The organism is Leucobacter rhizosphaerae, from assembly GCF_022919175.1.
Lineage (GTDB): Bacteria > Actinomycetota > Actinomycetes > Actinomycetales > Microbacteriaceae > Leucobacter > Leucobacter rhizosphaerae.
In genome coordinates this window covers 571,396-684,497 of record NZ_CP095043.1, presented here as the reverse complement: position 1 = coordinate 684,497, position 113,102 = coordinate 571,396, and the positions used below count along the sequence as shown (strand labels likewise).

The following is a 113,102-nucleotide window of genomic DNA, read 5'->3' as shown; positions in this document are numbered from 1 at the left end:
GTGCTCGGAGACGTCGAACTGCGACTGGTGGCAGGGGCACAGCAGGTGGTGCGTGTGCTGCTCGTAGAGCGCCACGGGGCAGCCAACGTGCGTGCAGACCTTCGAGTAGGCGACGATGCCGTCGTACGACCAGTTCTTGCGGTCCGGCAGCTCCTTGAGTTCCGACTGGTCGAGACGCATGAGCAGCACGATGGCCTTGGCCTTGGCATCCAGGAAGTTGTCGCTGCCACCGCGCTCGTCGAGCGTGAGCTTGGCGAACTCCTCGTGCGTGAGGTTCGCGGGGATCACGTGGAACGCGGATCCGATGGTGACATCGGAGGCCTTGATGGCGACACCCGAGGGGTCGCGGGCCAGGCGGATGCCCTTGTCCCACATGGTGTGCTTCAGCTGCTGCACGGGATCGCGATCCTGCGGAGCGAGACCGCGGAGCAGGGTGATACCGGGAAGCGGGAACGCGATGAGCGCACCGATGAGGCTGTTGCGCACGAGCGAGCGACGGGAGAACCCGGACTCCTTGTCGGAGACGGCGAACACCTCGGCTGCGGCCTCGCGGGTCTCGGCGTCGCTCGGCACCGGGTGGCGGTAATCGATCGACTCGTGGTCGGCCATGATGGCCTTGCCCCAGTGGACGGCGCCGATGCCGACGGCGAGCAGCGCGAGCGCCATGCCGAGGCCGACGAACATCGTGTGCAGGCGGATCGCCAGGAGTTCGCCCGTTTCGATCGGGAAGAACATGTAGGCGAGCACGGCGCCGAGGCTGCCGGCGATCGAGATGTAGAAGAGGGTGTAGACGACGCGCTCGGCGCTCTTCTCCTTCTTCGGATCGAGGTCCGTGACACGCTTCCGGTGCGGGGGAAGACCCGGATTCTGCACTGCATCGGGTGAGATGACCGCAGTTCCTACTGCAGCACCGTCCGCGCTGTGGCCATGGGTTGCGACAACGGCGTTCTCACCGTTGTTCTTCGCTTCCTCTGCCATGTTGCTCCTTGACTCCTGATTCAATAACTGCTCGGTGCGTCGTCGTTAGTTCGACTTCGCGGTGACCCACACGGTGAGGGCGACAACCGCGCCGAGACCGATGATCCAGATGAACAGGCCCTCTGCGACCGGGCCGATCGACCCGAGGGTCAAGCCGCCCACTGCGGGCTTCTCTTCGATGTACTTGAGGTACGAGATGATGTCGGACTTCTCCTGCGGGGAGATGTTCGTATCGCTGAACACCGGCATGTTCTGAGGACCAGTCACCATGGCCTCGTACACGTGCGTTGCAGCCACACCCGTGAGCTTGGGTGCGAACTTGCCCTCGGTCAGTGCACCACCGGCGGCGGCCACGTTGTGGCACATCGCGCAGTTGATGCGGAAGAGGGTCGCGCCGTTGGCGATGTCCCCATCGCCCTGCAGGTACTGGGTCTCGGGCAGGCCCGGTCCCGGTGCGAGGGAGGCGACATACGCGGCCATCTGCAGCGTCTGCTCCTCGTTGAACTGCTTGGGCTTCACCATGCCCTGGGGTCCCTGGAAGGCGAGGGGCATGCGCCCGGTCCCCACCTGGAAGTTCACCGACGCCGCACCGGCACCGATCAGGGACGGGCCGTCGTCGGTGCCCTGGGCACCCGCACCGTGGCAGGTGGCGCAGTTCGCACCGAAGAGCTTCTCGCCCTCCTTGATGGTGGCGGGGGACTCGAGATCGATTTCGGCCGTGGCAGAGGTCTGGCTGAAGCCGGCGTACGCGGCACCCGTCACGAGCAGACCGATGGCCACGAGGGCGACGGTTGCGAGGGGATGGCGACGACCCGACTTGCGGATGTTCTTCTTGGCGCGAGCCATGATGTCGATTTCTCCAGACTCTATTTGAGGACGTAGATGACGATGAACAGGATGATCCACACGATGTCGACGAAGTGCCAGTAGTAGGACACCACGACCGCCGTCGTCTCTTCCTTGTGCGTGAAGTTCTTGACCGCGTAGATGCGGCCGATCACGAGCAGGAAGGCGATGAGGCCGAGCGACACATGGATCCCGTGGAATCCGGTCGTCATGTAGAAGGCGGAGCCGTAGGGGTCAGACGAGAGCGTGATGCCCTCGGAGACGAAGGTGGCGTACTCGTACGCCTGGCCGGCGACGAAGATCGCGCCCATGAAGAAGGTGAGGTAGAACCACTCGACGGTGCCCCACTTCCTGATGCCGCGTCCGGTCGCGCGCGGCTGCATCCGCTCGGCGGCGAACACGCCGGCCTGAGCGGTGAAGGAGGAAGCCACGAGGATCAGGGTGTTGATGAGCGCGAAGGTGAAGTTGTGCTTCTCCACCTGCTCGGCCCACAGATCCGGGTTCATGGCGCGCAGCGTGAAGTAGATCGCGAAGAGGCCCGCGAAGAACATGACCTCGCTGCCGAGCCACACGATCGTACCGACGGCGACCAGATTCGGTCGCTTCACCGAGGGCACGGCTGACTTGGTATTCATAGTGGTCGTTGTCACCCCTCCATTATGGCTGAAAGTTAGGTGTGCGTTTTCACCCTGCGACGGCGAGCCGAACTTTCTGCGAACTTCCTGACAAGCTTATCGCGTCTGCGGACCCCTGCGTGCGCCCCCGGCCCCGCAGCCGCTCGATAGACTGACGGCATGATCGACGAACGCACCTGGCCGACCGTGCTCACCGCGTTGCTCGAGGGCAACGACCTCAGCGTTTCGCAGGCGGAGTGGGCGATGTCGAACTTCATGACCGGCGAGGCGAGCGGAGCCCAGGTCGGCGCGTTCCTCGTCGCCCTCCGGTCCAAAGGGGTCACGGTCGACGAGGTCATCGGATTCCGCGATGCGATTCTCGCGGAAGCCTTGCCGATCGCGCTCCCGGCGATGTCCCTCGACATCGTGGGGACGGGTGGCGATCGCTTCGGGACCGTGAACATCTCGACCATGGCCTCGATCACCGCGGCCGCAGCCGACGTTCCTGTCGTGAAGCACGGCAACCGCGCCGCGAGCAGCCTGTCGGGTTCCTCGGATGTGCTCAGTGCGCTCGGGATCGATCTCGGGCTCGACGCGGATCAGCTCGCGCGGGCATTCGTGGAGTCCGGGATCGCGTTCGTCCACGCCGCGCGATTCCTGCCGGGATTCCGGCACGTCGCGCCGGCCCGCGCAGAGCTCGGCATCCCGACGGTCTTCAACTTCCTCGGCCCGCTCTGCAACCCGGTGCGCCCCGAAGCTTCTGCGGTCGGCGTCGCCGATATCGACCGGGTCCCGCTGTTCGTCGGCGTCTTCCGCCTGCGTGGTGCGTCCGCCCTCGTCTTCCGCGGCGACGACGGGCTCGATGAGCTCACAACGACAGGGCACTCCCGAGTCTGGGAGGTCAGCCGCGGCGCGCTCACCGAGCACGACATCGACCCGCGGGATCTCGGGATCGCACGGGCGTCGATCCAGGATCTGGCCGGCGGCACCCCCGACGAGAACGCTGAAACCGTGCACCGCGTGCTGGCGGGGGAGTCGGGGCCGGTTCGCGACATCGTGCTGCTGAACGCGGCCGCGGGGCTCGTGGCCTTCGACCTCGCGCATCGTCCGGAGTCGGTGGAGACGCCGATCCTCGAGCGGCTCGCGGCGAAGCTGGTCGTGGCCGCCGATGCCATCGACTCGGGTCGGGCTGCAGCGAAGCTCGCCACCTGGGTGCGCGCGACCACCGAGCAGGGTGGCACGACGGCCTGATCCGGAGTCACGGACCGACCAGGCATCGCCGCCTGATCCGTCGGCAGAATGCCTAGCGGTCGACGCGGCTGTACTTCGCGAGGAACGGCATGGGATCCGTCGGCACGTCATCTACGACGAGCGCGAGGTGCAGGTGCGCCCCGAACGACATGCCGGTGTTGCCCACTCGACCGACGTCATCGCCCATCTTGACGGCGTCGTCGACCTCCAGCGTGTGCGATCCCATCTGCATGTGGCAGTAACGGCTCGTGACGGTCTTGCCGTCGATGCTGTGCTCGAGCTTCAGCCCGAACCCGCAGCCGTCTGTCGCGAACCCCGCCTCGAGGACCTTGCCGTCGGCGATCGCCTTGATCGGGGTGCCCGCGGCGGCCGCGAAGTCCTGCGCGTCGTGGAACTGCTCGACCGGCGCCGTTCGGTATCCGAACGGATCGGTGAGCAGCACCGTCTCGGTGAACGGATAGTTGACGACGGCCTCGGGGCGGAAGGTGTAGGCCGTGGGAAGCGAATCATCGGTCTCCACGGCACTGATCGCACTGAGGGAATCCGGGATCGACCCTTCCGGAGCGTCGGCCGTGCTGAAGAGCCGCTGCTCGGCCGCTGCCGCGGGCTCCGCGAACCCTGCGTTCTCGGTGATCGGCAGTGCTGCGGCGAGCACCAGCCCGCACACGCTCGTGGCGGCTGCGACTCCGGCGAGTTTCGCACGGGTCGTGCGCGCGACCGGCTCGGCGCGTCGCTCGGTCGGGATCGAGCGGTGCGGCACGTGGGCCCGGCGCGGGACACGCACGGAGGCGAGACCGGCGGGCTCGGGGCTCTGCACCACGGGATCGGCCGTGAGGGAGGTCGTCACCTCAGGAGTGGCGTCGAGCGGTGCCAGATCGTCGACCGTGTACGGACTCGGAGCTGGGGACCCCTCTGTCTGTGCGGACTGCTGCAGTCGCAGTGCCTTGCGAGACGGGTACCGAGCCGGTGCGGGCGCGGTCGTGTCGGGCATATGAACTCTCGGTCGGGGGAGCGCGGCCAGAGGGCCCGCGCGGGAAGATAACGAATAGGTTACAGCGTGAATCGCGACGGCGCCACCCCGGTGCGGGTCAGGCGTCGGAGCTCGATTCGTTCGACAGTGCCGCGCCGCGTGCCGCGCGGATGAATCGTGCGATGCGATCGATGTCCTTGACGCCGGGGGCGGATTCCACGCCGCTTGACACATCGACGCCCCAGCAGCCGGTCTGCGCGACCGCGGCGGCGACGTTCTCGGGGGTGAGTCCACCCGCCAGGATCCAGCCCCTGCCGAGTGCGTCGGGGGAGATCGCGTCGAAGTCCCAGGGCTCGCCGGATCCCGGGCGGGTGCCGTCGACGAGCAGCCGCTCTTCGCTGAACTCGCCCGCGCGGAGCTGGGGATCCGAGGCGAGGGAGGTCGCGCGCCAGACGCGCGGGATCCTGAGCTGCGCAGTGGAGACATCGGCTGCGCCGTGGCCGCCGTGCAGCTGGAGCACCGTGAATCCGAGTCGCGACGCAAGGTCGGCGGCGTCGGCGGCGGGGGTGTGGCGGACGACGAGCACTCGATCGACTTCGGGCGCTGCGTCACTCAGCGCGGCGGTGATCCGGGCCGCGTCTGGCGCGGGGGTGTCCCGCGGGCTGCCGGCACTCATGACCACACCGATCGCATCGGCGCCGAGCTCGACGGCGCGGAGGGCCGTGTCGGGATCCCGGAGCCCGCAGATCTTGACGTACATGTCGGCTCCTCGGGATGGATTAAGGTCTCCAGCCTAGCCGTGCCCCGGGCCGGGCCGCCGGGTGTTCGCCCTCACCGGAATTCTCGGTGCGCTCGCACGACGGCGCGTTATTCTCAGTGCATGTGGTTACGTCGAGCGTTCACCCGGTGGCTCTTTCCCGCTGCGGTCGTCCTGCCGCTGTGGCTGCTCATCGGCTGGGGTGTGTTTCAAGCCGGGGGATGGGCCTTCCTCTGGGTGCTCTTCATCGCGATTCCGTCCGTGCTGATCGGGCAGGTCGCCATGACGCTGCTCGTGCGAGCGCGGCCATCGGTGCGCGAGAGCGGCGCGGTGTCGTGGCTGGACGTTGCAGGATTCACCGTCTGGCACGTGCTCGTCATCGCGGTCGGATGCTTCATCGAGGCGTGGTTCCCGCTGCTGCTGACCGCGGCGATCGTGGCGGGGCTCGGGATGCTCTGGCTGAGCCTGCGGCAGCTTCGCCGTGAAATGAGCGGGGTGGTCGCGGCTGGGTTCGCGCAGTCTGGGTTTCCCCCCTCCGGAGCCTCGGACACTGGATTCGCACGGCCCGGTGAGGTACTCATCGTGACCGACGCTCCGGTCGACGATGAACGTCCGCGTCCGGAGTCGGACCGGCCTGGCTCGAGCACGGACCGTTCGAGCGGCGGCAGCGACCGGCCGCGCTTCGACGACGGGCTGTGACGCGCCGCTCATGACCCGGGTCTCGAACGCACCAGCCGGATCCCTCGACCGCGTCGTCCGCTGGGAGGATCGCACGACCTGGCCGCTCTTCGTCGCGGCCGTGCTCTTCGTTGCCGCACTGACCTGGGTCTGGGTGGACGAGGGACGGCACCCGCTCGAACTCGGGCTCGCGTCACTCTTCCTCGCGGTCTTGTGGGTCTGGTTCATCGTCGACTATTTCATCCGCCTGACGCTGGCCCGGGGCGCGCGTCGTCGATTCGTGAAGTCGCGGGCGTTCGACCTCGCAAGCCTGCTCCTGCCGTTCCTCCGCCCGTTCCTGATCCTCGTGTACATCTGGCGTCTTCCGGTCTTCCGGCACGGGTCTCCGGGCGCGCAGCGTGTCCGGTACGTCCTGATCACCATTCTCTTCGCGTTCATGCTCGTCTACATCGGGTCGTACGGCGTCTGGCTCGCCGAACGCGATGCTCCCGGGGCAAGCATCGTCAACTTCGGTGACGCGATCTGGTGGGGGTTCACCACCCTGTCCACCGTCGGGTACGGAGACTTCGTTCCGGTGACGATCCTCGGCCGGGTGCTTGCCGTCGGACTGATGATCGGGGGCTTCCTCGTCATCGGCGTGGTCACCGCCACCCTCATCTCGGATCTGAACGACCGGATCAGGACCGCACGGGTGCCGAGCGGCACGCCGGATGGTGAGGCCACTGCGGTTGAGCGGGAGCTCGATCCCGAGACCTAGGACGGGCGCCGCGCGCGGATCCTACGCGGATTCAGGCGGCTCCGCACGCACGTGACGGGCATCGGGTCACGCGGCGCCACGCGGCGTCATCGGGGGAGATGTGACGCCCGCGAGGCGGAGCCGAGCCGCTACCGTCGGAGCACGCGCATGCGCACTCGCCCCGAACCGATTGGATCTCGCCGTGACCGTTTCCCCCACTCTCTCCGCGCAGCCCGCCCGGGGACTCATCGACTCCGACATCTCCGTTTCGATTCGAGGCTTCGCGCCTCGATCCCTCGTGACGGTGCAGGCACGAGTGGAGATCCCGCACCGCACGACCTGGGAGAGCCGCGTGATCTACGTCGCTGATCACGAGGGGAGTGTCGACCTCGACCGGGACACCCCGCTGTTCGGCGATGTTCTCGTGCCGGGATCGGACGGGCTCCTCTGGGCGCTCCGTGCGACGGCCGAGTCACCGGAGCAGCCCTCGAACTCCCGGTTCGTGAACAGCGGCCTCGAGGAGTACTCGGTCGAGATCAGCGCCGTGACCGACGCGGGGGAGTCCGCGGAGACCTCAATCGTGCGTCTGCCCGTCGCCCCCGGAGTCCGTCGCGCGGAGGTACGCGACGACGGGCTGGCCGGTACCTTGTTCACACCGGACGGGCCGGGTCCGTTCCCGGTGGTCATCGTCGTACCGGGATCCGAGGGGGGAGTGCCGGAGCCCATCGCCGCACTGTTCGCATCGCACGGGGTGGCGGCGCTCGCGCTCGCGTACTTCAATGCACCCGAGCCCGGCCGCGTTCCGGCGACGCTCACGGAGATCCCGCTCGAGTACTTCGGCACCGCGATCCGGTGGCTCGAACGTCAGCCGGCACTCGATACGTCGACGCTCACCGTGAGCGGAACGTCGCGCGGAGGGGAGCTCGCCCTGCTGCTCGGGTCGATCTACCCGGAGATCCGCGCGATCCTCGCGTGGGTGCCCAGCAACTATGTCAACGGCGGCATGGGGCCGAACGACCCGGAGGAGGATCGGGCGGCGTGGACGCTGGGCGGGGAGCCCGTCGAGTTCGTGCGGCGGTGGAGCGACGCGCCTGCGCATCGCGAAGAACGGGACGGGGTCCAAGTATTCGCGCTGAATGCGCTGCGCCGCCTGGGGGAGCGGCATCAGCACCGGGCTGCGGAGATCCCCGTCGAGCGAATCAATGGCCCGATCCTCTTCATCAGCGGGGAGGACGACTTGCTGTGGCCGTCCGCGACCTACAGCCGCTGGGCCATCGAGCGTCTGCGGGAGCACAACTTCGCGCACGAGGTCGAGCATCTGAGCTACCCGAACGCGGGGCACTCGATCGGACCGAAGAACAATCCGGCCACTGTGCTCGGTACGGCCGAGCTGCCCGGGGCGGATCCGGAGCGCAAGGTCGGGCCGATCCACCTCGGAGGCACGCCCGCCGGGGTTGCCGCGGCGCGGCGCGATGCGTGGCCCAAAGTGCTCGACTTCTTGCGACGACACACGGCGCTGGCGTAGAGGGTCGCTACACCCGCGGACCCTGGGACCGGCGCTTCGCGGGGAGGTGGTTCCGATGTTCAAGCTGACATAATATAGATTATCAAGCACTGCCGATCCTGCGCAGAGCGGGCGAACCGCCGCTTCCCAGATCAGCGCGGGCCGGTGCTCAGCACCAGGAGCGACCGCGCGGCGAGCACACTCGCGCCGATGATCCCGAACTGCCCGGCGTCGAGCAGCAGATCCTGATTCGACTGCGCGGCCGCGAATGCCGCCAGCGCGAGTGATCCGGCGACCAGGATCCAGCCGAGCATGCCGAAGCCGGCGCGCACGGTCCGGTACAGCGCCGGGGTGCTGCGCGAGGTCGCCGGCTTGATGAGGGTTGCCACTGCGAACGCGACCACGCCGAGCGCGATGGCACCGAGCACGTCGCTCGGACGGTGCCAGCCGTAGGCGAGCAATTGCCAGCCGACGGCGGCCAGCAGCGCGGCGCCTGCGACCGCAACGAGTGCGCGTGCGCTCGTCGGCACGGCCCACACGATTGCGGCGACCAGCACCGTGAACACGGTCATATGCCCGCTCGGGAACGTGTTCGGAGCGTCGAGCTCGAAGAGCTCCGGGCGCGGCAGCAACTGCAGTTTGAGCAGCTGCGATGCGACCAGCGCCGCCGCGGAGACGACGAGCAGCCCGAGCGCCCGGCGGATCCCGTGCACCCCCAGGGCGACGAGCCCAATCACGAGCAGCGCAATGCCCACGGTCGGGATCGACACGAGGTTCAGGGGTGCCGGCGGGTCCGTGGTGAATCGTGCGGCGTCGAGCACACTGGCCTCGGCCTGCTGCCCCAGTGCACTCTGCACCCCGAGCACGTAGGAGCCGACGCCGACGGCGATCCAGAACACGATCGACCACACCGCGCGGATCCGGCGACCGCTCGCGAGACCGCTCACGGGTGCAGCTCCCCTGTCTTGTGCGCCCCAGCGCGCTGATCCGCGGTCCGCACCGCCCAGAGGGCCAGCGCGGCCGCCGTCGAGACGTTCAGCGAGTCGACGCCGTGCTCCATCGGGATCACGATCGTGCGGGCCGCCGAGGCGAGCGCGCGCCGCGACAGCCCCGGCCCTTCGGTTCCGAAGAGCAGCGCGAGCCGCTCGGGCAGATGATCGGTGTAGTCGGCCAGGTCCTCGGCATCGTCGCGGAGCGCGAACGCGGTGAGCTCGTAGCCCTCCTCGCGGAACATGGGCCCCGCGATGGGCCACTCGGGCAAGCGCGCCCACGGCACCTGCAGCACCGCGCCCATGCTGACGCGCACGGCGCGGCGGTAGAGCGGATCCGCGCACGCCGGCGAGAGCAGCACGGCGTCGGCGCCGAGCGCGGCGACCGAGCGGAAGATCGCCCCGACGTTCGTGTGGTCGGCGAGATCCTCCAGCACCACCACCCGTCGCGAGGCGCGCAGCAGCTCCACGGGATCGAGCTGGGCCGGGCGGTGCATCGACGCGAGCGCGCCCCGGTGCAGGTGGAAGCCGGTGAGCCCGGCGAGCTGCGCCGAGTCCCCCACGTACACGGGAACATCGGGGTGATCCGCGAGGATCGGCTCGACCTTGGGCAGCCACTCCTCGAGCAGCAGCAGGGAGCGCGGCCGGTGCCCGGCGCGCAACGCCCGCTCGATCACCTTCGGGGACTCGGCGAGATACAGCCCCTCCTCGGGCTCGCGGACGCGCCGCAGCGCGACGTCGGTGAGCTGCGTGTAGTCAGCGAGTTCGGGATCGGTCACGTCGCTGATGCGAGTGACCCTCACGCGGCACGCTCGTTCGACCGGGCGGTCTCCACCAGGAACTCCGCGATGAACGCCACGGCGTCCTCCACCGCCTCGTAGTGCACGAGGTGGCCCGTGCCGGGAATGATCCGGAGCTGTGCTCCCGGAATGCGGTGCTTCAACTCGAGCTGCGCGGAGAGCTCGGTGATGTCGTCCCGCTCCCCCGCGATCAGCAGGGTCGGTCGGCCGAAGGCCGCGGCGTACTCCAGCACCGTGTGCGACACCGAAGCGCGGAACGCCTGCAGCAGCGTCGAGGGGTCCGAGAAGGTGCTGAAGTACTGCGCGTGCTGGCCGTGGATCCACGCGCGGAGCTCGGGATCGCCGGTCTTCGCCATGACCTCGCTCATGCCGCGGACGATGAGCGGGTTTCCGAGCAGCTGCCGCGCCGCCCGCTCCGGTAAAAGCTCCGCGGCGCGGTAGTACCCGATCGCCAGCTGCGTGAGCGCGGCCTTCGGGCCCTCGAGTGCGGGGGCGGAGATCGGGTTGATGAGGATGATCCGACTCGCGTCGAGGCCGCCCGCGATCGCCGCGGAGACGACGAGCGAGCCGAAGGAGTGACCGAGGATGGCGAAGCCCTCCGGCGCCACCTCGGCGGCGAACGCGCGGAGCCACGCGCCGTAGGTCTCGATCGTGTGCTCGCGGCCGGGGATCGCCGGGGTCTCGCCGAATCCGGGAAGGTCCGGCACGATGGTGCGGACGTCGGGACGTGCGATGGCGATCTCACGCGCGATGCGGTCCAGCCCGTGGTGGTCGCCGCGGAAGCCGTGGACCAGGATCAGAGCCGCCCCTCGGGCGCACCGTACTGCCACGCGCGGGTCTCGATGCCGAGCGTGGGGACGGAGAGCGGGGCGGTTGTCACCCCATGATCCTACCCAGGACGGGCTGGCAGCCCCCTGCGTTCCACACCCCGCGCGGCGGTGGCTCCGCAGTCGCTACGATCGAGGGAACGAAAGGATCCCCCGTGACCTCACCTCTCCCGCTCTGGGCGGCCAATCTCGCGGTGTTCGACACCGAGACCACCGGCATCGACACCTCCGAGGCGCGCATCGTGAGCGCGACGATCGCCCTCCTCGGTGCCGAGGACGAGGTGCTCGAGCGGTACGACTGGCTGCTGGATCCCGGGGTCGAGATTCCCGCCGCCGCCGAGCGGGTGCACGGGATCAGCACCGAGATCGCCCGCGCGAGCGGGATCACGGCCGAGGTCGGTGTGCAGCAGATCGTCGCCCAGCTCGCGGAGATGCTCGAGCGGGGCTTCCCCGTCGTGGCCTACAACGCCCCCTTCGATCTCACTCTGCTGCGCGCCGAAGCCGCACGGCACGGTGTGCCGTGGCCGGCCGACCTCTCCCCCGTCATCGATCCGTTGATCCTGGACAAGCAATTCGACCGGTACCGCAAGGGCAAGCGCACGCTCGAGGCCGTGGCGGCCCACCACGGGGTGGTGATCGGCACGGCGCACGACGCCGGGGACGACGCGATCGCAGCAGGCCGGGTGCTGCAGCGCATCGCCCGCAAGTACGCCGACGTGATCCCCGGTGAACTGGACGAGCTGCACGCGGCGCAGGTGGGCTGGGCGGCCGCGCAGGCCGCGAGCTTCCAGGACTACATGCGGCGCGCGCGGGACCCGCAGTTCGTCGCGGACGGCCGCTGGCCCCTGCGCTGACGGCTCAGCGGTACACCGCGAGGCTGAGGGAGACAGCGAAGCGGCGGGAGACCCGAAGGTCCCCCGCCGCTTCGCTGTACGGCGTGTTGCTTAGGCGCCGAAGCCCTTGAAGCGCTGGTTGAAGCGCTCGACGCGGCCGGCGGAGTCCATGATGCGCTGCTTGCCCGTGTAGAACGGATGCGAGGCGCTGGAGATCTCGACGTCGATCACCGGGTAGGTCTCACCGTCGAGCTCGATCGTCTTGCTGCTGCCGAGGGTCGAGCGGGTGAGGAAGGTCTCTCCCGAAGCCAGATCGCGGAAGACGATGGCGTTGTACTCGGGGTGGATGTCGGTCTTCATGAGTGTCCTTATGTTGATCGGAATGATGCGCCTTGCGCACCGAAGTCTTGCGGTGTGACCGCGCCAAGGTTCTACTTTAGCAGACCTCGTCGCGCACAGCTCCCATTTATTCCGGGCGCGCCACCGCCGCGTAGCGTCCGCCGGAGACGGTCAGCTCGAACGGCATGCCGAAGGTCGCCTCGAGGTTCGCGGCCGTGAGCGTCTCTGCGATGGGACCGACCGCCTGGATCCGCCCGCCGCGGAGCATCAGCACGTGCGTGAACCCGGGGGGCACCTCCTCGACGTGGTGGGTGACCATGACCATCGCCGGCGAGCTCGGCGACTGCGCGAAGCCCGAGAGCATCTGCAGCAGGCGCTCGCGGGCCCCGAGATCGAGGCTCGCGCTGGGCTCGTCGAGCAGGAGCAGCTCGGGATCGGTCATCACGGAGCGCGCGATCATCGCCCGCTTCCGCTCGCCGTCGCTGAGCGTGCCGAACGGGTGGTCGGCGAAGTCGCCGAGATCCCACTCCGCCAGGATCCGCTCGGCCTGACGGATGTCGATGTCGTCGTAGTGCTCGTTCCAGCGACCCTCGACGGAGTACGCGGCGGTCAGCACGAGATCGCGCACGAGCTCGTTCGCGGGGATCCTGCGCGCTGTCGCGGACGATACGAACCCGAGCCGATTCCGCAGCTCGAAGATGTCGACTCGGCCGAGTCGCTTGTCCAGCACGTCGACCGTGCCCGAGGACGGGTAGTCGTTGGCCGTCGCGAGCTTCATCAGCGTCGTCTTGCCGGCGCCGTTCGGGCCGAGGATCACCCAGCGCTCGGAGTCCTCGACGGCCCAGTCGATGCTGTCGAGGATGGGCCGACCATTGCGCAGATAGGAGACATCACTGAATCGAAGCACGTTGACCATGGCCCCCAGCCTAACGAGCCGAGCCGGGAGTGCGGTCACGGCACCCCGATCACTCCCGAGGTGACTGGCGATCGACCGAACCCGCACCGAACGCCTCCGTTCTCGCCGAACCCCTCTGAAGTGAGCGCGCAGATCGGAGGCGATCGGCGAGAAGGGAGGGATTCGCGGTCGAGAGGCACAAGGGCGCGACCGATGACGGGTCGCGTCAGTCCCTAGACTGGGGGCATGAGCGTTGCACCCCTGATCGTCCTCGACTGCGACTCCACCACCATCCAGGACGAGGTGATCGAGCTCATCGCGGAGGTCGCCGGCACCCGCGACCAGGTCGCGGAGGTCACGGAGCGCGCGATGCGCGGCGAGCTGGACTTCGCCGAGAGCCTGACGGAGCGCGTTGCGACGCTCGCGGGCACCCCTGAGTCGGTCTTCGCGGACGCGTATGGGCGGATCCGCCGCTCCCCCGGCATCCGCGAGCTGATCGCGCACGTGCACGGGCTCGGAGGCAAGGTCGCCGTGGTCTCGGGCGGGTTCCACGAAGTGCTCGATCCTCTGGCCGCGGATCTCGGCCTCGACTTCTGGCGGGCGAACCGGCTCGAGGTGGTCGACGGACAGCTGACGGGCCGCACGGTCGGGCCGATCATCGACGCCGCCGCCAAGGCTGCGGCCCTCACCGAGTGGGCCGAGGAAGCCGGGATCCCGCTCACCGCCACGGTGGCGATCGGCGACGGTGCGAACGACCTCGAGATGATGCGGATCGCGGCGCTCGGCGTCTCCTACAACGGCAAGCCGCTCGTGCGCGAGCGGGCCGACGTGGCGATCGAGGACGACCTCGCGCGGGTGATCCCCCTCCTCGACCGCCTCGGCTGAACGCCGGATCCGACTGCCAGTGCCGACCGCCCCGGCCTCAGAAGTTGTTGAGCTGCTCCGTGTCGTCGGGGATTGATCCGTCGGCGAGGAGCGAGGTGCCGAGCCGCTTGAGCGCCGTCAGCGCCACGTTCTGCGGCATCGGGCCGTACGAGATGCGTGCGACGCCGAGCCGCTCGTACTCGGCCGCGGAGAGCGCCCCCGGCAGTCCGATCACGCTGATCTTGCGGTCTCCGATGCCGTCGACGAGGGCCCGAGTGACCTCCGCGTTCAGGATCCCGGGCACGAAGATGCTCGTGGCCCCGGCGTCGAGATAGGCACGACCGCGCGCGATCGCGTCGGCGATGATCTCGTCGAGCGGGCGGTCGCCGCCGCGCACGAAGGCGTCGGTCCGGGCGTTCAGCGCGAACGCGACGCCCTCCTGCTCCCCCGCCGCGACGACGTCGGCCACGAGAGCCGCCGACTCCTCGAGCGGCCGGAGCTGATCCTCGATGTTCGCGCCCGAGACGCCGACGCCCATGGCGCGCCGTGCGGTCTCGCCCGCGTTGCCGTACCCGCCGTCGAGATCCGCGGTCACGGGGTGGTCCGTTGCGGCGACGATCCGCGCGATGGCCGCGATCATGAGGTCGAGCGGGATCTGCTCGCCGTCCGCGTAGCCGTGGCTCGCGGCGATGCTGTGGCCCGCGGTCGCGATCGCACGGGTGCCCGGCAGCTCCGAGATCACGCGGGTGCTCACGGGATCCCAGACGTTGACGACGCGGAGAATCTCCGGTGCCTCGGTCAGGGCAGCGAGGGTGCGGGCGTCCTCGGCGACACGGTTCAGGGAACGGGTGCTCGTGATCTCAGTCATGCGCCCACGCTACGCCTCGCGCACGTCAGTGGCTACCGACGCATTCCCAGGTGGGCGCGTGCCGGTTCGGGTCGAAGCGGTCAGTGCCCCATGCCGAGACCGCCGTCGACCGGGATCACGGCGCCCGAGATGTAGGCGGCGTCGTCGCCCGCGAGGAACGAGGCCGCACCCGCGATTTCGGCGACCTGGCCGAACCGGGCCGCGGGGATCTGGGACAGGTACTGCTGCTGCTGCGCGTCGTCGAGGGCGGCCGTCATGTCGGTCTCGATGAAGCCGGGAGCAATGACGTTCGCGGTGATGTTGCGCGCTCCGAGCTCACGGGTGAGCGAGCGGGCGAAGCCGACGAGCGCCGCCTTCGAGGACGAGTAGTTGATCTGCCCGGGCGATCCGTAGAGTCCGACGACACTCGAGATGAGGATCACCCGACCGAAGCGACCCTTCAGGAGCCCCTTCGCGGCGCGCTTGACGACCCGGAAGGTGCCGGTGAGGTTCGTGTCGATGACACTCGTGAACTCCTCCTCGGACATCCGGAGCAGGAGGGTGTCCTTTGTGATTCCCGCGTTCGCGACCACGATCTCGACCGGGCCCAGCTCGGCCTCGACCTGCGAGAACGCGGTGTCGATCGACGCCGCGTCCGTCATTTCCGCCCGCACCGTGAGCGATCCCTCGGGACCCTGCCCGGAGCGGGACGTGACGGCAACGCGGTGGCCGTCGGCGATCAGGCGCTCGGCGATGGCGAAGCCGATACCGCGGTTGCCGCCGGTGACGAGAACGGTGCGGGAGGTGCTCATGGGGACCCTTTCGATCGGTGCAGTGCGCCTCTCACCCTAGACGATGCGCCGACACCGGGATCGCGGACACTCGGCTCAAGGGCAAGCCCCAGCGGAACGGCGTAAACTGGGAGACTGACAGTGAAGGGGCGCATGGCCAAGAGTTACAGCGTGACATCGGCGGGAGTGAACCCCACCGAGGATCGCGCGCACCGTATGCGCATGTACTTCATTGCCATGTCGCTCCGCGTCGCCTGCGTGGTCTCCCTGTTCTGGGTGCGCGGCTGGTGGGTGCTGGCCGTCGCCGCGGGTGCCGTACTGCTCCCCTGGTTCGCCGTGCTGGTCGGCAATGCTGTCGCCCACGGCGGCGAGGAAGCGGTGGAGGCGCCGGAACCGCTGCAGCTCGCGGGTGCCGAACCCGAGGAACCCGTCGAGGACCCGGCTTCCACCCTGCTCGTCGTCGATGTGGAGCCCGAACGACGCGCCTCTGCTCCCGCGACCGAGTCGACCGCGGATCCGGATCCGGGCCCGCCCGCTGCACCGGAGGGAACGCGGTGAGCGGCGTCTTCTCGGGCGGTCTGGCGCTCGGCGGCGAGGCCTCGCAGCGGTTCGAGTGCTCGCGCGCGGGATGCCGGGAGTCGGCGCCCTGGGCGATCCAGTGGCGCAACCCGAAGATCCACACCGAGGATCGGCGGAAGATCTGGCTCGCCTGCGACGCCCATCTGCCGGTGCTGCGCACGTTCCTCGAGGACCGCTCCTTCCCCCTGACCGTGTGCGAGGCGGGAGCGCTCGATGACTGATCCTTCCGCACCCGCCGTGGGGTGGACCTTCCTGCGATCCCGCCGCTGGATCGGCTACTTCGCCATGCTGCTCGTCTTCTCGATCGCGTGCGTGTGGCTCGGCAACTGGCAGTTCGAGCGGCGCGCCGAGGCGCGGGCGGAGATCGAACGGCTCGACGCGAACTACGGTGCGCCCCCGGTGGCGCTCGCAGAGGAAGTGCCGGTGCTCGACGCGTTCGACGAGGACACGCGGAAGTGGCGCACGGCCGCGGTGACGGGAGAGTACCTCGGCGCACCGTACCTCGCCCGCAATCGCCCCGGACCGCAGGGAGTCGGATCGGATCTCATCCAACCGCTGCGGACGACCGATGGCGCGATCTTCTTCGTGAATCGCGGCTGGGTGCCGGTCGACGGCAGCGACGCCGACTCCGGCACGATCGGCGCCGACGAGCTCCCGCAGCCCCCGAGCGGGGTGGTGGAGGTCGAGGTGCGGTTGCGGGCGTCCGAGCCCGAGGTGCCCGGTCGTACCTCGTCCGGCAGCACCGTCGCCAGCATCGACCTGCCCGAGCTGGCGCGGCTGACGGACTCGGAGGGTGAGGCCTACACGGGGGCCTACGGCATGCTGGTGTCGGAGTCGCCCGCGGGCGATCACGGCGTGCTGCCGCCCAAACCCGAGCGCGACGAGGGGCCGCACCTGTCGTACGCGCTGCAGTGGTACGTTTTTATTCTGATCGCAGCGATCGGCGTCGCCTTCGCGGCGCGACAGGAGTACCGGGGACTCAACGCGGGGAGCACGGCCGTGCGGGCGCAGGATCGTCGCCGGGACGCTCGCAAGTCTCGACGGGGGCCGAGCGACGCCGACGTCGAGGACGCGATGCTCGACGCTTGAGCGCCGATGCGAGACCGACCGACTGCACCACTCTGCCCGACCGAAGGACGAAGATGACCCTGGAATTCGCACACCGACGCCGCCTGGCGGCTCTGGCCGCCGGCGCCGGCATCGCGGCCTTGCTGCTGCTCACCGGGTGTGCGCCGACGCTCGACCCGGAGGAGGCGCGCCAGTCCCTCTCCGAGGTGACGCAGGATCCCGCGCCGCCCGCCGCGGACGAGGTCTACGACAGTGCTCTGCACCCCGAGCCGGTGGTCGAGGCGCAGGAGTGCTCCGCGGTGCTCGTCATCACCGTGCGCGGAACCGGGGAGCCGACGAAGGGGCAGCTCCTCTCCCCCGTCGCGCGTGCGATCACGAAGGCCCAGCCCGACGACGTCGTGTCCATCGACCTGGACTACCCGGCGGACACGGACGTGAAGGAGGGCGGTACGCGCGGCGTGCGGGTGCTCGTCGACACGCTCAACGTGCAGGCCGAGGCGTGCCCCGAGCAGCGCACCGTGCTGCTCGGATACTCGCAGGGATCCATGGTGATCGGTGACGCGCTGGTCGTACCCGATGACCGCATGATTGGTGCGACGGTCGGTGAGCTGACGGACGCGGCCCGCGACCAGGTGTTCGCGGTCGTGCTCTACGGCGATCCGCGATTCGAGGGCGACGAGCCGTTCAATGTGGGCGACTTCGACCCGGAACTGAACGGGATCATGCCGCGGCCCGAGGGCGCCCTCGACGCGTTTGCCGATCGCATCAGCGACTTCTGCGTCGCCGGTGATGTCGTGTGCCAGGCGACGCTCGACGTCAGCGAGGACGAGCACGTCGCGTACTACAGCAACGGCATGCAGCAGGACGGCGCCGACGTGGTCATCGAGCGGATGGAGCGGCTGCCGGCGTCGACGTGGGCGACCTCGGACCGCTCGACGCCGACACCGTCGCCCTCGCCGTCCGACGCGCCCTAAGTCTCGGTCACCCGGAGGGCGCTCGAGACGCTCCGTCTACGCGAGCTCGATCAGTTCGAGGTAGTCCTTCGACCAGTGGTCCTCGGTCGCGTCGGGCATGATCAGCACGCGCTCGGGGTTCAGCGCCTCGACGGCGCCCTGGTCGTGGGAGACGAGCACGACGGCGCCGGTGAAGTGCGCGAGTGCGTCCAGGATCTCCTCGCGGCTCGCCGGGTCGAGGTTGTTCGTGGGCTCGTCGAGGAGCAGCACGTTGGCGCTCGACACCACCAGCATGGCGAGTGCGAGTCGCGTCTTCTCGCCGCCGGAGAGCACTCCGGCCGGCTTGTGGACGTCGTCGCCGGTGAAGAGGAAGGACCCGAGCACCTTGCGCGCCTCGGTCTCGGTGAGGTGGCGCGACACCGAGATCATGTTCTGCAGCACACTCGCCTTGACGTCGAGCGTCTCGTGCTCCTGGGCGTAGTAGCCCACCTTCAGCCCGTGACCCGCGATGATCTGACCGGTGTCGGCCTCGTCGACCTGCGCGAGCAGGCGCAGGAGCGTGGTCTTGCCGGCGCCGTTGAGGCCGAGGATGACGACCTTCGCGCCGCGGTCGATCGCGAGGTCGACTCCCGCGAAGATCTCGAGCGACCCGTAGGATTTCGAGAGCCCCTCGGCCATGAGCGGCGTCTTGCCGCAGGGTGCGGGATCCGGGAAGCGCAGCTTCGCCACCCGCTCGACCTGACGCACTTCGTCGAGTCCGGAGAGCATCTTCTCGGCGCGCGCCACCATCTGGTGGGCGGCAGCGGCCTTCGACGCCTTCGCCCCGAAGCGCGCGGCCTGATCCTTCAGCACGGAGGCCTTCTTCTCGACGTTCGAGCGCTCCTTGCGGCGGCGCTCCTCGTCGGCGGCGCGCTGGCGGAGGTAGAGCTTCCAGCCCATGTTGTAGATGTCGATGACCTGGCGGTTCGCATCGAGGTAGAACACACGATTGACGGTCTCGCCCACGAGCTCGATGTCGTGGCTGATGACGATGACACCGCCCTTGTACGTCTTCAAGAACTCGCGGAGCCAGACGATGGAGTCGGCGTCGAGGTGGTTGGTCGGCTCGTCGAGGATCATCGTGTCGGCGTCGGAGAACAGGATCCGGGCGAGTTCGATGCGTCGGCGTTGACCCCCCGAGAGGGTGCCGAGCGGCTGGTCGAGGATCCGGTCCGGAAGCCCGAGGTTGTTCGAGATCGAGGCGGCCTCCGACTCGGCGGCGTATCCGCCCAGCGCGTGGAAGCGGTCGGTGAGATTGCCGAAGCGCTTCATCGCCTTCTCGGCCACTGCGGGATCGTCCGACGCCATGTCGAGGGTCGCCTGGGACATGTTCTTCGTGAGCGTGCCGAGGCCGCGGGCGTCGAGGATCCGGTGCCGCGCGAGCTGATCGGGGTCGCCGGTGCGCGGATCCTGGGGCAGGAAGCCGAGTTCGCCGTTGACCGAGATGCTCCCCTCGGCCGGCGCGAGCTCACCGGAGAGGGTCCGCGTGAGGGTGGTCTTGCCGGCGCCGTTGCGGCCGACGAGCCCGATCTTGTCTCCCGGGTTCACCCGGAACGTGACCCCCGACATCAAACGGCGGGCGCCCACATCGATCGCGAGATCTTCGACGGTGATCACGGCGGAACTTGCTCCTTGGATTGGGTGCCGGAGAATCCGGCTGGACAACCGCACCAGTCTAGTCGAGATCCCGTGAAGGAGCCGACGGTCATACACAGGCGCGGGCCGGGTCGCTAGGCTGAGGGGGTCGCATGTCCGTGCACTCTCGTGCACACGCGACGGGGATGAAGGGAGGACCACGATGACGTCGGAATCTGACGAACAGCGTGACGCTGCGGAGGAGTCGAAGCGGAAGTTTCGCGAGGCGCTCGAGCGCAAGAAGCAGCAGAGCAGCCAGCCGCGCGGCTCCGGTCAGCGCAGTGGCGGCGGCCGGGTGGGTCAGGCTCACGGGCCGGTGAGCCACCAGCGGGAGTTCCGCCGCAAGAGCGGATAACCCCGGACGCACGCAATCGGGCAGGATCACCCCTCGGTGGTCCTGCCCGATTGCGTTTCGGGGCTCGATCCTAGATCGAGAAACCCAACGCTCTCATCATGTCTCGGCCGTCGTCGGTGATGCGCTCCGGCGTCCACGGCGGCATCCACACCCAGTTGATGCGGAAGGCCGTGACGAGCCCGTCGAGCGCCTCGGCGATGTCGTTCTCGATCACGTCGGTGAGGGGGCAGCCGGCGCTGGTCAGCGTCATGCTGATGACCAGCGCGTCGTGCTCCTCATCGAACGCGAGATCGTAGATCAGGCCGAGATCGACGATGTTCACACCGAGCTCGGGGTCCGAGACGTTCTTCAGCGCCTCGATCGCCTGTTCGCGGAACTCGGGATCGATCGTGTGCGGCACGGTCGTCGTCTCTTCGCTCATGGGAGTAGCCTACGCCCTCGGGATCAGGCGTCCACGAGGAAGCGGTCGTAGCCCTCTTCCTCGAGCCGGTTCGCGAGCTCAGGGCCGCCCTCCTCGGCCACGCGGCCGTTGACGAAGACGTGCACGAAGTCGGGCTTGATGTAGCGCAGGATGCGCGTGTAGTGCGTGATGAGCAACACACCGAGGCCGGTGGTGTCCTTCGCGCGGTTCACTCCCTCCGAGACGATCTTCAGCGCGTCGACGTCGAGGCCGGAGTCGGTTTCGTCGAGCACCGCGAACTTCGGCTTCAGCAGCTCGAGCTGCAGGATCTCGTTCCGCTTCTTCTCGCCGCCGGAGAAGCCCTCGTTCACGTTGCGCGACGCGAAGGACTCGTCCATGCGCAGGTCCTGCATCGCCGACTTGACGTCCTTCATCCAGGTGCGGATGGGCGGTGCTTCGCCGTCGATCGCGGTCTTGGCGGTGCGGAGGAAGTTGGCGTTGGTGACACCGGGGATCTCGACCGGGTACTGCATGGCGAGGAACAGGCCGGCCTGCGCCCGCTCGTCGACGCCCATCTCCAGCACCTCTTCGCCGTCGAGCAGAATGGATCCGCCCGTGACCTCGTAGCGCGGGTGGCCCGCGATGGCGTAGGCGAGCGTGGACTTGCCGGAGCCGTTGGGGCCCATGATGGCGTGGGTCTGACCCTGGGTCAGGGTGAGGTCGACGCCGCGGAGGATCTGCTTCTGACCCTGCTCGGTTTCGACGCTGACATGCAGGTCCTTGATCTCAAGAACGGAGCTCATTGTTCAATCTCTTTCGTTACGTTGGGGTCGATGTACACGTCGCCGTTTTCGATCTCGACCACATAGACGGGAACCGGCTCGTACGCCGGAAGGTTCTGCGGAATGCCGGTGCACAGCGAGAACGCGGAGCCGTGGGCCCAGCACTCGAGCGTGTCACCCTCGACGAAGCCCTCGGACAGACTGATCTGCCCGTGGCTGCAGGTATCTCCGATGGCGTGGACCGCACCGTTCGCGTCCAGCACCACGGCGATCGGAACATCGTCAATGACCACGCGGGTGGCCTGATCCTGCACCAACTCGCTCAGCGCGAGCACCTTCTGTCGGGGCATTTACTTCGTGCTCTCAGCGAGCTCGGCCTCGATCGCGGCCTGGAGCCGCTCCTCGGTCGCGTCGTCGCCGATCTGGTTGATCACCTCGAGCAGGAACCCGCGGACCACGAGCTTGCGCGCCTCCTCCTCGGAGATGCCGCGGCTCTGCAGGTAGAACAGGTGCTCGTCGTCGAAGCGGCCGGTCGCGGACGCGTGTCCGGCACCCTCGATGTCGCCGGTCTCGATCTCGAGGTTCGGGATCGAATCCGCGCGCGTCCCGGGCGTGAGCACCAGGTTGCGGTTCTGCTCGTAGCTGTCGGTGCCGTTGGCATTCTGGCGGATCAGCACGTCGCCGATCCACACCGTGTGCGCGCCCTCGCCCTGCAGCGCACCCTTGTAGGTGACTCGGCTGCGGGTGTGGGGAGCATTGTGGTCCATGTAGACCTGGTGCTCGAGGTGCTGCCCGGCATCGGCGAAGTACGCGCCGAAAGCCTCGCCGTTCGCACCCTCGTGATCGAGGTGGATCGACGGGTTCAGGCGGACGATGCCGCCGCCCAGCGAGACGACGATGTGCACGAAGCTCGCGTCGCGGCCCACGGTGGCGTAGTGGCTCGACAGATGGATCGCGTCGTCGTTCCACTGCTGGACCGACACGAGCGTGAGCTGTGCGCCGTCACCGACCACGATCTCGACGTTCTCCGAGAGCTGGGCGGAGCCCGTGTTCTCGAGGATGACGAGGCCGCGGCTGTGCGGGGTGGCCTCGACCACGGTGTGCGCCGCACGGGGCGCGGCGTCGAGCGCGTCACGACGGACGATCGCGGTGACGTGCTCCTCCCCCGAGATCGTCACGAGGTGCGCCTCGGAGAAGGCGCTCCACGCTGCCGCGGCGCCGCGCTCCTCGGGCACTCCGGCACGGCCGATCCGCGCGTCGTCACGAGCGATCCACTCGCTCGTCGCACCCGCGACCGCGGGCACCGTGACCGGGATCCGCGAGCCGTCGAGTTCGCCGTTCAGCAAGGCACCGAGCTTGGCGACGGGGGTGTACTTCCACACCGCTTCGCGGCCCGTGACCTCGGCGAAATCGGCGACGTCGGTCGAGGTCGGGCGCTCGGAGCGGGTCTGCACCGGCACGCGGTTCGCCCAGTCGCCGTCGGAGTGCGCCTTCAGACCGTGCTGCTCGGTGCCGGCCTCGGGGGCCGTCGTCTTCGTAGCTTCAGCTGTCGTCATTATCCGACGGATCCTTCCATGCCCATCTCGATGAGCTTGTTCAGTTCGAGCGCGTACTCCATGGGCAGCTCGCGGGCGATCGGCTCGATGAAGCCGCGCACGATCATCGCCATGCCCTCCTCCTCGGCCATGCCGCGGCTCATGAGGTAGAAAAGCTGCTCCTCGCTGACCCGGGAGACGGTGGCCTCGTGGCCGAGCTCCGCGTCATCGGTGCGGATGTCGATGGCCGGGTAGGTGTCGCTGCGCGAGATGGTGTCGACGAGCAGCGCATCGCACACCACGGAGTTGGCCGAGTGGTGGGCATTCGCCTCCACGCGGACCTCGCCGCGGTACCCGGTGCGACCGCCGCCGCGGGCGATGGACTTCGCGAGGATCGAGGACTTCGTGTTCGGGGCGAGATGGATCATCTTCGCGCCCGTGTCCTGGTGCTGGCCGGGACCCGCGAAGGCGACGGAGAGCGTCTCCCCCTTGGCGTGCTCTCCGGTCAGGTAGATGGACGGGTACTTCATGGTGACCTTCGAGCCGATGTTGCCGTCGACCCACTCCATGGTCGCGCCCTCTTCCGCGATCGCGCGCTTGGTGACGAGGTTGTACACGTTCGTCGACCAGTTCTGGATCGTGGTGTAGCGGACGCGCGCGTTCTTCTTCACGATGATCTCGACGACCGCAGAGTGCAGCGAGTCCGACTTGTAGATCGGCGCGGTGCAGCCCTCGATGTAGTGGACGTAGCTGTCTTCGTCGGCGATGATGAGCGTGCGCTCGAACTGGCCCATGTTCTCCGTGTTGATGCGGAAGTAGGCCTGCAGCGGGATCTCGACGGAGACGCCCTTCGGGACGTACACGAAGGAGCCGCCCGACCACACGGCGGTGTTCAGCGCGGCGAACTTGTTGTCGCCCGACGGGATCACGGTGCCGAAGTACTCCTGGAAGATCTCCGGGTGCTCGCGCAGTGCGGTGTCGGTGTCGAGGAAGAGCACGCCCTGCTCCTCCAGGTCCTCGCGGATCTGGTGGTAGACGACCTCGGACTCGTACTGCGCGGCCACACCCGCGACGAGACGCTGACGCTCCGCCTCGGGGATCCCGAGCCGCTCGTAGGTCTCCTTGATCTCGTCTGGGAGATCCTCCCAGCTCGTCGCCTGCTGCTCCGTGGAGCGGACGAAGTACTTGATGTTGTCGAAGTCGATGTCCGAGAGGTCGGCGCCCCAGGTCGGCATCGGCTTGCGTCCAAAGATCTGCAGCGCCTTCAGGCGTCGCTGCAGCATCCACTCAGGTTCGTTCTTGAGAGCTGAGATTTCACGCACGACCTGCTCGCTGAGGCCGCGCTTCGCAATCGCGCCCGCCTCATCGCTGTCGTGCCAGCCGAACTCGTACTGGCCCAAGCCTTCAAGCTCGGGTCGGTCGATCAGTACCTCTGGCATGATCCCTCCCTCTTCTTTGTCTCGCTGGGTGTCCCGTGGCAAAGTCGGAGGGATCCGGCTCGCACGCTGCCCGGATCGTTCGGTTCCGGGCTCGCATCGGGTTCCCTGCAGCGGTGCAGTAGTCTGGGCTTCGGACGGAATCGGTTCTCAGCAGTGGGCTCCACTGCTCCCCGGGTTCGCCGTTCGCAACCACAGCTTCCCATTCTACAGGATCCCGGCGAGAACGGGAGGGGTATGCCAGACTCCCTGTGAATGGGGTGCGACCGAGAGGAGCCTCGTTGTCCGCCGCCACATCGCCCGCACCGGATGTCACGAACCGGGAGCCGCTTCGCACTGCGGTGACCTCCCGATTCCTGCGGGTCTGCGCCTGGATCTCGTTCGTGCTCAACACCCTCATCATCGCGACGGGCGGGGCGGTTCGCCTCACCGGATCGGGGCTCGGCTGCCCGAACTGGCCGCTGTGCGCGCCAGGGTCCCTCGTTCCCACCGAAGAGCTGTCGTACCACTCCCTCATCGAGTTCGGGAACCGCACGATCTCGGGTCCGTTGCTGATCGCCGCGCTGCTCGTCGCGATCGCGAGCTGGCGCCTGCGCGGGCAGCGGCGGGATCTCCCCGTCATCTCGACCGTCGTCCTCGGGCTGGTGCTGCTGCAGGCGCTCATCGGCGGCATCATCGTCTGGCTGCACCTCAACGCGAACCTCGTCGGGATCCACTACATCATCTCGCTCGCCCTGGTCTGCATCACCGCGGCGTACCTCGCGCGGATGTACGAGGCACCCGGTCCGCGCGAGTCGGTCGCGCCGAAGGGCTTCACGATCCTCACCCACATCACGACGTTCGTGATGGCGATCACGGTCGTCTTCGGGGTGCTCACCACGGGATCCGGACCCCACTCGGGTGACGCGACGATCCAGCGCGACGGCGTCGACGCCGGGCTCATGAGCCACATCCATGCGTGGCCGGGGTACGCGGCGCTCGCGCTGACGCTCGCGCTGCTGGTCTGGGCGGCGTCGCGGCGGTTGCGGCCGCTCCGCTGGACGATCGCGCTGCTGGCGGTACTCGTGGTGCAGATCCTCATCGGCGTCTACCAGGCCCGCAATGGTCTGCCGGAGCTCGCGGTCGGTGTGCACATGGTGCTCGCGGCGCTGACCGCGGCGACGATGACGATCGTCGTGCTGCGGCTGAAGCGCCCGGCGCTCGTGTCCTAGCTGCGGAATCCCGCGCGGCCCGTTGGGGCGAGCGATTTCCGTGCTGAATGCCCCGATCCACCCCAGATATCGCTCACACGACCCGGCAGAAACTACGGGCGGGCGAGGATCTCCGCGTGGGGCATGAGCATCCAGCCGTCCGGATCCGCGGCCCAGCGCGTCCACCCCTCGGAGATGCGCTCGAGGTCCGAGCGCTCCGCGAGCCCGAGCCGGATCGCGTTGTCGGCGAACGCCGACGACAGGATCCGCTCCGCCCACATGCCGCCCCACCAGGCGCGATCCTCGTCGGTCTCGAACAGCCAAAGCGACGCGCTGGACGTGATCTCCGAGAACCCGGCAGCCCGCGCCCACGACTTCAGCGAGCGTCCGGCGCAGGGATCGCCGCTGACCCCCGCGTGGACCTTGAGGTAGAGGGCGAGCCACTCGTTCAACACATCGGAGTCGGGTGACAGGATCACGCCGCCGTAGTCCACATCACGCGCGGCGACGAGCCCGCCCGGAGCCGTAACGCGGCGCATCTCCCGGAGCATCGCCACCGGATCGCCCACGTGCTGCAGCACCTGGTGCGCGTGCACCAGGTCGAAGCTCGCGTCCGGGTACTCGAGCGCGTAGGCATCCCCCGTTTCGAACCGGAGATTGGCCAGCTGCCGCGCGGCGGCGTCCTCGGTCGCCTTCGCGACCACGTCAGCCGAGGCGTCCAGGCCCACGACGGCCCCCGGCGCCACGAGTTCCGCGAAGTCTGCGGTGATCGTGCCGGGGCCGGACCCCACGTCGAGCACCCGGGCACCCGTCGTGAGATGCGGGAGCAGGTACGCCGCGGAATTCTCCGCGGTGCGCCAGGTGTGCGACTTCAGCACACTTGCGTGGTGGCCATGGGCATACGCGTCAACCATGGCATCAGCCTAGCGCTGAGAAGGCGCAGGCTAGAACGGCAGCAGCGGATCGATCGCGATGGCGAGCGAGAGCACGGACAGGTAGGTGATCGAGCCGTGGAAGACCTGCATCGGCTTGCCCTCCTGGCCGCGGATCGCGCTGCCGTAGAGCCGATGGGCCTGGATGATGAAGTAGCCGCCCGAGGCCACGGCGACCACCGTGTAGAGCCAACCGATACCGGCCGCGGGAATGAGCAGGAGGCTCGAGGCCACCGTCGCCCACGCGTAGAGGATGATCTGCAGCCCGACGGTGGCGCGACCGCGCACGACCCCGAGCATCGGCACGCCGGCCGCGGCGTAGTCCTCGCGGTACCGCATGGACAGCGGCCAGTAGTGCGGCGGCGTCCAGAGGAAAATGACGAGGAAGAACACCCAGGCCGGCCAGTCGAGGCTGCCGGTCACCGCGGCCCACCCGATGAGCACGGGGAAGCACCCCGCGATCCCGCCCCAGATGATGTTCTGCTCGCTGTGCCGCTTCAGGATCAGCGTGTAGATGACCACGTAGAAGAAGATCGCGCCCGCCGACAGGGCCGCCGCGAGCCAGTTGGTGGTGAACCAGAGCCACACCACGGAGAGGGCGCCGAGCACCCAGGAGAAGATCAGCGCGTTGCGGTCGGAGATCTCCCCGGTGACCAGCGGGCGATTCTTCGTCCGCTGCATCTTGCGGTCCATGTCGCGATCGATGTAGCAGTTGAAGGCGCCCGCGGACCCCGCGCTCATCGCGCCGCCGATGAGCGTCGCGAGCACGAGCCAGAGGTTCGGCAGGCCGCCCTGCGCCAGAATCATGGCCGGAACCGTCACCACGAGCAGGAGTTCCATGACCCGCGGCTTCGTCAGCGCGACGTAGTTCTTGACCGTACGACCGATCGTGCGTCGGGGACGCCGATCGCTGGACTGTGCGGGGGCTGAGATCTCGGTGGACATCACCCTCTATGGTACCTCCCCTGCCGGTAGGATTGGTCCGTGTGTGCGGAACGGCGCGCGAACGGTTCTGAGAGAGGGTAGGCATTGGGAAGCGAACTGCAGTGGGATGAGCTCGACGGCCTCGCGGTGGACACTGCGAGAGTGCTGGCGGCCGATGCCGTGGAGAAGGTCGGCAACGGGCACCCGGGCACCGCGATCAGTCTCGCACCGGTCTCGTACCTCCTCCACCAGAAGGTGATGCGCCACGACCCCGCGGACGCGGACTGGGTCGGTCGCGACCGCTTCATCCTCTCCGTGGGCCATTCCTCGCTCACCCAGTACGTGCAGCTGTACCTCGGAGGCTACGGGCTCGAGCTCGAGGATCTCCAGGCGCTGCGCACCTGGGGATCGAAGACGCCCGGCCACCCCGAGTACGGCCACACGCGCGGCGTCGAGATCACGACCGGCCCGCTCGGCCAGGGCCTCGCCTCCGCGGTCGGCTTCGCCTACGCCGCCCGCTACGAGCGCGGTCTCTTCGATCCCGAGGCTGCCCCGGGCACGAGCCCGTTCGACCACTTCATCTACGTGGTCGCCGGCGACGGCGACCTGCAGGAGGGCGTGACGAGCGAGGCATCCTCCCTCGCCGGGCACCAGGAGCTCGGCAACCTCATCGCGATCTACGACTCCAACCAGATCTCGATCGAGGACGACACCGACATCTCCTTCACCGAGGACGTGGCGAAGCGCTACGAGTCCTACGGCTGGCAGGTCATCGAGGTCGACTGGAAGAAGACCGGGGCCTATGTCGAGGATCTCGCCGAGCTGCACGACGCGATCGTCGCCGCACAGGGCGAGACGGGCAAGCCGAGCCTCATCATCCTGAAGACCGTCATCGGCTGGCCGAGCCCGGGCAAGCAGAACACCGGCGGCATCCACGGCTCGAAGCTCGGCGGTGACGAGCTCGCCGGGCTGAAGACCGCGCTCGGCTTCGATCCCGAGCAGCACTTCGCCGTCGCCCCCGAGGTCATCGCCCACACGCGCAAGGCCGTCGAGCGCGGCGCCGAGGGCCGCGCCGCCTGGCAGCAGACCTTCGACGCCTGGGCCGCAGCGAACCCCGAGCGCAAGGCGCTCTTCGACCGCATCGAGGCGCAGGAGCTGCCCGAGGGCATCGCCGACGTGCTGCCCGAGTTCGAGCCCGGTACGAGCGTCGCGACCCGTGCGGCGAGCGGCAAGGTGCTCGCCGCCCTCGGCCCGGTGATGCCCGAGCTGTGGGGCGGATCCTCCGACCTCGCCGGATCGAACAACACCACGATCCCGGGCGTCCCGTCGTTCGTGCCCGCGCGGCGCTCGACCTCGAGCTGGCAGGGCGATCCCTACGGCCGGGTGCTCCACTTCGGGATCCGCGAGCACGCCATGGGCGCGATCCTCAACGGCATCCAGCTGCACGGCAACACCCGCAGCTACGGCGGCACCTTCCTCATCTTCAGCGACTACATGCGTCCGGCGGTCCGCCTGGCCGCGCTGATGAACGTACCCAGCATCTTCGTCTGGACGCACGACTCCATCGCGCTCGGCGAGGACGGCCCGACCCACCAGCCGATCGAGCAGCTGGCGACGCTGCGCGCGATCCCGAACCTCGCGATCATCCGCCCCGCGGACGCGAACGAGGTGACCGTCGCGTGGCACGAGATGCTCTCGCGGCACGAGGGCCCCGCGGGCATCGCGCTGACCCGGCAGAACGTGCCGGTGCTGCCGCGCGGCGGTGACTTTGCGTCGGCCGAGGGGGTGCGACGCGGCGCCTACGTGCTCGCGGACTCGCCCACGGGAACGATCGACGTGATCCTCATCGCCACCGGGTCCGAGGTGCAGCTCGCCGTCGAGGCGCGCGAGCGGCTCGCCGCGGACGGGATCGGCGCGCGCGTCGTCTCGGCCCCCTGCCTCGAGTGGTTCGCAGAGCAGACCGAGGAGTATCGCGCAGAGGTGCTGCCCGCCGACGTCACCGCCCGCGTGAGCGTCGAGGCGGGCCTCTCGCTCGGCTGGGAGCGCTTCGTCGGCGACCGCGGCCGGTCCGTCTCCATCGAGCACTTCGGCGCATCGGCCGACTACGAAACGCTGTTCCGCGAGTTCGGCATCACCACGGACGCGGTGGTGTCGGCGGCCCGCGACAGCCTCTCAGCCTAGGAGCCCACCCGTGACGGAATCCCGCACCGCAGCACTCAGCCGAGCCGGCGTCAGCATCTGGCTCGACGACCTCTCCCGCCACCGGATCGATTCCGGTGAGCTGCGTGATCTCGTCGCGCAGCTCGACGTGGTCGGCGTGACGACGAACCCCACGATCTTCGCGGCCGCGATCGGCGGCGGGATCGGCTACGGGGATCGCATCGCGGCGTGCGCCGAGCGCGGGCTCGGGGTGAGCGAGACCATCGTCGAACTCACGACGAGCGATGTCGCCGACGCCTGCGACCTCCTCGCCGAGACGTACGCCGCCACCGCCGGATTCGACGGCCGCGTGTCGATCGAGGTGGAGCCCCGACTCGCGCGCGACACCGCGGGAACCGTCGCGCAGGCCCGAGAACTGTGGGATCGGGTCGACCGGCCGAACGCCATGATCAAGATCCCTGCGACCGTCGAGGGGCTCGAGGCGATCACGGAGACGATCGCCGCCGGCATCAGCGTGAACGTGACGCTGATCTTCAGCCTGGAGCGGTACCGGCAGGTCATCAATGCGTACCTCACCGGCCTCGAGCGAGCCCGCGCGGCCGGGATCGACCTCGCGTCGATCCACTCGGTCGCGTCGTTCTTCGTGTCCCGACTCGACACGGAGGTCGACGCGCGGCTGCGGAGCCTCGGCACCGATGAGGCGCGAGCACTCACCGGGCAGGCAGGAGTCGCCAATGCGCGCCTGGCATACGAGGTCTTCGATCAGGCGTTCTCGAGCGAGCGCGCGGTCTTCCTCCGCGGGCTGGGCGCGAACGCCCAGCGCCCCCTGTGGGCCTCGACCGGCGTCAAGGATCCGGCCCTGCCCGACACCCTCTACGTCTCCGAACTGGTGGCGCCGGGCGTGGTGAACACGATGCCCGAGGCGACCCTTCGGGCGTGGGCGGATCACGGCATCAGCCGCGGCGACTCCGTCACCTCCGAGTACCTGGAATCGAACCAGCTCCTGAATCACCTCGACGCCCAGGGCATCGACTACCTCGAGATCACCGAGACCCTCGAGCGCGAGGGTCTCGGCAAGTTCGACGCGTCCTGGGACGAACTCTGCGCCACCGTCGACCGAGCCCTCCAGGAGGCCCCGTGACCATTGCCCTGCAGCTCACCGAGACCCCCGAGGCCCATCAGGCGCTCGAGACGCTGATCCGCGATCGCGTGGCCAGCCGGATCTTCGCGCACGACAGTACGCTGTGGGGCGCCGACGCGGCCGCGGAGGCCGCGGTGCGCCTGGGGTGGACGGATCTCTCCGGTGTGGACGCGCTGCTCGACGAGGTCGAGCAGCTGCACAGCGACCTACGAGATCGCGGGGTGGACCGTGTGGTGCTCTGCGGCATGGGCGGATCGAGCCTCGCCCCCGCCGTCATCGCACGCTGGGCGGGCGTGGACCTGCGCACGATCGACTCGACGCACCCCGACGTCGTGCGCGACGCACTGGCAGGCGATCTCGCCCGCACCGTCGTGGTCGTGAGCTCGAAATCCGGGGGCACGATCGAGACCCTGAGCCATCGTGCCGCGTTCACGACCGCATTCGACGCCGCCGGGCTCGATGCATCGGCGCACATCGTCGTGGTGACGGATCCGGGATCGCCCCTCGAAGCGGACGCCCGCGCCGCCGGGCAGCGCGTCTTCCTCGCGGACCCGAACGTCGGGGGCCGATTCTCGGCACTCACCGCATTCGGTCTGGTGCCGACGGCGCTCGCCGGCGCGGACGTGCGCGCGCTGGTCGCCGACGCCGCGGCTGCGCGTGACGCGCTCCGGGACGACGCGCCGGAGAATCCCGCGCTGCGTCTCGCGGCGTGGGTGGCGGACGGCCTCCCCCGTGCGTACGTGCTCGGCGTGTGCTCGGCGCCGGGTGCGCAGTGGGATATGGGCTCCTGGATCGAACAGCTCATCGCCGAATCCACGGGCAAAGACGGCCAGGGGGTGCTGCCGCTCGCCCTCGCGGACGATGCGCCCGAGGTGCGGCGGACCCCGGCGAACACCCGGCTGATCCGGATCTTTGGCTCTGCTGACGTATCCGACGCGACTGAACCGCAGCTTCCCGCCGTGGGCGCTCCCCTGGGGGCGCAGCTGCTGCTCTGGGAGGTCACGACTGCGGTGCTCGGCCGTCTGATGGGCATCGACCCCTTCAATCAGCCGGATGTCGAGGCGGCGAAGGTCGCCGCCCGGGAGCAGCTCGCGCAGAGCGCGTCGCGCGACGTTGTCGCCACGCCCGTGCCGGAACTCCCGGGGGTCGACCTGCTCGATGGCGCACCGGGCGTGGCCGCCGTCACCGGCATCGCGAGCCTGGTGACGGTCGTGCGTGGGCTCGTCGAGCCCGGTGGATACCTGGCGATCCAGGCCTACCTCGATCCGGACGGTCCCAGCGCCGCCGCCGTGCTCGACCTCCGCGATGCACTGGCCGAGCGGCTCGGCGCCCCCGTCGCGCTCGGCTGGGGGCCGAGGTACCTGCACTCGACCGGCCAGCTGCACAAGGGCGGGCCCGCGCTCGGCGGGTTCCTGCAGTTGTGCGATGCGGGATCCGCGCCGCTCGATATCCCGGGCTCGGAGGCGGGCTTCGAGACGCTCATCACCGCCCAGGCGGCCGGAGACCGCAGTGTGCTGCGCGATCGTGGGCGACCGGTGCTGGCGATCCGCGCGACCGATCCCGGTGCCACGGCCTGTGCGCTGATCGCGGCGCTCGCATCGAGCGACTGACTCCGCACCGAACGCGAAGGGGGCCCGCACCAGATGGTGCGGGCCCCCTTCGCGTCTGCTCGACGACCGAGCGTTATGCGGATGCCTTGGCGGTACCGCGACGCTGCCGGAGCTTCATCAGGGCCGCCTCGAGCAGCTCCTCCGCCTCCTCCGGCGTGCGGCGCTCCTTCACGTAGGCGAGGTGCGTCTTGTACGGTTCGTTCTTGAGCAGGACCGGGGGGTTCTCCCGATCCCGACCCGCGGGAAGCCCGGTGGTCGGGGAATCGATCTGCTCGGGGATGTCCTCATCGACGATGTCGGCCGCGAAGTAGCGGACCGTCTCGTTGCCGAGCGCATCCCAGTATGAAATCTGGACTCGCTCTGCGCGGGCTCCGTGATCCTTCTCCCCCATGGGGCCGGACCCGACGCGCGCACCACGAATGGCGTTACTGCCTGCCACGTATTACCTCTCTTTGTGAACGAGCTCTAGACCACCGAGAATCGGGCGATGAGCCCGAGCGCGATGATCGATACGACCCAGATCAACGACACCACGATGGTGATGCGGTTGAGGTTGCGCTCCGCAACACCCGAGGAACCCAAGCTGGAGGTCACGCCGCCGCCGAACATGTCGGAGAGGCCGCCACCGCGGCCCTTGTGCAGCAGGATGAAGAGGGTGAGGAGCAAGCTCGTGATCACGAGAATGACGATCAGTGCGATCTTGAGGATGAGCACGCGGTCACCTTTCCTGGGTCGAGGGCGCGATGCGCCGAGTACGAGTATACCGGCACCGCGTCGGGTGCCGGACAGCCTACGCCGAGGTGACGTGCTTCTTGAACTGGACGATGCGCGTGAACTCGTCCACCTTGAGGCTCGCACCGCCCACCAGCGCACCGTCGACGTTCGGCTGACGGAGGAAGCCCGCCACGTTCTGGCTCGCGACCGAGCCGCCGTAGAGGATCCGCGTCGCCGTGGCCACGTCGTCGCCGCGGAGATCCCGTAGCGACTCCCGGAGCGCCCGGGCCACGTCCTCCGCCTGCTCGGGAGTGGCGGCCTGGCCGCTGCCGATCGCCCAGACGGGCTCGTAGGCGACGACGAACTCCGCGTCGGCGGGGAGCGGAGCGATCGCCGCCGCGAGCTGGGCAAGCGGGATCGCCGCGGCGCCGTGCGTCTCGAGATCCTCCGCGGTCTCGCCCACGCAGATCACCGGGACCATGCCGGCGGTGTGCGCCGCGAGCGTCTTGGCGGCGACGGTGTCGTCACCCTCCTGGTGCCCCTGTCGCCGCTCCGAGTGGCCGACGAGCACGTAGCGGACGTCGAGCTTGCCGAGCATCGCGGCGGAGACGTCGCCCGTGAACGCACCGGACTCGTGCGGGGAGACATCCTGCGCACCGAGCGTGAGCGAGAGCTTATCGGCGGCGAGCAGGGTCTGGACCGACCGGAGATCGGTGAACGGCGGGAACACCGCGACCTCGACCTCGCCGAAGTCGTGCCGCACGTCCTTGAGTCCCCACGACAGCTTCTGCACGAAGGCGATCGCCTGCAAGTGGTCGAGGTGCATCTTCCAGTTGCCCGCGATCAGCGGGGTGCGGTCGCCCTGCGGGAGCGGCTCGCGGAGCTCGGGGAGCTGGTCGTTCATGACAGGACCTCCAGACCGGGCAGCTGCGCGCCCTCGAGAAACTCCAGGCTGGCGCCGCCACCCGTGGAGATGTGACCGAACTGGTCATCGGAAAAACCGAGCGCGCGGACGGCGGCGGCGGAGTCTCCCCCGCCCACGACGGTGAAGCCGTCGGTCTCGGTGAGCGCCCGCGCGACCGTGCGCGTGCCGGAGGCGAACGCCTCCATCTCGAACACGCCCATGGGGCCGTTCCAGAAGACGGTGGCCGACTCCGCGATGATGGCGGCGAAGGCAGCGGCCGTCTCCGGGCCGATGTCGAGACCGATCCCGGAGGCGCCGAAGCGGCTCGATTCGATCGCGTCGGCGGGCACGATCTCGTGCGCCGCGTCGGCGGAGAACGACTCCGCCACCACGATGTCGGTGGGAAGGACGATGCGGACGCCCCGCGCCTCGGCCTGCGCCAGGTAGCCGCGGACGGTGTCCAGCTGATCCTCCTCGAGGAGGCTGCCGGCGACCCGGTGCCCCTGCGCGGCGAGGAAGGTGAACAGCATGCCGCCGCCGATGAGCAGCGTGTCGACGCGGTCGAGCAGGTGCGCGATCACGCCGAGCTTGTCGGAGACCTTGGAGCCGCCGAGCACCACCGTGTAGGGACGGGCGGGATCCTCGGTGAGTCGGCGCAGCACGTCGAGCTCGGCGGCGACGAGACGTCCCGCGGCACTCGGCAGCAGCTCTGCGAGATCGGTGACGCTCGCCTGCGCGCGGTGCACCACACCGAATCCATCGGAGATGAACACGTCGCCGTACGCGGCGAGCTGGGCGGCGAAGGCTCGGCGTTCGTCGGGGTCCTTGCTCGTCTCTCCCGGGTTGAACCGCAGATTCTCGAGCAGCACGACGTCGCCGTCGGTGAGCGCAGCCACGGCGCTCTGGGCGTCGGGTCCGACGGTCTCCGCGACGAACGCGACGGGTGCGCCGAGGAGCTCGGACAGTCGCTCGGCGACCGGGCGAAGCGAGGAGGCCGCCTCCGGCACGCCCTTGGGGCGGCCGAGATGGCTGATCAGCACGATCTTCGCACCGGCCTCGCGCAATTCGGAGATCGTGGCGAGCGACGCGCGGATGCGCCCATCATCGGTGATGCGTCCGTCGGAGAGCGGAACGTTGAGGTCGCAGCGGACGATGACGGTGCGGGATGCGAGCGATCCCAGTGATTCGATGGTGCGCATGGCGGGGCGGGGCTCCTTCGGTGGAGGACGGCGCGGGAAGAATCGTGGCGCGGCCGGGCTGACGCGGCGGCCGCGGAGAATGCGGTGTGGGCCGGCCCCGTTCGGAGCCGGCCCACACGCACCGGAGTGCCTAGATGAGACCCGGGGTCTGCGTCCGTGCGGCCTCGAAGCGCTTGGCGACGTCCTGCCAGTTCGCGATGTTCCAGAACGCCTTCACGTAGTCGGCGCGGACGTTGAGGTAGTCGAGGTAGTACGCGTGCTCCCAGACGTCGAGCATCAGCAGCGGGACGGTGCCGGCGGGCAGGTTGCCCTGCTGGTCGAACAGCTGCACGATGTTGGCGCGCTGACCCAGCGCATCCCAGGCGAGAACGGCCCAGCCGGAGCCCTGGACGCCGAGGGCGGTCGCGGTGAAGTGCGCCTGGAACTTCTCGAAGTCGCCGAAGTACTCGTCGATCGCGGCGGCGAGCTCACCCTCGGGGCGATCCCCGCCCTCGGGCGACAGGTTGTTCCAGAAGATGGTGTGGTTGACGTGTCCGCCGAGGTTGAAGGCGACGTCCTTCTCGAGCTTGTTGACGGCGGCGAGGTTGTTCGCGTCGCGCGCCTCGGCCAGCTGCTCGAGTGCGGTGTTCGCACCGGTCACGTAGGCCTGGTGGTGCTTGTCGTGGTGCAGCTGCATGATCTTGCCGCTGATGTGCGGCTCAAGCGCAGCATAGTCGTAGGGAAGGTCAGGAAGTGTGTAGGCGGCCATGGGCGCTCCTATCCTCGGTGTCGACAATTCGTTATTTCAGTCTATGCCCGCGCGGTCGGCGCGTGCCGAACGCGCTTGCGCCCCTGGCGAACGGACGACCGAGGGGCTCTCCGGGCGGCCGACGGGCTACAGCCGCGAGAGGTCGTCGGGCAGGCTCGACTCGGTGCCCGGGATCCCGCGGGTCTCGGCCTCCTTGTCGGCCATGGCGAGCAACCGGCGGATCCGACCGGCGACGGCGTCCTTGGTGAGCACGGGATCGGCGCGCGCACCGAGGTCGTCGAGACTCGCTTCGCGGTGACGCAACCGCAGCTCGCCCGCGTACCGGAGGTGATCGGGAATCTCGTCACCCAGGATCTCGAGCGCGCGCTCCACTCGGGCGCACGCGGCGACCGATGCCTCGGCCGAGCGCCGGAGGTTCGCGTCGTCGAAGTTGACGAGGCGGTTCGCGGTCGCGCGGGTCTCACGGGCCTTGCGGAGCTCGTCCCAGCTCGCGCGGGACTCGACGGCACCCATCGCACCGAGCATCTCGCCGATCGCCTCGCCGTCGCGGATGAGCACCTTGTTCTGCCCCCGGATCTCGCGGCTCTTGGACTCGATGCCGATCCGGCCCGCGGCACCCACGAGGGCCATGGCGACCTCGTTGCTCGGGCAGATGATCTCGAGGCCCGCGGAGCGACCCGGCGCCGTGATCCCACCGCGCGCCAGGAACGCACCGCGCCAGATCGCGGCGAGCTCGGGCTGCGCGCCCGTGGTCAGTCGGTTCGGGAGCCCGCGGATCTGCCGGCGGCGCTGATCGAGCAGGCCGAGCTGACGGGCGAGCGTCTCGCCGTCGAGCACCCGGACGAGGAACTGCGGAGCACCGGGACGAGTCGCGGTCGGGGGCAGCTGCTTCGCCTCCGAGCGAACGCCGTAGAGTTCCGCGAGGTCCTTGCGCACGCGCTGCACGATCTGCGGCGTGTGCAGCTCGGCCTCGAGGGCGATCCGGCCCGAAATCGTGTGCAGTCCGCCCGCGAGACGCAGGATCGTGGCCACTTCGGCGATGCGCTCGCCGGTGCGCTGCACCGGGAATCGTACGAGCTCACTCTTCACCTCAACGGTAGACGGCACGAAATAGTCCTTTCAGGAAGCTTGAACAACGGTGACGGGTCGGCGAAACGCCGACTATTCGCGACCGAGGTCGCGATGCCGGAGCGTCACACTGACTCCCGGAAGTCCGGCGAGGCGATCGGCGAGTTCTCTCGCGGTCGCGACCGAACGATGCTTGCCGCCGGTGCATCCGACGGCGAGCGAGGCGTGGCGCTTGTTTTCGCGCTGGAATCCGGCGAACACCGGAGTCAACGCGGCCACGTAGTGGTCCAGGAACTCAGCTGCGCCTTCGCGGCCGAGTACATATTCTTTCACTTCCGGATCGACCCCGGTGAGCGCGCGCAGGTCGGTCTCCCAGAACGGGTTCGGGAGAAACCGCATATCGACCATGAGATCGACATCCGTCGGAGCCCCGTATTTGAAGCCGAAACTCACGACGGAGAGCTGCAGGCCGGGCGTGTTGTCGTCCGAGAAGAGCTCGCGGGTGGCGGTCGAGAGGTCGTGCACGTTGTAGCGCGAGGTGTCGATGACCACGTCGCTCGACGCGCGCAGCTCCTGGAGGCGCTCGCGTTCGAGACGGATGCCCTCGAGCAGACTGCCGGCTTCGGCCTGCAGCGGGTGCGGTCGGCGCACCGACTCGTACCGCCGCACCAGGATCTCGTCGGTCGCGTCGAGAAAGACGACCCGAACCGTGGCGTTCTCACGGAGATCGCTCACGGTCGATTCGATATCGGAGTAGAGGTCGCGACCGCGGACGTCGACGACCGCGACGATCCGGGGCAGCGCTCCCCCGGACTTGTCGGCCATGTCCGCGAGCGTCTTGAGCATGGTGAGGGGCAGGTTGTCGACGACGTACCAGCCCAGGTCTTCGAGGGTGTTCGCGACGGTGCTGCGACCGGCGCCGGACATGCCCGTGACGATCAGGATCTCCTGATTGGACACCGCCTCATTCATTCGACAGTCCTCCATCCTGATCGGGTTCCGATGATGCCTCAAGCTTAGCGGGCGCGGCAGTGGAGTTCAGGTGAGCGAGGATCTGCTCGGCCAGTTTCTCGCCGACGCCGGGGGCGGCGCTCAGCTCGGCGACCGTCGCGGCGCGCAGCCGGGTCACCGAGCCGAAGTGCTTGAGCAGCACCTGCACGCGCTTCGGGCCGAGGCCGGGCACCTCGGAGAGCTGGCTCGCGATGGAAGTGCTCCGGCGCTGACGCTGGAAGGTGATGGCGAAGCGGTGCGCCTCGTCGCGCACCCGCTGCACCAAGAAAAGAGCGTCGCTCGTGCGCGGCAGGATCACGGGGAACGGGTCATCGGGCAGCCAGAGCTCCTCGAGGCGCTTCGCGACCCCGCACAGCGCGATGTCGGTGATCCCGGCTTCGCGTAGCGCGCGTGCCGCCGCCTTCACCTGCGGCTCGCCGCCGTCGACGATGAGGAGTTGCGGGCGATCCCGGTAGACACCCGAGGCCGGCTCACCCGACTCGCGGGCGCGGTTCAACTGCGCCGCGCGCCGCGCAACGACCTGGTGGATCGAGTCGGTGTCGTCGCGCGTTTCCTCGATGCGGTATTTCCGATACGCCCCCTTCGCCGGGAGCCCGTCCTCGAACACGACGAGCGAGGCCACCACCCCGGTCCCCTGCAGATGCGAGACGTCGATGCACTCGATCCGGAGCGGGGCCTCGTCCATGCCCAGTGCCCGCTGCAGCTCGGCGAGCGCGTCGGTGCGGGCCGTGAGATCCGCGGCGCGCTTCAGCTTGTGCCGGATCAGGTTCTCCCCCGCGTTGAGCACGGCCCGCTCCATGAGCTGGACCTTCTCCCCGCGCTCGGGTACGCGCATGCGCACGCGGCCCTGACGCGGCCGTTTCGCGCTGAGCGCGGCCTCGAGGTCGGTGACGTCGTCCGGCAACTGGGGCACCAGGATCTCCGCCGGGGGCTCGCGGTCGCCCTCGTACGCGGTCTGCACGACCTGCTCGAGGAGCGTGCTCAGGGAGTCATCGATCTCGACGTCGACGATCCAGCTGCGCTCGCCCCGGATCCGGCCACCGCGGATGATGAACTGGTGCGCCGAGGCCGCGAGTTCGTCGGCCCGCATGCCGAAGACATCGAGATTGACGTCGAGGCCGAGCACCACGGCGTTCTTCTCGAGCACGTGCTCCACCGCCTGCGCCTGATCGCGCAGGCGCGCGGCGAGCTCGTACTCCTGCGCCGCGGCCGCCTCGCGCATGCCCCGTTGCAGCTCGCGCAGGTGGCTGGTGTCGCCGCCCGCGAGGAACGCGACCAGCGCGTTCGCCCGCTCCCGGTGGGCCTCGATCGTGATGAGCTGCGAGCACGGCCCGTGGCATCGGCCGATCTGCCCCGCGAGGCACGGGCGCCCCGTCGACATCGCGCGCCGGTAGTCGGCGTCGTTGCAGGTGCGGATCGGGAACGCCTGCTGCAGCAGCGCGGTCGTCTCCCGCAGGGCCCAGACCTTCGGGTAGGGGCCGAAGTAGCGCGCCCCGCGAATCCGTTCGTTGCGGGTGATGATGAGCCGAGGCGACTCCTCCCGAAGCGTGACGGCGAGATAGGGGTAGGTCTTGTCGTCCTTGAACTGGACGTTGAAGGGGGGCTTGAACTCGGTGATCCAGGTGTGCTCGAGGATCAGCGACTCGGTGTCGGTCGCCACCACGGTCCAGTCGACCTGCGCCGCGAGCGCGAGCATGCGCTGCGTGCGCGGCATGAGGGACTGCAGCGGCTGGAAGTAGTTCGCGAGGCGGGCGCGCAGGTTCTTCGCCTTGCCGATGTAGAGCACCCGCCCGTGCCGGTCGCTGAAGCGGTAGACCCCGGGGCTGGTCGGGATCTCGCCCTGCGCCGGACGGAAGGCGCCCCGGTTGTCGACCCCCTGGATCACACCCGGACCTTCGCCGCGGGTGCCTTCCCCGCCCCGCGCTTCGCCGCGTGCGACGTCGTGCCCCCGGAATGCTTCCGCACTGCCCGCTCGGACTTGGCCGCCCAGCCCTCGAGCACCTCCGCGAGGAAGCGCCCGGTGTGGCTCGCCTCGACGCCGGCGATCTGCTCGGGCGTGCCCTCGGCCAGGATCGTGCCACCGCCGGAGCCGCCCTCGGGTCCGAGGTCGATCACCCAGTCCGCGCTGCGGATGACATCGAGGTTGTGCTCGATGGTGATGACCGTGTTGCCCTTGTCGACGAGTCCGTTGAGCACGAGCAGCAGCTTGCGCACGTCTTCGAAGTGCAGTCCGGTCGTGGGCTCATCGAGCACGTAGATACTGCGACCGTTGGAGCGCTTCTGCAGCTCGGTGGCGAGCTTCACGCGCTGCGCCTCGCCGCCGGACAGGGTGGTGGCGCTCTGCCCGAGCCGCACGTAGCCGAGGCCCACGTCGACCAGGGTCTTCATGTAGCGGTGGATCGAGCTGATCGGCTCGAAGAACTCCTCCGCCTCGGCGATCGGCATCTCGAGCACCTCGGAGATGTTCTTGCCCTTGTAGCGCACCTGCAGGGTCTCGCGGTTGTACCGCTTGCCGCCGCAGGCCTCGCACGCGACGTACACGTCGGGAAGGAAGTTCATCTCGATCTTCAGGGTGCCGTCGCCCGAGCAGGCCTCGCAGCGGCCGCCCTTGACGTTGAAGCTGAAGCGGCCGGGCAGGTAGCCGCGGGTCTTCGCCTCCGGCGTCTCGGCGAACAGGTTGCGGATCTTGTCGAAGACCCCGGTGTAGGTGGCCGGGTTCGAGCGAGGGGTGCGGCCGATGGGCGCCTGGTCCACGTGCACCACCTTGTCGAGGTGGTCGAGACCCGTCACGCGGGTGTGCTTGCCCGGCACCAGGCGCGCGCCGTTGAGCTGGTTCGCGAGCACTCGGTAGAGGATGTCGTTCACGAGGGTCGACTTGCCGGAGCCGCTGACGCCCGTGACCGCCGTCATCACGCCGAGCGGGAAGGCGACGTCGACGTTCTGCAGGTTGTTGGAGCGGGCGCCCATGACCTTCAGCTCGCGCTTGCGGTCGCGCTTACGGCGCTTCTTCGGCGTCTCGATGGCGCGCCGCCCGGCAAGGTAGTCCCCCGTCATCGAGTCGGTGTTCTGCAGCAGCTCGGCGTACTCCCCCGAGTGCACCACGGTGCCGCCCTCGACGCCCGCTCCGGGGCCGATGTCCACGATCCAGTCAGCGGCCTCGATGGTCTCCTCGTCGTGCTCGACGACGATGAGCGTGTTGCCGAGATCCCGCAGCTTGACGAGGGTCTCGATGAGTCGACGGTTGTCCCGCTGATGCAGCCCGATGCTCGGTTCGTCGAGCACGTACAGCACGCCGGTCAGCCCGGAGCCGATCTGCGTGGCGAGCCGGATCCGTTGGGCCTCCCCGCCGGAGAGCGTCCCGGCGGCGCGAGCCAGCGTGAGGTACCCCAGACCGACCTCGATGAGGAAGTCGAAGCGGAGCCGGATCTCACGGAGCACCTGCGCGGCGATCTTCGCCTCGCGGGCGGTGAGCTCGACCTCGTCGAAGTAGCGCTTGGCGTTGAGCAGACTGAACTCACCGACCGCGGCGATGGACTCTCCGTTGACGGTGACGGCCAGGACCTCGGGCTTGAGCCGCTGACCGTGGCACGCGTGGCACGGCACCTCGCGGAGGAACTCCGACCACCGGTCGCGCTTCGCGTCGGACTCCGCCTCGGCGTACTGGCGCTCGATGAACGGGATGACGCCCTCGAAGCCCGAGGAGTACTTCACCTCGCGGCCGAAGCGGTTCTTCCACCGCACGTTGACCTTGAAGTTGTTGCCGTAGAGGACGGCCTCGCGGACGTCCTCGCCGAGCTGCTCCCACGGCGTGGTGAGCTTGAAGTCCAGGTCCTGGGACAGGCCGCGGAGGAGCTTCTCGTAATACTGGTACAGGCTCTTGCCCTGGCTGGTCCAGGGCACGATGACGCCCTCGGTGATGGAGAGCTCGGGATCGCCCAGCACGAGGTCCTCATCCACGGACATGCTGGTGCCGAGGCCCGAGCAGGTGCTGCAGGCGCCGAACGGTGCGTTGAACGAGAAGGTGCGCGGTTCGATCTCCGTGAGCTGCACGGGGTGCTGGTTCGGGCACGACAGCTGCTCGGAGAAGAGCTGCGTCCGATCGTCGGCCTTCGGGTCGCGATCGACGAAGTCGATGCAGACGATCCCGCCGGCGAGCTTCAGTGCCGTCTCGAGGGAGTCGGTCAGGCGCCCGAGTCCGTCCGGCCCCGCCACCAGGCGGTCGATGACGACCGAGATGTCGTGCTTCACCTGCTTCTTCAGCGTCGGCGGCTCGGAGAGCTGGATCACCTCGCCGTCGACCACGGCCCGCGAGTAGCCGTTCGCGGCGAGATCCTGGAAGAGATCGACGAACTCGCCCTTCTTCTTGCTCACCACGGGCGCGAGCACCTGGTAGCGGGTGCGCTCGGGCAGCAGCATGAGCTGATCCGCGATCTGCTGCACGGTCTGCGACGCGATCCGCTCGCCGCACACGGCGCAGTGCGGCACGCCGATGCGCGCCCACAGGAGACGCATGTAGTCGTAGATCTCCGTGATCGTACCGACCGTGGAGCGCGGGTTGCGGTTCGTCGACTTCTGGTCGATGGAGACGGCAGGGCTGAGCCCCTCGATGAAGTCCACGTCGGGTCGATCGACCTGTCCGAGGAACTGGCGTGCGTAGGCGCTCAGGCTCTCGACGTAGCGTCGCTGCCCCTCGGCGAAGATCGTGTCGAAGGCGAGGCTCGACTTGCCGCTGCCCGAAAGTCCGGTGAAGACCACGATGGAGTCTCGTGGGATCGAGAGATCGACGTTCTGGAGATTGTGGACCCGCGCCCCCTGCACGCTGATCTGGGCGTGCGCGGCGGACGAGCGGATGGGTGCGAGGTGCTTCGAAGTCACCGTCCCATTCTAGGGCGTTGCCGCTGAGAATTCGAACATATGTGCGAGTGGATGCTCTTCCGGGTTTGCGGTGTTGCGGATAGTATTGTCGTAAGTAGACGAAAGGACCCGCCATGTCGATCGCGCAACTCCCCGACCGGGCTCGCCGCAGTGCCGGCGCGGCGAAAGACCGTGGGGCCCGTGACCGGATCCGCGCGCTGGCGGGTCGGATCGAGGGGGCGCACCTGACGGTCGTCGAAGAGATGCTCGAGGCCGTGGTCGCGCATCAACAGGCCGGCGTGCGCGGCCTCACGACCCCAGAGGTCGACGCACTCGCGCGTTTCGGAGTGTCGGAGTCCGATCTTCAGGCCCCGACCGCGCTGCCCGCCACGGCGCGCGGCCGGCTCTGGGAGCAGGAGATCGCCGCGCACAGCTTTTCCGTCGCCGAGACCGCGGCGCTGCTCGGGGTGACGCCGGCGCGGGTGCGCCAGCGCTGCGCGGCAGGCACCCTCGTGGCTCAGCGCCGAAGCGACGGATGGCATCTGCCGCGGTTCCAGTTCCCCGAGGATCGGGAGGTGCGCGGTTGGGCGACGGTGGCGCAGTCCGTTCAGCGCAGCACGCCCATGATCTTGGTCGAGCGGGTGCTCACCTCTCCGGCACCGCAGCTCCTCGTCGAGGGCGAGGAGGTCAGCCCGTTCGAGTGGTTGGGTCGGGGCGGGGATCCGGCGATCGCTGCAGCCGCCGTCGACGACGCCCTCAACCGCCTGCCGTGAGCGAATTCCTCGTTCGACCCGACCTCGGGCGTTTCCCGGATCTGGCCCGCGACCCGTCGTGGGTGCGTGTGCTCCCCGCAGGGACCCACGTCGGGCGTATCTTCCGGGCGGGCGGGCCGCACGCGTCGCGCTGGCACGACTTCCGGAGCTACGGCCCGCTCGATGGCCGGTTCGATCCGCACCCGCCGCCGACGGGCGAGACGTCGGGCGTCGGAGTGATGTACGGGGTCCTGGAGTCGCCCGCGACCGGCGGCTCGGCATCCCCCTCCGACGTGACGGCGAGTCCGTTCGCCACGGCGATCCTGGAGGTCTTCCAGGCGCAGCGCATGATCCGGCTCGAGGCCGGCAGTCCGACGTTCGTGGACTTCGCCATCGTCCGTCCGCTGCGACTGCTGGACCTCTCGGACAGCGACTGGGTCACCGCGGCCGGCGGCAATGCGGCGATCTCCTCGGGCGACCGTGCGACTTCGCGGGCCTGGGCTCGCGCCATCGCCGCGACCTATCCCGCGCTGGACGGAGTCGTCTCCGCCTCGTCGCTCAACCCGTCCGCGCGGGTGGTGGCGCTCTGGGCGCCGGCTGCGGACGCACTCCCGGCGCACCCGAGCGCGCTGATCCGGTTGGACCGCGCCGAGCTGATGGGGGTCATCGACGCCATCGCCGAGCGCTATGGCTACACCCTGCTGTCGTAGCCGCTCGGCTGCGGTCGTGGCACGGCCCGGCCGAGCGGGGCGTGGACAGTGGGATTGAGCTCGTGGTGCGGCGAGCGTTTCGCTTCAGACAGAGATCTGCATTCCTGCAGAGAGATCGTGCCGCTTCGTTCTGTCGTTGTGCAGATCTCTGCATCTAGCGCGGTTTGGTGTGGGCGATTTGCATGGACAGGTGGATCTCTCGACACGCCACGCCGATCCCAGCAGTGCCCGGTTGCACCGTGCGACACCCGCGTCGACGGGCGTACGCTGGTGCTATGAGCCTCACCTTCGACTTCATCGGCATCGTGACCCGCGACCTCGCCGCGTCGCTCGCCTTCTACCGCACGCTCGGCCTGGACCTGGCTGAGGGGCTGGAGTCGGAACCGCACGTGGAAGTGGAACTGCCCAGCGGTGTGCGCATCGGGTGGGATCCGATCGAGACCATTCACAGCTTCGACCCGGAGTATGCGTTCCCGACCGGAGACCACCGCGTCGCCTTCGGGTTCCAGGCCGCCGACGCCGCGGAGGTCGATGCGACGCACGCGCGACTCGTGGCGGCGGGCCACCCCAGCCGCGTCGACCCCTGGGATGCGCCCTGGGGCCAGCGCTATGCGACCGTGCTGGATCCCGACGGCAACGCGATCGACCTCTACGCTCCGCTGGCAGTCGCGGCCGACTGAGCGCTGCGGGCATGTCGACCTCGGTGCGGCCGGCCCGCGAAGACCTGAAGCGGCCTGCCGAGCCGCGCTGAGCCTCGACCTGCGAGCCTACAGGTGGCCCGCGGCGTCCATGCTCCGCAGCTCGCGCTTGAGCTCCGCCACCTCGTCGCGCAGGCGCGCCGCGAGCTCGAATTTCAGCTCCTCCGCCGCGGCGAGCATCTGATCGTTGAGGTCGGTGATGAGCTCCTCGAGCTTTCCCGCGCCCTCCCCCGCGATCGCGCCGGCGCGAGCCGCGGTCTTGCCCTTCGCCCGCTGCGTGGACCCGCGCTGCGCGTGCGCGCCGGTGCGGGAGGTGAGCATGTCTTCGGTATCGGCCGCTTCGCGCGACAGCATCTCGGTGATGTCGCCGATCTTCTTGCGGAGCGGTTGCGGGTCGATGCCGTGCGTCGTGTTGTACTCGATCTGGATCGCGCGCCGTCGATTCGTCTCGTCGATCGCCTCGCGCATGGAGCGGGTGATCTTGTCGGCGTACATGTGCACCTGACCGGAGACGTTCCGCGCGGCACGCCCGATGGTCTGGATCAATGAGGTACTCGACCGCAGGAACCCCTCCTTGTCGGCGTCGAGGATCGCCACGAGCGAGACCTCCGGCAGGTCCAGGCCCTCACGGAGCAGGTTGATGCCGACGAGCACGTCGTACACCCCCGCGCGAAGCTCGGTGAGCAGCTCGACTCGGCGGAGGGTGTCGACGTCGGAGTGCAGGTAGCGCACGCGCACCCCAGCCTCCTCCATGAAGGTCGTGAGCTGCTCCGCCATCTTCTTCGTCAGGGTGGTGACCAGCACCCGCTCGTCGCGCTCGGCCCGAATGCGGACCTCCTCGAGCAGGTCGTCGATCTGCCCCTCGCTCGGCTTCACGACGATCTCGGGGTCGACGAGCCCGGTCGGACGGATGATCTGCTGGACGACGCCATCGGCCAGCTCCAGCTCGTACTTGCCCGGTGTGGCCGAGAGGTAGACGGTCTGCCCGACGCGCTCTTTGAACTCGCTGAACTTCAGCGGACGGTTGTCGAGGGCGCTCGGCAGGCGGAAGCCGTGATCGACCAGGGTGCGCTTGCGCGACGAGTCCCCCTCGAACATCGCCCCGATCTGCGGCACGGTGACGTGGGACTCGTCGATCACGACGAGGAAGTCGTCGGGGAAGTAATCGAGCAGGCAGTGCGGGGCCTCCCCCGGCTGCCGGCCGTCGATGTGCCTCGAGTAGTTCTCGATGCCCGAGCAGAACCCGATCTGCTCCATCATCTCCAGGTCGAAGGTCGTGCGCATGCGGAGGCGCTGCTCCTCGACCAGTTTGTTCAGCTGCTTCAGTTCGCGGATCCGCTGGTCGAGCTCCGTAGAGATCGTGCCCATCGCCCGGTTCATGACGGTGCGGCTCGCGACGTAGTGGGAGCCGGGGAAGATCGACACGGTCTCGACCTGCTTGATGACGTCGCCGGTGATCGGGTGCAGGTAGTAGAGCGCCTCGATCTCGTCGCCGAAGAACTCGATGCGAATCGCGAGCTCCTCGTACATGGGGATGATCTCGACCGTGTCGCCGCGCACGCGGAAGTTGCCGCGCACGAACTCGATGTCGTTGCGCTGGTACTGCATGTCGACGAAGCGCCGCAGCAGCACATCGCGATCCAGCACATCGCCCACCTGCAAGGGAACCATCGCCTCGTAGTACTCCTCGGGCTTGCCGAGGCCGTAGATGCACGACACGGTCGAGATGACGATGGTGTCGCGCCGGCTGAGCAGGGCGTTGGTGGTGGAGTGGCGGAGGCGCTCGACCTCCGCGTTCACCGACGAGTCCTTCTCGATGAAGGTGTCGGTCTGCGGGACGTACGCCTCCGGCTGGTAGTAGTCGTAGTAGGAGACGAAGTACTCGACCGAGTTGTTCGGCATGAGCTCGCGGAACTCGGTCGCGAGCTGCGCGGCGAGCGTCTTGTTGTGCGCGAGAATCAGCGTCGGACGCTGCACCGCCTCGATGAGCCAGGCCGTGGTCGCGGACTTGCCGGTGCCCGTCGCGCCCATCAGCACGATGTCGGTCTCACCGGCGTTGATGCGGTGCGCGAGCTGCTCGATCGCCTGCGGCTGATCGCCGCTCGGCTCGTACTCGCTGATCACCTCGAAGGGGCGGACGCTGCGCGTGGTTTCCATGTCTCCGAGACTACTCCGGGCCTCCGACATTCGTCTGGGTCGGGCGCTCCGATCCAGGCCTCACCCCGCGGCGTCGAAGGCGGCCGGCAGCGGGAGGTTGCCCACGCCGCTCACGCGCACGGAGTCGAGCCCCTGCCACGCGGCCGCGCGCGCGAGCAGTTCCTGTGCAGTCGCGGCGGTCCGCTCCGGCGCCCGGTCCTCCTGCCACGCCGCCTGCACGAGTAGCTCTCGGTTGCGACGGTCCGCCTTCAGATCGATGCGACCCGCCAGCGCTCCGCCGACCATCAGGGGCAGGCAGTAGTACCCGAAGCGGCGCTGCTCCTGCGGGGTGTAGATCTCGATCCGGTAGTGGAAGTCGAACATCCGCTCGGCGCGGGGCCGGAACCACACCACGGGGTCGAACGGGGTGAGCAGGGCGTCGACCGGCATCCGCGCCGGGAGCCGAGCGTCGCGGTGGATCCACGCCCGCTCGGGATCCCCGTTCTTCCGGCGCCACCCGGCGACGGTCACGGGGCGCAGCGTTCCCTCCTCCACGAGCGACGTGACGGCTCGACGCGCGTCGGATTGGGAGATCCGATGATAATCCGCGAGATCGGCGAGGGTGGCGACGCCGAGCGACCGGGCTGCCCGCTCCACGAGACTCCGCTGGGCCTCCTCCTTCGGGACCTCGCGAAGCGCCGCGGGCGGCAGCACCCGCTCGGCGAGGGCGTAGCGTCGCTGGAACCCCTCGCGACCGCTCGACACGACCTCGCCCTCGGCGAACATGATCTCGACCGCACGCTTCGTGTCGCTCCAGTCCCACCACGGGCCGCGCGTCGCGCGAGGGGTCTCCTCCAACTCGCGGACGAACTGCGGTCCGCCGTCTGCGAGCGCCGCGCGGACCCGCTCGATCGTGGGTCGCAGCGCCGTCGCGCGGTCGTCGCGCGCGTGCCGCTCGCGGTACTCCCCCATCCGCCAGCCGAAGAGCGGGCGATCCATCACCGGAATGAAGGCGGCCTCGTGCGCCCAGTACTCGGTGAACTCGCCGCTCTGGAAGAGCTGCCGATCGAGCGCGTCCGGATCGTAGGCGCCGTGGCGCGAGAACACGGGCAGGTAGTGGCTCCGGGCGAACACGTTGACCGAGTCGATCTGCAGCACGTGCAACCGCTCGAGTGCTGGATCGAACGGGCGGCGGATCCGGCGGCGGTTCGAGCCGCTGAAGCCCTGCGCCGCCAGCGCGAGGCGACGCGCCTCGGCGGCGGACAGGGCGTCAGCGGTCATGGCGGATCAGGCGAACCAGAGGCCGAGCTCGCGCTCCGCCGACAGGGTCGAGTCGGAGCCGTGGACCAGGTTCTGCTGAACGGCGAGGCCCCAGTCGCGGCCCAGGTCACCGCGGATGGTGCCCGGCGCCGCGGTCGTCGGATCCGTGGCTCCGGCGAGGGCGCGGAAGCCCTCGATCACGCGATTCCCCGAGGCGCGCACGGCGACGATCGGCCCGGATCCCATGAACTCGAGCAGGGGCTCGTAGAACGGCTTGCCCTCGTGCTCGGCGTAGTGCTCGGCCAGCAGGGTGCGGTCCGCGTTCACGAGCTTCAGATCGACGATCCGGTAGCCCTTCGCCTCGACGCGGCGGAGGATCTCGCCGGTCAGGTTGCGCGCGACGCCGTCGGGCTTCACCAGGATCAGGGTTTCTTCTGCGGTCATGTGTGCTCCTCGAAGCTCGGAGGTCGGTCCGTGTGGTCGGGCGACAGGCCCGAGCACCGAGTCTAGCGGGAGCCGTGGAGCACGGTCCTGAGGGGTGGGATCAGCCCGCGTCCGGCTGCTCCGCGAGCCAGGCCGCGCGATCCCGATCGATCTGCGCGCCCTTCACCATGCAGTAGATCCAGAGCCCGGTGAAGAGGAGGCCGACGATGAGGGCCATGGGCAGCAGGATCGCGGTCAGGAGCATCAGCGCGTGGATGATCCAGCCGAGCAGGATCCCGGCGCGGCCGCGGCGCATGATGCCGAGGGCGACGATGATGAGCAGCCCGAGTCCGCCGCCGAGCACGAGGCCGAGCTCGCGCGGCTCGGTGATCCCGAGCCCGAACATGGTGAGTCCGATCAGCACCACCACGATGAGCTCGAAGCCGAGCACGATCGAGGCGAGCGCGCGCTGCGTCGACCGCGGCCCGCGCGCGCCACCGGAGATCCGCATCGCCGAGTTGTGCGCCATCGTCTCCGAGGGGGACAGGACCAGGTCGTCCTCAGAGTCGGTGCTCCCGCCGGAGTTCCCGTTGTTCGGCCCGAGGGCCCCGGGGTCGACCGCGCTCACGCGATCCCCCAGCCCTCGCTGCGGGAGAACGCGATGGCCTCGCCCACGAGCAGCACGGAGCCGACCACGAGCACAGCGCGGCCGTCCGACCGACCGGCCCATGCCCGCGCGAGGTCGAGCGCCTCGGGAAGCGACTCCGCGACCTCGATCGGGGTGTCGGGGATCGCATCGACGGCGACGTCGTGGAGCACCTCGGGATCGAGGCTCCGCGGCGACTCGACCGGTGTGACCGTCACGTGGTGCGCGATGGGTGCCAGCGCGCGGAGCAGCCCGTCGGCGTCCTTCTCCGAGAGCACGCCGACGACGAGCGCGAGCTCCTCGAAGTTGAACGACTCGGTCACCGCCTCCACGAGGGCCCGCGCGCCGTGCGGGTTGTGCGCGGAGTCGACGTACACCACGGGATCGTTGCCGATGAGCTGCAAGCGGCCCGGAGAGGTGAGCTGGCCGAGTCCCTCGTCGAGCACCTCCTCCGGCACCGGTCGCTCCGAACCGAAGAACGCCTCGACCGCGGCGATCGCGAGGGTGATGTTCTCGGCCTGGTGGCGGCCGTGGAGCGGCACGAACGCGGGGTCGTACGGCGTCCCGGTGGCGCCGACCACGTCGATCTGGCGTCCGCCGACGGCGAGACGGTCCTCCACCAGGCGGAAGTCGCGCCCCTGGACGACGAACCGCGCGTCGTGCGCGCTCGCGGCGTCCTCCAGCTCGGCGAGCGCCTCGGGATCCTGCACCGCGGTGACGACCGTGCTGCCGGCCTTGATGATGCCGGCCTTGGTCTTCGCGATCGTGGCGACGTCGCGGCCGAGGATCTCGGTGTGATCGAGCGCGATCGGCGTGAACACCGCGACCTGGGCGTCGACGATGTTCGTCGCGTCCCACTCCCCGCCCATGCCGACCTCGATCACGGCGACCTCGACGGGGGCGTCGGCGAAGATCGCGAAGGCCAGGACCGCCAGGGCCTCGAAGAACGTGATGCGGCCGTGGCCCGCGGCCTCGAGCTCCGCATCCACGAGCTGCAGCGGCAGCCGCAGCTCCTCCCAGGAGGACTCGAGCAGGCGCTCGTCGACGGGGGCGCCGTCGAGCTGGAACCGCTCGCTGAACGACAGCAGGTGCGGGCTCGTGAAGAGCCCCGTGCGCAGCCCGTGCGCGCGCAGCAGCGACTCGATCGCACGGCTGGTCGACGTCTTGCCGTTCGTTCCGGCGACCTGGACAACCGGGAAGGAGAGCTGCGGCGATCCGGCGAGCTCGGCGAGGCGCCGCACCGGTTCGATGCGGGGTCTGGGGTGGGCCTCGCCGACCCGCTCCAGGAGCTCGGCGTAGACCTGTTCGGCGGGGGTCATCGTGCCTCCTCCTTCGCCAGCGAGATGCCCAGCGGAGCCTTGTCCGCGCCGAGCGCCGGCGCGGTGCTCGAATCGTCACGCGATTCGGGATCCGCCGCGTGCACGACGAGGCCGCCCGCCGCGAGCGTCTCCGCCGCGATCAGCTCGCTGTGGGCGAGGAGCGCGGCCGCGAATCGGTCGTCGGCCGTGAGCGCGAGCGTGATCCGGTCGCTGACCTCGAGCCCCGCGTGCTTGCGCGCCTCCTGGACGGCGCGGATCGCGTCGCGGGCGACGCCCTCGGCCTCGAGCTCCGGGGTGGTCTCCGTGCTGAGCAGCACAAACCCGCCGCCCGGGAGCAGCGCGAGCGCCGGGCCTTCCGCAGCATCGGACGCCGCCCCGCCGGAGCCGGAGACGGTCAGAGTGAGCTCGTACTCGTGGGGCTCCAGCGCGATGCCGCCCGCGGTCACGACACCGGCCGACTCGCTCCAGTCCCCCGACTTGGCGGCCGTGATGGCCTGCTGCACCTGCTTGCCGAGGCGGGGACCCGCCGCGCGGGCGTTGACGGCCAGCGTCTGCACGATGCCGTGATCCACCGCGCTCGACTCCGTCTGCTCCACGAGCACGATCGACTTCACGTTGAGCTCTTCGCGGAGGATCTCGACGAATGGCGACAGCGCCTCCGGGCGGGCCGTGACGACCGTCAGCTCGGGCAGCGGGAGCCGGACGCGCAGACGGCGCGCCTTACGGAGCGACAGGGCGTTGGTGGTGATCTGCCGCACCTCGTCCATCGCCGCGACGAGGTCGGGCTCGACCGGGAACTCGTCCGCGTCCGGCCACGACTCGAGGTGCACCGAGCGCCCGCCGGTGAGCCCGCGCCACAGCTCCTCGGTGACGAGGGGTGCGAGCGGGGCGGCCACCCGGGCGACCGTCTCGAGCACCGTGTACAGCGTGTCGAAGGCCTGACGGTTGCGCTCGGCGCCCAGCTCGCCGGTGACGCCCTCCCAGAACCGGTCGCGGGAGCGCCGGACGTACCAGTTGGTCAGCACCTCGGCGAACGCGCGGAGCGACTCCGCCGCCGAGGTCGTGTCGAGCGCGGAGAGGTGCCCGCCGACCTCGCGCACGAGATCGCCGGTCTTCGCGAGGATGTAGCGGTCGAGCGGATCGTCGGAGTCGGTGCGGCGCTCGGCGGTCGTGCCGTCGGCGTTCGCGTAGAGGCTGAAGAAGTACCACGTGCTCCACAGCGGCAGGATGAACTGACGCACCCCCTCGCGGATTCCCTCCTCGGTGACGACGAGGTTGCCACCGCGAACCACGGGCGAGGCCATCAGGAACCAGCGCATGGCGTCGGAGCCGTCGCGGTCGAAGACCTCGTTCACGTCGGGGTAGTTCCGCAGCGACTTCGACATCTTGTTGCCGTCGGAGCCGAGCACGATGCCGTGGCTGATCACGTTCGTGAAGGCCGGGCGATCGAAGAGCGCCGTGGCCAGCACGTGCTGGACGTAGAACCAGCCGCGGGTCTGCCCGATGTACTCGACGATGAAGTCGGCGGGCTGGCTGGTCTCGAACCACTCCTGGTTCTCGAACGGGTAGTGCGCTTGGGCGAAGGGCATCGATCCCGAGTCGAACCACACGTCGAGCACGTCTTCGATGCGACGCATGGTGGAGCGGCCGGTCGGGTCGTCGGGATTCGGGCGGGTCAGAGCATCGATGTACGGCCGGTGCAGATCGATCTCTCCTGCCGCGTTGCGCGGGAGCTCACCGAAGTCCGCCTCGAGCTCGGCCACCGAGCCGTAGACGTCGACGCGCGGGTGGTCGGGATCGTCGCTCTTCCACACCGGGATCGGGCTGCCCCAGTAGCGATTGCGGCTGATCGACCAGTCGCGCGCTCCCTCGAGCCACTTGCCGAACTGCCCGTGCTTGACGTTCTCGGGCACCCAGGTGATGTCCTCGTTCGTCTCGAGCATCCGCTCCTTGATGTCCGTGACCCGCACGAACCAGCTCGAGACCGCCTTGTAGATCAGCGGGTTGCGGCAGCGCCAGCAGTGCGGGTAGGAGTGCACGTAGCTCTGCTCGCGGAGGATCCGCTGGCGTTCGTTCAGCAGCCGGATGAGCGGGCGGTTCGCGTCCATCCAGAGCTCGCCCGCGACGTCGGGCACCGACTTCAGGAAGCGGCCGCCGTCGTCGACGCTCACGATCGTCGGGATGCCGGCGGTCGCGGCGATGCGCTGATCGTCCTCGCCGTAGGCCGGGGCCTGGTGCACGATGCCGGTGCCGTCGGTGGTCGACACGTAGTCGTCGACGAGGATCTGCCAGGCCGCCTCGGTGCCCCAGAGCTCGGCGTCGGCGAAGTAGTCGAAGAGCCGTTCGTATCGCACCCCGTTGAGTTCCGCACCCGCGATCGTGCGAGAGACGGCGGCGCGGGCGTCATCCGCGGAATCGTACCCGAGGTCCTTCGCATGGTTCGCCACGAGATCTTCGGCCAGCAGGTACTGGTCGACGCCCCCCGCTCCCCCGTCCGCGGCCCCCGACGGTCCGGCCGGCACCACGGCGTAGGCGATGGCCGGACCGACCGCCAGTGCGAGGTTTGTCGGGAGGGTCCACGGGGTCGTGGTCCAGGCGAGTGCGCGCACCCCGGACAGGCCCAGCGCGTCGGCCCGGGCCCCGGTCAGAGGGAACGTGACCGTGACCGAGGGGTCCTGGCGCATCTGGTAGACGTCGTCGTCCATGCGCAGCTCGTGGTTCGACAGCGGCGTCTCATCCCGCCAGCAGTAGGGCAGGATCCGGGATCCCTCGTACGCCAGTCCCTTGTCGTAGAGCTGCTTGAACGCCCAGATCACGCTCTCCATGTAGCCGAGGTTGAGGGTCTGGTAGCCGTTCTCGAAGTCGACCCAGCGCGCCTGGCGGGTGACGTACTCCTCCCACTCGCGGGTGTACTGGAGGACGGACTCGCGGGCCTTCTCGTTGAAGGCCGCGATGCCCATCTCCTCGATCTCGCGCTTCTCGGTGATCCCGAGCTGCTTCATGGCCTCGAGCTCGGCGGGCAGGCCGTGGGTGTCCCAGCCGAAGCGGCGCTCCACCTTCTTGCCCAGCATGGTCTGGAAACGCGGGAACACGTCCTTCGCGTAGCCGGTGAGCAGGTGACCGTAGTGGGGCAGGCCGTTCGCGAACGGCGGGCCGTCGTTGAAGACCCACTCCTCCGCTCCCTCGCGCTGCCGGATCGACTCGCGGAACGTGTCGTCCGCGTCCCAGAACGCGAGCACACGCTGCTCGATCTCCGGGAACTTCGGGGACGGCGAGACGCCGAACGCTGCGCCGGGCTCGCCCTGCGGTGTTGCGGCTCCGGTCGACTGCTGGGGGTAGGGCATGGGCTTCCTCTGGTTCCGACTTGCGAGACGTTCGTCGTGCCGGGACGAGCGCCGACGATCGCACGATCATCGATTCCCGCGGTACCACCCTGCTTGCCCTCGCCGCACTCCCGAGGGAGCGCCGCGTCGGCCACTTCATTCGGCTGTGACGGGCCGTACCCGACCGGTTCTACTGAGTGTCGCGCGAGCTGCCTCGTGCGCCGCCGTTCTTCCGGGGACTCCCCATTGATGGTGGATCATCGTCTCTGCCCGAAATTCTAGCGCATGGTTCGGCGTGCAAGCCCATCGGCCGAGCTCCGCGCCTACACTGGAACAAAGCCCGAAACGCCGCAAAGGAGCCGTGTCATGACTGCACCCAGTTTCCCCGCCCCCGCACTCGTCGAGCAGAGCGCGCGTCACCTGGCAGTCGTGCGGCAGCGTGTGGCGTTCGACGGTATTCCGGCACTCTACGACCGTGCGTTCCCGGCGATCTTCGGGGCGCTCGGAGCACTGGGGCTCGCGCCGCTCGACGCCCCCCTCGGGGTCACCCATGGCGACTCCAGCTCCGAGCTGGACCTCTCGGTCGCGGTGCCGGTGGCCGCCCCGTTCTCTGCGCACGGCGAGGTGACGCACGAGCTGCTGCCCGCGGGCACCGGGGCCACCCTCCTCGTCCGCGGCGACTACGCGCAGCTCGAGGCCGCCTACGCGCACCTCTACGGCTGGATCGCCGACCAGGCGCTCACACCGCTCGGGGTGGCCTGGGAGCAGTACCTCACCGAGCCGGAGCCGGGCGGCGATCCCGCGCTGAACGAGACCCTGATCGTGGTGCTCGTCGAGTAACCGACGTCGGGCTGCGCGGGCGACCCGCCACTCCCGCGTGTGCACCGGAATCCCCGGGGCGAAGCGGTACCCTGGTGGGGTTGACCATCAGGCACCAGCGCGTCGGGATCCGGCGCGCGACCACACGGTGCCGCCCACATCGACCCACGGAGCACACGCATGAGCGCGATTCCCGACAAGCCGGCACTCGAAGGCCTCGAATCCAAGTGGGGGGCGGTCTGGGAAGCCCAGGGCACCTACGCGTTCCCGCGGGACGGCGCCGAGCGCGCTGACGTCTACAGCATCGACACCCCGCCGCCCACGGCCTCCGGTTCGCTGCACGTCGGGCACGTGTTCTCCTACACCCACACCGACACCGTGGCCCGGTACCAGCGGATGCAGGGCAAGCGCGTGTTCTACCCGATGGGCTGGGACGACAACGGACTTCCGACCGAGCGCCGCGTGCAGAACTACTACGGCGTGCGCTGCGATCCGTCGCTCCCGTACGTCGAGGGCTTCGTGCCGCCGCACGAGGGCGGTGACGGCAAGAGCATCAAGGCCGCGGATCAGCAGCCGGTCTCGCGCCGCAACTTCATCGAGCTCTGCGAGCGTCTCACGGTCGAGGACGAGCAGCAGTTCGAGGATCTCTGGCGCACCCTCGGGCTCTCGGTCGACTGGTCGCAGACCTACCGGACGATCGGCGACGACTCGCTGCGCGCGTCGCAGCTCGCCTTCCTCCGCAACATCGAACGGGGCGAGGCCTACCAGGCTCAGGCGCCGACCCTCTGGGACGTCACCTTCCGCACCGCGGTGGCCCAGGCCGAGCTCGAGGACCGGGATCAGCCGAGCGCGTACCACCAGCTCGCGTTCCACCGCACCGACGGCGCCGGCGACATCCTGATCGACACCACGCGCCCAGAGCTCCTGGCCGCGTGCGTCGCGCTCGTCGCGCACCCCGACGACGAGCGCTACCAGCCGCTCTTCGGGTCGACCGTGCGCACGCCGCTCTTCGACGTCGAGGTGCCGATCCTGGCGCACCACCTCGCGCAGAAGGACAAGGGCACGGGGATCGCGATGATCTGCACCTTCGGCGACGTCACCGACGTGGTGTGGTGGCGCGAACTCGACCTGCCGAGCCGGTCGATCCTCGGGTTCGACGGCCGCGTGCTGGCCGAGGCGCCGGAGGCGATCGTGTCGGAGGCCGGTCGCGACGCCTACGCGCAGATCGCCGGCAAGACGGTCTTCAGTGCGAAGCAGACGGTGGTCGAGCTGCTGCAGGCCTCGGGCGAGCTGATCGGCGAGATCCGCAAGATCACCCACCCCGTGAAGTTCTTCGAGAAGGGCGACCGGCCGCTCGAGATCGTCTCGACGCGGCAGTGGTACGTCAAGAACGGCGCGCGCGACGAGGCGCTGCGCGAACGGTTGCTCGCGCACGGCCGCGAGCTGCAGTGGCACCCCGACTTCATGCGGGTGCGGTACGAGAACTGGGTCGAGGGCCTCTCGGGCGACTGGCTGATCTCGCGGCAGCGCTTCTTCGGCGTGCCGATCCCGGTCTGGTACCCGCTCGATGCCGAGGGCAACCCGGTGTTCGACGAGCCGATCCTCCCCGCCGCCGAGCAGCTCCCCGTCGACCCCTCGAGCGATGTGCCCGCGGGATACTCCGCGGAGCAGCGCGGCCAGGCCGGCGGATTCCAGGGCGAGGTGGATGTCATGGACACCTGGGCGACCTCGTCGCTCACGCCGCAGCTCGCCGGCGGCTGGGAGCGGGATCCCGAGCTCTTCGACCTCGTCTTCCCCTTCAGCCTCCGCCCGCAGGGGCAGGACATCATCCGCACCTGGCTCTTCAGCTCGGTGCTGCGCTCGGAACTCGAGTGCGGGCAGCTGCCGTGGCAGCACGCCGGCATCTCCGGCTGGATCCTCGATCCGGACCGCAAGAAGATGTCGAAGTCGAAGGGCAACGTGGTGACGCCCGCAGGCATGCTCGAACAGCACGGCTCGGATGCCGTGCGCTACTGGGCCGCCTCCGCGAAGCTGGGCACCGACGCCTCGTTCGATCCGCAGAACCCGACGCAGATCAAGATCGGCCGACGCCTCGCGATCAAGCTGCTCAACGCCGCGAAGTTCACCCTGGGCTTCGACGCGAGCGGCGCGGGCACGGTGACGGAGCCGCTCGATCGCTCGGTGCTCGCCGGGCTCGCGCGGGTGATCGACGAGTCGACCCGCGCCTTCGAGGTCTACGATCACGCCCGTGCGCTGGAGGTCACCGAGTCCTTCTTCTGGAAGTTCTGCGATGACTACCTGGAGCTCGTGAAGGAGCGCGCTCACGGCGGCTCCGGCCAGGAGCAGGCTTCGGCGGTGACGGCGTTGCGCGCCGCACTGTCGGTGTTCGTCCGGCTGCTCGCCCCGTTCCTGCCGTACGCCACGGAGGAGGTGTGGTCGTGGTTCGGAGAGGGCTCGGTCCACCTCGCCGCGTGGCCGGTCTCGGACGAGGTGACGGCGCTCGCGGGCGCTGACGCCGATGCCGGGCTGCTCGCCCTCGTCGGGGGTGCGCTCGTCGGGATCCGCGGTGCGAAGACGTCGGCGAAGGCATCGCAGAAGACCCCGGTGACACTCGCCGTGGTGCACGCGCCCGCGGCCGATCGGGATCGCCTGGCCTCCGCGGCCGCCGACCTCGCCGCCGTCGGCCGCATCGTCGACCTCCGCATCGAAACCGCCGATGTGGCCGAGCCCGTCGTCGCGGAGATCGAGCTCGAGACGGCCGAGGCCTAGATCATGCGGATGGGGGCGCGCTGGGTCGCGGGAGAGGCACCGCACGGTGGGGTGCCCGCCGACCTGCACCCCGCCATCCAGGAGCAGGAGGGCGTCTATCCGGACGCCGATTCCTGGACGCTGACCTGGCTGGAGGGGCGCCCCCGTCTCGTGCTCGACGACCTCGTCGAGATCTCGATCGACGCGTCGGGCGCGACGGTCGTGCGTGCGGCGTCGGGCACGCTTGCCGCACCCGCCGCCGACGGCGGCGGCCCGGCCGCTCCCCCGAACGACGACGATGATGACGACGACTGGCTCAGCTGAGGAGCGCCCCCACATGACTGCACCGCTCGCACCCCGTTCCGCTCACCGCCCCACTCGTGCACACGTCCGAGGCGTGCTCGCCGCCGCGGGTGTGCTGCTCTGCGCGGCCACCCTCGTGTCGTGCGCGCCGGAGCCGGGAGACATCGCGGGCACCCCCTCGAAGGAGGAGCTCGCCGAGGGCAAGGGCGGGTCCGAGGGCAGCTGGTCGGAGACGAATCCGGACGGTGTCGGTGAGAAGCAGACGGAGATCCCCGCGAGCTTCCCGGCCGATCGCTTCGTGATCCCCGAGGGAGCCGTGATCGACGACATCGGAGAGCGCTCCGCGCAGGGCTGGTTCGTCGTGCTGCGCTCGGAGTCCGGTGACGACGGCGCGCTGCTCTGGACGCAGGTCATCACCGCGGGCGGCTTCGAGGCGACCGACGTGACCGCCGGTGAGAGCGGAGAGACGTTCGCGACGCTGACGAGCGCCACACTCGCGGTCGACGCGCTCATGATCCCCCAGGGGGACGGCACCGTGCTCCTCAGCTACGAGATCGCGGCGCTCGGCTCGTAAGTGCAGGGCCAGGCGGTCAGACGGTCTGGCGCCGCGCGTCGTTCAGGGTCAGGCGGTCAGATTCCGCGCTCGCGGGTCTAGCCCCGAGTTCGCGGGTCAGGCGCTGCGCTCGCGCCCGCCGCGTGCCTGCAGCACCCGGGGCGGGGCCTCGCCGAGCACGGCCTCACGGGTCACGATGACCTTCGTGATGTCCCCGTTCGACGGCACGTCGAACATCACGGGCTGCAGGACGCCCTCGAGGATCGCGCGGAGACCGCGCGCACCGGTCTTCTTCGCGACGGCCATCTCGGCGATCGACTCGAGCGCCGCGTCCTCGAACTCGAGCCCGACGCCGTCGAGCTCGAACATGCGCTGATACTGCTTCACGAGGGCGTTCTTCGGTTCGGTCAGGATCCGTGTGAGCGCCTCGACGTCGAGCGGATCGACGGTGGCGACGACGGGCAGTCGCCCGATGAACTCGGGAATGAGGCCGAACTTGTGGAGGTCCTCGGGCTGGACGCGGGAGAACAACTCCTCAGCGTGGCGCTTGCTCGAGACGGGCGCCCCGAACCCGATGCCGCCCTTGCCGAGGCGCGAGCCGATGATCTCCTCGAGCCCGGCGAACGCACCTGCGACGATGAAGAGCACGTTGGTCGTGTCGAGCTGGATGAACTCCTGGTTCGGATGCTTTCGGCCGCCCTGCGGCGGGATCGAGGCGACGGTGCCCTCAAGGATCTTGAGCAGCGCCTGCTGCACGCCCTCACCCGAGACGTCGCGGGTGATCGAGGGGTTCTCGGCCTTGCGCGAGATCTTGTCGATCTCGTCGATATAGATGATGCCGGTCTCGGCGCGCTGCACGTCGAAGTCGGCGGCCTGCAGCAGCTTGAGGAGGATGTTCTCCACGTCTTCGCCGACGTACCCCGCTTCGGTCAGCGCCGTGGCGTCGGCCACCGCGAACGGGACGCCGAGCTGCCGTGCCAGCGACTGGGCGAGGTAGGTCTTGCCGCACCCGGTGGGACCGATGAGCAGGATGTTCGACTTCGCGATCTCGACCTGCTCGGAGGCCGCCTCCGCGGAGGTCAGGGCGCTGAGGCTGCGGACGCGCTTGTAGTGGTTGTAGACCGCGACCGCGAGCGACTGCTTCGCACGGTCCTGCCCGACCACGTACTGGTCGAGGAAGTCGGAGATCTCACGCGGCTTGTGCAGGGTGAAGTCGGAGCTCTCGCTGGTCTGGTGCTCGGCGAGCCGTTCCTCGATGATCTCGTTGCAGAGCGCCACGCACTCGTCGCAGATGTAGATCTGCGGACCCGCGATGAGCTGCTGCACCTGCTTCTGCGATTTGCCGCAGAACGAGCACTTGAGCAACTCGCTGCTCTCGCCGATCTTCGACATGCAGTGACTCCTTCACACCTTGCGGATTCCGACTCCCTCGAGAGTAACCTGAGCCGCTGACAATCACCGGCGGCGCGCCGCGGGCCCCGGCGCGCTCAGCGCTCCGGGGCCCGATCGGGTTACTTCGAGAGGACGGCCTGCGGGTTCTTCCGGCTCGTCAGCACCTGGTCGACGAGGCCGTAGTCGAGCGCCTCCTGCGCACTGAGGATCTTGTCGCGATCGATGTCGCGATGCACCTCCTCGGGCGTGCGCTTCGAGTGGTGGGACAGCGTCTCCTCGAGCCACTCGCGCATGCGCATGATCTCGGCGGCCTGGATCTCGATGTCGGAGGCCTGGCCGTGGCCGGCCTGGCCCATCGAGGGCTGGTGGATCAGAACGCGCGCGTTCGGCAGCGCGAGCCGCTTGCCGGGGCTCCCGCCCGCGAGCAGCACCGCGGCCGCGGAGGCGGCCTGGCCGAGGCACACCGTCTGCACGTGCGGACGGATGTACTGCATCGTGTCGTAGATCGCCGTCATCGCGGTGAACGAGCCACCGGGCGAGTTGATGTACATCGTGATGTCGCGCTCGGGATCCTGGCTCTCCAGCACGAGGAGCTGCGCCATCACGTCGTCCGCCGAGGCGTCGTCGACCTGCACGCCGAGGAAGATGATGCGGTCCTCGAAGAGCTTAGCGTAGGGATCCTGCCGCTTGAACCCGTACGCGGTCCGCTCCTCGAAGGAGGGCAGGACGTATCGGGAATCGGGCATCTGCAGGCGGCTGCCGCCTGACTGTGGCATCTGTGGGGTCATCATCGAATCGCTTTGCTTCCTGTCCCGTTGCCTACTTGGTGGTGCCGCCGCCGCCGACGACGTCCGTCGCGGAGTCGCGGATGAAATCGACGAACCCGTACTCGAGCGCCTCCTGGGCCGTGAACCAGCGGTCGCGGTCCCCGTCCTCGTTGATCTGCTCGACGGACTTGCCCGTCTGCGACGCGGTGATCTCGGCCAGGCGGTTCTTCATCGAGGTGATGAGCTGCGCCTGCGTCTGGATGTCGCTCGCCGTGCCGCCGAAGCCGCCGTGCGGCTGGTGGAGCAGCACGCGCGCGTTCGGGGTGATGTAGCGCTTCCCCTTCGTGCCGGCGGTGAGCAGGAACTGGCCCATCGAGGCCGCCATGCCCATGCCGACGGTCACGATGTCGTTGGGGACGAACGACATGGTGTCGTAGATCGCCATGCCCGCGGTGATCGAGCCGCCCGGGGAGTTGATGTAGAGGTAGATGTCGGCGTCGGGATCCTCCGCTGCGAGCAGCAGAATCTTCGCGCAGATCTCGTTTGCGTTGTCGTCACGCACCTCGGACCCGAGCCAGATGATGCGATCCTTCAGCAGCCGATCAAACACGCTGTTCGGTGGCGTCTGTTCTGCCATGCGGCGCTCCATTCGTTGTTGCTTGATTCGAGGCTACCGACTCGCCGCGGTGGAGATGTCGATGTTCGCCCTGGGCACATCACCCGCCAACGCGGAGATCCCCCGCCCCGAAGGGCGAGGGATCTCGATGCGCGTGCGGCGGGAGGACTACTTCGCGTCCTCCTCCTTCGCAGCTGCGGCCTTCTTGGCGGCGCGGGTGGCTGCGGCCTTCTTCGCGGCGGCGGAGCGGGCGGCCTTCTTGGCGGCCTCCTCGTCGGTGACCTCCTCCGCGGCCGGTGCCGCGGCCTCGGTCGTCTCGGCGGCCTCGGCCTCCGCGACGATCTCCTCGGCCTCATCGACGACCTCGGCCTCGGCCTCGTCGTCGACCGCGGTGAACTCGCTCAGATCGACGGCCTTGCCGGCCTGGTCGACGACCTTCGCCTTGCCGAGCGCCACGGCGAGGGCCTTGTTCCGGGTGACCTCACCGAGGATGACGCCCATCTGGTTGCCCTGGCTGATCGCCTGCAGGAACTCGGTGGGCTCCATGCCGTACTGCTGCGCCGACTGGAAGATGTACTGCGAGAGCTCGTTCTGCGTCGGGGTGACCCCTTCGGCCTCGACGATCGCGTCGAGCAGGAGCTGGAGCTGGATCTGCTTCTCGGAGGAGACGCGGACCTCTGCGCGGTGCTCGTCGTCCTCGAGACGACCCTCACCCTCGAGGTGGCGGTGCACCTCCTCCTCGACGAGCTCCTCGGAGACCGGGATCCCGGCCTGCTCGATGAGCGTCTCGGTGAAGAGGTCGCGGGCCTGCTGGCCCTGCGCGAACACGGAGGCGCGGGCGACCTGATCCTTCAGGCTGTCGCGGAGCTCGGCGATCGTGTCGAACTCGCTCGCGAGCTGCGCGAACTCGTCGTCGGCCTCGGGGAGCTCGCGCTCCTTGACGGCGGTGAGAGTGACCTCGACCTCCGCGTCCTGGCCCTCGTACTCGCCGCCGAGGAGCTGCGAGGAGAAGGTGGTGGTCTCACCTGCGGTGAGCGTCTCGATGGCCTCGTCGGTGCCGGCGAGCAGGTTGCCCGCGCCGACCTCGTAGGACACGCCGCTGGCCTGGTCGACGTCCTTGCCGTCGATGCGCGCGGTCAGGTCGAGCTCGACGAAGTCGCCGGTCTTGGCCGGGCGCTCGACGGTCACGAGGGTGCCGAAGCGCTCGCGGAGCTTGGTCAGCTCGTCCTCGATCGCGGCCTCGTCGACCTCTGCGGTGTCGACGGTCAGCTTCAGCCCGTCGTACTTGGGCAGGGTGAACTCGGGGCGGACCTCGACCTCGAAGACGAGCTCCAGCTCGCTGGAGGCGTCCTTGGCGTCCGGCCACTGCGCGACGTCGGCGGTCGGGCGGCCCATCGGGCGCTCGCCGGACTCGGCGAGGGCGCCCTGGTAGAAGTCGTCGAGGGAGGCGTTCACGGCCTCCTGGATGACGGCCTCACGGCCGACGCGCTGGTCGATGATCGGAGCCGGCACCTTGCCCTTGCGGAAGCCCGGGATCGAGACCTGCTCGGCGATCGTCTTGTAGGCCTGCTTGAGGTACGGCTCCAGCTCATCGAGCGTGAGCGCAACGCTCAGCTTCGCGCGGGTCGGAGTGAGCTTTTCCGCTGTCGTCTTCGGCAATTTGACCTCTCATGATCGTGCATCTGCTGGTGTCAGCCTGGTTCGGGCCGGTTGACCCTGGTCGGGGCGACAGGATTCGAACCTGCGACCTCCCGCTCCCAAAGCGGGCGCTCTAGCCAAGCTGAGCTACGCCCCGAAACCCGTCGGTTCCACATGTCTGTTTGCACGCCTGAGCGCGCAACCTGAGCAAGTCTAGCCGAAACCATCGGTGAAGTCGCTCACCGGACGCATCGGCCGCGCGCACGAGCGTCAGCAGGTCGATCGGAGGGGCGCACGCGCCGTTCTGGAGGGGATGACGGGAATCGAACCCGCGTAATCAGTTTGGAAGACTGAGGCTCTACCATTGAGCTACATCCCCGGAGCGAGCGCATCGCGGCGATCGCACCTCATCGAGCATAGTGCATGATCCGCGACCCGCGCGCCACCTACGGCTGCTGCGCGTCGCGGTGGCGGGCGGTGTAGTCGAGGTACACCGCGGAGTTGCGGCGCACCGACTCGCGATCCGCGTCGGTGAGCGGACGGACCACGCGGCCCGGGATCCCGGCGACGAGCGAGTGTGGCGGGATCACGGCGCCCTGCGCGACGAGCGCACCGGCCGCGACGAGCGATCCCTCCCCCACGATCGCGCCGCTCAGCACGGTCGCGTTCATGCCGATCAAGCAGCCGTCTTCGATGGTCGCGCCGTGCACCAACGCGTTGTGGCCGATCGAGACGTCGTCGCCGATGATCGCGGGGTGGCCCCGGTGGGTATGGATGACGACGCCGTCCTGCACGTTGCTCCGGGCCCCGATGGAGACCCGGTCCGAGTCGCCGCGGACGACCGCGTTGTACCAGACGCTGCTGTCGGCTCCGATGGTGACACTCCCCACGACCGCCGAACCCGGGGCCAACCACACGGTGTCGTGCAGCACGGGCGCGCCGTACGGTGCGACCGCGACGACCCGGCCCTCGTGCGCGCCCGGTGCCGTCTGCTCCGCCACGGTGTCCTCCCCCGTCGATACAACGAAGCCCCTACCGCAATGGTAGGGGCTTCACGTCGCTCCCCCGGCTGGGCTCGAACCAGCGACATCCTGATTAACAGTCAAGCGCTCTGCCAACTGAGCTACAGGGGATCATTGCCGTGGCAACCTATCCATAATATCAAGCCCGGAAAAGCGTTTGCAAATCGAAGCTACTCTTCCGCGATTTCGTCGTAGGCCGTAGCGCGCAGGGCCTGCGCGAGGAGCTGGACGTAGCCGTGATCGGCGTGGCGGAAGATCTCGTTGATGTCGCCGCGACCGACGAGACGCCCCTGCTGCATGACGAGCACGTCCTGCACGAGGGCCTCGAGCATGCCGATGTCGTGGCTGATGAGGACGAGCGTGGCGTTCGTCCGCTCGCGGTACCACTGGAGCAGCTCGACGATCTTCGGCCGGTTGTTCGCGTCGACGCCGAGGGTCGGCTCGTCCGCGATGAGCAGTGTCGGATCGAGCATGAGCGAGCGGATCACCGCGACGCGCTGGCGCTGTCCCTTCGAGAGCTCGTAGGGGTACTCCTGCAGCTTGCTGAGCGGCAGCGCGACGATGTCCATCATCTCCGCGACGAGCTCCCCGAGTGCGTCGCGATCGAACCGCTTGTTCCGCTCCACGATCGGTTCGAAGAGGATGTCGCCCACGTTGAGCTCGGGGGTGAGTGTGGCGCCCGCGTCCTGCGCGAGGTGCCCGACGTACGCCGTGAGCTTCGCGCGCGTGCGACGGCTGAGACGGCGCATCGGGACGTCCAGCACACTGGCCTCGCCGCCCGTGAACTTGATGCGCGCGGCCTTCTCGCCGGCGTCGGCACCGCGGCCGGCCAAGAATTTCGCGAGGGTCGACTTGCCGGACCCGCTCTCGCCCAGCAGCGCCACGACGTCGCCGCGAGGCACATCGAAGGTCATGCCCTCGACCGCCTGGAACTCGCGCCCGCCGGCGTGCGCCGGGTAGGACAGCGACAGATCGGAGACGCGGATCGTGGGGTCGGCCTCACGGACGGGCTGTGGCATGGACATCTCCTTCGGCGGCAGCGGATCCCGGTCCGCGTTCCCGTACGAGCCTAGAGCATTCGGTCGCCCGGGCCCCGCGGGCCGAGTCGCGCGCCGCGATCCGAGCCGGGCGTGTCATTCCTCCCGCAGCCCGCGCCGCGCCGCCTCGAGCGCGACGAGCTGCTCCTGAATGCGCCGCGACGCCGGGTCCGTGTGGTCGCCGATCCGCTGGAGTCGCGCGAGCAGCTCGGACTTCAAGGAGATGAGGTCGCGGTCGAGCAGCGACACGACGACGTCTCGCGAGTAGGCGGCCAACTGCTCCGGCTTGCGCTGCGGCATGGGGGCCATTGCGAGCTCGCGCACGAGCTCGTGGTGCGTGGGCGGGGCCGCGGCCTGGACCGCGTCGAGCCAGCCCGGCTCACCGAGGTGCGGCAGTGCGGCGGCGATCGCCTCGCGGACCACCCGGAGGTTCGGCTCGAGCACCTGCGCGGTGACCGCCTGCTGCAGGAGGTCGGGACCGACGGAGTCCCCCTGCTGCAGCATCGCCATGAGCGCGTCGCGCTCGAGCCAGGTGGTCGGTGTCTGCCGCAGCGCGGAGAGTGTGATCCGCGGGGGTGCGGCGTTCGCGTCGGGGCCGTCCGGCGAGAACTCGGCGTACGGGTCGCCGGAGGGGTCGCCGGAGCCATCGCCGCCCGCGCGGCCGGGGCCGCGCGCCGGGGCGCGGTTGGACGCGGGGTCACGCCGCTGGTCGGGGCCCTGGGCACCGCGGCCGGGCCCGGATCCGCCTCGCGGCGCACCGCGTCCCTGCGATCCCGCCCCCTGCGGCGATCCCGAGCCGCGCGGCTGTCGCTCCGCGCTGCGCACGGCCTGCTGGACCTCGCCGAGCTCGATGCCGAGCATGCGCGCGAGCTCCCGCGTGTACCCCGGGCGGAGCGAGGGATCCTTGATCTCCGCGATGATCGGGGCGGCTGCCCGCAACGCTGAGACCCGGCCCTCCACGCTGTTGAGGTCGAATCGGCCGATCGCCTGCCGGAGCGCGAACTCGAAGAGTGGGACCTTGCGGGTGAAGAGCTCGCGCACTGCCTCGTCGCCGCGGTGCAGTCGCAAATCGCAGGGATCGAGGCCCTCGGGCGCGACGGCGACGTAGGTCTGCGCCGTGAACCGGCGCTCCTCGCTGAACGCGCGCAGCGCCGCCTTCTGCCCCGCCTCGTCCGGATCGAAGGTGAACACGACCTCCGCGGCGCTGTCGTCGCCCATGATCCGACGCAGGACCGCGATGTGGTCCTTGCCGAACGCGGTGCCGCAGGTGGCGACGGCGGTTTCGATGCCCGCGAGGTGGCAGGCCATCACGTCCGTGTACCCCTCGACGACCACGGCGCGGTGCCCCCGGGAGATCGCGCGCTTCGCGACGTCGAGTCCGTAGAGCACCTGGGACTTGTGGTAGACCGGGGATTCGGGGGTGTTCAGGTACTTCGGTCCCTGGTCGTCGTCGTAGAGGCGCCGGGCGCCGAAACCGAGCGTCTGCCCGCTGGTGTCGCGGATCGGCCACACGACGCGGCCCCGGAATCGGTCATAGACGCCGCGCTGACCCTCGGACACGAGACCCGCGAGGGCGAGCTCTTGCGGCGTGTATCCCTGGGTGCGCAGGTGCTTCGTGAGCGCGTCCCAGCCGCGTGGTGCGTAGCCGACGCCGAAGCGCGCGCCGGCCGCCGCGTCGAAGCCGCGCTCATCGAGAAAGGCGCGGCCGGCGGCCCCCTCGTCGCTCGCCAGCTGGTCGACGTAGAACTTCGCTGCAGCCTCGTTCGCGGCGAGCAGCCGGGCGCGGTTCGGGCCCTCCTCGCGCTGGAAGTTGCCCTCCTCGTAGGTGAGTACATAGTGGATCCGGGCGGCGAGCCGCTCCACGGACTCGGCAAAGGTGAGGTGGTCCATGCGCTGCAGGAACGTGAAGGCGTCGCCCGATTCGCCGCACCCGAAGCAGTGGTAGTAGCCGAGGGCGGGGCGGACGTGGAAGCTCGGGCTCCGCTCGTCGTGGAACGGGCAGAGGCCCTTCATGGAATCGATGCCGGCGTTCTTCAGCGTGACGTAGTCGCCGACGAGATCCGCAAGGTTCGAGCGTCGTTTGACTTCCTCGATGTCACTCGCCCGAATCCGACCCGCCATAGCTGCTCAGTCTAGTGCGCCGAACCGCGCGCGGGGCCGGTCTCAGGTCTAGACGAGCGGCACGACGCACAGACGCTGGTGCCAGGCGATCGCCGACTGGTCGGTGAGCGAGGCGACCTGATCCACCACAGCGCGGCGCGCCCCCGCCTCGTCCTCAGCCGAGCGGTAGTCGGCCGCGAAGGCGGGGTCGAGCTCGCGGTCGCCGTTCGCCCACAGGGTGTCGAGCAACTCGGCGAGGAGGTCGCGCTGCCGCCGATACGTGGGTTGCCGGCGGCCGCTCTCCATCACGAAGGCGGCGACGATCCCCTTGAGCACCGCGATCTCCGCGCGCACCCCGCGCGGCACGACGATCCCGGCCCCGTAACGGGCCAGTGGAGCGCCGTCGGCGGCCTCGAGTGTGTCGTGGATCGCGGCGCGCGCGAAGCGTCCGATCATGTCGCTCGTGAAGTTCTTCAGCTGGGCCTGATGCCGGCGCGAGCCGTCCCAGCGAGTGAGCCAGGTCGGAGTCTCCGCGATCCGCTCGAAGGCCTCCCCGAGCTCGTCGGCGGTGAAGGAGCCGTCGGCCCACTCGGAGACGGCGGCGATGAGACTGTCGTGCCCGGACCTCGCGGTGAGGATCTCGGGGTCGATGTACTCGCTCACCACCGCATCCTCGAAATCGTGGACCGAGTACGCGACGTCGTCCGCGAGGTCCATGGCCTGCGCCTCCGCGCACTTGGTGCGGGGCGGCGCGTCGGCGCGGAGCCAGGCGAACACGGGTGCGTCGTCGGCGAAGTACCCGAACTTGCGGCTGCCCGCCGGGGCCTCGTCGCGGCGCCACGGGTACTTGCAGCTGGCATCGAGGGTCGCGCGCGTCAGGTTCAACCCCACGCTCTGCCCGTCGGGACCGAAGCGCTTCGGCTCGAGGCGGGTGAGCACGCGCAGCGTCTGCGCATTGCCCTCGAAGCCCCCCGCGTCGGCGGCCCACTCGTTCAGCGCCCGTTCGCCGTTGTGCCCGAAGGGCGGGTGGCCGAGATCGTGCGCGAGGCAGGCGGTGTCCACCACGTCCTGCGCGAGTCCCAGAGAGACGGCGAGCTCGCGCCCGATCTGCGCGACCTCGAGCGAGTGGGTGAGCCGGTTCCGCGCGAAGTCGATGCCCGCGGTGGGACTCAGCACCTGCGTCTTCGCGGCGAGGCGGCGCCAGCCGCTGGAGTGCAGCACCCGAGCACGATCCCGCGCGAAGTCGCTGCGGACACCGCCGTGGACTTCAGGAAGGAACCGCTCGGCGTCGGCGGCAGTGTAGCCCTCGGGCAGTCCGGCGGCGCCGGCGGCCCGCTCAGCCACCGGAGTCGTCTCGCTCGGCCTCGGCCAGTTCGCTGTAGTCGATGTCGTCGCTCGTGCGACTGTCGAGCCAGCCGTGCGGGAGGATCGGCCGCTTGGGGCTGCCGGCGCGACCGCGGGGCCCTTCGGCACCCTCGCCCGGGTAGGGCAGGGAGGGATCCATCGTCGCGAAGATCTCGTCCATCTGCTCGAGCGACTCGACGGTGGCGAGCGCTCGACGGATGTCGCCGCCGACGCCGTATCCCTTGTAGTACCAGGCGACATGCTTGCGGATGTCGCGGCAGGCGCGATCCTCTTCGCCGTCGAAGAACTCGACCATGAGTTCGGTGTGCCGCCGCATCGCGGCCATGACGAAACCGAGGGGCGGCTTCGCAGTTGCGGCGCGGGCCTCATCCCAGCTGATCTCGCCGCTCTCCGCGCGGAACGCCGCGGCGAGGTCGCCGAACAGCCACGGACGGCCGAGGCAGCCTCGACCGACGACGACGCCGTCGCAGCCGGTCTCGCGCACCATGCGGATCGCGTCATCCGCGGACCAGATGTCGCCGTTGCCGAGAATGGGGACGCTGGAGATGGTCTCCTTGAGGGTGGCGATCGAGGCCCAGTCGGCCTGGCCGGAGTAGAACTCGTTCGCGGTGCGCCCGTGCAGGGCGATCGCGGCGACGCCCGCGCCCTCGGCGGCGCGTGCGGCGTCGAGGTAGGTCAGGTGATCCGCGTCGATGCCCTTGCGCATCTTGATCGTGAGCGGGATGTCGCCCGCGGCGCGCACCGCACCCTCGACGATCGCGCGGAAGAGGTCGCTCTTCCAGGGCAGCGCGGAGCCGCCGCCCTTGCGCGTCACCTTCGGCACGGGGCAGCCGAAGTTCAAGTCGATGTGGTCGGCGAGATCCTGATCGACCAGAAAGCGGACGGCCTCGGACACGGTCTTCGGATCGACGCCGTAGAGCTGGATCGAGCGGGGGGTCTCGCTCTCGTGGTGCTTGATGAGCCGGAGGGACGCCGGGGTGCGCTCCACGAGCGCGCGGCTCGTGATCATCTCCGAGACGTAGAGCCCGGCGCCGTACTCGCGGCAGAGCCGACGGAACGCCGTGTTGGTGATCCCGGCCATGGGGGCGAGGACGACGGGTACGTCGAGCTCGAGCGGTCCGATGCGCAGGCGATCGCGGGAGAGGGTCTGGGAAGTCATAGCGACTCCATTCTCTCAGATCGCGGGGGTGTCGACCGCGCCGCCGAAGCGACGGTCCCGATCCTGGTAGATCTGGATCGCGCGCCAGAGCTCTTCCCTGCTGAAATCGGGCCAGAGCGTGTCGAGAAAGACCATCTCGGCGTACGCGGACTGCCACAGCATGAAGTTGCTCGTGCGCTGCTCCCCCGAACTGCGCAGGAACAGGTCGACGTCGGGAAGCTCGGGGACGTAGAGGTGCCGCTCGATGGTGCGCTCGGTGATTCCGTTCGGCGACAGTCGCCCAGCGCGCACCTCCTCCGCGATCCGGCGCACCGCATCGGTGATCTCGTTGCGGCCGCCGTAGTTCACGCACATGGTGAGTGTGAGCCCGGTGTTGCCGGCGGTGACCCGCTCCGAGGTCTGCAGTTCGGAGATGACCGACCCCCAGAGCCGGGGGCGTCGTCCCGCCCAGCGCATGCGGACGTTCCAGGCGTCCAGCTGCTCGCGACGGCGGCGCAGCACGTCGCGGTTGAAGCCCATCAGGAAGCGCACCTCGTCGGGCGACCGGCGCCAGTTCTCGGTCGAGAATGCGTAGACGCTGAGGTGCGTCACCCCCGCCTGGATCGCACCGGCGACGACGTCGAGCAGCGCCTGCTCCCCCATCCGATGGCCCTCGACCCGAGACAGCCCGCGGCGATTGGCCCAGCGGCCGTTGCCGTCCATCACGATCGCGACGTGGGCGGGGGCCGGGCCGGCGAAGCGCGGCGGCTGCGCGCCGGTCCAGTCGACGGGCACGAGGGCGCTGGGGGCGGTGGGCATGGCTGTCAGTTTAGGCCCGCGGACCGGTGAACGAGCGGAGGCCGCGCTCGAGGTGCCACTGGGTGTGCGCCGCGGCGATCCCGGCCGCCTGGCCGCGCTCGCGGTCGGAGGACGCAACGGCCGCATCCCAGTCGCCCGCGAGCAGCGCGGCGAGGAGGGCGATGCTGCCGGGGTCGAGCCGCGGCGAGCCGGGCACGCGGCAGTCCTCGCACACCACTCCGCCGAGCTGCACGGCGACGACCGTGTGGGGCCCGGCCGCGCCGCAGCGCACGCAGGCGTCGAACCCCGGGGTCCAGCCCGCGAGCCCCATGGCGCGCAGCAGATACCCGTCGCGCACGAGCTCGGCGGGGATCCGGGCGGCGGCGAGGGTGCGGAGCGCGCCGGCCAGCAGGGCGTACTGCGCGCGGGAGGGGCCGCCCTCGGCGATCCGCTCGGCGGTCTCCACGATCACACTGCCGGCACGATAGCGATCGTAATCGGCGCTGATCGCGGGGCCGAAGGCTCCGATCGTCTCGGCCTGCGTGATCGTGTCGAGGCTTCGCCCCTCGAAGCACTGCACGTCTGCGACCATGAACGGCTCGAGGCGCGCGCCGAACTTCGAGGAGGTGCGCCGGACCCCTTTCGCGACGGCTCGCACGAGGCCGCGCCCGCGGGTGAGCAGGGTGACGATGCGGTCGGCCTCACCCAGCTTGTGGGTGCGGATGACCACACCTTCGTCGCGATACAGGGGCACGTCCCCAGTATCCCCCACGCCACCTACGTTGCGCTGCGACCGTGCGGCCGACGGCGCGATGCGGGACAATGGCGGGGTGCTCGACGAAACCTTCCGGACCCCGCTCCCCGTAGACCTCATCGCGGTCGGCGTGGGCAGTCTGCAGGGTGCGATGTTCGCCGCCGGCTTCAAACGGATCGACCTCCTGGGGGTCGCGATCATCGGCATCGCGTCCGGGATCGGCGGCGGCATCCTGCGCGACGTGCTGCTGGGCGTGCCGCTCGCGGCCTTCTCGGAGAACCTGTACCTCGTGGTGGCCACGGGTGCCGCGTTCATCGGCATGCTGCTCCCGCGACTCCTGCAGAAGGTCGACCCGGTCATCACCGCGCTCGACGCGCTGAGCATCGGCCTGTTCGGTGCCATCGGCACCACCAAAGCGCTGTCGATGGGGCTGCCGGTGGTGCCCTCGCTGTTCATCGGCACCGTCTCTGCCGTGGGCGGCGGTGTGCTCCGCGACCTCATGCTGAACATCCCCATCGCGCTCATGCACGTGGGGTCGCTCTACGCCGTCGCGAGCCTCGTGGGGGTGTCGGTGCTCATCGCGCTCCTCGCGTTCGGGGTGCCGGTGTTCGCGGCCGGGATCGCCTGCGTGATTGTCACGGCCGTGCTCCGCCTGCTCGCCGTGCGCTTCGGGTGGAGCCTGCCGGAGCAGCGCGCGCTGAGTCGCCTGCGGCTGCGCCGTCAGCGCCAGGTCGAGGAAGTGATCGAGGAGGCTCTGCACACGGGCACGATCACGTTGCCGATCACCCTGATCGGGGAGGTGCCACCCGATGGTGAGGAGCGCCCGCCGGGCCCTGACCAGAACGCGCCGGACGGACCATCGAGCGCACCGCCGGGTCGTCGCGGCTGAGGGAGCCCGGTCACCCCAGCGAACGTCCTCGCGGTGCGCTCCGGAGCCGGCGCCAGAGCATCAGGATCGCGCCGAGAGCGATGACGGTGAGCGCGCTTGCGAGGATCGTCCCCCACGACGGTGCGCCGGTGCGCTCCAGCGTCGTGGAGTGCTGATCGGGCCCCGAGAGCGACCCGGTGTCCGGCGAGACGCCGTGATCGCCCTGGGGACCGGGTGACGCATCGGTGCCCGGGTCCGGACCGGTGGTCTCGTCATCACCGAGGCGGAGCTGCGCGACGACCCAGGGTGCTTCTGCGGCGAGCATGTCGGAGCCGTCGGCGTTCTGCACCGCCGACACCGCCACGCGGTTCCAGGTGCGCTCCCCGCCCTGCACGGGATCGCCGTCGGCGAGTGCGCCGGGAGCGGCCATCGTCCATTCGATGTCCTCGTGCTCGCCGCCCGCGAAGTCCCGATCGCCGAAGTCGAACCTCAGCGAGCGGATCGCCGACCAGTCGGCTACCTGATCCGCGGACACCCAGGAGTCTCCGAGGGTGCCGTCGCAGTGGAACGGCGCCGAACGGGCGTTCGAATTGTCCATCTCGGGCCGGCAGGGATCGGTCTCCTCGGAGTACGACACGACGAGAGACGGTGCATCGGACACGATCGGGCCGGTCATCAGCGGAGTCCACTCGTTTGCGCCCCCGCTCGGGTCCTGCCCGTAGCGACCATTGGTCACACCCGGCGCTTCCGGGCTGGGGAGGAGGTCGTACGCCACCAGCTCCCGGAGGTCGCGGTTGCCCAGGTTGCCCAGGGTGACCCGATACGAGACGGTGCCCCCGGTGCGCACCGTTGCGACATTCTCCTCGTGTCCGCGCGGTTCCGCCGACGCGAACCAGGTGCCGGCATCGAGATCGCCGGACACGTGCTTCTCGATCCAGGCAGCTGCGGTGTCATCGAGCGTGAAGGAGGCTCCGGCCCGGGGTGCGAGCTCGGTGACGTCTCCGTCTCCGTCTCCGTCGCCCGCGTCGATGATCCAGTTCGCCTCGCCGAGCGGGATCCGGACATCACGGTCGAAGGCGGTGACGACATTTCCGCGGTAGTCGCTCCGATACGAATCGCCCGTGTACGAGCCCGAGGGGGCACCCGGGTTCACGGTGGTGTCGTAGTGGTAATCGCAGGTGCGGGACGTCGAGGCCGTGGGCACCCCGGTGCTCCCCCGGTAGGTCCACCGAACGCTCGTGTCGCGCGCGCCCGAGGCGAAGGGTGTGGCACGCGCGGCGTCGAAACCGTCGAGCCGCTCCTCCTCGAAATCTTCGGCGACCGGGCACTCATCGTCGTTCGCAGGCGACGATGTGAAGGAGCCGTCGACGTAGGTCAGCTGATTCGGGATGTCATCGATGAGGAGCGGCAACCACGGCGTGGCGGTGCTCGTGTTCCCGAGTGACAGTGTCCAGGTGATCGTCCCGCCGGGCGCGACCGGCGCCTGCGTTGCGCTCTTCGAAATCGTCGGTTCGGGGGTCTCGACCGGTGACACCTGGATGGTGCCGCAGGCTTCGGTGGAATCCACGCCGTTGGACACGACCAAGCCGCAGTTGGTGATCGTGGATGCGTCGCCGAGTGCGGCCCAATCGCCAGTGGAGACGAGTTGGGGGCTGACTGTGGCGCCGACCGGGACATCGAGGATGCTGAAGTCGATCCGAACGACTCGAGCGTGTCCGGGAGGGACGTCGACCGCTGCGGTGACGAAATCAAGCGGGCCGCTCGAGCTGCCGTCCGCGTAGAAGAACTCCACGGTACTCCCGGCACCGACGGCGGCTTCGTAGTAGCCGCGATTCACCGAGGTCACATTCAGGCCCGCAGGAATGGGGTCCGAGATCGTGAGATCCATGGTCGTGTTGCCATAGTTGGTGGCCTCGAACCGGAAGGTTTGCTCATGGTCGGTGATGAGCGGGGTGCCGAGCTTTCGCACCGAGGTGTTGGTGAACGGTGCGACGTCGGCGACGACGACGGGCGACGACGACGACACCGACGTCGTGGTCGTCGTTCCGTGCTGCCGACCGCTCAACGTGGCGGTGTTCGTGACCGGCGCGTCGTGCACGGTGGGAAAGCGCACGGTGACCGTGACCGTGGTGCTCACGCTGATGGTCGCGAGATCCCAGCTGACCGAGTGCGCTCCCCCGTCATAGGTGCCGCCGTGACTGGCCCGGACGAACTCCGCCTCGGGAGGAAGGGGATCGACGAGTGTCCCTTCGGTGTATCCCAGCGATCCGTGATTCCCGGCCGCGTCCGGCGAGGTGAGGCCGTACGTCAGCAGGTACGTGTACTCCTCGTTCGGCCGCGTATCGGCGGGGCCCGTCTTCGCCAGGGTGAGCTCGCTCGACGCCACGAGCGCGATACTCGCGTCGCGGGTCTCGTCCGGCGCGCCGGGCTGCGCGACCGTCATCGTGATGGGCTGCGGGCCCGGATCCGTCGTGTAGTTCTCGGTGGGCCAGGAGATGACGAGCTGGGTGGTGACCCCGGCCGGCACCGAGCTGAAGTGCACGCTGACGGAGCCGTCGGCGTGCTGTGTGACCGCGCCCGATCCGCCGAGTGTGTTCACAGTGCCGAGAGCGCCGGGCGTCGCTCCGGGCGGGGGTGAGAAGCGCAGACTCACCTCGAGGCACTGGTCCGGAGCGGAGCAGCTCACGTTCGCCTCGTAGACGAGGGCGTCACCCGCGAACACCGTCGCGTTCTTCGCGACCAGACTCGTGCTCAGCACGCCGGTATTCCCACCCCGGGGGCCCGTGTCGAGCGCGCCGGCCGGAACCGACGCGACGAGGATCAGGGCCAGTGCGCCGAGGAGGGCGGCACACGCGGTCCATACCGAGCTGAGACGTGACATAGCGGACTCCTTGAGAGGGTGCGAGGCGGAGGAGCACTCGGGGCCGCATGGGCACGCCAGCGAACCGCTGACACCGGCAGTCCCCCCGGTGCTCGGACCGGAAGGGCGTTGACACCCCGAATCGAGCGCGCGAACGGAGTCGTTCGCTCAGCGGAAAGTGTCGCACCGCTCGTCGTGTCCTCGGTAGTGGTGCACGGTGCACGCCGTAGTTTCGCTCGTCGTGATACGTACGGTTTGCCGTCGAACGATCCCGGAACGGCGAGTACTTCCCTGCGTGGGGTTCGGGCCGTACGGATCCTAGGACCTGGGTCCGCGCCGCGCTCCGGACTTCTGCTCGGCCTCGCGCCAGGCCCGCTGCGCCGGGGTCTCCCCCGCCGGTGCCGGGCCGCGGCCGATGCGATCCGCCGATCCGCCGCGCCCCAGGTGCCACGCGTGGGTGATCGCGAGCGCCAGGGCGTCGGCCGCGTCGGCCGGCTTCGGCGGCGCACCGAGCCGGAGCAACCGGGTCACCATCGTCGTGACCTGCGCCTTGTCCGCTGCACCGTAGCCGGTGACCTGCGCCTTCACCTCGTTCGGCGTGTAGAGCGCCACGGGGATCCCGCGCTGTTCCGCGAGGAACATCACGACCCCGCTGATCTGCGCGACGCCCATGACGCTCGGCAGGTTCTGCTGCGCGAACACGCGCTCGAGGGCGATCGCATCGGGCGCCTCGCCGTCGAGCAGTCGCTGGATCCCAGACCCGAGCAGGTGCAGGCGCGCGGGAGTGCTCGCGTCCGCCGGGCTCCGCATCACCTCGACGTGCTCGAAGGTGACGCGCCGCCCGGCACCGGCCGTCACGATCCCGATGCCGAGACGCGTGAGCCCGGGGTCGATCCCGAGGATCCGCATGGGACTAGTCGTCTTCGGCGAGCTCCGCCTGGACCTCCGCGGTCAGGTCGAAGTTCGAGAACACGTTCTGCACGTCGTCGCTGTCCTCGAGTGCGTCGATGATTCCGAACACCTTGCGCGCGGTGGGGGCGTCGACCTCGACCTTGAGGCTCGGCACGAACTCGGCGTCCGCGGAGTCGTAGTCGATGCCGGCCTCGACGAGCGCGGTGCGCGCGGCGACGAGATCCGACGCGTCGGTGATGACCTCGAAGGCCTCGCCGTTCGGGGTCGGGTTCACTTCCTCCACGCCGGCCTCCAGCACCGCCGTGAGCACGTCGTCCTCGGTCGTGCCCTCGGCGGGCACGGTGATGACGCCCTTGCGCGCGAAGTTGTAGGCGACGCTGCCCGGGTCGGCCAGGGTGCCGCCGTTGCGGCTGAGCGCGGTGCGCACCTCAGCGGCCGCGCGGTTCTTGTTGTCGGTGAGGCACTCGATCATGAGGGCCACGCCGTTCGGACCGTAGGCCTCGTACATGATGGTGATGTACTCGACCGCGTCCCCGTCGAGCCCCGCGCCGCGCTTGATCGCGCGGTCGATATTGTCGCCGGGGACCGAGTTCTTCTTGGCCTTGTGCACCGCGTCGGCGAGCGTCGGGTTCCCGGCGAGGTCGGCGCCGCCGATGCGCGCCGCGACCTCGATGTTCTTGATGTACTTGGCGAACGCCTTCGCACGGCGGCTGTCGATGATCGCCTTCTTGTGCTTGGTCGTCGCCCATTTGGAGTGTCCGGACACGGGAGCTCCTCTTTCTGCAGTGTATGGATGGCTACGTCGAGTCTAGGGGTCGGGTCGGTCGGTGGGCCTGAAGCTCAGGCCGGAGGCGACCCGGGACGGGTTCGGACCGCTACGGATGCGGCCACGCGGCCGCGAGCGACTCGCGAACGTCGCCCAGGAGCTGCGGCAGCGCCTTCGTCTGCGCGATGATCGGGAAGAAATTGGCGTCGGACTCCCAGCGCGGCACGATGTGCTGATGCAGGTGCGCCGCGACGCCGGCCCCGGCGATCTGCCCCTGATTCATCCCGATGTTGAAACCGTGGCAGCCGAGCACCTCGCGAGCGACCCGCATGGCCGTCTGCGTGAGGGCTGCGATCTCCGCGACCTCCTCCGGTGTGGCCTCGTCGTACATCGAGACGTGCCGGTAGGGGCACACCAGCAGATGCCCGCTGTTGTAGGGGAAGAGGTTCAGCAGCACGTACGCGGTCTCCCCGCGCGCGACGATGAGCGCGTCGGCGTCGCTGCGGGCCGGCGCCTCGCAGAACGGGCAGTCGTGGTGATCGGGCTGATGCTGATCGGCGACGTAGACCATCCGGTGCGGCACCCACAGGCGCTGCATGCCGTCGGGCTCCCCGACGGCAGCGGTCGACCCGAGATCCTCTACTCCGTCCACGCGGTGGACACCTGCTCGTGCGTCTCGATGGCCCGCACGATGCGCTCGATCGCCTCGTCCACGGGCACGCCGTTGAGCTGCGTGCCGTCGCGGAACCGGAAGCTGACGGCCCCGGCGGCACGATCCTCTTCTCCGGCGATGAGCTGGAACGGGATCTTGGCCTTGGTGTGGGTGCGGATCTTCTTCGGCATGCGGTCGTCGCTGTGATCGACCTCCGCGCGCACCCCCCGCGAGCGGAGCTGCGCCACGACACCGTCGAGGTACTCGCCGTACTGCTCGGCGACCGGGATCCCGACCACCTGCACCGGGGAGAGCCAGACCGGGAAGGCACCCGCGTAGTGCTCGAGCAGGATCGCGAAGAAGCGCTCGACGGAGCCGAGCAGTGCGCGGTGGATCATCACCGGCTGCTTCCGGGTGCCATCGGAGGCCGTGTACTCGAGCTCGAAGAGCTCGGGCTGGTTGAAGTCGAGCTGCACGGTCGACAACTGCCAGGTGCGCCCGATCGCGTCGCGCGCCTGCACCGAGATCTTGGGGCCGTAGAAGGCGGCGCCACCCGGATCGGCGACGAGTTCGAGCCCCGATTCCTCACCGACCTGGCGGAGCGTCTCCGTCGCGACCTCCCACTGCTCGTCGGACCCCACGGACTTCTCGGGGTCGCGCGTCGAGAGCTCCAGGTAGAAGTCGTTGAGCCCGTAGGCGCGAAGGGTCGCGAAGACGAAGTCCAGCTGGCGCTTGATCTCGTCCTTCACCTGCTCGTCGGTGACGTAGATGTGCGCATCGTCCTGCGTCAGCCCCCGCACGCGGGTGAGTCCGGAGAGGGTGCCGCTCTTCTCGTAGCGGTACACCGTGCCGAACTCGGCGAGACGCAGCGGCAGCTCGCGGTAGCTCCGTGCGCGCGCCCGGAAGATGAGGTTGTGGAACGGGCAGTTCATCGGCTTCAGGTAGTAGTCCTGGCCCTGCTTCGTCACGTTGCCCTCGGCGTCGACGACCTCGTCGAGGTGCATCGCCGGGAACATGCCGTCCTTGTACCAGTTGAGGTGCTGGCTCGTCTCGAAGAGCGACCCCTTCGTGATGTGCGGGCTGTTCACCACCTCGTAGCCGTTCCGGAGGAGTTCGTCCCGCATGTAGGACTCGATCTCGTGCCGGATGATCCCGCCCTTCGGGTGGAACACGGCGAGTCCCGACCCGATCTCGTCGGGGAAGCTGAAGAGATCCAGCTCGACGCCGAGCTTCCGGTGATCGCGCTTCGCGGCCTCTTCGAGGCGGGTCTGGTACGCGCGCAGCTCGTCTTTCGTGGGCCAGGCCGTGCCGTAGATGCGCTGCAGCATCGGGTTCGCCTCACTGCCGCGCCAGTACGCGCCGGCGCTCCGCATGAGCGCCCAGCCGTTCCCCAGCACGCGCGTGTTCGGCACGTGGGGGCCGCGGCAGAGATCCTTCCAGCACACCTCGCCGGTCTTGGGATCGACGTTGTCGTAGATGGTGAGTTCGGCGCCGCCGACCTCGACGTTCTCGTTGTCGTCGCCGGTGTTGCCGCCCTTGAGACCGATGAGCTCGAGCTTGTAGGGCTCGTTCGCGAGCTCCGCCCGCGCCTCGTCCTCCGTCACCACGCGGCGCACGAAGCGCTGGCCCTGCTTCACGATCTTCTGCATCTGCGCGGAGATCGCCTTCAGGTCCTCGGGCGTGAACGGCTCCGCGGGGTCGAAATCGTAGTAGAACCCGTCGGTGATGGGCGGGCCGATGCCGAGTGTGGTCTCGGGGTTGATCTGCTGCACCGCCTGGGCCAATACGTGGGCCGCGGAGTGGCGGAGGATGTTCAGGCCGTCGGGCGACTCGACGCTCACCGGTTCGACCGTGTCGGTCTCCGTCACCTCTGCGGCGAGGTCCCGCAGTTCTCCGTTGACGCGCATGGCGACGATGGATCGATCGGTAAACAGGGAGAATCCGTCTGCCACAGGGCACACTCCTTCACGGCGGAGGGACGCGGGGCTCCGAGGAATCTCGGCATCGCCCTCGTCCCGGGGTTTCGACGTCCCAATCCTACTGGGTCTCGTCGTCCGTGGTCCGTGCGGCGAGCTTCGGCCGTCCGATGCGGAACCAGCAGATGCTCCCGACCACCGGCACCAGTATGCAGAAGAGCGCCCACCGGGCGCAGGTCGCGGCGCTGAGGCCGGGGGCGAGTTTGCTCAGCGAGAGGATCGCGAGCAGGGCCAGGCCGAAGTGGACGACGAACAGGATCGTCCAGACGACCTCGAAGGTGGGGAACACTCGCGGTCCACCGCCCTCGATCGTGCTTGTTTCGGAGAGAGTGGGCGATACCAGACTCGAACTGATGACCTCTTCCGTGTGAAGGAAGCGCGCTACCAACTGCGCCAATCGCCCGTGTGCGGGGAGCCTCGGGCTTCCCACCAACCGGATTGATCCTACACGGAACGAGGGTCGGGAAAGAAATCGGGCCCGCCCGCCCCGCGCTCAGGGGCGATCACGCCGACTCGTCCGGGCGTGTCGTGACCGGCGCGAGATCGCTGTTGAGCTGCTGCTCGAGCTCCGAGCTGAGCTGGCTCAGTTCGGTGAGCTGATCCCGCAGCCCGTTGTAGCGATCGATGTCGGCCTGCAGCGCCTCGAGGGTGGCCTGCAGGTCGGTGCGCCGCACCTCGAGCTCGTCGCGGATGCGCGCGAACTCGTCGGGCTGCTCGGAGAACTCGAAGCGCTCGTTGCGCGCGCGGAAGTCGGCCGCATCGGCGTTGAACTGCTCGACCGCCTGGTCGTAGGCGAGATTGCGCTGCTCGACGTCGCTTCGGAGCGCGCTCATCTCCGCCTCGAGCGCATCGGCTTGGTCGCGGAGCTCGATGAAGACCGAGTGGTAGGCGTCGAAGTGCCCGACGAGCGCGGCGCGATCGGTGAACCACTGCGCATAGTGCTGCTCCAGCCAGTCGGGCAGGTCGTGCACCTCGGTGCCCAGGACGGAGTGCAGCTCGTTCGCGAACGCGGCGTCGGAGAGGTGCTCGTAGACGGCCATGCGCTCCGCGAGCTCCGGGTGCTCGAGGCTCAGCACATCGAACGTGTTCCGCAGTCGCTCGGCGAGCGACGCCCGATCGCTCTCGCTCATGCGCGCATAGGCGGCGTGCAGCACCTCGTGCGCCGCGGTGACCTCGACGATCCCCTGCACACGCTCGTCGGGCACGTCGAACAGGTGGATCCGGTCGCCCGAGAAGCAGCCCAGCACGTGGCCCTCCTCCGAGTGGTCCACGTCCGCGCACTGTTCGTTGAAGAGCTGGCTCCCGTCGACCGTCGGTCGCGAGGCGAGGAAGATCCGCTCGCCGGTGCTGGTGAGCTGGAGCTCGTCCATGACCTCCACGGTCCGCGGCGAGGGATCGAACCCCCACGCCCGGAAGTGATCCTGGATGGCTTGACGATGCATGAACGCCACGGCACCGGCAGCCAGCAGGAGGAGGATGACGAGACAGCCCAGAGAGCGTGTGGCCCTCGTGCGCAGCTTCGAAGCCATAGATCCACAGTATCCGCGCGCACCCTCGCTCGGAATGAATTTCGGCGAAACCGCGAGGAGATTCCGCTCGCTGCGGCCCGGCGCGCCCGAGCGTCCCGCTCCGATTTGCGCCCCCGGGTCACCCTCCCCTATAGTCATTCGAGTACACGGAAACGTGCACAAGCGGATGTGGCGCAGTGGTAGCGCATAACCTTGCCAAGGTTAGGGTCGCGAGTTCGAATCTCGTCATCCGCTCTAGTGGGACGGCGTGCCGGGCCACTCGTGGTATCAACCACTCCGGTGGCGTGGCCGAGAGGCGAGGCAGCGGCCTGCAAAGCCGTATACACGGGTTCGAATCCCGTCGCCACCTCGCTGAACAACTGAATAGCCTGTACAGGCGCGATTGGCGCAGCGGTAGCGCGCTTCCCTGACACGGAAGAGGTCACTGGTTCGATCCCAGTATCGCGCACGATGAAGACCCGGCTTCGGCCGGGTCTTTTTGCGTTTCGGGATACGCCGCCGGCGGCGTCGACGCGACGCTGGCGATCACCAGTCGTGCCGGAAGGCGAATCTCCCGTCGATGAACACGTCGATGTACTTCGCTCCCCCGTCGATGACCTGCTGCGCGATGAGTCGCACGGAGACCATGTGCTTCTCCAGCCACCCGATCTCCAGGTCGAACACGTTGGGCATCACGATCCCGAGGTTGCCGCCGCTGTCGATCGCGAGCACACCGTCGACGGTGATCGTGACGCGGTTGCGGATGCCGGCGATGCGCAACGCGACCTCGTGGGGTTCATGGACACCGACACTGAAGACCACGGTTCTCGCCATGCCTCCAGTCAACCACGAATTCGAGTACCGTCCGGATAGCATGAGGGCAACCCGTTCAGCCTCGAGAAACGAGACCGCCCGTGACCGACACCTCCGCAGGTACCCCCGCCGCAGGCCGGGGCATCGCCCTCTCGGCGCTGATCGCCGGACTCGTGAGCCTCGCCGCGGTGGTGCTGTTCTTCGCGTCGGAGCTCGGAGCGGCCGCCATGTGGACCGGGGTCGTGGTCGGCGTCATCGCCGTCGTGCTCGGGATCGTGGCGCTGCGGAAGCGGCAGCCCAAGGGACCGGCGATCACCGGCCTCGTCATCGGAGCGCTCTGCGCGCTGCTCGGGATCGCCATCTTCATCTTCGCCTTGGCCTTCCTCGGGGTCTTCATGTCCGAGTCGCCCGTCAACTAGCGCGTGACGAATCCCGTTAAGTCCGCCGCGCGCAGCGCCGACGACGCCACGCCGCTGCGCCGACTCGCCCGCGGCGGGTACGTGGCGAACGGCGTGCTGCACGTGCTCATCGGGGTGCTCGCGCTGATCATCGCGTGGCGGGGGCGCGGCGAGTCGGATCAAGCGGGCGCGCTCGTCGCGATCGGGTCGGCGCCGCTCGGCTTCGTCGCACTCTGGGCGATCGCGGCGCTGCTCGCGGCGCTCGGCGCCTTCCACGCCGTGCACGGCCTCGCGCTCCGGATCTCCGACCGACGCAAGCGCTGGGCGCGGCGCACCGCCGAGTGGGGGCAGGCGCTCGTCTTCCTCGTGATGGCGGGCGTCGCGGCCGTCGTGGCGCTCGGCGCGCGACCCGATCCGGATCAGACGGTGCAGGACGCGAGCCGGGAGCTGCTCGAGATGCCCGGTGGGTGGGTGGTGCTGGGGGTCGTCGGTATCGGGATCGGGATCGGCGGGGTGGTCTGGGTGGTGATGGGCTGCCGTCGCAGCTACCGCAAGCAAATCGATCTGCCCCCGGGGGCGGCGGGGCATGCCATTTCGGCGCTCGGGGTGGTCGGGTTCATCGCGAAGGGCGTCGCGCTTGTGGTCGTCGGGACCCTGATCGTCGTTGCGGCCGTGCAGCGGGATCCCGAGCAGGCGGGCGGGCTCGATGCCGCGATCGAGTCGATCCGAGCGCTCCCGTTCGGCAATCTCCTGGTCGCGATCATCGGCTTCGGGTTCCTCACCTACGGCGTCTTCTGCGGCTTCCGAGCCAGGTACGCCCACCTCGACGACTGACACCGGTGGCGGGAGCGCCCCGAGGGTGGCACGATGGGATCACCGGCCGCGTCGCTCGCTGCAGCACTCGCGCCCACGTGGCCCCGGATCCCGAGCAGAGGAGCTCCGCCATGATCGGTCGCCTGCACGCCGTGGTGCTGGATTGCCCCGACCCGCCCGAACTGGCGGAGTTCTACCGCGCCATCCTCGGTGGTCGCATCGAACCCGACGACGAGTGGATCGATCTGGTGCTCCCGGAAAACGGCGGTCGCGTGAGCTTCCAGCACTCCACCGGTTACGTCGCGCCGGCCTGGCCGAGCGATGACGGCGATCAGCAGCTGCACCTCGACATCGCGGTCGACGACTTCGACGCGGCGCACGAGCAGCTCCTCGCACTGGGTGCCAGGGCGCTCGAGACCCACGAGGGGTTCCGCGTCTACCTCGATCCCGTCGGCCACCCGTTCTGCACGGTCCGCTGACGCCCCGCCTACCCACCACCCGCGTCCCGAAGGAGCCCCCATGCCACTCGCCCGAGTGCACAACATCGCCGTGTCGCTCGACGGCTTCGCGACCGGGGAGGGCCAGTCGCTCGACACCCCCTTCGGGCACGCGGGGATGCGCCTCATGGAGTGGTTCTTCCCGACCGCGACGTTCCAGGGGCTGAGCGGCGATCGAGAGCGTCAGGAGGTGTCGGCGGCGTCAGATCCCGACGACCGTTTCGCCGCGCAGAGCTTCGAGGGCATCGGCGCGGAGATCATGGGGGCGAACAAGTTCGGCCCTCCGGGATGGCAGCAGGATCCCGAGTGGCGCGGCTGGTGGGGTGAGGAGCCGCCGTTCCGCACCCCGACCTTTGTGCTCACGCACACCCCGAAGCCGCCGCTCGAGATGTCCGGCGGCACCACGTTCCACTTCCTCTCGGCCACTCCGGCGGAGGCCCTCGACGCAGCATTCGCGGCAGCGGGGGGTCTCGACGTCCGGATCGGCGGCGGACCGACCATGGTCCGGGAGTTCTTGGCCGCCGGGCTCGTGGATCACCTCCACGTGGTGCAGGTGCCGATCCTGCTCGGCCGCGGGGTCCGGCTCTGGGACGGTCTCGAGGGACTCGAAGCGGGCTACGACGTCGATTCGGTGACCACACCGAGCGGCGTGACGCACCTCACCTTCACCCGGCGGTGACGGGGCCGGCTACCACTGCAGCCGGTGCACCTGCGCGACCGCGTCGATCGCGCGTGTGAACCGATCCTTCGGGAGCACATGACCCTCGCGCCGCATGCCGGCGTCCGCGATGCGCAGGATCCGATCCGGCGCGAGATAGCTCGTGCGACCCTGCGAGTCCCACCCGCCCGTGCCGACGCTCACGAAGTCGCGGTGCTGCTTCGTGCTGAGGGCGCAGCCGGCCGTCGTGTGCGCGTCGATGCGGGCGATGATGAGCACGGGCCGATCCTTGCCGCGGCCGTCGTGCTCCTCGTAGGGCACCCAGGTCCAGACGACCTCTCCGGGATCGGGATCACCGTCGGGCGCCGGCTGGTAGCTCGGCCGGAGGTGCCGGATCTCGTCTGCCGAGAGGTCCCGGGTCGCGCCGTCGCCGGACTGCCCCGGACTGGGCTCGTCGGCGTCCCCGGACGCGCGCGTGGCCGGCTGCGGTGCGGGAGGTCGACTGGAAGCCGCGCGGCGGCTGCGTGAGAATGCGGTGACGAAGGACTGCAGGAAGTCCAGGACTCCGTTGCCGCGGGGACTCACAGCGCCGGCCCGCTGGAGGTCAGCGCGTTGAGTCGGGACATGCAGCGCAGGTACTTCTTGCGGTAGCCGCCGTCGATCATGCCTCCGCCGAAGATGGTGGTGAGTGGCGTGCCCGTCGCGCGGATAGGGATCTGCGCGTCGTAGACGCGGTCGATGAAGGCGACGAATCGCAGCGCCGCGGACTGGTCGGTGAGCTCGTGCACGTCGCGCAGACCGATCACCTGCACACCGTCGAGCATGCCGACGTAGCTGGACGGGTGCACGGTGGCGAGGTGCGCGACGAGCGCGCTGAAGTCGTCGTCGGTCATCCGCTCCCCCGATGACACGACGTCGGCGAGGGTGAAACGATACGCCTCGTCGCTCAGCGCGACAGCGTCGCCTTCGAGGTCGCGCTGGCGGTAGTCGACCCCGTCGATCCGGATGGTCGTGAAGCGATCCGACATCGCCTGGATCTCACGCATGAAGTCGGCGGCCGCGAAGCGCCCCTCGCCCAGGGCGTTGGGCGGGGTGTTCGACGTCGCGACGATGCGCGAGCCGGTGGACGTGAGGTCCTTGATGAGCCGGGTCATGAGCATGGTGTCGCCCGGGTCGTCGAGCTCGAACTCATCGATGCAGATCAGGCGGGCGCCCTGCAGCACGCCGACCGCACCGTTGTAGCCGAGCGCACCCACGAGCGCCGTGTACTCGATGAACGTGCCGAAGTACTTCCGCCCGGCCGTCGCGTGCCAGGTCGCGGCGAGCAGGTGCGTCTTGCCCACGCCGAACCCGCCGTCGAGGTACACGCCGGGTTTGGTCGGTGCGGCGGTCTGCGGTTCGGGAGCCTTCTTGCGGCCGAAGCCGAACAGGCCGCCGCGCGCGACCGGAGCCTCAGGTTCGGCGAAGGCGCGGAGCACGTCGCGGGCCTCGGCCTGGGAGGGGTACTCCGGGTCGGGCCGGTACGAATCGAACGTCGCGTGATCGAACTGCGGCGGCGGCACGAGGGTCGCAACGAGTTCGGTGCCGGAAATGCTGGGGCTGCGGTCGACGAGTCGCGCGGCGCTGTGCTGAGTGTCGTGTGGCATCGCAGCTAGTGTATCGCCGATGCCCCGAGCGTTACGCCCCGCGCCAGGGCGGGTGCGGGATCGCGCGGGCGAACTCCTCGGTCACCCGCTCCCACGGCTCCGGGGCGACATTCCAGAGCCGCACGTGCTCGCCCCGGGTCTGGAGCCGGAGCTGGACGACGTCCGGGCGCAGCTCCGCGAGCCGCTCGGAACCCGCGCAGGGAACGAAGGTGTCTCCGGTGCTCGCGTGGATCAGGACCGGGATCTGGAGGCGCTCGGCGAACGCATCGGGGGTCAGACGCGTGAAGTCGATGCCGTCGGGCTCGCCGCCGCGGATCAGCCCGGTGTCGAGCAGTCGGATACCGATGTTCGCGACGGATCGCGGCGCGTGGAAGAGCGACGCGTGGTATCTGAGCAGTGCCGCCCAGTCGACCGCGGGCGAGTCGAGGATCAGGCCGTCGATCACACGCGTGTGCGCGCCCCCGGTCGCTGCGATCAGGCTCGCGGTGCCGCCCATCGACCAGCCGAAGAGGGTGACCCGCTCGGCCCCGCGGTGCAGTGCCTCCGCGATCGCCGCGTCCACGTCGCGGCTCTCGGCGATCCCGATCCCGTATCGACGATGCGCACCGATCGGCGCTCCGGGGTCGTTGCGGTAGCTGATCACGAGGCTCGTGATGCCCGCGCGGGCGAGCGGCGCGATGCCGCGCAGCGTCTCCTCGGGGGGCGCACCGCGGCCGTGGACGTGGACGGCCCAGCGGCGCTTCCGCGCGCGCCGGGGGTGGATGATCCAGGCCTCCGCCGGTCCGAGCTCGGTCGGATAGCTGATCCGCTCGACCCGGAGCCCCAGTTGCTCGGGCTCCGTGAACCACCAGCCGGTGATCCTGCCCCGCGCCCCCACGCGCAGGTCTCCACGCTCGACCGAGAGCACCTCCCGGATGACGTCGTCGGAGCGCTCGTCCAGCACCGGTCCGAGCCGCGCGTGGCCGTCCGGTCCGTCGAAGACGAAGGAGTACTGCCCGGGAAGATCGGCCTGCTCACCGCGGAGCACGATCAGCGTACGATCCCCCTCCTGGACCAGGCCGCGCACCTCGACGGGCGTGTCCACCAGCCGGTCCGGCTCGACGGCGCGCCGGGCGAGTGTGGCGCCCGCGCCCAGGGCTCCGACCGCGCCGAGGGCGGCGAGCCCGCCCCCGATCGCGATCGCGCGCGCGATCCGGCCGCGTCCCTTGGGCTTCGTCATGCGCCACCTCACCTCGACATCGGCGGTCACCGGCGTGGCAACCGCAACACCCTCACCGCAAACTCTAGTGTTTCCGATGTGATGGCAACGATCGCGGGGCAGCCTCGGGCATTTGCCGTCGCTGCGGATCAGATTCGGGGCGCGACGTTGCGCAGCGAACTGCGGACTCGCGAGATCCCCGCACCCGAGCGCATTGCACCGTACTCGATCGCTCTGGCGGCCGGAGTCTCCCGCGGCGGCGAGGACGTGCCTGAGGGCGAAAGCGTCGACTCGATCTACGGCGCCGGCCGCATCATCCTGATGTACAACCCGGAGTCGACGGACGAGTGGGGCGGGCCGTTCCGCATCGTCTGCTTCGCGCAGGCGCCGTTGGAGGTCGAGATCGGAGTCGATCCGTTCATCTCGGATGTCGCATGGTCCTGGCTGGTCGACGCCCTCGACTCACGCGGCGCGGAGTACACGTTCCTCTCCGGCACCGCGACCAAAACACTCTCGAGCGGATTCGGATCCCTTGAGTCCCAGGGCGACGCCGCCCAGATCGAGCTCCGGGCCTCTTGGACGCCGCTCGGAACCGACGTCGCAGCACACGCCGAGGCGTGGTCCGAGTTGCTCTGCCTGCTCGCCGGGCTCCCCCATCAGGAGGGCGTCGACTCGATCGCCGCGCAGCGCACTCGCCAGTCACTTGCAGGAGAATAGTCACCGTGGTTGAACAATCGGAGCTCGAAACCCACTGGTCGATGATCACCGACGACGCCGGGGTGCGCCAGGCCGCTGAAGCGATCGCGGCCGGGCACGGACCGGCGGGCGTCGATGCCGAGCGCGCCTCCGGGTTCCGGTACGGATCCGAGGCGTACCTTGTGCAGGTCTACCGCCGAGGCGCCGGCACGTTCCTCTTCGACCCCATCGAGATCTCGGACTTCCGGCCGCTTGCCGTGGCGCTCGACGGTGTCGAGTGGATCTTCCACGCCGCCAGCCAGGACATCCCGTGCCTGGACGAACTGCAGCTGCATCCCCCGAAGCTCTTCGACACCGAACTCGCCGCGCGACTGCTGGGGTACGAGCGGGTGGGCCTCGGCTCCGTCGTCGAGCAGCTGCTCGGCATCAGCCTCGACAAGGCGCACTCGGCCTCGGACTGGTCGCAGCGGCCGCTGCCCGAGTCGTGGCTCGAATACGCCGCGCTCGACGTCGCGCTGCTCCCGGATCTCCGCGATGCGATCCACGCGGATCTGGAGGAGCAGGGCAAGCTCGGCTACGCGGCCGAGGAGTTCGAGGCGGTGCGGACCAAACCCGAGAAGGCGAAGGCTGCGGAGCCGTGGCGGAAGCTCGCCAACGGGCCATCGCTCCGCTCTGCGCGCTCGCTGGCGCTCGCCCGAGAGCTCTGGCTCGCGCGCGACGAACTCGCGCGGGAGCGCGATGTCGCTCCGGGCCGACTGATCCCCGACAAGTCCGTGATCGCCGCCGCCGCGGCGAATCCCCGGTCGAAGAACGACCTCGCGCGGCTGCAGACGTTCCGCGGTCGCGCGAGCCGCACCGAGATCGACCGTTGGTGGGAGGCGATCCGGAGGGGCAAGGTGACCGAGGATCTGCCCGGGCCGAAACCGCGCGACCCGGAAGCGATCCCGCACCACCGCGGCTGGGCGCAGCGCCACCCCGAGGCCGCCGCACGCCTGGTGGCGGCGCGCGCGGCGATCGAGGCGGAGGCCGAGCGGCAGCACATGCCCGCCGAGAACCTCATCACCCCGGATCACGTCCGTCGACTCGTGTGGCGTCCGCCGGCGGACGTCTCGCCCGAGGGCATTGCACGGAGTCTCACGGCCTTCGGTGCTCGGGACTGGCAGGCTGGACTAACTGCACCAATTCTTGCCCCAGTTTTTGTAGAGAACGTCTAATCACGCCTCGGGTGACTTCCCGGTCGCCGGTGAATCCGCACGTCATCTCCCCGCAATGAGACTCCGTCTCTAGGATGGAGTGAGCAGCAGTAGTCAACCCTGATGGAGGCGAAGTGGCCGCAATGAGAGAAGTCGTGTTCGTGGACGGGGTCCGCACCCCATTCGGGCGCGCCGGTGACAAGGGAATGTACGCGGGCACCCGCGCCGATGATCTAGCGGTCAAGGCGCTCGAGGGCCTGATCGAACGCAACGCGGCCCTGCCGCTCGACCGCATCGACGACGTCGGTATCGCGGCCACCACCCAGCAGGGTGACCAGGGGCTGACACTCGGTCGCACGGTCGCCATGCTCGCCGGTGTCCCGGTCTCGGTGCCGGGCTTCGCGCTCGACCGGATGTGCGCGGGCGCGCTGACGGTCGCTTCCTTCATGGGCGCCGCCATCGGCGCGGGGCAGTACGATCTCGCGATCGCCGGTGGTGTCGAGCACATGGGGCGGCACCCGATCGGTCTGGACGCCGATCCGAACCCGCGCTTCGTGGCGGAGAAGCTCGTGAGCCCCGACGCTCTGAACATGGGCATCACGGCCGAGCGGCTGCACGACCGGTTCCCCGAGCTCACGAAGGAGCGCGCCGACCGGTTCGGCATGCTGAGCCAGCACAAGGTGCAGGCCGCCTATGATCGCGGCGACATCCAGGCGGATCTCGTGCCGGTGGCGCTCCGGTCCGCCGCGGGCTGGGGACTCGCCACCGAGGACGAGGGGCGACGCCCGCAGACGACGATGGAGGGTCTCTCGACGCTCAAGACGCCGTTCCGGCCGCACGGGCGGGTCACCGCCGGGAACGCCTCGCCCCTCACCGACGGGGCGACCGTCTCCCTCCTCGCGGGAGCCGACACGGCGCGCGAGCTGGGTCTCGGGGCGAAGATGCGCATGGTGGGCTTCGCCTACGCCGGCGTCGAGCCGGAGGTCATGGGCCTCGGTCCCGTCCCCTCCACCGAAAAGGCGCTGCGTCGCGCGGGCCTCTCGATCAACGACATCGGGCTCTTCGAGCTGAACGAGGCGTTCGCGGTGCAGGTGCTCTCGTTCACGGATCACTTCGGGATCTCGGACGAGGATCCTCGCATCAACCCCTGGGGCGGCGCGATCGCGTTCGGCCACCCGCTCGCCGCCTCGGGCGTGCGACTCATGATCCAGCTCGCGCGCCAGTTCGAGCAGCGCCCCGACGTCCGCTACGGCGTGACTGCGATGTGCGTCGGCCTCGGGCAGGGCGGCACCATGATCTGGGAGAACCCCCACTTCGACGGCAAGAAGGGAAAGTAACCGGCGATGACTGATTACACCACCATCGATTTCGCCCCGCTGCTCGCCGCAGCCGACGACGAGGTCATCACCGAGTCGTTCGTGCGCGACGTCGCACTGCCGTCGGGCGGCACGCTCGCTCTCATCACCCTTGACAACGGGCGGGACCACACCCGTCCGAATACGCTCGGCCCGCGCACACTGCAGGCCCTCGAGACCGTGCTCGACGCGCAGGCCGCGCGGGCGGCCGCGGGTGAGATCCGGGCCGTCGGCATCACGGGCAAGCCGTTCATCTTCGCGGCGGGGGCCGACCTGTCGAAGGTCTCCACGCTCGCGACCCGCGAGAACGCCCGACTCATGGCGCAGTACGGCCATCGCGTGCTCGGCAAGTTCGGCACCCTCGGGGTCCCCTCCTTCGCGTTCGTGAACGGTCTCGCCCTCGGCGGTGCGATGGAGATCGCGCTCAACTGCGACTACCGCACCCTCGATTCGTCGGCGGCCGCGCTCGCGTTCCCCGAGGTGTTCCTCGGCATCATCCCGGGCTGGGGTGGGGCGACGATCGTGCCGAACCTCATCGGCATCGAGAACGCCCTCGAGATCATCGTCTCGAACCCGCTGAAGAACAACCGGATGCTGAAGCCCGAACAGGCGTACCGCATGGGCCTGTTCGATGCGATGTTCGGTGCGGCGAGTTTCCTCGAGCGCTCCGTGGCCTGGGCCGACGGTGTGCTCAGCGGCTCGGTCACGGTCTCGCGCCCCCACGAACCCGGCAAGCTGGAGCGGCTGACGAAGTGGCCGGCGGCGATCAAGATCGCCCGCGACACGCTCAAGGCGCGGATCGGCACGGCGGCGAAGTCCCCGTACGTCGCACTCGACCTGCTGAGCGCGGCCAAGGACAACGACCGCGTGCGCGGGTTCGAGCGCGAGGACGACGCGCTCACTGAGCTCATCTCGGGTGACCAGTTCGCGGCCTCCATCTACGCGTTCGACCTCGTGCAGAAGCGTGCGAAGCGCCCCGCCGGGGCACCGGATCGCGAGCTGGCGCAGCCCGTCAAGAAGGTCGGCGTCATCGGGGCCGGTCTCATGGCGAGCCAGTTCGCGCTGCTCTTCGCTCGGAAGCTGCGCGTGCCGGTCCTCATCACCGATCTCGATCAGTCGCGGGTCGACAAGGGCCTGGACTACATCCGCGGTGAGATCGACACCATGCAGGAGAAGGGGCGCCTCTCCCCCGACGATGCGAACCAGATCAAGGCGCTCGTCAGCGGCACGACCGACAAGTCACTCTACGCCGACTGCGACTGGGTGATCGAGGCCGTGTTCGAGGAGCTCGGCGTGAAGCAGCAGGTGTTCGCGGAGATCGAGCCGATCATCTCCGAGACCGCCGTGCTCGCGACGAACACCTCCTCGCTCTCCGTCGAGGAGATCGGGGCCAACCTGGCCCACCCCGAGCGGCTCGTCGGCTTCCACTTCTTCAACCCGGTCGCGGTCATGCCGCTCATCGAGGTCGTGCGGGTGCCGTCGACGAGCGACGAGACCCTCGCCACGGCGATGGCGGTCGCGAAGAAGCTCGGCAAGAGCGCCGTGATCACGGCGGATCGCCCCGGGTTCGTGGTGAATCGACTGCTCGCGAAGGTCATGGGCGAGGCGGCCCGCGCCCTGGACGAGGGTACCCCGATGCCCGTCGTCGAGCGCGCGCTCGCCCCGATCGGCTTGCCGATGGGACCGTTCGAGCTCATCGACCTGGTCGGGTGGAAGGTCGCGGCACACGTGCAGGACACCATGGTCGCCGCGTTCCCGGAGCGCTTCTACGCCTCTGAGAACCTGCACCGCCTGGCCGAGGTGGAGGGCCCGCTCTCGAAGTCGAAGCTCGGCAAGGTCGAGGATCTCTCGAAGGCCGGCAAGAAGGCCGTCACGATCGGGAAGACGGCGGTCTCGGAGGAGACGATCCTCCGCCGCGTCGAAGACGAGCTCGCCGGAGAGATCAAGATCATGCTCGACGAGGGCGTCGTCGCGGCAGCCGAGGACATCGACCTCTGCCTGATCCTGGGGGCCGGCTGGCCGTTCCAGGCGGGCGGCGCGACTCCCTACCTCGACCGGATCGGAGCGAGCGAGCGCACCTTCGGCGGCACGTTCCACGATCCCATCATCGCGGGCGATCGCACGCAGTAACCGCGCACCGCAGCTGACGGAGCCCCTGGGCGCCGGATCCTCAACAGATCCGGAACTCAGGGGCTCCGTCGCTGATGCCGGTCAGAGGTCCGCGGGTGTCGGCCGGGCGATCGGAATGCGGGTGCCCCGCACGTGCTCGACCGCGTCCGCTGCGATCTGCTCCGCGGTGAGTCCCGCGTCCGCGAGCAGCTGCGCGCGCGTGGCGTGATCCGGGAACGCATCCGGCGTGCCGAGTTCGCTCACGGCCGTGTCCACGCCCGCGTCGCGCAGCGACTGGCGGATCCGGGTGCCGACCCCGCCGACCCGGATCCCGTCCTCGATGCTGATCAGCAGGCGGTGCGACCGTGCGAGTTCGACCACGGATTCCGCCACGGGCACCACCCACCGCGGGTCGACGACGGTGGCCGAGATGCCCTGGGCGGTGAGGAGTCGGGCCGCATCGAGCGCGACGCGTGACATCGGGCCGACCGCGACGAAGAGCACGTCACGGACTCCCCCGGGCGCTGCGTCCTCGTGCAAGACGTCGACGCCGTCGTCGGTGCGACGGATCGCCGGGAGCTCCGAGCCGACGGAGCCCTTCGGGTAGCGGATGACCGTCGGGCCGTCCTCGATGCCGGTGGCCTCGGTGAGCAGCTCGCGGAGACTGGCCTCGTCACGCGGCGAGGCGATCCGGATGCCCGGGACGACCTGCAGTGTCGCGAGGTCCCAGACGCCGTTGTGGCTTGCGCCGTCGGGGCCGGTGAGCCCGGCGCGATCCAGCACGAAGGTCACGCCCGCGCGGTGCAGGGCGACGTCCATGAGCAGCTGGTCGAACGCGCGGTTCATGAAGGTGGCGTACACGGCCACGACGGGGTGGAGACCGCCGTAGGCGAGACCGGCGGCGCTCGTGACGGCGTGCTGCTCGGCGATGCCGACGTCGTACACGCGTTCGGGGTATCGCTCGGCCATCGCGTCGAGCCCGGTCGGGGCGAGCATCGCGGCGGTGATGGCGACGAGGCGGTCGTTCTCGGCGGCCAGTTCCACGAGCCGCTCGCGGAAGACGGCGGTCCAGGAACGCCCGGCCGAGGCCACGTCGATCGGCTCGCCGCTGCCCGGGTCGATCTGGCCGATCGCGTGGAACTGGTCGGCCTCGTCGTTCTCCGCGGGCGCGTAGCCGCGGCCCTTCTCGGTGATGACGTGGACGAGGGCGGGGCGCCCATAGTCCTTGGCCTGGTGCAGGGCGAGCTCGAGTGCCTCGAGGTCGTGCCCGTCGACCGGGCCGACGTACTTGATGTCCAGGTTCGCGTAGAGGTCCTGGTTGCCGGAGGCCCGGCTCACGAGCCCGCGCATGGCGCCGCGGGTGGCGCGGTAGACGGTGCGGCCCGGCGTGCCGAGGCGGCTGAACAGGCGCTCGCTGCCCTCCTGGAGATCGCGGTAGCTGCCCGTGACGCGCACGGAGTTCAGAAAGCGGGCCATGCCGCCGATGGTCGGTGCGTAGGACCGGCCGTTGTCGTTGACGACGATCACGAGGTTTCGATCGTTGTCGTCGGTGATGTTGTTGAGCGCTTCCCAGGTCATGCCCCCGGTGAGCGCGCCGTCGCCGACGAGTGCGACGACGTGGCGATCCTGCTGCTCCGTGCGCGCGAAGGCCCGGGAGATCCCGTCGGCCCAGCTCAGCGAGCTCGAGGCGTGCGAGCTCTCGACGATGTCGTGCTCCGACTCGGCGCGCTGCGGGTAGCCGGCGAGCCCGCCCCGCTGCCGCAGCCCGGAGAAGTCCTTGCGGCCCGTGAGGAGCTTGTGCACGTAGCTCTGGTGGCCGGTGTCGAAGACGATCGGATCCCGCGGCGATTCGAACACGCGGTGCAGGGCGATCGTGAGCTCGACGACTCCCAGGTTCGGGCCGAGGTGACCCCCGGTCTTGGCGACCTCCGCGATCAGGAACTCCCGGATCTCGGCCGCGAGCGTGCGGCACTCCTCCGGCGTCAGAGCGTCCAGGTCACGAGGACCTGCAATGCGTTCCAGAATCGACACTCGCACCCCTCCGTCGTGTCCGCCTCGCGAGCCGCGAGCATCTCACAATCCTAGCGCTGCCTCCCCTGCGGACCTGCATCGAGGCAGTGTGCAGATGCGCTGCAGACGCACGAGGGGCCCGAGCGGATGCCCGGGCCCCTCGTGCTGCGAACGGTGCGTTACACCAGCGAGCGCAGCACGTACTGCAGGATGCCGCCATTGCGGTAGTAGTCGGCCTCACCCGGGGTGTCGATACGCACGACCGCGTCGAACGCGATCTGCGAGCCGTCGTCCTTCGTCGCGACGACCGCGACGGACTTCGGCGTGACGCCCTCGTTGAGCGCCGTGACGCCCTGGATGTCGAAGGTCTCGGTGCCGTCGAGCCCCAGGCTGTCGGCGCTCTGGCCCTCGGGGAACTGCAGCGGCAGCACGCCCATGCCGATGAGGTTCGAGCGGTGGATCCGCTCGAAGCTCTCGGTGATGACCGCCTTCACGCCCAGCAGGCTCGTGCCCTTCGCCGCCCAGTCGCGCGAGGATCCGGAGCCGTACTCCTTGCCGCCGAGCACCACGAGCGGAATCCCCGCCTCCTGGTAGTTCTGCGAGGCATCGTAGATGTACGACTTCGGGCCGCCCTCGAGCGTGAAGTCGCGGGTGAAGCCGCCCTCGACGCCCTTGCCGTCGTTCTCGCCGGCGAGCAGCTGGTTGCGCAGGCGGATGTTCGCGAAGGTGCCGCGGATCATGACCTCGTGGTTGCCGCGGCGCGAGCCGTAGGTGTTGAAGTCGCGGACCGCGATGCCGTTCTCGACCAGGTAGCGACCCGCCGGGGTCTCCGCGCGGAAGCTGCCCGCGGGGCTGATGTGGTCGGTGGTGACCGAATCGCCGAGCTTGGCGAGCACGCGCGCCCCGGTGATGTCGGTGACCGGGGACGGCTCGAGCTGCATGCCGTCGAAGTACGGCGCCTTCCGCACGTAGGTGGAGTTCTCATCCCAGGCGAAGGTGTTGCCGTCGGGGGTCGGGAGCGAGGTCCAGTGCTCGTCCCCGTCGAACACCGTGGCGTACTTCGACGTGAACATGTCGGAGTCGATCGAGGCGTCGGCGATCTGCTGCACCTCGGTCGCGTTCGGCCAGATGTCGCGGAGGTAGACCTCGTTGCCGTCCTGATCCTGCCCGAGGGACTCGGTGTCGAAGTCGAAGTCCATCGTGCCGGCGAGCGAGTACGCGATCACGAGCGGCGGGCTCGCGAGGTAGTTCATCTTGATGTCGGGGTTGATGCGCCCCTCGAAGTTACGGTTGCCCGAGAGCACCGCGGTGACTGCGAGATCGTTGTCGTTGACCGCCTGCGAGATCTCCTCGTTCAGCGGGCCGGAGTTCCCGATGCAAGTGACGCAGCCGTAGCCGACGGTGTAGAACCCGAGGTTCTCGAGGTCGGTGCTGAGCCCGGACTTCTCGTAGTAGTCGGTGACGACCTTCGATCCCGGAGCCAGCGTGGTCTTGACCCAGGGCTTCGCTTTCAGACCCTTGGCCACCGCGTTGCGCGCCAGCACACCGGCGGCGAGCATGACCGACGGGTTGGAGGTGTTCGTGCACGACGTGATCGACGCGAGCGTCACCGCGCCGTGGTCGAGCTCGAACTCGCGGCCCTGCTGGTCCTTCACCTGGGCGGGGTTCGCGGCCTGGGCGTAGTTCTTGAGGTCGAGCTCGAACTGGTCCTTGGCGCTCGTGAGCTCGATCCGATCCTGCGGCCGCTTCGGGCCGGCGATCGACGACACGACGGTCGAGAGGTCGAGCTCCAGGTACTCGCTGAACTCGGGCTCGTGCGCCGGATCGTGCCACATGCCCTGGGCCTGCGTGTACGCCTTGACGAGCTCGAGCTGCTCCTCCGAGCGGCCGGTGAGGCGCATGTAGTCGAGGGTGATGTCGTCGACCGGGAACATGGCCGCGGTCGAGCCGAACTCCGGGCTCATGTTGCCGATGGTGGCGCGGTTCGCGAGCGGCACCGAGCCGACGCCCTCGCCGTAGAACTCGACGAACTTGCCGACGACGCCGTGCTTGCGGAGCATCTGGGTGATGGTGAGCACCACGTCGGTCGCGGTCACGCCGGCGGGGATCTGACCCGAGAGCTTGAAACCGACGACGCGCGGGATCAGCATCGAGATGGGCTGGCCGAGCATGGCGGCCTCGGCCTCGATGCCGCCGACGCCCCAGCCGAGCACGCCGAGACCGTTCTCCATGGTGGTGTGCGAGTCGGTGCCGACGCAGGTATCGGGGTAGGCCTGCAGCACGCCGTCGACGTTCCGGGTGAAGGTGACGCGGGCAAGGTACTCGATGTTGACCTGGTGCACGATGCCGGTGCCCGGCGGCACGACCTTGAACTCGTCGAAGGCGCCCTGGCCCCAGCGGAGGAACTGGTAGCGCTCGCCGTTGCGCTGGTACTCGATCTCGACGTTGCGGGCGGCGGCGTCCGCCGAGCCGTAGACGTCGGAGATCACGGAGTGGTCGATGACCATCTCGGCGGGAGCCAGCGGGTTGATCTGCTCGGGGGAACCGCCCAGGTCGACGACGGCCTCGCGCATGGTGGCGAGGTCGACGACACACGGCACGCCGGTGAAGTCCTGCATGATCACGCGCGCGGGCGTGAACTGGATCTCCGTGTCGGGCTCGGCGGCGGGATCCCAGCCCCCCAGGGCCTCGATGTGCTCGCGGGTGACGTTGGCGCCGTCCTCGGTGCGCAGCAGGTTCTCCAGGAGCACCTTGAGGCTGTAGGGCAGGCGCTCGTGGCCCGGGACCTGATCGATGCGATAGATCTCGTAGTCCTTCTCACCAACGGCGAGGGTGCTCTTCGCGTTGAAGCTGTTGACGGCTCCCATGAGGCTCCTCCAAAGTCTTTCGATCGAATCGTCTCGATCAGAAAAAGTGTCTCGATGTCAAGATAAGTCTACACCGAAACGGGAGCCTCGAATGTCACGGTCGAGGCGCGTTGTCCCCAGTGGTGTCAACGATTTCTGCGGATGAATCATCTGACGATTGCCGGAGGCGACTGAGGACCATCCAGGTGAAGACGATGACGAGTGCGAACAGCGGCACGCCCATCACGAGCCGAGCGACACCGAGCGCCTCGATGGCCCCGGGAGTGTCGGCCTGACCCGCGAAGTAGAGCGGCAGCTGCACGGCCAGTCGCGCGAGGAACATGCCGAGCCAGAGCAGGGTGAGCCAGGTGGCGACGCGGCGCAGCGATCGGTCCCTCCGCCATGCGCGCAGATCGCCGCGCAGGCCGCCGAGCACGAAGCCGAGCAGGGGCCAACCGACCGCGAGGGAGATGAGGAGACCGAGGCTCCACAGCCCGTTGGTCCAGAACCCGGGCAGGTAGTAGTCCTCGCCGCGGCCCGTGAGGAGCGTCGCGGCCACCGCGATGGCGACACCGGCGGCTCCCGAGAACGCCGAGGCGACGGGTTCTCGCCGTATGAGGCGCACCGCGACGGCGATGATCGCGAGCGCCGCGGGCGCGATGGCCGAGATGCGGGCGTCGCGGGTGATGGTGAACATCACGAGGAACAGGAGTCCTGGCACGAGGGTCTCGGCGATCCCGCGCCACCCGCCGATGGCCTCCAGCACCCCCTGCCGCGAGAGGGACTCGCCGCCGAGCCCGGCGCGCACCGCACGTCCGACACCGCCGCCGAGCGGCAGTGCGGGCTCGGTGGCACCTGGTGCGTCCGACGCGGCCGGATCCTGAGGCGCACGCGCGCCGTCGTCGGACCCCGGAGTCTGCGCCTCGGCGGGCTCGGGTCGGTCGCTCACGCCTGCTGGGCCCCTTGCTGCCCGGATCCCTGCTGCCCGGCGGCCTGCACGCCCGCGGGCACCCGGAGCGGGATCAGCTCGCTCGGCGGCATCGGCTGGTCGCCGCGCACCACGACCAACTCGCGGAACAGTTCGATGACCTGCTCGCGCACGGCCGCGTCGGTGGCGGCCTTGCCCATGATGACGCCGCGGAGCATCCACCGTGGGCCGTCGACGGCGACGAAGCGGACGATGCGCTCACCGCCACCCTGTTCAGCGGGCGCCTGGCTGCGCACGACGACCTCCGGTCCGAGCACACCGGACTCCTCGGAGATCTGGGCGCCCTGCGAGGTCATCTGCTGCGTCAGTTCGGACCGGACGCGGCCCCAGAGACCCGTGGTCTTCGGGGCGGCGAAGGCCTGCACCTGCAGCAGCGACTCGCGGTAGTCGAGTGACACGGCGACGACGCGGTTCGTGCGCTCCTCGACCTCGAGGCGCAGCTGAAGCCCCTCGCGGGGTGCGACCTTGATGCCGCCGAGGTCGACGTAGGGGCGCATCGCGGGTACTTCGGCCGCATCGAACGGTCCGGCGGTGTCACGGTCCTCGGGCGCCGACTTCGACTCGTCGATCTCGATCTCGACCGGCTCGGCGTCGCGGACGGCGAGCTCCTCTGCCGAAGCGGTGGTGTCCTCGGGCTCGTCGGTGGTGTTGGTGTGGTCCGTGCTCATGGCTCAGAATCTCCTAGGTTGTGCCCCGCGGGGCGACATCGTGGTGGCGGCGACTCAGTCGCGCACGCCGGTGGACCCGAATCCCGCGTCGCCGCGAGCGCTCTCGGAGAGGTCGTCCACGGGGACGAACTCGGCGCGATAGACGGGCATGATGATCAGCTGGGCGATGCGATCCCCCACGGCCACCTCGAAGCTCTCCTCGAGATCCGTGTTGAGCAGCGTCACCTTGATCTCACCGCGGTAGCCGGCGTCGACGGTGCCGGGCGAGTTGAGCACGGTGATCCCGCGCTTGGCTGCGAGTCCGCTGCGCGGCACGACGAACGCGGCCGTGCCCTCGGGCAGTGCGATCGAGACGCCGGTGCCCACGAGTGCGCGGTGCCCCGGTGGGATGACGAGCGCCTCGGACGCACGCAGATCTGCCCCCGCGTCGCCCGGGTGCGCGTAGGCGGGAGGGAGCTCGGCGCGGATGGGGATCTCGATCGATTGACTCACCCGGACAGGCTATCGGATCGAGCCGTCACGGCCACGAGCATTTGCTGCAAGGGGGATAATGGAGACATGACGACTGACGTGGGAACGATCACCTATCGCGAACGACTGCTCCCGGGCCCGAGCCTCTTCATCGCGCTGCTGCTCGTGATCCCGGCGATCGCCCTGGTGCTGACCCCGATCAGCGCGGAGATCGCGGTGCCCGTCGCGATCATTTCGTACGTGCTGCTGGCGCTGGTGTCGCTGCTCCTGAGTCCGAGCCTGCGCGTCGAAGACGGCGTGCTCACCGCGGGGCGCGCGCAGATCCCCGTCTCGCAGCTGGGTGCGGTCGAGCTGCTCGGTGCCGAGTCGCTTCGGGCCGCCATCGGCCCCGGCCTCGACGCGCGGAGCTTTCTGCTCGTGCGCGGCTGGATCCACCGCGGGGTGAAGATCGAGAACATCGATCCCGCGGATCCGGCGCCGCAGTGGATCCTGACGACTCGCCACCCCGAGAAGCTCGCGATCGCGATCGAGGCGGCGCAGCGGGCGTAATCGGTCCTCGGTCAGTGGACCGCGACGATTGCGACGGAGATCTCACTCATTCAGGAGCGGTCCCCGGCACGGGATCCTGCAGCAGTGACATCTCCGTCACGTGTGGCGCGAGGCCGGCGCCTCGTGCCGCACACGCGATGTGTGTACGCTGAGCACTCCTGCCGCTGTGGCGGCAGCCCGGAATGCACTAGATCGCGATGCGATCTAGGCCGAGCATTCCCGGCCTGGTGAGGCCGGCGCCTCGTGCCGCACACGCGATGCGTTTACGCTGAGCACTCCGCGCACACCGGGCCGAGGTCGGAGCGGTGATCGAGCTGGGAGCGGTGGCGCACCAGGAAGCAGCTGACGCAGGTGAACTCGTCGTCCTGCTGCGGAAGGACCACGACGTCGAGCTCGACATCGGAGAGGTCAGAGCCTCCGAGATCGAAGCTGGGGTTGTCCGCATCCTCGGAGTCGATCGCAGAGGACCCCTTCGCGGGTCCACGCTCCTTCAGAGCCTCGATCGACTCTGCTTCTTCCTCGGACTTGCGCGGTGCGTCGTAATCGGTGGCCATTCTCTCCTGCATTCCCGTGACCTCATGGGCACATTCAACCTGCGAGCGGCCATAGTCTGCCCTACGACAGCACCTCGACGCAAACTCTTCGCGCACTATTTCACTACGGGCGAAGATCCCCCGCCCGATTTCCCACGCGCCCGAGTCAATACCGCGGATCCCCCGCATCTGTGACAGCCTGAGTCGCGAGTTGTGAAGGGATGCCGCCAATGGACGAACTGCGTTTTGTGCGACGTGAAGACCTGGCACTGATTGTCGCGAACGAGGCGGACGAGGAGTTCCGCCTGGTCGTGGACGACACAGTGCTGAGTGAACTCCGTCACCTGAGTAAGCGGGATCGCGACACCTCGCGTGTTCGTCCGCGTGAGATCCAGGCGCTGATCCGCGGCGGCAAGTCCCGCGCGCAGGTCGCCGCCGAAACGGGACTCGACGAGGCGGATATCGAGCGCTACGAGGAGCCGGTGCTCGCGGAACGCCGCTACATCCTCGAGCTCGCGCAGGCCGTGCCCGTCCGCACGGACGCGAACGACGACGCGGACCAGCGCTTCGGTGAGGTGATCTCCGAGCGTCTCATCGGACTCGGTGCCGACGCGAGCGAGTGGTCCTCGTGGCGCGACGAGGAGTCGGGCTGGATGATCAGCCTGGAGTTCATCTCCCACGACGTCACGCACCGCGCCGTCTGGTCCTTCGCGCACCGCAAGGGCACACTCTCCCCACTGAACCCCGACGCCGTCACCCTCTCGAAGCAGGGCGACGTGGGCGATCGGCTGATCCCGAAGCTCCGCGCCGTGGACAGCACGGAGAAGAGCGGACGCTTCGACTCGGGGGCGTTCGACGACTCCCAGCTACCGCTAGATCTCGACGCCGAATTCGGCGCTCCCGACGGCGAGCACTCCGAATCAGAGGGCGACACGCCTTCGAGTGCCGCCGACTCCCCCGCTCCCTCCCTGGCCGACGTCAACGCCGAGTACGAGCGGCGCCGTGAGATCGACCACCGCGCGATCAAGACCATCGACCACGAGCCAGTCGACCTGAGTCAGACCTCCGACCTGCTCGACGCGTTGCGCAAGCGGCGTGGCGAGCGGGAGCAGAGCGCCCGTGCCGCTGAGAGCAACGCGCACCCCGCCGGAGGGGAGCCGCCCGCGACCCACGTCGCGGCTGACGCTCCCGAGCCCGCCGAGCCCGCGACCACACCCCCGGCCCGGAGTATCTGGGGTGCGTCCGGTGTGACCGGTGCACCGAGGGGTCAGGATCGCCGCGAGGCCTCGCCCGCGGTCAGTGCGGTGCCGGATACCGGAACCGCCGCGCCGTCTCGTACCACTGACGCCCCCGCAGCCGAGCGGGAGCGCGAGGCCCCGAAGTCCGACGGCGACCGCGGCGGCCGTAAGGGGCGGGCGTCGATCCCGAGCTGGGACGACATCCTCTTCGGCACCCGCAGCGACGAGGATCCCGCCTAGCGCTTCACGCGATCGATGCCGATGAGGCTTCGACCGAGGGGACGCGGGTGCGGGCTGTCTCGGCGACCGCGGAGATGAAACCGGACCCGTCGAGCGCCCCCGCCACCATGAGCGGTACTCCGCGCTCGTCCTCGCTGAAGGCGCCGTGCTGCCCGACCATCGCGAGCGCGCCGGGATCGTCGTCACTGGAGTAGTAGGCCACCTGCTTGCGCGCGACGAGCAGCACGTCGCCGAGTCGCGCCGCGACGTCCGCCTGCACGGGACCGAAGACCCCCGAACCCACTGCCTCGTCCCGGGTCATCACCCAGGCGCGCGTGCCCTCGGCGCGCTGCCACTCCGCTGCGGTCTGCGACGGGTCGGCTCCGGGTTCGAGGTAGAGCGAGCGGAACCGCGGCTCGCCGCCGATCGCGGCCACATCGCGGAGCAGCTCCGGTGCGGCGTCGAGCATGATCTGCTGGTGCGGCCCCACGTCGACGATGCCGTGATCCGCGGTGACGACGACTCCCACATCACCCGGGAGACCGCGCAGGAACAGGTCGACGGCGCCGTCCAGCTGCTCGAGGCGACGCACCCAGGGGTCGCTCTGCCAGCCGTGCTCGTGGGCGGCCTTGTCAAGCTCGTCGACGTAGAGGTAGGCGACGATCGGGTCAGGCCCGCGGAGGAGCGCGGACGCCGCGGCGAATCGATCCTCGATCCGCTGCCCGGGGACGTAGTCGGCGTCGGTGAGGATCGCCTCGGTGAGCCCGCCCACGGCGTGCGCCGGGCGCCCGATCGCCACCGGCCGCGCCCCGCGCGCACGAACTGCGGCGAACAGCGGGGTCGCCCGCTGCCACGCCGCCCGATCCGTGATCCCGCCCCAGTCCTTGAGCGTCGTCACGAGTCCGAGCTCGGGGTGCCGGATCCGGTAGCCGATGAGCCCGTGCTCCCCCGGCAATCGGCCGGTCGTGAGGGTCGTGAGCGCGGCGCCCGTCGTGGAGGGGGCGACGGTCTCGATCCGGCGCTGCTGCAGCCGCGACAGGGTCGGGGCGTGCCCAGCGCGGGCCTTCAGGTTCGCGTGGCCCAACCCGTCCACGACCACGAGCACGAGGGACCGGATCCCGGGCAGTGCGGAGGCGCTGAGCGGCGCGGTCTCGAGGCCCGGTCGCGCAGGCCCGAGCGTCTCGTCGAGGGCCGCATCGGCGTCGTGACCGAGGCCACGGGCGACGGCCGCGATCCCGCTTGGCAGAATCGCGGCTAGCCTCGCACCGTTGTCGGTGGCAATCGGTAGCATGAAGTCCATTATGACCGACGTGCCGAGTCCCTCCGCAGGCAGCGCCTCCCTGGAGCCCACCCGAGCCGCACACGAGAGTGCCGGCGAACGCATCGAAGACATCGACATCTCGCAGGAGATGGAGGGGTCCTTCCTCGAGTACGCGTACTCGGTGATCTACTCCCGGGCGCTCCCCGACGCGCGCGACGGTCTGAAGCCGGTGCAGCGCCGCATCCTGTTCATGATGCAAGACATGGGACTGCGCCCCGAGAAGGGGCACGTCAAGTCCGCGCGCGTCGTGGGCGAGGTGATGGGCAAGCTCCATCCTCACGGCGACTCCTCGATCTACGACGCCCTCGTACGCCTGGCGCAGGGCTTCGCGATGCGCCTGCCGCTCGTCGACGGGCACGGCAACTTCGGCTCGCTCGACGACGGCCCCGCGGCGTCGCGGTACACGGAGGCGCGGCTGGCCGGCGCGGCGCTCGCCATGACCGAGTCGCTCGATGAGAACGTGGTTGACTTCGTACCGAACTACGACAACCAGATCATGCAGCCGGAGGTGCTCCCCTCGGCCGTGCCGAACCTGCTCGTGAACGGGGCAAGCGGGATCGCTGTGGGCATGGCGACAAACCTCGCGCCCCACAACCTCATCGAGGTCGTCGAGGGAGCGAAGCACCTGCTGCGGCACCCGAACGCCACCGTCGACGAGCTCATGGAGTTCATCCCCGGCCCGGACCTCCCGGGAGGCGGCACGATCGTCGGACTCGACGGGGTGAAGGACGCGTACCGCAGCGGCCGCGGCGCCTTCCGCACGCGCGCCAAGGTCTCCGTCGAACAGCTCGGGCCGCGTCGGACCGGGCTCGTCGTCACGGAGCTGCCCTACCTCGTCGGCCCCGAGCGGGTGATCGAGAAGATCAAGCAGGGCGTCGAGGCGAAGAAGCTCTCCGGGATCTCCGACGTCGCAGACCTCACCGATCGCAAGAACGGGATGCGTCTCGTCATCTCCCTGAAGACCGGCTTCTCGCCCGACGCCGTGCTCGAGCAGCTGTTCCGGTACACCCCGCTCGAAGACTCCTTCAGCATCAACTCGGTCGCCCTCGTCGAGGGCCAGCCGCAGACGCTCGGGCTCCGTGAGATGCTCCGGGTCTTCCTGGACCACCGCATCTCGGTGATCACCCGGCGCTGCGAGTTCCGTCTCATGAAGCGGCGCGAGCGCCTCCACCTCGTGGAGGGTCTGCTCATTGCGATCCTCGACATCGACGAGGTGATCCAGCTCATCCGCACGAGCGACGACGCCGAGACCGCTCGGGCGCGCCTCATGCAGGTGTTCGACCTCTCCGAGATCCAGGCCGAGTACATTCTCGAGCTCCGGCTGCGCCGACTCACGAAGTTCTCCCGCGTGGAGCTCGAGGGCGAGCGCGATGAGCTGCAGCGCGAGATCGAGGCGCTGCTCGAGACCCTGGCGAGCAAGGAGAAGCTGCGCGAGGTGGTGGCGACCGAGATGGACCAGGCGGCCGAGGCGTTCGGTTCGCCGCGGCGCACCGTGCTCACCGGCGCCGTCGCGCGACCCGCCCGGGCCGCGGCGAGCGGGGCCTCGCTGGAGGTCGCCGATACGCCCTGCACGGTGCTGCTCTCCGTGACGGGCCGTGCGCTCCGTCTCGACCGGGATCCCGAGGCCGCGGAGTCGCCGCGCGGAACGTCGCGCGCGACGAAACACGGCGCGGTACTCGCGAGCGTCGACGGTACTGTGCGCGGCGAGCTCGGTGCGGTGCTGAGCGACGGCACCGTGCAGCGCTTCACCCCCGTCGACCTCCCGCTCGTGCCGGGGGCCAGCATCGCGTTCTCCGCGGGTGTGAAGCTCCTCGACTACATCGGCGTCACCGACAAGAAGCTGCGGGTCGTCGGGATCGTGCCGCTCGAGTCCGAGGTGCCGATCGGACTCTTTACTCTGCAAGGCACGGTGAAGCGTGTGGTGCTCACGGAGCTGCCCGCGAAACCCGACTTCGAGATCATCGGCCTCAAGGCCGGAGATCGTGTCGTCGCAGCGTTCTCCGCGCCCGACGACACCGAGATCGCGGTGGTCGCGAGCGACGCGCAGTTGCTGCGCTTCCCCGCTGCCTCGGTGCGACCGCAGGGGCGCCCCGCCGCCGGCATGGCGGGCATGAAGCTCGGTGCGGATGCGCGGGTCGTCTTCGCGTCGGCGGTGCCGCAGGGCGCCGACGCGCGAGTCGTCACCGTCGCCGACAGTTCGATCACCCTGCCCGGCACCGATGTCGCGACCGCGAAGGTGACGGACTGGGCCGAGATCCCCGCGAAGGGGCGTGCCACGGGAGGGGTTCGCGCCCAGCGGTTCCTCAAGTGGGAGGATCAGATCGCCTGCGCCTGGGTGGGCGTCGGAGAGCCGCGGGCGCTCGCTGCGGACGGGACCGCACGCAAGCTGCCGACGGAACTCGGGAAGCGCGACGGCTCGGGCCAGCCGATCGACGGGGCCGCGGCGTACGTCGGCCTCGCTCCGTAGGCCGGCGCGATCCGCCGCACGGGCGCGTCACGCGGTTCGTGCGCGCGTGTGGGTTGGGCGCGTCACGCGGTTCGTGCGCGTCAGGCGGTCGGGATCGTCCTGGGCGCGCCGCGTGACGTGTGAGACCCGCGTGGTGCGCACAGGTCGACCTCGCAGTATGGTCTTCGCAGCGTGGTCTGGGCAGCGCCGACCGCGCAGCACCACACGGGCAACGCCGACGTCGAGTGCCGACGTCGGCCGCCGGCGTCAGGCGTCGATGCGCTCGCGATCCAGGTCGTCGGCGTTGTCGATGATGAACTCCTTGCGCGGAGCCACCTCGTTCCCCATAAGCAGCTCGAACATCTGCGCGGCCGCGTGCGCGTCCTCGAGACGGACACGGCGCAGCGTACGGTGCTCCCGATCCATCGTCGTCTCCGCGAGCTGATCCGCGTCCATCTCGCCGAGACCCTTGTAGCGCTGGATCGGCTCCTGGTGCTTCTTACCTCGGCGCTTCAGGTCACTCAGCAGCGCCTGCAGCTCGCGCTCGCTGTAGGTGTAAATGACGTCATTCGGCTTCCGCCCGGCATGCTGCACGATGACGCGGTGCAGGGGCGGCACCGCCGCGTACACCCGGCCGGCCTCGAGCATGGGTCGCATGTAGCGGAAGAAGAGGGTGAGGAGCAGGGTCCGGATGTGCGCGCCATCGACGTCGGCGTCGCTCATCAGGATGACCTTGCCGTAGCGTGCGGACTCCAGCTCGAAGTCGCGCCCCGAACCCGCACCGATCACCTTGATGATCGCCCCGCACTCGGTGTTGTTGAGCATCTCCGCGACGGACGCCTTCTGCACGTTCAGGATCTTGCCCCGGATCGGCAGCAGGGCCTGGAACTCGCTGTCGCGCGCCGGGCGGGCGGTGCCGAGGGCGCTGTCGCCCTCGACGATGAAGAGTTCGGTATCGGCCACGTTCTTGGAGCGGCAGTCGATGAGCTTCGCCGGGAGCGAGGAGCTCTCGAGCGAGCTCTTGCGCCGAGCCGTGTCGCGCTGGGCGCGCAGCGCGATCCGGGACTTCATCTCGGAGACCATCTTCTCGAGCAGGGCGCCCGTCTGGGTCTTGTCGTGCTTCTTCGTTGACTCGTAGCGCTCGGTCATGCCCTGCACCACCGCGCGCGACACGATCGCTCGCACCGCGGCGGTGCCGAGCACCTCCTTCGTCTGGCCCTCGAACTGCGGTTCCGGCACGCGCACGGTCACCACCGCGGTGAGGCCGGTGAGGATGTCGTCTTTGTCCGGCTTATCGGTGCCGGCCTTCAGCTTCCGGGCGTTCGTCTCGATCTGCTTCCGGAAGAACCGCGTGAGCCCCTGCTCGAAGCCGCTGAGATGCGTGCCGCCCTTCGGCGTCGCGATGATGTTGACGAAGCTCTGCACCTCGATGTCGTACCCCGTGCCCCAGCGGAGCGCGATGTCGACCTCGCACCGCCGTTCCACCTCGCGCGAGACGAGACCTCCGGACACCTCATCGACGACCGGGACGGTCTCCGTGAAGGTGCCGACGTCGGTGAACCGCCAGGTGTCGGTGATGGGGGCGTCGACGGCGAGGAACTCGACGAACTCGGAGATGCCCCCCTCGTAGGCGAACCGGTGCACGGGGACGACCCCGGACTCGTCCTGCGACTCGGCTCGCTCGTCGGTGATCTCGATCGCGAGACCGGGAACGAGGAAGGCCGTCTGCCGGGCGCGGGCGACGAGCGACTCGGGTTCGAAACGGGCGGACGATAGGAAGATCTGCGGATCCGCCCAGTACCGCACACGGGTGCCCGTGACCCCGCGCTTCACCTTGCCGATGACCCGCAGCTCGGAGGCCTCCTCGAAGGGGCTGAACGCGCTGTCGGGGCCGTCGCCCGCGAACACGCCGGGCTCGCCGTGGCGGAACGACATCGCCCAGGTCTTGCCATCGCGGTCGACCTCGACGTCCAGGCGCGAGGAGAGCGCGTTCACGACGGACGCGCCCACGCCGTGCAGGCCGCCGGAGGAGGCGTACCCGCCGCCACCGAACTTACCGCCGGCGTGCAGTTTGGTGTAGACGAGCTCGACACCGGAGAGGCCGCTCTTCGGCTCGATGTCGACGGGCACCCCACGGCCGTTGTCAGAGACGGTCACGCTGCCGTCGTCGTGCAGGGTGATGCGGATGTCGTTGCCATGGCCCGCAAGGGCCTCGTCGACGGAGTTGTCGATGATCTCCCAGAGGCAGTGCATGAGGCCGCGCGAATCGGTCGTGCCGATGTACATGCCGGGCCGCTTCCGGACCGCCTCGAGCCCCTCGAGCACGGTGAGGTGGCGCGCCGAATAGGTCGACCCCGCGTCGTTCGATGCCGTTGCCTGTGCCACGTCGGATCACTCCTCTGATTCGCTAACTGTCCCACTGTAGGGCAGACCCCCGACGGCGACGCCGAAGGTTCCCGGCGAGTGGCGAACGCACCCGCCATCGCTACGCGGTCAGCGAACCCGCCCGCGCTGGAGGCCGGTTCTCGGGCGAGACGTGCTTGGATAGAGGGACACACGAGACGAATGGGAGGTTGCCATGACTACGCTCGAGCATGATCGAACCGACGAGATCGATACCGCGGATCGCCCGCTGAGCGCGCTGGACCGCTGCGACAGCTGCGGTGCGCAGGCATACGTTCGTGCCGTGCTGAACGGCAGCGAGCTCCTGTTCTGCGCGCACCACGCACACAAGCACGAGGCGAAGCTCCGCCCGATGGCCGAGGTGTGGCACGACGAGAGTCACAAGCTGTCCAGCTGATCCCAGCCGCGACACGCTGGCCTCGTCGGCCGCATCGACCGAAACAGCCCGCCCCCGGATCTCCGGGGGCGGGCTGTTTCCGTGTGCGGCGATCTACTCGAGGTAGTCGCGCAGCTGCTGGCTCCGCGACGGGTGCCGCAGCTTGGCCATGGTCTTCGACTCGATCTGGCGGATCCGCTCGCGGGTCACCCCGAACGTGTCACCGATCTGATCCAGCGTCTTCGGCATGCCGTCGCCCAGCCCGAAGCGCATGCGGATGACCCCGGCCTCGCGCTCCGAGAGGGAGTCGAGCAGCTGCTCGAGCTGCTGCTGCAGCATGGTGAACCCGACCGCGTCGGCCGGCACGACGGCCTCGGTGTCCTCGATGAGGTCGCCGAACTCGCTGTCGCCGTCCTCGCCGAGCGGCGTGTGGAGGGAGATCGGCTCGCGGCCGTACTTCTGCACCTCGACGACCTTCTCCGGCGTCATGTCGAGCTCGCGGCTGAGCTCCTCGGGCGTGGGCTCCCGTCCGAGATCCTGCAGCATCTGGCGCTGCACGCGGGCGAGCTTGTTGATGACCTCGACCATGTGCACCGGGATACGGATGGTGCGGGCCTGGTCGGCCATGGCGCGGGTGATCGCCTGACGGATCCACCAGGTGGCGTACGTCGAGAACTTGAAGCCCTTGGTGTAGTCGAACTTCTCAACCGCGCGGATGAGTCCGAGGTTGCCCTCCTGGATGAGATCCAGGAACTGCATGCCGCGACCGGTGTAGCGCTTCGCGAGCGACACCACGAGACGCAGGTTGGCACCCAGCAGGTGGCTCTTCGCGCGCTGCCCGTCGCGGGCGACCCACTTGAGCTCGCGCTCGAGCTTCTTGGGCAGCCCGGTCTCGGTCGCGAGCTTCTCCTCCGCGAATAGGCCGGCCTCGATGCGCATCGCGAGCTCGACCTCCTCCGCGGCGTTGAGGAGCGCGACCTTTCCGATCTGCTTCAGGTAGTCCTTGACCGGATCGGCGGTGGCGCCGGGGATCAGGGTCGTGACGGTCGGGACGTCCTCCTCATCGGAGGCCTTCAGGACGATCGCGCCGGTGGGCAGCGGTTCGTCGGGCGTGACCGCCGGCTTCTCGGCCTCGGCCGCTTCGGCAGCCTCCTCGTCGATCTCCGGAGCGTCGGCCGTGTCTTCCGGCTCGACGTCGGCCGTCTTCTTGGTGGCTCGCTTCGGAGCAGCCTTGCGGGTGGCCGGCTTCGTCGCCGCCTTCTTCGCCGGGGCCTTCTTCGCCGCTGCCTTCTTGGGAGCGGACGTTGCGGGTGCCGCGTCCTCAGCCGATGGAGCTTCCTCCTGGGCCTTCGCAGACGTTGCACGCGCTTTGGTCGTGGATGCAGTTGCCACGCAGCCGCCTCTCTCTTTCGGATCCCCCTGTGACGTCGGCGCAGAGCCGTCGAGTGCTCACAGCATGAAAACCCATGTCAAGCCCGGACTATTCCCGCGGGCGGGAAAACAACCGGATTGAATGGGTTACGACTCCTATTATTGCACGGAGTCGGGGGTCGGAATGACCGGCGTCATTGGGGGCCGTCGCCCGGCTCGGACTCGGGCGACCCGGACTGGTGCTGCTGCAGGAAGCGTTCCAGCTCGCTCGCGAGCTGCTCCGCGGTCGGGATCGAGCCGTCCTCGCTGATGAGCGGCGACCGTGTCGTCTGATCCTCCATGTAGGCGTCGTACCGCTGCTCGAGCGTGCGCACCATGTCCGAGGACTCCTCGTTCTCCGCGATCTGAGAGTCGACCTTCTGCACAAACGCTCGCGAGGCCTCGCGCACGAGGTCCGTGGAGAGGATCAGCCCGGTGGCGGCCATGATGCCGTCGAGCGACATGAGCAGCGCCTCCGGGTACTCCGTATTCGAGAGGTAGTGGGGCACGAGCAGCGCGAAGCCGACGACCTCCTCCCCCAGGTTGTGCAGGCGGTACTCGAGCACGTGAGCAATGGAGGCCGAGAGCTTGGTGGTGGGGCGCCAGATCGACCGCGCCTCGATGAGGTCGTCGCGGGATCCGCTCACGGTGACGGTCATCGGTCGCGTATGCGGCACGGGCATCGGGATCGCGTGGGTCCAGACGGTCGTCGAGACCTCGAACTCGTGCACGAGCTGCAGCACCGTGTCGATGAACTGATCCCACCGGAAGTCCGGCTCGTACCCGCTCAGCAGCAGGAAGGGAGCACCGAGCTCGTCGTGCACGAGCGCCAGCGAGAGCTCCTCGGGCGAGTAGTCCACGAGGTGATCCTCGTCGAAGGTGATGATCGGCCGCCGCGCCCGGTAGTCGAGGAGGAGGTCCGCGTTGAAGGTCAGCAGCTCCTCGGGCTCGTACTGCTGCCACAGGTACTCCTCGAGTTGCGACACCGCACCCCCGGCGTCGCTGAGTCCTTGCATCGCCACGATGAGCGGGAGTCCCTTGGGGACCCGCGCCCGGCGCTCGGCGTACTCGGCGGAGAAGATCGAATCAGTCACCCTTCCATCCTAGGAAGCCGGGCCGGGTTCCCAGGCGGTTTTCGTGACGCCCAGAGCGAACCCGAAAGCCACCGGGCGGCAGCGCCCGCAGGTGTAGGCTGAAAGCAGTGTGTCCGGTAATGCACTCGGCGTGTGACCCACACCGCACGGGCCCGCCCGAATCAACGCGAACAATCCGAGGGAGATCCCACTTGGCCGAACAGCAGTTTGACATCGTCGTCCTGGGCGGAGGAAGCGCAGGATACGCCGCAGCGATCCGCGCGACTCAGCTGGGATTCAGCGCAGTCGTCATTGAGAAGGACAAGCTCGGGGGCACCTGCCTCCACCGCGGGTGCGTGCCGACCAAGGCGCTCCTCCACTCCGCAGAGGTGGCGGACGTGGCCCGCGAGGGCGAGACCTATGGCGTGCAGTCGAGTGTCGCCGGCATCGACATCGCCGGGGTGAACCGCTACCGCGAGAATCTGGTCGCCGGAAAGTTCAAGGGACTGCAGGGGCTGCTGAAGGCCAACAACATCACCGTCATCGCGGGTGAGGGTCGCCTGACCGCCGCGAACACGGTGGAGGTGAACGGCGAGAAGGTCGTCGGCAAGCACGTCGTGCTCGCCACGGGTTCTTACTCGCGCTCCCTGCCCGGTCTCGAGATCGGCGGGCGGGTCATCACCAGTGAGCACGCCCTCGAGCTCCAGGAGATCCCGAAGAAGGTCGTGATCCTGGGCGGCGGTGTCATCGGCGTTGAGTTCGCGAGCGTCTGGCGCTCCTTCGGCGCCGAGGTCACGATCGTCGAGGGGCTCCCCCACCTCGTCCCGAACGAGGAGGAGTCGGTCTCGAAGCAGCTCGAGCGAGCCTTCCGCAAGCGCAAGATCGACTTCAAGCTCGGAGTGCGCTTCAAGTCCGTCGAGCAGGACGCGAACGGCGTCACGGTCTCGCTCGAGGACGGCACGACGCTCGCCGCCGACTACCTGCTCGTGGCCGTTGGCCGCGGACCGGTCACCCAGGGCCTCGGTTACGAGGAGGTCGGGATCGAGATGGATCGCGGCTTCGTGCTCACCACCGATCGGCTTGCGACGAACGTCCCCGGCGTGTACGCCATCGGTGACATCGTTCCCGGGCTGCAGCTCGCGCACCGCGGCTACCAGCAGGGCATCTTCGTCGCCGAGGAGATCGCGGGCCTCTCCCCCGTTATCGTCGCCGACGCGAACATCCCCAAGATCACCTACTGCGACCCCGAGATCGCGTCCGTCGGGCTCACCGAGGCCAAGGCCAAGGAGCAGTACGGCGAGGACAAGGTCTCCACGTACGAGTACAACCTGGCGGGCAACGCCAAGAGTTCGATCCTCGGCACCGCCGGTACCGTCAAGGCGGTCCGCGTGAACGACGGCCCCGTCGTCGGCGTGCACATGATCGGCGCACGCGTCGGCGAGCTCGTCGGCGAGGCGCAGCTCATCGTGAACTGGGAGGCATACCCCGAGGACGTGGCTCCGTTCATCCACGGTCACCCCACCCAGAACGAAACCATCGGCGAGACCATGCTGAAGCTCGCCGGCAAGCCGCTGCACGCGATCTAGTCGCGGCAACCAGACGACATACGAACGGAGATACACGATGAGTGAATCGGTGGTCCTCCCCGCACTGGGTGAGAGCGTGACCGAGGGTACGGTGACCCGCTGGCTGAAGAACGTCGGCGACACCATTGAGATGGACGAGCCGCTGCTCGAGGTCTCCACGGACAAGGTCGACACCGAGATTCCGTCGCCGATCGCGGGCGTCCTCGAGGAGATCCTCGTCCAGGAGGACGAGACCGCAGAGGTCGGCGCCGTGCTCGCGCGCATCGGCGACGGCAGTGGTGCGGGATCCGCCGACGCGGCGCCCGCTGCGGAGCCGGCCGCACCCGAGGCCGAGCCGGCCGCACCCGAGGCCGAGCCGGCCGCACCCGAGGCCGAGCCGGCTGCACCGGCGGCCGAGCCGGCCGCACGCGAGGCCGAGCAAGCAGCACCCGCTGCGCAGTCGGCGGCCCCCGCTGCGGAGTCGGCCGCCCCCGCTGCGGCGGCGAGCGGCGACAGCCAGGACATCGTGCTGCCCTCGCTCGGCGAGAGCATCACCGAGGGCACCGTCACCCGCTGGCTGGTGAGCGTCGGAGAGGACGTCGCGGTGGATCAGCCGCTGCTCGAGGTGTCGACCGACAAGGTGGACACCGAGGTACCCTCACCGATCGCGGGTGTGCTGCAGGAGATCCTCGTGCAGGAGGATGACACCGTCGAGGTCGGCGGCGTGCTCGCTCGCGTCGGCAGCGGTGCCGCACCGGCTCCCACTGCCGAGGCCCCCGCAGCTGAGGAAGCTACGGCAGCACCGGCATCCGAGCCCGCTCCGGCCGCGGAGACGCCCGCCCAGTCCGCCGAGCCCGCTCAGACCGCCGAGCCCGCTCCTGCGGCTGCGGCGCCTGCCGCGACACCGGCAGCAGAGCCTGCCTCCGACGCCGTGAGCTCGGGGTACATCACCCCGATCGTGCGCAAGCTGGCGAACGAGACCGGCGTCGACCTGG

The 113,102-nt window shown here is 69.1% G+C and carries 104 protein-coding genes and 7 tRNA genes (2 of these 111 only partly in view); 40 read left to right on the top strand and 71 right to left on the bottom strand.

Annotated features, from left to right (window positions below; translation table 11 throughout):
• The 3 genes in view from qcrA to ctaE are tightly spaced (at most 45 nt apart) and all read right to left on the bottom strand, a layout consistent with a single transcriptional unit that may run on beyond the window.
• Window positions 1-978, bottom strand: the 5' portion of a protein-coding gene (qcrA, locus tag MUN76_RS03150) for a cytochrome bc1 complex Rieske iron-sulfur subunit (protein WP_244687064.1). Its footprint begins 135 nt before the window's first position; the window shows 978 of its 1,113 coding nt (coding positions 1-978); it begins with the start codon at window positions 976-978; its stop codon lies beyond the left edge, outside the window.
• 45 nt (window positions 979-1,023) lie between these two features.
• The gene (gene qcrC, locus MUN76_RS03145; protein ID WP_244687063.1) at window positions 1,024-1,824 is read right to left on the bottom strand and encodes a cytochrome bc1 complex diheme cytochrome c subunit; all 801 of its coding nucleotides are present in this window, start codon (window positions 1,822-1,824) and stop codon (window positions 1,024-1,026) included.
• 20 nt (window positions 1,825-1,844) lie between these two features.
• Window positions 1,845-2,459 (bottom strand): aa3-type cytochrome oxidase subunit III, encoded by a 615-nt coding sequence (ctaE, locus tag MUN76_RS03140; RefSeq protein WP_244688639.1) that lies wholly within the window; start codon window positions 2,457-2,459, stop codon window positions 1,845-1,847.
• A 159-nt stretch (window positions 2,460-2,618) separates the two neighbouring features.
• Here ctaE and trpD point away from each other — a divergent pair, with 159 nt between their 5' ends.
• Entirely contained in the window at window positions 2,619-3,689 is a 1,071-nt protein-coding gene (trpD, locus tag MUN76_RS03135; protein ID WP_244687061.1) for an anthranilate phosphoribosyltransferase, read from the top strand.
• A 52-nt stretch (window positions 3,690-3,741) separates the two neighbouring features.
• Here the strand turns inward: trpD and MUN76_RS03130 are convergent, their stop codons facing one another.
• Window positions 3,742-4,680 carry a M23 family metallopeptidase gene (locus MUN76_RS03130; protein ID WP_244687059.1) on the bottom strand — a complete coding sequence of 313 codons (939 nt, stop codon included), beginning with the start codon at window positions 4,678-4,680 and terminating at the stop codon, window positions 3,742-3,744.
• Window positions 4,681-4,777: 97 nt separating this feature from the next.
• Window positions 4,778-5,419 (bottom strand): phosphoribosylanthranilate isomerase, encoded by a 642-nt coding sequence (locus tag MUN76_RS03125; protein ID WP_244687058.1) that lies wholly within the window; start codon window positions 5,417-5,419, stop codon window positions 4,778-4,780.
• Window positions 5,420-5,539: 120 nt separating this feature from the next.
• Here MUN76_RS03125 and MUN76_RS03120 point away from each other — a divergent pair, with 120 nt between their 5' ends.
• The 3 genes from MUN76_RS03120 to MUN76_RS03110 all read left to right on the top strand — a co-directional run bounded on the left by MUN76_RS03120 (window position 5,540) and on the right by MUN76_RS03110 (window position 8,355).
• Window positions 5,540-6,115, top strand: coding sequence for an MFS transporter permease (locus tag MUN76_RS03120; protein WP_244687056.1), 576 nt, complete (start codon window positions 5,540-5,542; stop codon window positions 6,113-6,115).
• A 10-nt stretch (window positions 6,116-6,125) separates the two neighbouring features.
• A complete protein-coding gene (locus MUN76_RS03115; protein WP_244687054.1) occupies window positions 6,126-6,851 on the top strand; it encodes a potassium channel family protein in 726 nt (241 codons plus the stop codon).
• 181 nt (window positions 6,852-7,032) lie between these two features.
• The gene (locus tag MUN76_RS03110; protein WP_244687052.1) at window positions 7,033-8,355 is read left to right on the top strand and encodes an acyl-CoA thioesterase/bile acid-CoA:amino acid N-acyltransferase family protein; all 1,323 of its coding nucleotides are present in this window, start codon (window positions 7,033-7,035) and stop codon (window positions 8,353-8,355) included.
• Window positions 8,356-8,486: 131 nt separating this feature from the next.
• On the opposite strand, the gene MUN76_RS03105 is transcribed toward MUN76_RS03110, so the two are convergent.
• From MUN76_RS03105 to MUN76_RS03095, 3 genes are read right to left on the bottom strand one after another with little or no spacing between them, the layout of a single operon-like run.
• Entirely contained in the window at window positions 8,487-9,281 is a 795-nt protein-coding gene (locus MUN76_RS03105) for a phosphatase PAP2 family protein (protein WP_244687050.1), read from the bottom strand.
• Complete coding sequence (locus tag MUN76_RS03100) at window positions 9,278-10,126, bottom strand: TrmH family RNA methyltransferase (RefSeq protein ID WP_244687048.1); 849 nt, start codon at window positions 10,124-10,126, stop codon at window positions 9,278-9,280. Before MUN76_RS03100 ends, MUN76_RS03105 begins: the two co-directional genes overlap by 4 nt.
• A complete protein-coding gene (locus tag MUN76_RS03095; protein ID WP_244687046.1) occupies window positions 10,123-10,953 on the bottom strand; it encodes an alpha/beta fold hydrolase in 831 nt (276 codons plus the stop codon). Before MUN76_RS03095 ends, MUN76_RS03100 begins: the two co-directional genes overlap by 4 nt.
• A gap of 152 nt (window positions 10,954-11,105) precedes the next feature.
• Here MUN76_RS03095 and MUN76_RS03090 point away from each other — a divergent pair, with 152 nt between their 5' ends.
• Complete coding sequence (locus MUN76_RS03090; RefSeq protein WP_244687044.1) at window positions 11,106-11,804, top strand: exonuclease domain-containing protein; 699 nt, start codon at window positions 11,106-11,108, stop codon at window positions 11,802-11,804.
• A gap of 90 nt (window positions 11,805-11,894) precedes the next feature.
• Here the strand turns inward: MUN76_RS03090 and MUN76_RS03085 are convergent, their stop codons facing one another.
• Together MUN76_RS03085 and MUN76_RS03080 are read right to left on the bottom strand one after the other, a co-directional pair.
• Window positions 11,895-12,143 carry a type B 50S ribosomal protein L31 gene (locus MUN76_RS03085; RefSeq protein WP_244687042.1) on the bottom strand — a complete coding sequence of 83 codons (249 nt, stop codon included), beginning with the start codon at window positions 12,141-12,143 and terminating at the stop codon, window positions 11,895-11,897.
• 106 nt (window positions 12,144-12,249) lie between these two features.
• Window positions 12,250-13,038, bottom strand: coding sequence for an ABC transporter ATP-binding protein (locus MUN76_RS03080; protein WP_244687040.1), 789 nt, complete (start codon window positions 13,036-13,038; stop codon window positions 12,250-12,252).
• Window positions 13,039-13,263: 225 nt separating this feature from the next.
• On the opposite strand from MUN76_RS03080, the gene serB reads away from it, so the two are divergent.
• Window positions 13,264-13,902, top strand: a complete 639-nt coding sequence (gene serB / locus MUN76_RS03075) for a phosphoserine phosphatase SerB (RefSeq protein ID WP_244687038.1) — start codon at window positions 13,264-13,266, stop codon at window positions 13,900-13,902.
• Between the two features lie 37 nt (window positions 13,903-13,939).
• Here the strand turns inward: serB and MUN76_RS03070 are convergent, their stop codons facing one another.
• Together MUN76_RS03070 and fabG are read right to left on the bottom strand one after the other, a co-directional pair.
• Window positions 13,940-14,749, bottom strand: coding sequence for an isocitrate lyase/PEP mutase family protein (locus tag MUN76_RS03070; protein ID WP_244687036.1), 810 nt, complete (start codon window positions 14,747-14,749; stop codon window positions 13,940-13,942).
• Between the two features lie 80 nt (window positions 14,750-14,829).
• A complete protein-coding gene (gene fabG, locus MUN76_RS03065; protein ID WP_244687035.1) occupies window positions 14,830-15,540 on the bottom strand; it encodes a 3-oxoacyl-ACP reductase FabG in 711 nt (236 codons plus the stop codon).
• Window positions 15,541-15,672: 132 nt separating this feature from the next.
• Here fabG and MUN76_RS03060 point away from each other — a divergent pair, with 132 nt between their 5' ends.
• From MUN76_RS03060 to MUN76_RS03045, 4 genes are read left to right on the top strand one after another with little or no spacing between them, the layout of a single operon-like run.
• A complete protein-coding gene (locus MUN76_RS03060; RefSeq protein WP_244687034.1) occupies window positions 15,673-16,077 on the top strand; it encodes a DUF3099 domain-containing protein in 405 nt (134 codons plus the stop codon).
• Window positions 16,074-16,319 carry a hypothetical protein gene (locus MUN76_RS03055; RefSeq protein WP_244687032.1) on the top strand — a complete coding sequence of 82 codons (246 nt, stop codon included), beginning with the start codon at window positions 16,074-16,076 and terminating at the stop codon, window positions 16,317-16,319. Before MUN76_RS03060 ends, MUN76_RS03055 begins: the two co-directional genes overlap by 4 nt.
• Window positions 16,312-17,187: an SURF1 family cytochrome oxidase biogenesis protein gene (locus MUN76_RS03050; RefSeq protein WP_244687030.1), complete on the top strand. Its 876-nt coding sequence runs from the start codon at window positions 16,312-16,314 to the stop codon at window positions 17,185-17,187. The genes MUN76_RS03055 and MUN76_RS03050 overlap by 8 nt, the downstream gene beginning before the upstream one ends.
• Before the next feature lie 53 nt (window positions 17,188-17,240).
• On the top strand, window positions 17,241-18,140 hold the full coding sequence (locus MUN76_RS03045) for a cutinase family protein (RefSeq protein WP_244687028.1): 900 nt from the start codon (window positions 17,241-17,243) through the stop codon (window positions 18,138-18,140).
• A gap of 36 nt (window positions 18,141-18,176) precedes the next feature.
• Here the strand turns inward: MUN76_RS03045 and MUN76_RS03040 are convergent, their stop codons facing one another.
• Entirely contained in the window at window positions 18,177-19,775 is a 1,599-nt protein-coding gene (locus tag MUN76_RS03040) for an ABC-F family ATP-binding cassette domain-containing protein (protein ID WP_244687026.1), read from the bottom strand.
• A gap of 181 nt (window positions 19,776-19,956) precedes the next feature.
• Here MUN76_RS03040 and MUN76_RS03035 point away from each other — a divergent pair, with 181 nt between their 5' ends.
• Window positions 19,957-20,148: a DUF5302 domain-containing protein gene (locus MUN76_RS03035; protein WP_244687024.1), complete on the top strand. Its 192-nt coding sequence runs from the start codon at window positions 19,957-19,959 to the stop codon at window positions 20,146-20,148.
• 70 nt (window positions 20,149-20,218) lie between these two features.
• On the opposite strand, the gene MUN76_RS03030 is transcribed toward MUN76_RS03035, so the two are convergent.
• Genes MUN76_RS03030 through sufB form a run of 5 tightly spaced genes read right to left on the bottom strand, consistent with a single transcriptional unit; the run spans window position 20,219 to window position 24,304 of the window.
• Window positions 20,219-20,569 (bottom strand): metal-sulfur cluster assembly factor, encoded by a 351-nt coding sequence (locus MUN76_RS03030; RefSeq protein WP_244687022.1) that lies wholly within the window; start codon window positions 20,567-20,569, stop codon window positions 20,219-20,221.
• A gap of 23 nt (window positions 20,570-20,592) precedes the next feature.
• A complete protein-coding gene (gene sufC / locus MUN76_RS03025) occupies window positions 20,593-21,351 on the bottom strand; it encodes a Fe-S cluster assembly ATPase SufC (protein ID WP_244687020.1) in 759 nt (252 codons plus the stop codon).
• Entirely contained in the window at window positions 21,348-21,680 is a 333-nt protein-coding gene (locus tag MUN76_RS03020) for a non-heme iron oxygenase ferredoxin subunit (protein ID WP_244687018.1), read from the bottom strand. Before MUN76_RS03020 ends, sufC begins: the two co-directional genes overlap by 4 nt.
• On the bottom strand, window positions 21,681-22,886 hold the full coding sequence (gene sufD, locus MUN76_RS03015) for a Fe-S cluster assembly protein SufD (protein ID WP_244687016.1): 1,206 nt from the start codon (window positions 22,884-22,886) through the stop codon (window positions 21,681-21,683).
• A complete protein-coding gene (sufB, locus tag MUN76_RS03010) occupies window positions 22,886-24,304 on the bottom strand; it encodes a Fe-S cluster assembly protein SufB (protein ID WP_244687014.1) in 1,419 nt (472 codons plus the stop codon). Before sufB ends, sufD begins: the two co-directional genes overlap by 1 nt.
• Window positions 24,305-24,582: 278 nt before the next feature.
• Here sufB and MUN76_RS03005 point away from each other — a divergent pair, with 278 nt between their 5' ends.
• The gene (locus tag MUN76_RS03005) at window positions 24,583-25,512 is read left to right on the top strand and encodes a COX15/CtaA family protein (protein ID WP_244687012.1); all 930 of its coding nucleotides are present in this window, start codon (window positions 24,583-24,585) and stop codon (window positions 25,510-25,512) included.
• Window positions 25,513-25,604: 92 nt separating this feature from the next.
• Here MUN76_RS03005 and MUN76_RS03000 read toward each other — a convergent pair whose 3' ends face one another.
• Both MUN76_RS03000 and MUN76_RS02995 read right to left on the bottom strand, forming a co-directional pair.
• Entirely contained in the window at window positions 25,605-26,405 is an 801-nt protein-coding gene (locus MUN76_RS03000) for a methyltransferase domain-containing protein (protein ID WP_244687010.1), read from the bottom strand.
• A 30-nt stretch (window positions 26,406-26,435) separates the two neighbouring features.
• Complete coding sequence (locus MUN76_RS02995; RefSeq protein WP_244687008.1) at window positions 26,436-27,368, bottom strand: heme o synthase; 933 nt, start codon at window positions 27,366-27,368, stop codon at window positions 26,436-26,438.
• Window positions 27,369-27,452: 84 nt separating this feature from the next.
• Between MUN76_RS02995 and tkt the strand changes: the two genes are divergently transcribed.
• Genes tkt through MUN76_RS02980 form a run of 3 tightly spaced genes read left to right on the top strand, consistent with a single transcriptional unit; the run spans window position 27,453 to window position 32,258 of the window.
• Window positions 27,453-29,528, top strand: a complete 2,076-nt coding sequence (gene tkt / locus MUN76_RS02990; protein WP_244687007.1) for a transketolase — start codon at window positions 27,453-27,455, stop codon at window positions 29,526-29,528.
• Window positions 29,529-29,538: 10 nt separating this feature from the next.
• Window positions 29,539-30,648 (top strand): transaldolase, encoded by a 1,110-nt coding sequence (gene tal, locus MUN76_RS02985; protein ID WP_244687005.1) that lies wholly within the window; start codon window positions 29,539-29,541, stop codon window positions 30,646-30,648.
• Entirely contained in the window at window positions 30,645-32,258 is a 1,614-nt protein-coding gene (locus MUN76_RS02980) for a glucose-6-phosphate isomerase (protein WP_244687004.1), read from the top strand. Before tal ends, MUN76_RS02980 begins: the two co-directional genes overlap by 4 nt.
• Window positions 32,259-32,331: 73 nt before the next feature.
• Here MUN76_RS02980 and MUN76_RS02975 read toward each other — a convergent pair whose 3' ends face one another.
• The 9 genes from MUN76_RS02975 to uvrA all read right to left on the bottom strand — a co-directional run bounded on the left by MUN76_RS02975 (window position 32,332) and on the right by uvrA (window position 42,777).
• Window positions 32,332-32,697: an RNA polymerase-binding protein RbpA gene (locus MUN76_RS02975; RefSeq protein WP_256451801.1), complete on the bottom strand. Its 366-nt coding sequence runs from the start codon at window positions 32,695-32,697 to the stop codon at window positions 32,332-32,334.
• A gap of 26 nt (window positions 32,698-32,723) precedes the next feature.
• Window positions 32,724-32,972: a preprotein translocase subunit SecG gene (secG, locus tag MUN76_RS02970; protein WP_244687002.1), complete on the bottom strand. Its 249-nt coding sequence runs from the start codon at window positions 32,970-32,972 to the stop codon at window positions 32,724-32,726.
• Between the two features lie 76 nt (window positions 32,973-33,048).
• Window positions 33,049-33,876 carry a triose-phosphate isomerase gene (gene tpiA / locus MUN76_RS02965; RefSeq protein WP_244687001.1) on the bottom strand — a complete coding sequence of 276 codons (828 nt, stop codon included), beginning with the start codon at window positions 33,874-33,876 and terminating at the stop codon, window positions 33,049-33,051.
• The gene (locus MUN76_RS02960) at window positions 33,873-35,075 is read right to left on the bottom strand and encodes a phosphoglycerate kinase (RefSeq protein WP_244686999.1); all 1,203 of its coding nucleotides are present in this window, start codon (window positions 35,073-35,075) and stop codon (window positions 33,873-33,875) included. The genes tpiA and MUN76_RS02960 overlap by 4 nt, the downstream gene beginning before the upstream one ends.
• Before the next feature lie 130 nt (window positions 35,076-35,205).
• A complete protein-coding gene (locus MUN76_RS02955) occupies window positions 35,206-35,823 on the bottom strand; it encodes a superoxide dismutase (protein ID WP_244686997.1) in 618 nt (205 codons plus the stop codon).
• Window positions 35,824-35,949: 126 nt separating this feature from the next.
• On the bottom strand, window positions 35,950-36,930 hold the full coding sequence (gene whiA / locus MUN76_RS02950) for a DNA-binding protein WhiA (protein WP_244686995.1): 981 nt from the start codon (window positions 36,928-36,930) through the stop codon (window positions 35,950-35,952).
• A gap of 54 nt (window positions 36,931-36,984) precedes the next feature.
• Window positions 36,985-37,863, bottom strand: a complete 879-nt coding sequence (gene rapZ / locus MUN76_RS02945) for an RNase adapter RapZ (protein ID WP_244686993.1) — start codon at window positions 37,861-37,863, stop codon at window positions 36,985-36,987.
• Window positions 37,856-39,787 (bottom strand): excinuclease ABC subunit UvrC, encoded by a 1,932-nt coding sequence (gene uvrC, locus MUN76_RS02940; protein ID WP_244686991.1) that lies wholly within the window; start codon window positions 39,785-39,787, stop codon window positions 37,856-37,858. Before uvrC ends, rapZ begins: the two co-directional genes overlap by 8 nt.
• Window positions 39,784-42,777 carry an excinuclease ABC subunit UvrA gene (gene uvrA / locus MUN76_RS02935; protein ID WP_244686989.1) on the bottom strand — a complete coding sequence of 998 codons (2,994 nt, stop codon included), beginning with the start codon at window positions 42,775-42,777 and terminating at the stop codon, window positions 39,784-39,786. The genes uvrC and uvrA overlap by 4 nt, the downstream gene beginning before the upstream one ends.
• Window positions 42,778-42,890: 113 nt before the next feature.
• Between uvrA and MUN76_RS02930 the strand changes: the two genes are divergently transcribed.
• From MUN76_RS02930 to MUN76_RS02920, 3 genes are all read left to right on the top strand, one after another.
• Window positions 42,891-43,529 (top strand): hypothetical protein, encoded by a 639-nt coding sequence (locus MUN76_RS02930; RefSeq protein ID WP_244686987.1) that lies wholly within the window; start codon window positions 42,891-42,893, stop codon window positions 43,527-43,529.
• Complete coding sequence (locus MUN76_RS02925) at window positions 43,526-44,218, top strand: RES family NAD+ phosphorylase (protein WP_244686986.1); 693 nt, start codon at window positions 43,526-43,528, stop codon at window positions 44,216-44,218. Before MUN76_RS02930 ends, MUN76_RS02925 begins: the two co-directional genes overlap by 4 nt.
• 275 nt (window positions 44,219-44,493) lie before the next feature.
• Entirely contained in the window at window positions 44,494-44,898 is a 405-nt protein-coding gene (locus MUN76_RS02920) for a VOC family protein (RefSeq protein WP_244686984.1), read from the top strand.
• A gap of 87 nt (window positions 44,899-44,985) precedes the next feature.
• On the opposite strand, the gene uvrB is transcribed toward MUN76_RS02920, so the two are convergent.
• The 6 genes from uvrB to ileS form a co-directional block, all read right to left on the bottom strand.
• Window positions 44,986-47,073, bottom strand: coding sequence for an excinuclease ABC subunit UvrB (gene uvrB / locus MUN76_RS02915; protein WP_244686982.1), 2,088 nt, complete (start codon window positions 47,071-47,073; stop codon window positions 44,986-44,988).
• Window positions 47,074-47,133: 60 nt separating this feature from the next.
• Window positions 47,134-48,333, bottom strand: a complete 1,200-nt coding sequence (locus MUN76_RS02910; RefSeq protein WP_244686980.1) for a winged helix-turn-helix domain-containing protein — start codon at window positions 48,331-48,333, stop codon at window positions 47,134-47,136.
• Window positions 48,334-48,339: 6 nt separating this feature from the next.
• Window positions 48,340-48,756 carry a nucleoside-diphosphate kinase gene (gene ndk / locus MUN76_RS02905; RefSeq protein ID WP_244686979.1) on the bottom strand — a complete coding sequence of 139 codons (417 nt, stop codon included), beginning with the start codon at window positions 48,754-48,756 and terminating at the stop codon, window positions 48,340-48,342.
• A 100-nt stretch (window positions 48,757-48,856) separates the two neighbouring features.
• The gene (locus MUN76_RS02900) at window positions 48,857-49,363 is read right to left on the bottom strand and encodes a DUF4233 domain-containing protein (protein ID WP_244686977.1); all 507 of its coding nucleotides are present in this window, start codon (window positions 49,361-49,363) and stop codon (window positions 48,857-48,859) included.
• A complete protein-coding gene (locus MUN76_RS02895) occupies window positions 49,360-50,700 on the bottom strand; it encodes a bifunctional folylpolyglutamate synthase/dihydrofolate synthase (RefSeq protein WP_244686975.1) in 1,341 nt (446 codons plus the stop codon). The genes MUN76_RS02900 and MUN76_RS02895 overlap by 4 nt, the downstream gene beginning before the upstream one ends.
• Window positions 50,697-54,044, bottom strand: a complete 3,348-nt coding sequence (gene ileS / locus MUN76_RS02890; protein WP_244686973.1) for an isoleucine--tRNA ligase — start codon at window positions 54,042-54,044, stop codon at window positions 50,697-50,699. The genes MUN76_RS02895 and ileS overlap by 4 nt, the downstream gene beginning before the upstream one ends.
• Window positions 54,045-54,389: 345 nt before the next feature.
• Between ileS and MUN76_RS02885 the strand changes: the two genes are divergently transcribed.
• The 4 genes from MUN76_RS02885 to MUN76_RS02870 all read left to right on the top strand — a co-directional run bounded on the left by MUN76_RS02885 (window position 54,390) and on the right by MUN76_RS02870 (window position 58,467).
• On the top strand, window positions 54,390-54,863 hold the full coding sequence (locus tag MUN76_RS02885; RefSeq protein WP_244686971.1) for a GyrI-like domain-containing protein: 474 nt from the start codon (window positions 54,390-54,392) through the stop codon (window positions 54,861-54,863).
• 159 nt (window positions 54,864-55,022) lie between these two features.
• Window positions 55,023-57,611 carry a valine--tRNA ligase gene (valS, locus tag MUN76_RS02880; protein ID WP_244686969.1) on the top strand — a complete coding sequence of 863 codons (2,589 nt, stop codon included), beginning with the start codon at window positions 55,023-55,025 and terminating at the stop codon, window positions 57,609-57,611.
• 3 nt (window positions 57,612-57,614) lie between these two features.
• On the top strand, window positions 57,615-57,914 hold the full coding sequence (locus MUN76_RS02875; protein ID WP_244686968.1) for a Fe-S oxidoreductase: 300 nt from the start codon (window positions 57,615-57,617) through the stop codon (window positions 57,912-57,914).
• Between the two features lie 13 nt (window positions 57,915-57,927).
• Entirely contained in the window at window positions 57,928-58,467 is a 540-nt protein-coding gene (locus MUN76_RS02870; RefSeq protein ID WP_244686966.1) for a hypothetical protein, read from the top strand.
• Between the two features lie 96 nt (window positions 58,468-58,563).
• Here the strand turns inward: MUN76_RS02870 and clpX are convergent, their stop codons facing one another.
• From clpX to recO, 14 genes are all read right to left on the bottom strand, one after another.
• Entirely contained in the window at window positions 58,564-59,838 is a 1,275-nt protein-coding gene (gene clpX, locus MUN76_RS02865; protein WP_244686964.1) for an ATP-dependent Clp protease ATP-binding subunit ClpX, read from the bottom strand.
• 119 nt (window positions 59,839-59,957) lie between these two features.
• On the bottom strand, window positions 59,958-60,614 hold the full coding sequence (locus tag MUN76_RS02860) for an ATP-dependent Clp protease proteolytic subunit (protein ID WP_244686962.1): 657 nt from the start codon (window positions 60,612-60,614) through the stop codon (window positions 59,958-59,960).
• A gap of 43 nt (window positions 60,615-60,657) precedes the next feature.
• Window positions 60,658-61,254, bottom strand: a complete 597-nt coding sequence (locus MUN76_RS02855) for an ATP-dependent Clp protease proteolytic subunit (protein ID WP_256451800.1) — start codon at window positions 61,252-61,254, stop codon at window positions 60,658-60,660.
• Between the two features lie 135 nt (window positions 61,255-61,389).
• Entirely contained in the window at window positions 61,390-62,880 is a 1,491-nt protein-coding gene (gene tig / locus MUN76_RS02850; protein WP_244686958.1) for a trigger factor, read from the bottom strand.
• 58 nt (window positions 62,881-62,938) lie between these two features.
• Window positions 62,939-63,016, bottom strand: a tRNA-Pro gene (locus MUN76_RS02845).
• Between the two features lie 148 nt (window positions 63,017-63,164).
• Window positions 63,165-63,238: transfer RNA gene (locus tag MUN76_RS02840), tRNA-Gly, on the bottom strand.
• Window positions 63,239-63,305: 67 nt separating this feature from the next.
• Window positions 63,306-63,860, bottom strand: coding sequence for a gamma carbonic anhydrase family protein (locus MUN76_RS02835; RefSeq protein ID WP_244686956.1), 555 nt, complete (start codon window positions 63,858-63,860; stop codon window positions 63,306-63,308).
• A 59-nt stretch (window positions 63,861-63,919) separates the two neighbouring features.
• Window positions 63,920-63,992, bottom strand: a tRNA-Asn gene (locus MUN76_RS02830).
• A 59-nt stretch (window positions 63,993-64,051) separates the two neighbouring features.
• Window positions 64,052-64,900, bottom strand: coding sequence for an ATP-binding cassette domain-containing protein (locus MUN76_RS02825; protein ID WP_244686954.1), 849 nt, complete (start codon window positions 64,898-64,900; stop codon window positions 64,052-64,054).
• A 114-nt stretch (window positions 64,901-65,014) separates the two neighbouring features.
• A complete protein-coding gene (gene dnaG / locus MUN76_RS02820; protein ID WP_244686953.1) occupies window positions 65,015-67,039 on the bottom strand; it encodes a DNA primase in 2,025 nt (674 codons plus the stop codon).
• A gap of 48 nt (window positions 67,040-67,087) precedes the next feature.
• A complete protein-coding gene (locus tag MUN76_RS02815) occupies window positions 67,088-68,362 on the bottom strand; it encodes a deoxyguanosinetriphosphate triphosphohydrolase (protein ID WP_244686951.1) in 1,275 nt (424 codons plus the stop codon).
• The gene (dusB, locus tag MUN76_RS02810; RefSeq protein WP_244686949.1) at window positions 68,355-69,542 is read right to left on the bottom strand and encodes a tRNA dihydrouridine synthase DusB; all 1,188 of its coding nucleotides are present in this window, start codon (window positions 69,540-69,542) and stop codon (window positions 68,355-68,357) included. The genes MUN76_RS02815 and dusB overlap by 8 nt, the downstream gene beginning before the upstream one ends.
• A gap of 15 nt (window positions 69,543-69,557) precedes the next feature.
• On the bottom strand, window positions 69,558-70,340 hold the full coding sequence (locus MUN76_RS02805; protein ID WP_244686947.1) for an isoprenyl transferase: 783 nt from the start codon (window positions 70,338-70,340) through the stop codon (window positions 69,558-69,560).
• Between the two features lie 10 nt (window positions 70,341-70,350).
• On the bottom strand, window positions 70,351-71,073 hold the full coding sequence (recO, locus tag MUN76_RS02800; RefSeq protein WP_244686945.1) for a DNA repair protein RecO: 723 nt from the start codon (window positions 71,071-71,073) through the stop codon (window positions 70,351-70,353).
• Window positions 71,074-71,149: 76 nt separating this feature from the next.
• Between recO and MUN76_RS02795 the strand changes: the two genes are divergently transcribed.
• Window positions 71,150-71,962, top strand: a complete 813-nt coding sequence (locus tag MUN76_RS02795) for a trimeric intracellular cation channel family protein (protein ID WP_244686943.1) — start codon at window positions 71,150-71,152, stop codon at window positions 71,960-71,962.
• A 10-nt stretch (window positions 71,963-71,972) separates the two neighbouring features.
• Here MUN76_RS02795 and MUN76_RS02790 read toward each other — a convergent pair whose 3' ends face one another.
• The 8 genes from MUN76_RS02790 to MUN76_RS02755 form a co-directional block, all read right to left on the bottom strand.
• On the bottom strand, window positions 71,973-74,822 hold the full coding sequence (locus tag MUN76_RS02790; protein ID WP_244686942.1) for a hypothetical protein: 2,850 nt from the start codon (window positions 74,820-74,822) through the stop codon (window positions 71,973-71,975).
• A 297-nt stretch (window positions 74,823-75,119) separates the two neighbouring features.
• A complete protein-coding gene (ruvC, locus tag MUN76_RS02785; RefSeq protein WP_244686940.1) occupies window positions 75,120-75,710 on the bottom strand; it encodes a crossover junction endodeoxyribonuclease RuvC in 591 nt (196 codons plus the stop codon).
• Window positions 75,711-75,714: 4 nt separating this feature from the next.
• A complete protein-coding gene (locus MUN76_RS02780; RefSeq protein WP_244686938.1) occupies window positions 75,715-76,479 on the bottom strand; it encodes a YebC/PmpR family DNA-binding transcriptional regulator in 765 nt (254 codons plus the stop codon).
• Window positions 76,480-76,588: 109 nt separating this feature from the next.
• The gene (locus MUN76_RS02775) at window positions 76,589-77,131 is read right to left on the bottom strand and encodes an HIT family protein (protein ID WP_429953066.1); all 543 of its coding nucleotides are present in this window, start codon (window positions 77,129-77,131) and stop codon (window positions 76,589-76,591) included.
• Entirely contained in the window at window positions 77,119-79,083 is a 1,965-nt protein-coding gene (gene thrS, locus MUN76_RS02770) for a threonine--tRNA ligase (RefSeq protein ID WP_244686936.1), read from the bottom strand. The genes MUN76_RS02775 and thrS overlap by 13 nt, the downstream gene beginning before the upstream one ends.
• Window positions 79,084-79,168: 85 nt before the next feature.
• Complete coding sequence (locus MUN76_RS02765; protein ID WP_244686935.1) at window positions 79,169-79,396, bottom strand: hypothetical protein; 228 nt, start codon at window positions 79,394-79,396, stop codon at window positions 79,169-79,171.
• Between the two features lie 41 nt (window positions 79,397-79,437).
• Window positions 79,438-79,510, bottom strand: a tRNA-Val gene (locus MUN76_RS02760).
• A 100-nt stretch (window positions 79,511-79,610) separates the two neighbouring features.
• Complete coding sequence (locus MUN76_RS02755; RefSeq protein WP_244686933.1) at window positions 79,611-80,636, bottom strand: hypothetical protein; 1,026 nt, start codon at window positions 80,634-80,636, stop codon at window positions 79,611-79,613.
• A 162-nt stretch (window positions 80,637-80,798) separates the two neighbouring features.
• Here MUN76_RS02755 and MUN76_RS02750 point away from each other — a divergent pair.
• The 3 genes from MUN76_RS02750 to MUN76_RS02740 all read left to right on the top strand — a co-directional run bounded on the left by MUN76_RS02750 (window position 80,799) and on the right by MUN76_RS02740 (window position 81,084).
• Window positions 80,799-80,870: transfer RNA gene (locus MUN76_RS02750), tRNA-Gly, on the top strand.
• Window positions 80,871-80,914: 44 nt separating this feature from the next.
• Window positions 80,915-80,985, top strand: a tRNA-Cys gene (locus MUN76_RS02745).
• 27 nt (window positions 80,986-81,012) lie between these two features.
• A tRNA-Val gene (locus MUN76_RS02740) sits at window positions 81,013-81,084 on the top strand.
• Window positions 81,085-81,161: 77 nt separating this feature from the next.
• On the opposite strand, the gene MUN76_RS02735 is transcribed toward MUN76_RS02740, so the two are convergent.
• On the bottom strand, window positions 81,162-81,449 hold the full coding sequence (locus MUN76_RS02735; protein ID WP_244686931.1) for a hypothetical protein: 288 nt from the start codon (window positions 81,447-81,449) through the stop codon (window positions 81,162-81,164).
• A gap of 80 nt (window positions 81,450-81,529) precedes the next feature.
• Between MUN76_RS02735 and MUN76_RS02730 the strand changes: the two genes are divergently transcribed.
• The 4 genes from MUN76_RS02730 to MUN76_RS02715 all read left to right on the top strand — a co-directional run bounded on the left by MUN76_RS02730 (window position 81,530) and on the right by MUN76_RS02715 (window position 83,815).
• Window positions 81,530-81,847 carry a hypothetical protein gene (locus tag MUN76_RS02730; protein WP_244686929.1) on the top strand — a complete coding sequence of 106 codons (318 nt, stop codon included), beginning with the start codon at window positions 81,530-81,532 and terminating at the stop codon, window positions 81,845-81,847.
• Window positions 81,848-81,850: 3 nt separating this feature from the next.
• A complete protein-coding gene (locus MUN76_RS02725; RefSeq protein WP_244686927.1) occupies window positions 81,851-82,660 on the top strand; it encodes a DUF1206 domain-containing protein in 810 nt (269 codons plus the stop codon).
• 110 nt (window positions 82,661-82,770) lie between these two features.
• A complete protein-coding gene (locus MUN76_RS02720) occupies window positions 82,771-83,118 on the top strand; it encodes a VOC family protein (protein WP_244686925.1) in 348 nt (115 codons plus the stop codon).
• Window positions 83,119-83,158: 40 nt separating this feature from the next.
• Window positions 83,159-83,815: a dihydrofolate reductase family protein gene (locus tag MUN76_RS02715; RefSeq protein ID WP_244686924.1), complete on the top strand. Its 657-nt coding sequence runs from the start codon at window positions 83,159-83,161 to the stop codon at window positions 83,813-83,815.
• A 9-nt stretch (window positions 83,816-83,824) separates the two neighbouring features.
• Here the strand turns inward: MUN76_RS02715 and MUN76_RS02710 are convergent, their stop codons facing one another.
• From MUN76_RS02710 to MUN76_RS02700, 3 genes are read right to left on the bottom strand one after another with little or no spacing between them, the layout of a single operon-like run.
• Window positions 83,825-84,379: a type II toxin-antitoxin system PemK/MazF family toxin gene (locus tag MUN76_RS02710; RefSeq protein ID WP_244686922.1), complete on the bottom strand. Its 555-nt coding sequence runs from the start codon at window positions 84,377-84,379 to the stop codon at window positions 83,825-83,827.
• Window positions 84,376-85,440 (bottom strand): cell division protein ZapE, encoded by a 1,065-nt coding sequence (gene zapE / locus MUN76_RS02705; RefSeq protein WP_244686920.1) that lies wholly within the window; start codon window positions 85,438-85,440, stop codon window positions 84,376-84,378. The genes MUN76_RS02710 and zapE overlap by 4 nt, the downstream gene beginning before the upstream one ends.
• Window positions 85,441-85,471: 31 nt before the next feature.
• Window positions 85,472-86,659, bottom strand: a complete 1,188-nt coding sequence (locus tag MUN76_RS02700) for an alpha/beta hydrolase family protein (protein WP_244686918.1) — start codon at window positions 86,657-86,659, stop codon at window positions 85,472-85,474.
• 81 nt (window positions 86,660-86,740) lie between these two features.
• Here MUN76_RS02700 and MUN76_RS02695 point away from each other — a divergent pair, with 81 nt between their 5' ends.
• The 4 genes from MUN76_RS02695 to MUN76_RS02680 all read left to right on the top strand — a co-directional run bounded on the left by MUN76_RS02695 (window position 86,741) and on the right by MUN76_RS02680 (window position 92,012).
• The gene (locus MUN76_RS02695; RefSeq protein WP_244686916.1) at window positions 86,741-87,355 is read left to right on the top strand and encodes a DUF3000 domain-containing protein; all 615 of its coding nucleotides are present in this window, start codon (window positions 86,741-86,743) and stop codon (window positions 87,353-87,355) included.
• 41 nt (window positions 87,356-87,396) lie between these two features.
• Window positions 87,397-88,548, top strand: a complete 1,152-nt coding sequence (locus MUN76_RS02690) for an HRDC domain-containing protein (RefSeq protein ID WP_244688633.1) — start codon at window positions 87,397-87,399, stop codon at window positions 88,546-88,548.
• Window positions 88,549-88,670: 122 nt separating this feature from the next.
• Window positions 88,671-89,864, top strand: coding sequence for a thiolase family protein (locus MUN76_RS02685; RefSeq protein ID WP_429953061.1), 1,194 nt, complete (start codon window positions 88,671-88,673; stop codon window positions 89,862-89,864).
• Between the two features lie 6 nt (window positions 89,865-89,870).
• Window positions 89,871-92,012: a 3-hydroxyacyl-CoA dehydrogenase NAD-binding domain-containing protein gene (locus tag MUN76_RS02680; RefSeq protein ID WP_244686912.1), complete on the top strand. Its 2,142-nt coding sequence runs from the start codon at window positions 89,871-89,873 to the stop codon at window positions 92,010-92,012.
• 81 nt (window positions 92,013-92,093) lie between these two features.
• Here MUN76_RS02680 and dxs read toward each other — a convergent pair whose 3' ends face one another.
• The 5 genes from dxs to dut all read right to left on the bottom strand — a co-directional run bounded on the left by dxs (window position 92,094) and on the right by dut (window position 98,995).
• The gene (dxs, locus tag MUN76_RS02675) at window positions 92,094-94,022 is read right to left on the bottom strand and encodes a 1-deoxy-D-xylulose-5-phosphate synthase (RefSeq protein ID WP_244686910.1); all 1,929 of its coding nucleotides are present in this window, start codon (window positions 94,020-94,022) and stop codon (window positions 92,094-92,096) included.
• A 158-nt stretch (window positions 94,023-94,180) separates the two neighbouring features.
• The gene (gene acnA / locus MUN76_RS02670; protein WP_244686909.1) at window positions 94,181-96,868 is read right to left on the bottom strand and encodes an aconitate hydratase AcnA; all 2,688 of its coding nucleotides are present in this window, start codon (window positions 96,866-96,868) and stop codon (window positions 94,181-94,183) included.
• Window positions 96,869-96,962: 94 nt separating this feature from the next.
• Window positions 96,963-97,796, bottom strand: a complete 834-nt coding sequence (locus tag MUN76_RS02665) for a DUF3159 domain-containing protein (RefSeq protein ID WP_244686907.1) — start codon at window positions 97,794-97,796, stop codon at window positions 96,963-96,965.
• Window positions 97,793-98,503, bottom strand: a complete 711-nt coding sequence (locus MUN76_RS02660; protein WP_244686905.1) for a DUF3710 domain-containing protein — start codon at window positions 98,501-98,503, stop codon at window positions 97,793-97,795. The genes MUN76_RS02665 and MUN76_RS02660 overlap by 4 nt, the downstream gene beginning before the upstream one ends.
• Before the next feature lie 54 nt (window positions 98,504-98,557).
• Complete coding sequence (dut, locus tag MUN76_RS02655; RefSeq protein WP_244686903.1) at window positions 98,558-98,995, bottom strand: dUTP diphosphatase; 438 nt, start codon at window positions 98,993-98,995, stop codon at window positions 98,558-98,560.
• 66 nt (window positions 98,996-99,061) lie between these two features.
• On the opposite strand from dut, the gene MUN76_RS02650 reads away from it, so the two are divergent.
• Complete coding sequence (locus MUN76_RS02650; protein WP_244686901.1) at window positions 99,062-99,523, top strand: DUF3093 domain-containing protein; 462 nt, start codon at window positions 99,062-99,064, stop codon at window positions 99,521-99,523.
• Window positions 99,524-99,786: 263 nt separating this feature from the next.
• On the opposite strand, the gene MUN76_RS02645 is transcribed toward MUN76_RS02650, so the two are convergent.
• Window positions 99,787-100,077 (bottom strand): DUF4193 domain-containing protein, encoded by a 291-nt coding sequence (locus MUN76_RS02645; RefSeq protein ID WP_244686899.1) that lies wholly within the window; start codon window positions 100,075-100,077, stop codon window positions 99,787-99,789.
• Between the two features lie 209 nt (window positions 100,078-100,286).
• On the opposite strand from MUN76_RS02645, the gene sepH reads away from it, so the two are divergent.
• Complete coding sequence (sepH, locus tag MUN76_RS02640) at window positions 100,287-101,534, top strand: septation protein SepH (RefSeq protein ID WP_244686897.1); 1,248 nt, start codon at window positions 100,287-100,289, stop codon at window positions 101,532-101,534.
• 4 nt (window positions 101,535-101,538) lie between these two features.
• On the opposite strand, the gene MUN76_RS02635 is transcribed toward sepH, so the two are convergent.
• Entirely contained in the window at window positions 101,539-102,804 is a 1,266-nt protein-coding gene (locus tag MUN76_RS02635; RefSeq protein WP_244686896.1) for an alkaline phosphatase family protein, read from the bottom strand.
• Window positions 102,805-102,814: 10 nt separating this feature from the next.
• On the opposite strand from MUN76_RS02635, the gene MUN76_RS02630 reads away from it, so the two are divergent.
• Window positions 102,815-105,301, top strand: a complete 2,487-nt coding sequence (locus MUN76_RS02630; protein ID WP_244688631.1) for a DNA gyrase/topoisomerase IV subunit A — start codon at window positions 102,815-102,817, stop codon at window positions 105,299-105,301.
• A 246-nt stretch (window positions 105,302-105,547) separates the two neighbouring features.
• Here MUN76_RS02630 and MUN76_RS02625 read toward each other — a convergent pair whose 3' ends face one another.
• On the bottom strand, window positions 105,548-107,665 hold the full coding sequence (locus MUN76_RS02625; protein WP_244686894.1) for a DNA gyrase/topoisomerase IV subunit B: 2,118 nt from the start codon (window positions 107,663-107,665) through the stop codon (window positions 105,548-105,550).
• A 193-nt stretch (window positions 107,666-107,858) separates the two neighbouring features.
• On the opposite strand from MUN76_RS02625, the gene MUN76_RS02620 reads away from it, so the two are divergent.
• The gene (locus MUN76_RS02620) at window positions 107,859-108,080 is read left to right on the top strand and encodes a DUF7455 domain-containing protein (RefSeq protein WP_244686892.1); all 222 of its coding nucleotides are present in this window, start codon (window positions 107,859-107,861) and stop codon (window positions 108,078-108,080) included.
• 93 nt (window positions 108,081-108,173) lie between these two features.
• Here MUN76_RS02620 and MUN76_RS02615 read toward each other — a convergent pair whose 3' ends face one another.
• Together MUN76_RS02615 and MUN76_RS02610 are read right to left on the bottom strand one after the other, a co-directional pair.
• The gene (locus MUN76_RS02615) at window positions 108,174-109,451 is read right to left on the bottom strand and encodes an RNA polymerase sigma factor (protein WP_244686890.1); all 1,278 of its coding nucleotides are present in this window, start codon (window positions 109,449-109,451) and stop codon (window positions 108,174-108,176) included.
• 173 nt (window positions 109,452-109,624) lie between these two features.
• A complete protein-coding gene (locus MUN76_RS02610; RefSeq protein WP_244686888.1) occupies window positions 109,625-110,563 on the bottom strand; it encodes a proteasome assembly chaperone family protein in 939 nt (312 codons plus the stop codon).
• Window positions 110,564-110,754: 191 nt separating this feature from the next.
• Here MUN76_RS02610 and lpdA point away from each other — a divergent pair, with 191 nt between their 5' ends.
• Together lpdA and sucB are read left to right on the top strand one after the other, a co-directional pair.
• A complete protein-coding gene (gene lpdA, locus MUN76_RS02605) occupies window positions 110,755-112,128 on the top strand; it encodes a dihydrolipoyl dehydrogenase (protein WP_244686886.1) in 1,374 nt (457 codons plus the stop codon).
• 37 nt (window positions 112,129-112,165) lie between these two features.
• Window positions 112,166-113,102 carry the 5' portion of a 2-oxoglutarate dehydrogenase, E2 component, dihydrolipoamide succinyltransferase gene (gene sucB, locus MUN76_RS02600; protein ID WP_244686884.1) on the top strand. 857 nt of this gene lie beyond the right edge of the window, so only the first 937 of its 1,794 coding nucleotides appear in the window; it begins with the start codon at window positions 112,166-112,168; the stop codon falls past the right edge of the window.

What these genes read in the sequence shown, in the direction of transcription:
- qcrC (WP_244687063.1), bottom strand. Translation starts at nt 1,824, where the DNA reads ATGGCTCGCGCCAAGAAGAACATCCGCAAGTCGGGTCGTCGCCATCCC.
- ctaE (WP_244688639.1), bottom strand. Translation starts at nt 2,459, where the DNA reads ATGAATACCAAGTCAGCCGTGCCCTCGGTGAAGCGACCGAATCTGGTC.
- trpD (WP_244687061.1), top strand. Translation starts at nt 2,619, where the DNA reads ATGATCGACGAACGCACCTGGCCGACCGTGCTCACCGCGTTGCTCGAG.
- MUN76_RS03130 (WP_244687059.1), bottom strand. Translation starts at nt 4,680, where the DNA reads ATGCCCGACACGACCGCGCCCGCACCGGCTCGGTACCCGTCTCGCAAG.
- MUN76_RS03125 (WP_244687058.1), bottom strand. Translation starts at nt 5,419, where the DNA reads ATGTACGTCAAGATCTGCGGGCTCCGGGATCCCGACACGGCCCTCCGC.
- MUN76_RS03120 (WP_244687056.1), top strand. Translation starts at nt 5,540, where the DNA reads ATGTGGTTACGTCGAGCGTTCACCCGGTGGCTCTTTCCCGCTGCGGTC.
- MUN76_RS03115 (WP_244687054.1), top strand. Translation starts at nt 6,126, where the DNA reads ATGACCCGGGTCTCGAACGCACCAGCCGGATCCCTCGACCGCGTCGTC.
- MUN76_RS03085 (WP_244687042.1), bottom strand. Translation starts at nt 12,143, where the DNA reads ATGAAGACCGACATCCACCCCGAGTACAACGCCATCGTCTTCCGCGAT.
- MUN76_RS03080 (WP_244687040.1), bottom strand. Translation starts at nt 13,038, where the DNA reads ATGGTCAACGTGCTTCGATTCAGTGATGTCTCCTATCTGCGCAATGGT.
- serB (WP_244687038.1), top strand. Translation starts at nt 13,264, where the DNA reads ATGAGCGTTGCACCCCTGATCGTCCTCGACTGCGACTCCACCACCATC.
- MUN76_RS03070 (WP_244687036.1), bottom strand. Translation starts at nt 14,749, where the DNA reads ATGACTGAGATCACGAGCACCCGTTCCCTGAACCGTGTCGCCGAGGAC.
- fabG (WP_244687035.1), bottom strand. Translation starts at nt 15,540, where the DNA reads ATGAGCACCTCCCGCACCGTTCTCGTCACCGGCGGCAACCGCGGTATC.
- MUN76_RS03060 (WP_244687034.1), top strand. Translation starts at nt 15,673, where the DNA reads ATGGCCAAGAGTTACAGCGTGACATCGGCGGGAGTGAACCCCACCGAG.
- MUN76_RS03050 (WP_244687030.1), top strand. Translation starts at nt 16,312, where the DNA reads ATGACTGATCCTTCCGCACCCGCCGTGGGGTGGACCTTCCTGCGATCC.
- MUN76_RS03045 (WP_244687028.1), top strand. Translation starts at nt 17,241, where the DNA reads ATGACCCTGGAATTCGCACACCGACGCCGCCTGGCGGCTCTGGCCGCC.
- MUN76_RS03035 (WP_244687024.1), top strand. Translation starts at nt 19,957, where the DNA reads ATGACGTCGGAATCTGACGAACAGCGTGACGCTGCGGAGGAGTCGAAG.
- MUN76_RS03030 (WP_244687022.1), bottom strand. Translation starts at nt 20,569, where the DNA reads ATGAGCGAAGAGACGACGACCGTGCCGCACACGATCGATCCCGAGTTC.
- sufC (WP_244687020.1), bottom strand. Translation starts at nt 21,351, where the DNA reads ATGAGCTCCGTTCTTGAGATCAAGGACCTGCATGTCAGCGTCGAAACC.
- MUN76_RS03020 (WP_244687018.1), bottom strand. Translation starts at nt 21,680, where the DNA reads ATGCCCCGACAGAAGGTGCTCGCGCTGAGCGAGTTGGTGCAGGATCAG.
- sufD (WP_244687016.1), bottom strand. Translation starts at nt 22,886, where the DNA reads ATGACGACAGCTGAAGCTACGAAGACGACGGCCCCCGAGGCCGGCACC.
- sufB (WP_244687014.1), bottom strand. Translation starts at nt 24,304, where the DNA reads ATGCCAGAGGTACTGATCGACCGACCCGAGCTTGAAGGCTTGGGCCAG.
- MUN76_RS03000 (WP_244687010.1), bottom strand. Translation starts at nt 26,405, where the DNA reads ATGGTTGACGCGTATGCCCATGGCCACCACGCAAGTGTGCTGAAGTCG.
- MUN76_RS02995 (WP_244687008.1), bottom strand. Translation starts at nt 27,368, where the DNA reads ATGTCCACCGAGATCTCAGCCCCCGCACAGTCCAGCGATCGGCGTCCC.
- tpiA (WP_244687001.1), bottom strand. Translation starts at nt 33,876, where the DNA reads ATGAACGACCAGCTCCCCGAGCTCCGCGAGCCGCTCCCGCAGGGCGAC.
- MUN76_RS02960 (WP_244686999.1), bottom strand. Translation starts at nt 35,075, where the DNA reads ATGCGCACCATCGAATCACTGGGATCGCTCGCATCCCGCACCGTCATC.
- MUN76_RS02955 (WP_244686997.1), bottom strand. Translation starts at nt 35,823, where the DNA reads ATGGCCGCCTACACACTTCCTGACCTTCCCTACGACTATGCTGCGCTT.
- rapZ (WP_244686993.1), bottom strand. Translation starts at nt 37,863, where the DNA reads ATGAATGAGGCGGTGTCCAATCAGGAGATCCTGATCGTCACGGGCATG.
- MUN76_RS02930 (WP_244686987.1), top strand. Translation starts at nt 42,891, where the DNA reads ATGTCGATCGCGCAACTCCCCGACCGGGCTCGCCGCAGTGCCGGCGCG.
- MUN76_RS02920 (WP_244686984.1), top strand. Translation starts at nt 44,494, where the DNA reads ATGAGCCTCACCTTCGACTTCATCGGCATCGTGACCCGCGACCTCGCC.
- uvrB (WP_244686982.1), bottom strand. Translation starts at nt 47,073, where the DNA reads ATGGAAACCACGCGCAGCGTCCGCCCCTTCGAGGTGATCAGCGAGTAC.
- MUN76_RS02910 (WP_244686980.1), bottom strand. Translation starts at nt 48,333, where the DNA reads ATGACCGCTGACGCCCTGTCCGCCGCCGAGGCGCGTCGCCTCGCGCTG.
- ndk (WP_244686979.1), bottom strand. Translation starts at nt 48,756, where the DNA reads ATGACCGCAGAAGAAACCCTGATCCTGGTGAAGCCCGACGGCGTCGCG.
- MUN76_RS02895 (WP_244686975.1), bottom strand. Translation starts at nt 50,700, where the DNA reads ATGACCCCCGCCGAACAGGTCTACGCCGAGCTCCTGGAGCGGGTCGGC.
- ileS (WP_244686973.1), bottom strand. Translation starts at nt 54,044, where the DNA reads ATGCCCTACCCCCAGCAGTCGACCGGAGCCGCAACACCGCAGGGCGAG.
- MUN76_RS02885 (WP_244686971.1), top strand. Translation starts at nt 54,390, where the DNA reads ATGACTGCACCCAGTTTCCCCGCCCCCGCACTCGTCGAGCAGAGCGCG.
- valS (WP_244686969.1), top strand. Translation starts at nt 55,023, where the DNA reads ATGAGCGCGATTCCCGACAAGCCGGCACTCGAAGGCCTCGAATCCAAG.
- MUN76_RS02875 (WP_244686968.1), top strand. Translation starts at nt 57,615, where the DNA reads ATGCGGATGGGGGCGCGCTGGGTCGCGGGAGAGGCACCGCACGGTGGG.
- MUN76_RS02870 (WP_244686966.1), top strand. Translation starts at nt 57,928, where the DNA reads ATGACTGCACCGCTCGCACCCCGTTCCGCTCACCGCCCCACTCGTGCA.
- clpX (WP_244686964.1), bottom strand. Translation starts at nt 59,838, where the DNA reads ATGTCGAAGATCGGCGAGAGCAGCGAGTTGCTCAAGTGCTCGTTCTGC.
- MUN76_RS02860 (WP_244686962.1), bottom strand. Translation starts at nt 60,614, where the DNA reads ATGCCACAGTCAGGCGGCAGCCGCCTGCAGATGCCCGATTCCCGATAC.
- MUN76_RS02855 (WP_256451800.1), bottom strand. Translation starts at nt 61,254, where the DNA reads ATGGAGCGCCGCATGGCAGAACAGACGCCACCGAACAGCGTGTTTGAT.
- MUN76_RS02825 (WP_244686954.1), bottom strand. Translation starts at nt 64,900, where the DNA reads ATGCCACAGCCCGTCCGTGAGGCCGACCCCACGATCCGCGTCTCCGAT.
- dnaG (WP_244686953.1), bottom strand. Translation starts at nt 67,039, where the DNA reads ATGGCGGGTCGGATTCGGGCGAGTGACATCGAGGAAGTCAAACGACGC.
- dusB (WP_244686949.1), bottom strand. Translation starts at nt 69,542, where the DNA reads ATGACTTCCCAGACCCTCTCCCGCGATCGCCTGCGCATCGGACCGCTC.
- MUN76_RS02805 (WP_244686947.1), bottom strand. Translation starts at nt 70,340, where the DNA reads ATGCCCACCGCCCCCAGCGCCCTCGTGCCCGTCGACTGGACCGGCGCG.
- MUN76_RS02790 (WP_244686942.1), bottom strand. Translation starts at nt 74,822, where the DNA reads ATGTCACGTCTCAGCTCGGTATGGACCGCGTGTGCCGCCCTCCTCGGC.
- ruvC (WP_244686940.1), bottom strand. Translation starts at nt 75,710, where the DNA reads ATGCGGATCCTCGGGATCGACCCCGGGCTCACGCGTCTCGGCATCGGG.
- MUN76_RS02755 (WP_244686933.1), bottom strand. Translation starts at nt 80,636, where the DNA reads ATGGCTTCGAAGCTGCGCACGAGGGCCACACGCTCTCTGGGCTGTCTC.
- MUN76_RS02735 (WP_244686931.1), bottom strand. Translation starts at nt 81,449, where the DNA reads ATGGCGAGAACCGTGGTCTTCAGTGTCGGTGTCCATGAACCCCACGAG.
- MUN76_RS02720 (WP_244686925.1), top strand. Translation starts at nt 82,771, where the DNA reads ATGATCGGTCGCCTGCACGCCGTGGTGCTGGATTGCCCCGACCCGCCC.
- MUN76_RS02715 (WP_244686924.1), top strand. Translation starts at nt 83,159, where the DNA reads ATGCCACTCGCCCGAGTGCACAACATCGCCGTGTCGCTCGACGGCTTC.
- zapE (WP_244686920.1), bottom strand. Translation starts at nt 85,440, where the DNA reads ATGCCACACGACACTCAGCACAGCGCCGCGCGACTCGTCGACCGCAGC.
- MUN76_RS02700 (WP_244686918.1), bottom strand. Translation starts at nt 86,659, where the DNA reads ATGACGAAGCCCAAGGGACGCGGCCGGATCGCGCGCGCGATCGCGATC.
- MUN76_RS02695 (WP_244686916.1), top strand. Translation starts at nt 86,741, where the DNA reads ATGGCAACGATCGCGGGGCAGCCTCGGGCATTTGCCGTCGCTGCGGAT.
- MUN76_RS02690 (WP_244688633.1), top strand. Translation starts at nt 87,397, where the DNA reads ATGATCACCGACGACGCCGGGGTGCGCCAGGCCGCTGAAGCGATCGCG.
- MUN76_RS02685 (WP_429953061.1), top strand. Translation starts at nt 88,671, where the DNA reads ATGAGAGAAGTCGTGTTCGTGGACGGGGTCCGCACCCCATTCGGGCGC.
- MUN76_RS02680 (WP_244686912.1), top strand. Translation starts at nt 89,871, where the DNA reads ATGACTGATTACACCACCATCGATTTCGCCCCGCTGCTCGCCGCAGCC.
- acnA (WP_244686909.1), bottom strand. Translation starts at nt 96,868, where the DNA reads ATGGGAGCCGTCAACAGCTTCAACGCGAAGAGCACCCTCGCCGTTGGT.
- MUN76_RS02660 (WP_244686905.1), bottom strand. Translation starts at nt 98,503, where the DNA reads ATGAGCACGGACCACACCAACACCACCGACGAGCCCGAGGACACCACC.
- MUN76_RS02650 (WP_244686901.1), top strand. Translation starts at nt 99,062, where the DNA reads ATGACGACTGACGTGGGAACGATCACCTATCGCGAACGACTGCTCCCG.
- MUN76_RS02645 (WP_244686899.1), bottom strand. Translation starts at nt 100,077, where the DNA reads ATGGCCACCGATTACGACGCACCGCGCAAGTCCGAGGAAGAAGCAGAG.
- sepH (WP_244686897.1), top strand. Translation starts at nt 100,287, where the DNA reads ATGGACGAACTGCGTTTTGTGCGACGTGAAGACCTGGCACTGATTGTC.
- MUN76_RS02635 (WP_244686896.1), bottom strand. Translation starts at nt 102,804, where the DNA reads ATGCTACCGATTGCCACCGACAACGGTGCGAGGCTAGCCGCGATTCTG.
- MUN76_RS02630 (WP_244688631.1), top strand. Translation starts at nt 102,815, where the DNA reads ATGACCGACGTGCCGAGTCCCTCCGCAGGCAGCGCCTCCCTGGAGCCC.
- MUN76_RS02620 (WP_244686892.1), top strand. Translation starts at nt 107,859, where the DNA reads ATGACTACGCTCGAGCATGATCGAACCGACGAGATCGATACCGCGGAT.